Here is a 115343-nt window from a genome sequence, read left to right as displayed (position 1 = left end):
TCAATGTAGCAATATGCTCTTTCCATGCCGCAACAGGATCTGCTTTGTCTACACGTGTCAGCTTGAAAATTTGCTCCCACAGCTGTGTAATCCGCTCGGATTCGCTCAAATTCGGGAATACCTTCGCTGACCATTCGGCCGTTGGATAAGAGACCATCAACCAGTTGACCTTGTTGTTGCGCATATAGGAAAGGAAGCCTGCGCGTGCAGTTGCTGCTGCTTTACCGGACATCGCGACACGTTCAGGAGCGACTTCCTTGAACAAGTCCGAGTTAGGCGCATAAATGGACAGGAATGCAGCGCCCTCCTTCGCCATTTCCTCCATGCCAGTTGCCCGCCACATAGGGTAAGTCTTCAGGGTATCTTCGGAAGCGTTCTTGAGGCGGAGCGCCTTCACTTCATCGTCATCCCAATCCACTACAACGTCCTTAGCGCCTGCTTCATAGGCGTTCTTTGCCAGCTTACGAACGAAATCCGCACAAGCAATCGGTGTCGTGATGACAACGGTTTGATCCTTTTGTACATTTAATCCGACGCGTATCGCAAGCTCTGCATATTGATCTAAGTAATGCTCGAATGATTCCATCTCTTTGTCTCCTTTATATTTGAGTACCATTAATGTATGATAGAAAATAAAACTTTAACCCGTGGGAGAAAGGCTGGGCACATATGGAAACGAAAAACGCTGAAGCTAACGTAAGCGCAATATCAAATTTCATTAAGAACATTGTAAACGAAGATTTGAAATCAGGCAAAGTCAGTCAGGTCGTGACCCGATTTCCCCCGGAGCCGAACGGTTACCTTCATATAGGACATGCAAAGGCGATATGTACGAACTTTGAAATTGCGGATGATTTCAATGGACTAACGAACCTTCGATTTGATGATACGAATCCGGTCAAGGAAGATGTCGAATATGTGGAGTCCATTAAAGAAGACGTAGCATGGCTAGGCTTTAAATGGGACGGGCTTTTCTTTGCTTCTGACTATTTTGAAGAAATGTATAGCCGAGCATTAGTTTTGATTCGCAAAGGGCTGGCTTATGTAGACGACCAATCTGCGGATGAAATCCGTGAAACGCGTGGAACACTGACGCAAGGAGGAACAAACAGTCCGTATCGTGAACGCACGATAGAGGAGAATTTGTCCCTATTTGAGCGTATGCGTGCTGGTGAGTTCAAAGACGGCGAGCGTGTGCTGCGTGCCAAAATTGATATGTCTGCGCCGAATATTAATCTGAGAGACCCGGTCATCTACCGTATTCTTCACGCACATCACCATAACACAGGAGATGCGTGGTGCATCTATCCGATGTACACGTACGCGCACCCACTGGAAGATGCGATTGAAGGTGTCACGCACTCGCTTTGTTCAAGTGAGTTCGAGGATCAACGTCCGTTCTACGACTGGGTAATTCGTGAGTGTGAGATGCCGAATGTGCCGAGACAATATGAATTCGCCCGTATCTCCTTAATGAATACTGTTACGAGCAAAAGAAAGCTGAAACAACTCGTCGACGAGAAAGCTGTTGACGGTTGGGACGATCCACGAATGCCAACTATATCAGGTCTGCGCCGTAGAGGCCTGACGCCAGAGTCGATTCGCAATTTTGTTCGTGAGCTTGGCGTATCCAAAGGCGGCGGTGGCAGTGTTGTTGACACTCGCATGCTGGATCACTTCATCCGCGAGGATTTGAAGCTGAAGGCGATGCGCACGATGGGCGTGCTGAATCCGCTCAAAGTCGTCATCACCAACTATCCCGAGGATGGCGTGGAAATGCTGGAAGCAGAGAATAACTCCGAGAACCCGGAAATGGGCAATCGCATGATTCCCTTCTCCCGCGAGATCTACATCGAGCAAGATGACTTCATGGAAAATCCACCGGCCAAATATTTCCGGTTATTTCCCGGCAACGAAGTGCGTTTGAAAAACGCCTACTTCATCAAATGCAACGACTTCATCAAGGATGCCGATGGCAACGTGGTTGAGCTGCATTGCACCTATGATGTTGAGACCAAGAGCGGCAGCGGCTTCACCGGCCGTAAAGTCAAAGGCACGATCCACTGGGTGGACGCGAAAAGCGCTGTACCAGCGGAATTCCGCCTGTACGAGCCACTGATCTTGGATGACGAGGAAGACGAAGAAGAGAAATCCTTCATGGATAAAGTGAACCCGAATTCCTTGCAAATCGTGCAAGGTTTCGTCGAAGACAACATGAAGAGCGTGAGCCCACAGGATAAATTCCAGTTCTTCCGCCACGGCTACTTCAACGTGGATCCGAAGTACACAACACCTGATCATCCCGTGTTCAACTTGATCGTTTCGTTGAAAAGCTCGTTCGTGGTGTAACGAACGGATAAATAGTTAGAACAGCCCCCCAAGCGGATGCTTGGGGGTTTTTGGTTTAAGCTCGGCAAAAAGKGGAGCTATGCTATGGGCCCTAGATAACCAGCAAAAGTGCAAAAGTGCAACTTTTATGGGGCTTTTTGTGCGAAAAAGGTAGGAAAAATGCAAATAGGCAGTTATTTGGAGGAGAATCTCCGAAATCGCTGCGATTATGGAGAAAAGGTTGTATTTTCGCAAGTATTTACTACTAGCTAGGAGATTGGCGGGAAAAAGGGTGCCTATTAGCAGTTTTCAGGTTGGCTGAAGAACTAGGACAAGAGATTAAGATATTTGAGGATCTTCGGGAAAGACATTTTTCTGGAGAAGATGATCCAATTCCTGAAGATAAGTTCATGTCTGAGATGAAACGGATGTTTGATGATTTTGATTATGCCTATCCAGGTGGAGAGTCTAACAGAGCCTGCCAGCAAAGAGCGGTGGTCGTATTGAGAAATATCCTAGAAGAAAATAAAGGGAAGAAGATAGCCATTGGCACTCATGGTAACGTTATGACATTGATGATGAATCATTTTGATGCCACATATGGATTCGATTTCTTGAATCAAACCGTGAAACCTGATATTTATAAAATGCAATTTAATGACCTCGTACTAGAGGAAGTGACAAGACTCTGGGAACACCGTGAATAAAATGAACGACATATAACGATAAAACAGAGCAATCGCAGCCGAAGGAAGCTGAAGGATTGTTCTATTTGTATGTGCTAAAAAAGAAATTTTTTCATCACAATTATCCAGTAAAATAAAAGGATAATGGTTTCAATTAGGGAGCGTGACCACACGTGACATTAGTATTAGTCGTAKACGATGATCTGAATATATGTAAAATCACGAAGTTATACCTGGAGAAGAATGGCTTYGAGGTAGCAACGGCGAACGATGGCGAGCAGGCACTCGCACGGTTCAAGGAGCTGCAGCCCGACTTCATCGTACTGGATATTATGCTGCCGAAGCGCGACGGGTGGTCGGTCTGTCAGATGGTCCGTGCACAAAGCGATGTGCCGATTCTGATGCTAACGGCGCGAGGCCACGTGGATGAGCGCGTGGAGGGCTTGCGGATGGGAGCCGACGACTATCTAGTGAAACCTTTTGACCCGAATGAACTGGTCGCACGGGTAACGACAATCCTTCGTCGGACGGGGCTCCGCACCCAAGTTGCGCCTGCGTCAAACGTGTATGAGGTAGGCAGCTTACGTATTGATAGCCTAGGTCATGAGGTAACCGTTGATGGGCAGGTTGTGGCACTGCCGAAGAAAGAGTACGAGCTGCTGCTGTTTTTCGTACGGAATCCGAACCAAGTGTTCACGCGCGAGGATCTGATCGCTAAAATCTGGGGGTGGGATTTCGAAGGTGAGGACCGGGTGGTCGATTTATATATCAAACGATTAAGACAGAAGCTCACAGCAGGGAAAGAGGATTGGAGTATTCGCACGGTGTGGGGTGTGGGTTATAAGTTTGAGGGACCTGGCGTATGTTGAGTTCCTTTTATCGCAAGCTATTATTTATATATATAGCCATTACGGTGGTGTCGATTCTAGCGATTTCGGGCGCAATTGGTTACACAATGAAGCAGAAGACGTATGACCGCAGTGAGAAGCTTTTACTGGAAAAAGTAGAGCAAGTGGAGGAGCTAGCGAAGGATTTGTTCGATAATTCGACGGCTCAGAAGGATTTCCGCAAGCAAATTAATGCCATGGAGAAAACCTCCAATGTCCGCGTTTCGGTCATTCGTCATCCTCGAGCGACCTTGGATAAAATCCAAGCTGTAGGCGAAGTTCCTGCCCGGCTGGGCTGGGTGGAGAAGGTACTCTCCGGTAACCCGGTGACGGTGAAGAGTACATTCGCACAGAATAGCAATGTCAAAATGCTGATCGTCGGACGTCCAGTCCTACAGGACAGCCGAGTGGTTGGGGCGATTTTTCTGTATACGCCTATCGTGAACATTCAAGGTACGATTAATGAAATTAATCGTGCGATTTATGTATCGGCCCTCGTAGTTGCGCTGCTGGCTATTGCACTTCTTTACTTTGTGTCGCGGCACTTTGTGAAGCCGCTGCAGCAAATGAGCAAGACGGCGGAGGCACTGGCGCTTGGGGATTTTAGCGGCAGGGTGCCTGTACGCGGAAAAGATGAAATCGCCTCGTTGTCGGGTTCACTCAACCGAATGGCCGGCAAGCTGCAGAAGGTCGAAGAAGGCCGCAAGCGGTTTCTCTCCGAAATTTCTCACGAGCTCAGAACCCCGCTGACGACAATTCGTGCCTCTCTGCAGGGCATCACCGATGGCGTGGTAGAGCCAGAAGATGCGAAGGAATTCATCGATATCTCCCTCCAGGAGACACTGCGGTTAAGCCATTTGGTAGATGATCTGTTGGAGCTTTCCTCGTTTGAGGAGAAGCAGGAAAAGTTAACGATGCAAGCCGTTGATCTGCCGGAGTTAATTGGACTCGTCGTGACACAGCTGAAGATGAAGGCGAAAGGCAAGGGAATTGAGCTCAGTGCAGAAAGTGAGGCCCCCTATACCGTCAAGGCTGACGCGGATCGACTTAGGCAGGTATTCATCAACTTGCTGGACAATGCGATCAATCACATTCCAGAAGGCTCGCAAGCTGGGATCCGCGTGAAAGCAGTCAGGCAGGAGCGTTGGATCGAGGTATGGGATGATGGGCAGGGCATCTCGCCGGAGAAGCTGCCGTATCTTTTTGATCGGTTTTACAAAGCAGACGAAAGCCGCAATCGCGCTGGAGCAGGGCTGGGTTTAACGATTTGTAAACACATTATCGAAGCACATGGCGGTTCGATTCGTGCCGAGTCGCAGCTGGGGGCTGGGACAGTTTTCAAAATCTTTTTGCCAATCACCTAAGAGGATGTTCAAAAAGTCCACTTTTAATCACGAAGTAGTCCATGAAGCGTATTCGACATCGAATATTGAATTCAGCCGGAACTTCCGGTGCTCACGTAGTTTACACTACGCTCCGCTCCTCATTTCCTAGCTTCTTTCAATCTTCTCGGTGCTGAAAACCGGACTTTTTGAACTCGTACTTTAATATGTCTACGCATGACAAACTTATGACATAACTATGGGATAAGATAGGGTTCGTAAGGTACACAGCTAATAAACGAATCGAGGAGTGATTCCACATGTTGAAGAAGAAGTTAGCAGGAATAGTGTTGGTAGGTGCGATCGTATGTTCCGTACCAGTGGCAGCTTTCGCTGAAAATGTACAAGGAGATGCGACAGCGTCTGCGACAAGCAAGTTTCATCCGATCAAGCAACTTTTACTAGAGAAAGCGCAAGCTTTTGGCATATCAACGGATGGAAAAACGAACAAGGAGATCAAGACAGAGCTGAAGGCGGCTGGTACGGCGAAACATACCGAGCATCTGAATGCGGCGGCAGCTAAATTGGGTATCTCCACAGATGGCAAGACAGCGGAGCAGCTTAAAACGGAGATCCAAGCCGCTGTAACGGTGAAACTTCAGGCGAAAGCAACGAAGCTTGGCGTGAGCACGGACGGGCTGACGAACAAGGAGCTCAAAGCAGCCTTGAAAGCGGCCAAAGAAGCTAAAAAAGCTGCGAAACAAGCGAAGAAGTCAGAGGCTGTGAACAAGAAGGCAGCCAAATTAGGCATCTCCACGGATGGTAAAACAACCGAGCAAGTGTACGCGGAGATTGAAAGTGCCCTGAAAGCGAAATGGGCGAAAAAAGCAGCAAAATAAACGTGGCAAACAAAGCGGCCCTGAGCTCATAACTCAAGGCCGCTTTATATTAAGAAAGGTCAAATGCCATCAAATCTCTCGCCATCGTGATTGGGCCATCATAGATATCCCTCATGCCTTCTGTATAGGCAGATTCCGCCTCCTCAGTGGCAGCAGGTGCAGGAATGTGGTGGGTAAGAACTAGATGCGCTACGCCTGCTTCTCGGGCAATCTCGGCCACTTCCAGCGTCGTAGAATGATACTTTGCCGGATTGGATAGACCAATGGTCTGTTCAGGAAATTTGGCAATAAGCGCATCCAGCCACGCTTTATTATAAGATTCGTGTACAAGTAAATCCGCACCGCGACTATGTTTAATCATATTGTCAACCGGAATGGTATCCCCCGAAATAACAACCGATTTGCCGTTGTATTCGAATTTGTAGGCAATTGCAGGATCAACAGGTTTATGATCAACTTCGAAAGCGGTGATTTTAACGCCACCCTGATCGTAAACAACACCATCGTTGCTTTCAAAATAACGAATGTCGGCCCCTTCACCCGCGGAGAAGTTATAGTTCACTCGAAGATTTACGTCGAAGTCGAAAGACGCTCTCATTTTACCGATAATCTCCTTCGTCGTGGTCGGTCCGTAGACATTCATTGGACCTTTCCGCCCCTCAAAAACCCGATCCGCGATCACATGTGTCCGCCAGCTCGTGATGAAGACATCGAAAAACCCGGAATTATGATCACTATGATGATGCGTAAAAAAGACATCCGAAATCCGTTGCGGCATAACTCCTGCCTTAATTAGCTGGTCAACGGTCGCACCTCCGCAATCGAATAGAAAGGCTTTATCGCCTGCGAGAATCACGACGCCTGCCTTCGCCCTGCCATAAAAGGCCCTCGGTGTACCTGTGCCAAGAATGATGACTTTGATATGCTCATGATACTCTGGCAATAGATTTTCTTGGGGTTGTATATACAAATGAATGGCCTCCTCGGTCATATCAGCTTATTTTTCTTTCCTCGCTTCATTCAAAAGCGATAAATCCAAGAATTTGCTGAAATCCAGCTCATCCGCTTTAACTTTTAAATACCCTGCATCAAAAGAGGCTTTAGCTTGCTCATTGATATCCTCTAACGTGATATTTTCGGTTAATTTCAAATGGTCGAGAGCTGCTTTGATAAGGTCTGGCTCCATCCCTTTACCCGTTAATTGCTTCAATTCATCGCTAATCAGCTCATAGGCTTTGTTCGGATTTTGCTGAATGAAATCGATGGCTTGTTTGTTGGCTTTCACGGCTTTTTTGGCCAAATCACGGTGATCTTTCAGAAACGTATCGCTGGCTACGAGAATTGTTAATGGATAATTGCCGTCTTTGGGCGGGATCTTGTTCCAATCGACTAAAATCGTACCGGAACCCTCTTGGATGATCTGTGTACCCCAAGGTTCTGCAATTAAGGTCGCGTCCACTTCTTTCTGGCGCATCGCAACTAATGTATCTGCCGGGGCACGCGTAACGATTTGTACGCCTGACGTATCAGTCGATACTTTCAATCCTTCCTGTTTGAGCAGCAAGCGAAGGGACAGATCTGGCGTGCCTCCTTTGGCAGCGACGGCTACTGTTTTACCGACAAGATCCTTCACGGAATTGATGCCTGCGTCCTTGCGTGCAACCAATACCGCGCCGCCGTTATTCGTGCCAGCAATAACTCGGATATTTTTGCTTTTCAAATATTGATTGATGACTGGGCCCGGCCCCACATAGCCAATATCAATTTGGTCCGTAGCAATGGCTGTTGCGAAATCTGCTCCATTGTCAAAGGCTGTGACGTCAATCTTGGCATTTTTACCAAAAGCGTCCTGGAAATAGTTGTTTTGCAGGGCAACAAATCCCGGAGCATGGGTGACATTTTTCAAAATACCAATTTTCACAGTCGTACTGACAGCGCTTGAAGCGGTTTCCTTACTCTGGCCGCAGGCCGACAAAACCAAGGATACGACTAAGACCAAACTCATGATCCAACCTATTTTTTTCACACTAATTCCCCCTTATTTGGTTCTAGCAAACGCCATTTATTTCTTAAGCTGAAAACGAAGCACGATCCGATCCTCTAGTTGTTTAAAACAGAAATGATCCGAAATGGTACCGATCACAGCGATGATGATGACGACGCAGAGGATCGTTGCCGTGTCGCCAAGTCCGCGTCCGTCCTGCAGCATTTGCCCAAGTCCCACACCTTTGGCAATCAGTTCGCCAGCTACAAGCGCCMGCCAAGCGAAGGCCCAAGCGACTCGAATCCCAGTTATCCAATGGGGAAATGCCGCCGGCAGCTGCACTTGAAAGAACAAGCGGTATCCGCTGCCTGTTCCCAGCATTTGCGCAGCTCGCAGATGAATCGGCGAAATATTCATGATCCCTGTGCGGCTGGCCATCGACATCGTCCATGTGGCGCCAATGGTCGTAATGAAAATGACCGCCGTGTCATTCAAGCCAAACCAGATAATCGCGAAGGGCAGCCATGCTATACTCGGGACGGTCTGGAGGGCAACAACGACAAAGCCGAAGGTCTCGTCAAAATAGCGATAGCGAGCAAATAAATAACCTAGTAGCGTCCCGATCCCAATGGAAATGGCAAATGAGATGATTAAACGACGGAGACTAGCCCCAATGGCACTTAAGAGGTGCCCGTGAACAAACCCATCATAGAAGGCCTGGAAGGTTTGCAGCGGTGAAGGAAACTTCCATCCCCACTGGAAAATTCTAAATCCCAACTCCCATATGATCAGCAGCAGAACTAGAAATAGTGTTCTTCTTAAGGCTGTATGCATGGCCAAGCTCCTCTCTGACTACCTTCTCGAGCTCATCAGTAAGAGCTTCCATAATTCTACTCTCCAAAGCATGAATGAGCGGATCGCTGCTTTGATGAGGTCTTGCAGCCTGCACGGTGAATTCTTTCTTAACCCGGCCAGGCTGCGTCCCCATCACGACAACACGATCGGATAACATGATGGCTTCACGAATGTTATGCGTAATGAACAAGATGGTTTTACCGGTTTTCAGCCAAATCTCTTCCAAATCCTTCAGTAAAATGAAGCGCGTTTGCTCATCCAATGCCGCAAAGGGTTCATCCATTAAGAGGATCTCAGGATCCATAACGAGCGCTCTGGCAATCGCTACCCTTTGTTTCATCCCGCCAGACAACTCATGTGGATACCGATCGATGRACTTGCTCAAGTGCACGGCTTTAATTTGTTCAGAAGCAAGTGCATAGCGATCTTTCTTGGATAGCCCTTTTTGTTTCAAACCGAAGGCCACATTATCAAGCACGGTAAGCCAAGGGAACAAGCCGTGTTCTTGGAAAACAACAATTCGATCGGCCCCTGGCGCAGTAACCTTTTGCCCATTGACGGTAATCGTGCCACTAGTCACTTGTTCGAATCCGGCGATTAGGTTGAGAAGTGTGGACTTCCCGCAGCCTGAGGGTCCCACCACAGAGACGAATTCTCCCTTCCCAATGGTGAGAGAAACTTGATCTAAAGCCGTATAGGAATGGCCTTTTTGCTGCGAAAAGGATTTATTCACATTCGTTATCGTTATCATGTGGTCAACCTCCAGGCGGATGCTCATCTATATATCTGTGAAGAAACGGTTCGGATGATAAACGACGATCTTCTTTTTGGCATAATCGATAAGTCCTTTATCGCGCCAATTGTTCAATGTTTCCGTGACGGTTTGTCTGCTGCAGCCAATGACATAGGAAATTTCTTCATGACTGAGCGGCACCTGAACTTCAAGCTTCTCCTCTGTCGGCTTGCCCAGCTGCAGGAGGAACCAAGCGAGCCTCCACGCGACGGGGCGGGAGATTAAGGTTTCGACCATTCGCTGTGTTTGCAGGAGTCTGCGAGCACCTAGCACGGCAACGGAGTAGGAAAACTCCGCATTCTCCTTGGCCAACTCGAGAAATTTCCGGCTGTCTAGTGTAACGATGTGGCTGTCCACTAGGCACTTGGCGTAGCGCTTTCGAGCGATGTTCGTCAACACTTCCGCATTGCCGAAAACCTCTCCCTCGTAGCGAAGAAATAAGGTAATCCCTTGCCCCTCCTCGGAAGATTGGGAAATCTTAATTAATCCTGAAGCCACATAATAGGCACCGCTGGGCAAGTCATTTTCCTGAAAAACAAACTCGTTTTTTCGGTAAGTATGACTAATACCATGTTTGCGAAAAGCCTCAATCATGACTTCCTTTGTAGGGTCTTTGTCCTGAAGGTCAGCAAGCTCATGTAATTGGTCCATAATAGGATCATACTCCCATTCGTATTTCTTAAAAGCGTGCACTTCATTTAATGCCGAGTATTCCAATCTGTTATATGTATATTATCACATGATATCACGTTAGAATGTCGGATTCCCGACAAAATGAAAAATATCGTGAGTTCAAAGAGCTAGAAACTTTAGGATTCATTCATCTAGCGTCATTTTTCTTGATATACTAAATGAAAGTCTGGAAATTGTTGAGCGGCTATGGTGACTTCTATCCACATACGGTTGCAGGCAAATGCCTAGGGATCGTCGTCTATATCTTCGGTATTGGGCTTATTTCCATCACGATTAGCAAAGTCGTGGATGCCTTATTTGTGTATCAGCGGATGAAGGAGGAAGGGAAATTGAAATTTGCAGGGGAGAATCATTTTGTCATCATTGATTGGAGTCAGCATGCAGAGAATGCGATTAACGAGACTCTAAACTCAGATCCTCTCATGGAGATTGTCCTTATAGATACACTGGAAAAATCGCCAATTTTGTTGCAAAAGGGTGCAACACTGATCTCAGATGGCGAGCCTCTGAATATCAATAAAAGGCTTCATGAAGAGATTCCGCCGGGAGCTAAGCTGTTCGTGATTTGTGATAAGGAAACGTACGGACGGTTGACGCGGAAATAGAAGAAGAGCCAGGAGGGAGTTGGTCCTCTTGGCTCTTTGTCGATAGGTCAGGTGTGAAATAACAGGAAAATATACAGGTAATTATATGAAAATCATTGATTTTGTAGGATTAACTGTAAAATATACATTTAATTTCAAGTATTTGCTGCAAAAACGACAGGAACTTAAAAATTAGCTTCATGTTTTCCAGTTAATCTTCAGAATCCAGCTAGAATCGGATAAATAACTGGAGTTTTTCCAGTTAATGAGAATGTGTGGCCGGATAGCCATCTGTAAACTATGTAAAACAGGCCTAATAGGCTCGGGAGGCAGTCCTCAGGTTTCCTCATCGTGGTTGTGAAGGGCATACCCCCATATCGCAGTATAAGCCCTCTCACTTCACCTTCAAGACCGCAACCAACCGGCTCAACGTCGTCCCTTGAACGAGCAATGAGAAGACCACATTGCTGAACGTCATCGCGAGCAGCAGGTCGCGACCCTCGAACGCAGGCGACACGCCTAGCAGGAGTGCAATGGACAGCGAGCCCTTCAGCCCGCCCCAAGCGATGATGGGCTTCCAAGCCGAAGGCATATCGCGATCCATGGCAAGACTTACATACACGGCGATGAATCTGGCGAGGAGGACGATGACGATACTGCCGCCGATCTCTTGCCATTTGTCCGTGAAGTTGATGTTCGATATTTCCAAGCCCACCATAAGGAAAATAAGGGCATTGCCAATGAAGGCGATGACTTCCCAGAAGGAGTCCATTTTCTCCAGCGTGGTATCGGACATGCCGATGTTCTTCCCATAAGTCMCGAGCAATAGTCCAGCGAAGACGACCGAAATTACGCCAGATAGATGAAACATCTCAGCGATCTCGAATACGCCATAGAACAAGACGATGGAAAGACCAATTTCGACGAGATAGTTATCGATCCGCGAGGTGATTCGGGAAGCTAGGAAGCCGCCAATGATTCCGATTGCCATGCCGCCGATGACCACTTTAGCAAACTCTAATGTGCCGTCAAGGAGACTGGACATGCTGAGCATCGTGGTGACTAGCGCAATTTTGAACAGGACGACAGCGACACCGTCGTTGGCCAAGCTTTCACCCTCGACGATGGTAGATAACTTCGAGTTCAGTCCTAGCGACTTGAAGATACTTAGCACGGAAACGGGATCGGTAGCCGCCATCAAGGCGCCGAATACGAGTGCTTTTTGCAGGGAGAGACCTAAGAAAACAGAACAGAGCACCGCTACAAGAACAAAGGTGATCAACGTGCCGAGTAAGGAGAGCAGCAGGATAGGCCGCTTGTTTTCCTTCACCTCATGGAAGTGCAGCTTGATTGCGGCATCCCCAATGAGGGCGGATAAGAAGATCAGGATAACCGTAGTTTGAAACACATGGTCGGAAGCAATGTAATCTTTCAACTCATCCATAGCGGGAATGGGGAGAAGTCCAAGGAGTAAACCAGCTATGACGAGCAGTGTAGGGTAGGGCTGCTTCGTTTTATCAGCCAAATAGGCAATGGCTACCGCAATGGCAAGCAGGACTAGCCAGTAGTGAATCATCTCAGTTCCTCTCCTTTTCACCCAAGTGTTCCAATTGTGTAAACAATGTTACCAACTTCGCTACAGCCAAGTGACACTAGTCAAAATGCGATGCTTCATAAGAGATAGAATAAAGGCCTCATAGTAATCCTTGCGGACAATGAATTGATACTTATGATCGTGGAAAGCGTAGAACAAGACATCGGTCATAACGTGATTATGGTCAAAATCGTGCTGAACGTCTTTCACCCGCTGATCCATAGTGGCATCCCCGAGAACATGAATACGAAATTCAATATCTTGGTTGTTGGCTGTTTCACTGAGTTCGATAGCTTTTTCGTCAAACGTGTACGTTAACATGGCACTTACCTCCTCTTTCTCACATCAAATACCTGAAATAAATATAGAAGCTGGACAGAACGATCGAGATGATCATCAGCGGGAAGCCATATTTCAAATATTTCATAAAGGTGATCGGATAGCCTTCTTTTCCGGCTAGGCCAGCTACGATCAAGTTTGCGCTCGCCCCGATTAACGTACCATTGCCGCCCAAACAAGCGCCCAAAGCCAGACTCCACCACAGAGGCTCTAGATTGCTCACGCCCATATTACCCATTTCCTGAATCAATGGAATCATGGTGGCAACGAACGGGATGTTGTCGAGAAAAGCCGATGCAATCGCGCTCAGCCACAGAATCAGCATTGAGGTTGCGAATTCATTACCGCCCGTTAATTCAATCGCGTGCGCAGCTAACTGCGTAATCACGCCTGTTTCTACGAGTCCGGACACGAGCACGAAAAGACCAACAAAGAAGAAGATCGTAGGCCACTCGATACTGGCAAAAGCAGGCTCCAGCATGTGCTCGCCAGTCAGGAGAAGCAGCAGAAACGCGCCGCTCAGTGCTACCGTAGCCGATTCTAGATGTAGGCTTTGATGCAGGAAGAAGCCTAGAATGGTAAGGGCCAGAACGATGAGGCATTTCCATAGGAGCTTCCGATCCGTCAGCATGGCCTTCTCATCCATCGCCATAATGCTTTGTTGCAGCTCGGGCGTAGACTTGATTTGTTTGCCGAACAGTAGAAGGAACAAAGGAATATATGCCAGCAGGATAATGATGACGATCGGTGTTAAATTGGAGATAAACGCCATGAACGTGAGCTCACTCACCGCGCTTCCGATCATAATATTAGGCGGATCACCGATCAACGTTGCAGTTCCTCCGACGTTGGAAGCAATGATTTGTGTAAAAAGAAACGGGAACGGATTTACCCGAAGCTGCCTCGTGATACTCAGGGTGACAGGGACCATCAGAAGGACCGTAGTCACATTGTCTAGAAAGGCCGAGCATACCGCTGTGATGATCACAAGCGCGATCAATATCCTTCGCGGCTGTCCCTTGGCGAGCTTCGCTGCCTTCACCGCGACATATTTGAAAAGCCCCGTCTCCGCCGTAATGCCAACGATTATCATCATCCCGATGAGTAGGCCCAGCGTGTTGAAGTCGATGTGATGCAGAGCTGTCTCTTGGCTGACGATGCCAAAAACAACCATCAGCACGGCGCCGATCATCGCGATAATGGTGCGGTGGATTTTCTCGGAAATGATAATCGCATAAATAAGTAAGAAGATGCCGATCGCCCAGTAAGCTTGTAATTCCACTAAATCTGCCTCCATTTAACTTTATTTCAGGATTTCCAGTATTGTCCTGAATTATGTACGAGGGAGGACCACAGTTCCCTGAAAAAGATAAAAAGAGCCCGCTTTTGGCAGGCTCCTCCGGGTCAATCCTATATAGCGTAACTATACCTGCTCCGTTGGGAGTTGTAAAGATAAAGTGATGTCATCATGGGGTTGTTGCAGCAGATAACGTTATGCCATCATTCTATTTCCCTTGAAAATGTGCTAATAACCCCAATAACGTTATGGCATAATGCTATTTGCTGAATTGCCTCGTGTTAAAGGCTCGATCACGTATGTCGAACTCGCTTCAGGCGTAGCTGCCTGCTCGCCGCGCACGGTCCACCCATAGGAGAGGACGGCAGTCAGGCGTTGATGCTGCTCCGCGGTAAGAGTTGCCACGACCGCTTCGTGACCGGGTTCGAGCTGCAACTCAGGCTCCTGACCGAAAACGACGAGAATCCAGCTGGCGATGCCGCGCAGCGTATTATATTTGATCTGGTAGCCTTGACGAACGGCTTGCTCGAACGCGGCGAGATCGTCACTCGCGAGCTCGGTTAAGCGCGTATAGTCGAATTGGAACTTGCTTTCATCTACCGGAAGCTGGCCAGCTTGGACCCGCCTAAGAAGCTCATCTGCGGAAGATTCTTGGGACTTGAGTGATTCTAGGATGAGTGCATCCCATTGCGACAGTTTAACTGGGTTGGCTTCGGGAGTTGGCATTTGGATTCGCTCCTGTCTGTACGATGTGGTTTGTATGAAAGAGACTGCCCAACCGTCGTATCGACGATGAGGCAGTCTTCTTAGCATGTTTAGCAGTTGAATTACTTACCGGATTTGCTTGCGTTATACTTGCTCAAGAAATCCTTCACTTTAGCAGAATCTGCTTTGATTTCTAATCCCGTTTTGACAAGCGGGCTTAATGTCGAGATTGCTTTGAACTTATTGTTCTTGTAGTAAGCAAGGAATTCGTCTTGATTGATAGAGTAAAGTACAGCTTTTCTCAAGTCAGCGCTCTTAGCAACTTCACGGTTCTTGGTGTTGAACAGCAAGTAGGAGACAGCGTTGCTTGGGATCGTTTGGAGTGAAAGCTTAGTATCCGCTTTGACAACGTCGAACTTCACTTCGGACACGCCGTAGTACAAGTGAATTTCACCGCTTCTAAGCGCTGACAGGGTGGCTTCAGCATCTTTGATGAAACGAATTTTGATGGAGTCAACTTTCGGCTCGTACTTTGTCCCCTTCATATAACCAGGGTTTTTGTAGAAAACGGCTTCGTAATCATTTTTGTAAGACAAAATGTAAGGACCGCTTGTAGCCAACGTGTTGTTGTATTTAGCACCCTCAGTAATCGTCGCTTGGTCGCCGTACGCGATGTCTTTATTTACGTCATATTTGGCTACATCGTACGTGTTGATGCTTTCAACTTGCTTCTTGGAGACGATACCCGCCGATTGATGTGCTAGATAGTTCAAAACTTGCGGGAACGGTTCCGTCGTTGTCAGCTTAACAACTTGATATTTGCCTTCTTTATTGCTTGCTTTTGTTTTATCCGCGACTAGGGATGAAATTTTGGTGCCAAGGCCTTTTTCGAGACTCGACTTGATTGTGTCGGAGCCACCGGATACTTTAACGGTTTCAAGTACGGCAGGGTCGGTCACGAGTTCTACATTTTTAATGTGCTCATGCAAAGTGAAAGTACGGTGATTCGGTACAGAGTTTTTGTCTTTGGCACGATTTAGCGAGAAAATAACATCTTCAGCACCAACGCGTTCGCCAGAGTCAGCGGCTAGCTTGTTCTTAATTTGTGCAAAGTCGATATCGTCACGAAGTAAGAAGTAGTAGTCTGAATTCCCGTTGGCGATGGCAAAGTTGTGCGAAAGTGAGCCTTCAGCCGTTAGCTTGTCGTCATCTGTCAAGTTGAGTAGACGTACGTACATGTTCGTGTTGATAATATTGATCGAACCGTCATTGCCTTTGATCGGATCGAGGGATGTCAAAGATGGAAGCGTGGATTGCAGAATGATCGGGTCTTTCGCACGTTTGGCCGTATCCTTGAAGTCTAGCTCTTCCCATGGAAGGGAGCGTGATTTCGAGAGACGTACAGACTCTTTCTTCAGCACATCTTGATTGAACGCTTGTGCTTTAAGTGAGTTGTAAAGCGGTGCGATGTAAGCCTTGTCTAGCACTAATTGTTGTTCGAATTTCTTGTAAGTTTCTGTGTACTGCTCTGGTGTCTGTGCTGCTGCTTGATCAATCAGCTTGTCGATCTCAGGATCGGACATAATGCTGTAGTCGCCACCTGTTTTGAAAAGGGAACGTACCGCATAATCCGGGTTACCTGTAACCGTAGTCCAGCTGGACAAGGCAGCATCGAAATTGCCTGCATCTTGTTGCGCTTTGAACGTACCGTAATCCGGCTGGATGTTCAACTTCACGTTAAAACCGTTCTTCGTAAGTTGGTCACGAACGATGTTAAGGTCTGTTTCGTTGGAGCTCATACCCAATAGTTCGATGTCTACAGGGGTAGTGTTGGCAGCAGCTGATGCTCCTGGTGATGGTGACGCAGCATCCTTCGTTGTGAAATTGCATCCGCTCAGCATCAAAGAGGCACCGAGGATGACGGGGATGACGACCTTGCTTTTCTTAATCATAGATTGACCCTCCTAGTAAAAGTAAGTGTATGAACGCACATTCATTCCATATTCCTTCAAGTGTATGTGTAACGATGAGGTCCATGGAGTAAGAATGAATATTCCAAGATGACTTGCTTGTTTTAGTCAAGCTTTGGATCTAGCGCGTCGCGTAGTCCGTCTCCAAGGAAGTTGAAGGACAGCACGAGTGCGATGATAGCCAAGCCAGGATAAATTGCCGTGTAGGCATGAGTTTCGAGATAGGAACTTCCGACCTTTAGAATATTACCCCACTCGGGGATATGCGGTTCGACGCCGAGTCCGAGGTAGCTCAAGCTGCTTGTTGAGATGATGGCTCCACCGACAGTCAACGTAGATTTAACGATCATTGGCGCAATGGAGTTCGGGATAATATGTCTGAGCAAAATGATAAAATCGCCAGCGCCGAAAGCGCGCGCCGCTTGCACATATTCAAGCGTAGAGACGAGCAGCACGTTGGCTCTCATGGTCCGAGCATACGTAGGAATGGCCCCTACGCTCAGTGCGATGATGAGATTGACCGTGCTGGCGCCGAATGCCGCGATGATCGCGATGGCAAGCAGGATGCCTGGAATGGCGTACAAGATATCAAGCGCTCGCATGATGAGATTGTCCGTACTGCGTCCGTAGTAGCCGGATATCGCTCCCAGTGAGCCTCCAATAATGACAGGGATTAATGTAGAGAGGATACCAACAAAGAGCGAGATGCGTGCACCGAATACGATCCGAGAGAACAGACATCGACCGAAGTTGTCCGTACCAAGCGGATAGGCAAGGCTTGGCGATTGCAGAATAGCTCCGTAATTATTATCGATCGCCATCCCGTAGTCGAACGTCAAGTAGCTGCACAACGAGATTGAAATAAGAAAACCGATGAACCACAGACCCAGCATGGAAGTAGAACTGCGGGACAGCCGATCAACAACCTCATTTAATTTCGTGCCGGACGAACCATCTCTGTTCTTAAGTTTGGACATCAACAGGATGCCAAGCGCCAAGGCGAACACATTGCCCGTTAGAGCAGTTACAAGCAGCAGTACCGCGACTACCCACATCCACTTGGGCATAAGCTGGTCATCTGCATATCGGGAGATCAGAAGAAGAGCAAGTAATTGAATGGCTCCCGCGATTAAAATGAGGCCCATACCCGGTACGAATAAGTTGGATACATACGGCTTGAAGACGTTTAGAGCTGAGACAGCGAAAACGAACAAGGTCGTCAATAATGCGTAGAACGAGAGAATATATGCTGCATTCTTCTTGCGTTTGATGAGCTGAAAGGCAGCTGTAACGATGAAAATATTCGCAGTCAGCAAGCTGAGCAAAAGCAAGTAGCCTAACCATCGAGTGGCGCGGCGGATCTTACCATGCTGAAGCAGATCTCTGCGGATCAAAGCCATTGTTCCTAGTTGAAGAAGTGCAAAGACCAAATACGAGACAAAGGCAGCGAACACGGCTGAATGCACAGCGAGGTGAGCTCCTTCGAAGCTGTTGATCAACAATACCAGCGCCAAGCTTAAGGAGGCGATCCCCGCAAAGCTGGCTTGTCCGTATTCGGAGCAGGTACGTAATCTGAAATGAGTGTCCTGTTTAGTAAGTATCGGTTTGGTCACGTTGTCACCTGCTAGTATTGTTTCATTTTGGAACGGATTCTTGGATCAAAAAAGGCATATAAAATGTCAATGACGACATTGACGATAGAGATTGTGATGGCTGTATAGACGACGCCACCCATAATTGCGGGAATATCGGGAATGAACTGTTTGTCCACGATATAGCTTCCAATCCCGTTGATATTGAAAACCTTCTCTGTCACAGCCGCTCCGCCGAGCATGGCACCGAACTGAAGTCCGATGACCGTAATGATCGGGATTAGCGCATTACCCACGGCGTGCTTCCAAAGCACCTGGCCGCGAGATAACCCTTTGGCCCGGGCAGTCGTAATATAATCCTCGTGGATGACCTCTAGTGTAGAAGAACGCGTCATCCGGGCGACGGCCGCTGTAAGTCCTGTTCCTAATACGACAATCGGCATGATCATCGTCAAGGCATTATTCGGATTATACGTAGCCGGGAGCCAGTGCAGCTTGATTGAGAAATTCAAGATAAGGACGAGCCCTTGCCAGAAGTTAGGGATCGACAATCCAATCAGTGCAATCAACATGAACGTATAGTCGAAGAAAGAATTCGGCCGAGTGGCAGATACCAACCCGATCGGCAGCGCGATCAGTACAGCTACAATCGTGGAGATGACGGTTAGTGTCAGCGTCACGGGAAACTTCGCGGCGATGGAGGTAGTGACGTCTTCACTTCCCGCAAACGACTTGCCTAGATCGAATGTCAGAATACCTCGGAACGTATGCCACAGCTGAACCAGATAAGGCTGATCAAGCCCGTAAAGCTGATTAAACTTGGCAATCTGCTCGGCTGTAGCCGTTTCCCCGATAATGTTGGCCGCAGGATTCATTGGCGACAGATAGAGAATGGTAAAGACCAGAAAGGCGACGCCAAAAATGACGAAAACGGTCATCACGAGCCGTTCAGCGATATATTTGAAATAGGCATTGTTATAAATCAACATAAGCATGTACATGAGAACACCGGGAATAATGGATATAGCGAGAAAAGCTGGGTGCCGGATCAACTGGGTGAATGTATCGGCATAGGTAGTCTGCGACTTGCCATTCCCATCTTGCTCAGCATCAAGGTGACGCAATAACGCCTCCCTGAACTTGATCGCCGTGATCTGATTAGCTTCACGATCCAGCTTATCTGGTGCCACGGTCTGACCGAAAAATCGGTGTTTGCGTTCAAGTTGTTCTTTCGCTTCCTTGAACAGCTGATCGCGATATCCGGAGGAAGTCCATTGTTGTTCTAACTTGTCCAACTTAGCCTTATGCATACTCGTCTTCTTGTTGGACAGGTAAACCACATAGACGATTAGATGCAAGGGAGTCCCCGCCAGCAGTAGTAGAAAACGATAAGTAGGATGCAATAGCATTTTGGAAAAAATGTTCCCGAGTCGGTCGACTAGAGGTGAATCCATATCTGAAGTGTGCCCGGTCAAGTTCGTATGCTCCTTTGTCGGTCGTTTATATTGCATTATTCCGATCGATATAGTAGATTTTAAGAGTGGCAGCTGAAAATGTCAATAATGGTCGGAAAATAGTTTATTTTATTCGAATTATATAATTTTTTTATCGTTGCGATATAATTAACTTATATTTTAACATGTATTTACGAATGATAGAAACTTTCTTTTCAAGTTTATCCCAACTCAAAGGTGATTATATGACATCCATTTTAGAAGTGAAGCAATTGTCTGTCTCTTTCTACACACGAGATAAGGAAGTTGAAGCGGTTCGTAACGTGAGCTTCTCTGTTCGCGAGGGAGAGACGCTGGGGATCGTGGGCGAATCCGGCAGCGGGAAGAGCGTTACAGCACGTACGATCATGAGGTTACTGCCATCACCTCCTTCGATGGTGAAGGGGGGAGAGGTTCTCTTCCAAGGACAGAACCTCGCTGATAAGTCAGATCTTGAGATGGAGCATATTCGCGGTCGCGATATCGGCATGATCTTCCAAGATCCGATGTCCTCCCTGAACCCAACGATGCGTATCGGTCGACAAATTGAGGAGAGTTTGATCAAGCATCGAAAGCTTGGCAAGGAAGAAGCACAGCGGGAAGCGATTGAGATGCTGAAGCTTGTTGGTATCCCCTTCGCAGAAGCACGCTACTTACAGTATCCCCATGAATTTTCCGGTGGTATGCGTCAACGCGTAATGATTGCGATCGCGCTTGCTTGTCGACCATCGCTGCTTATTGCGGACGAGCCGACGACTTCGCTTGATGTCACCATTCAGGCGCAGATTTTGCACCAGATGAAGGAGATTCAGCGCAAGCTGGGCACCTCTATTATCTTGATTACGCATGATCTAGGTGTCGTAGCCGGCATGTGTGATCGGGTCGTAGTCATGAAGGATGGCGAAGTCGTGGAGACGGGCACGACGGAGGAGATTTTCTCTGCTCCGAAGCATCCCTACACAGTGCGTCTGCTGAACGCACTGCCAAGGCTTGACGAGAAGAAGAAACCTAAACTCGTTTCCTCTGTCATTCATTCAGCAGATGATCGCCCCTTGCTGGAGGTTCGGTCGCTTAGACAGCATTTCAATCTAGGCAAAGGCCAGATCATCAAAGCGGTCAACGATGTCAGTTTTGATATCCGTGCCGGGGAGACGCTAGGCGTAGTAGGAGAATCTGGCTGCGGTAAATCCACCACGGGTCGGACCATCTTGCGGTTAAACGAAGCGACAGGCGGAGAGGTACTGTACAAGGGGATCTCGCTCAACCGCTTAAACCGCAGGGAAATGAAGACGATGCGACGCTACATGCAGATGATCTTCCAAGATCCGTATGCTTCTCTGAACCCGCGCATGCGTGTTGCCGACATTATCGGCGAGGCGTTGGACCTCCACCGCATGACGAAAAGCAGGGGGGAACGGCAGCATCGGATCGAAGAACTGCTTGAGATGGTCGGTCTTAGCCCATCTCACGCGATGCGCTATCCGCATGAGTTCTCTGGCGGGCAGCGGCAGCGGATTGGCATCGCCCGAACACTGGCGGTTGAGCCAGAGTTTATCGTTTGCGACGAGCCGTTGTCGGCTCTGGATGTTTCCATCCAGGCGCAAATCGTCAAGCTGCTGGAGGAACTGCAACAGAGGCTGGGGCTGACGTACCTGTTTATCGCTCACGACCTTTCGATGGTCAAGCATATCAGTGACCGCGTAGCCGTGATGTACAAGGGCAAGATCGTTGAACTCGCAGAGAGCGAAGAGTTGTATGCGAACCCGATGCACGCGTATACCAAGTCGCTGCTCGCGGCGATTCCGGTTCCTGATCCGGCGGTGGAGTCGCGTAAGGCGTTCGTGCCACTCATGGATTCGTCGATACAGGATCCGTATGGGCTGGAGCGGTCGCGGTTTGTTGAAGTGACGCCAGGCCATTGGCTGGCTGTGAATGAATGATAACGCGCGTCCCTTCATGGAGGGACGCGCTTTTGTGACATACAAGAATTTTGGGTAAGCGAATCTTTCCCCCTTATTTCATGTATAATCAAACTTCACTTTAACTGATTTCGGCTTTCCCACCCGGCTAAATGGAAAACATACAGTTAATTATTGCAAATTCCTCCAAATTCTACGATTAGATGGATTTTATGTGGTTAAATCATCAAATTCCATCCGTATTCTCTTGAAATATTGGAATTAAATGGATAATTTCCAGTTAAATCACTGAAACACGAATTAGACGTGAAATTAGCTGTACAAAATACAGTTAAGCTAGTGTTTGGCCCTCGGCTGCCCGCATTCCTTGCACGAGAGAGGAGCGCCAACGTGGCTGCCGTATACAAAAAGAGACGTACTTCTCAAGTACAGTCCCTTTTCTTGTATTTCTCCATAAACGCTCCGTCCTTGAAGGACGGAGCGTTTATTTTGGGAATGGTGCACGAGGATGTTATGATGGATGAAAGAATACGTTTAACAAAGTGATTGTGCACGGGGTGATAATAGTGATCAACATCGGTTTAGCGGGTTGGGGGGACCATGACTTGGGCGGGAGCAAAGGGAAGCTCGTGACGTACGGCGCTCATTTCCCGATCGTGGAGGTAGATACCTCCTTCTACGCGGTTCAGCCTGAACGTAATTATGCGAAATGGGTCCAGGAGACTCCTGAGAATTTTGGGTTTATAATCAAAGCCTATCAAGGGATGACTGGCCATCTACGGGGAGAGAATCCGTTTGCCGGTGGGGCAGACCAGATGTACGAGGCATTCTTACAGTCCATTCGACCGGTTCAGGAAGCGGGGAAGCTGAAGGCGGTGCTGTTTCAGTATCCACCTTGGTTTGCGTGCAACAAGGCGAGTGTGGATGTGATTCGCGAGGCGAAGGCGAGAATGGGCGATGTGCCGCTAGCGCTGGAGTTCCGCCATCAGAGCTGGTTCACGGAGGACATGCGCGACAAGACGCTGGCCTTCATGAAGCGCGAGGGCTGGATGCACAGCATCTGCGACGAGCCGCAGGCGGGAATTGGATCGGTTCCGATCGTCCTGGAGGCGACGCATCCAGACATGACGATGGTCCGCTTCCACGGACGGAATGTCGGGGGATGGGTTCAGACGAGCGAGGCCAATTGGCGCGATGTGCGGTATCTGTACGACTACAATCCGCAGGAATTGTTGGAGTGGAAGGTGAGGTTGCTCCGCTTGCAGGAGCAGACGCGCGAAGTTTGCATCATTTTCAACAACAACTCAGGTGGACATGCTGCTGGGAATGCGAAAACGTTGATGAGCATGCTGGGCTTAGACTACGAGGGGCTCGCGCCGAGGCAGTTGGATTTGTTCTAATAGATTGCGAGGTTGGGTTTCTGTTGCGGAATTGTCGAAGTGGGTGCTGTTTGGACGGGGCGACTTTTGTTACAATGGGATGTAAGAGTAGATATAAGGAGCGGTGCTAGGTGGTTGGTGCAATTATAGGAAGTATCATAGCCATTATTATTGTGATTGGGCTAACGATTTGGATTACGAAGAAGGCTTATTCGCGTAAATGGGAAGATGATGAATAGAACTGCTGAAGTTCTAGACGTTCAATTGAAGTTCAAATGCCCCTGTGGAAAGCACATGACTGTAGCGTGCTAACCAGCAGGGGTATTTGTAGGTTTTCTCGACGATACGGAACGAGGTTCCGCTATGGCGGTTATAATGGCGAATTGGTGGTAGATGCGGAACGTGGATCCGTATGAAGTTGTCATTGGACAGAAGACTCGCTCACCGACTAAATCTCGCTACACCTACCTCGATTACACCTCGCCGCGCTTCGCAGCCAAGTCTGTAGCCAACGTCAGTGTACGCTGTTTATTTAACGGATAGACGAATACGAGCATGATGAAAATCACGAAGAATACAATGCCCGGCACCAACGTGCCTAAGCGGTAAATTCCTTCCAACGCAGCCTGTGTTTGCTTAGGAAGTACGGAATCGTAGCCCACTGCAGCAATCGCGAATCCGCCAATGCCACCAGCGATGGCTTGGCCTAATTTACGAGCGAAAGAGTACACGGAGTAGACGGTTCCATCTTCGCGCATGCCTGTCAGGAATTCGTGGTAGTCAATGACATCGGTTACAAATGCCCATACAACGAGGTTGAAGAAGGCGAATCCGAATGTTCCTAATGTGGATATGCCAATGAACTGCATCGCTGTTAGGCCTGGAAGGAAGGCAAGGACAAGATTCACGATAGCGGCAAGGAGCATGCCGGCAGCGGCGATTTCTTTTTTACCAAATTTAGCGACTAAAGGTTTAGCCAACGGAATGGCAATTAGAATGACAACTACCTGAACAAGTCCGACGATACTCAGGGAGGATGCGCTTCCAAAATAGTCTTTAAATAGATATACGTTAACCGCGCCAGTTAGCATGTTCAACATCATGAACATCAGCGAGATGACTAGAATCGAGAGTAATGGTTTGTTTTTGCCTATTGCTTTCAAAGTTACCTTGATATTCGTATTCATCTCTTGTGCTGCTGATGTCGTAATGCGTTCCGTAGACATCGTGTAACAAGCTAAGTAACAAGAAATGGATAGGATGCCAAAGAGGATTGCACCCATCATGAAGTGGTTCGCATCAGCTTTGTTATTCACGAATAGAACCAGCGGTCCAACCACATTAATAATCAAGCTGGCGAACAGTCCGCCCATTGTTCTGAACGTAGACAAGCTAGTACGCTCAACAGGATCACTCGTGATGAATGAAGCCATGGAGCCATAAGGAATATTGACGGTGCTGTAGAGGGTTCCCCAGAGAATATAGGTGATGAAGGCATAAGTCAGATAGAAGCCGTTCGACATGCCAGGAATATGAACGAACATAAGCACACCAGATACGACAAGCGGGAAAGACATTCGCAGAATCCAAGGTTTAAATTTACCATGCTTACTCGCCTTGCGCGTATCTATAAATCGGCCCCAAGTCACATCAGCAACCGCGTCCCAAATACGAGCTACGAGGAAGAGGATACCAACAGTCGCCGCGCTGATATGGAAGATATCGGTGTAGTAGACCATGAGAAAAGAGCTTACAAGTATGAAAAAGAAATCGTTTCCAAATCCCCGAACAAGTACCCGATTTTATCACGCATACCAAACTTCCTAGTTTCTCTCGCGGCTACTTCGATGTGTTGTTTGTGTAAATTCGTCATGGTGTTCATAGTTTTTCCTCCAGGTGGACAAGGTTTATACAAGACAAGAAAAGGGGCGAAGCCGCCCCATCTGAACGGGAGTAATTAGGAACTAATGCGTATTGATTTCCGTCTGTTTCCGGATTTGAGTCAACTCTTTATTCAGTGCATATAGCAGTGTTTCGTTGAAAATATCGCTTGCCAGCGAAGCCAGCATATCGATTTTCATCGCTTGTGCCATGCCGAACATCGGATGCTCCGAGAAGTTGCCCAAATATTTCTCAAGTACCGCGCGCGCTGCGTCGTTCTTCATCATTTCGCCCATGGAACAGCGAGTGGAATAGACGTCATCGGTGATAACAAGCTCTTCGACTTGCACATCACCAAGATCAGGAACTTGGAACCAGTTCTTGACGATACCGCCTTTTTCTTCCGGCGCTTCATAGCTTGGGTTGGCAACGGCTACCTTGTTGAAGAAGGCCGTATCTTCGAATGTCTGACCATCTTGGTGGGCGATAACGGTGATCTCATTTTGGCCAGCAAGAAGTGCTACTTGGTCGAAAAGGAAGATCCGATTCTCACTGGATTGTGAAGCTAACTCAGTACCGTTCACATAAAGCGTAACGGTGTCACAGTTGCTGTAGACTTTCACGTTAATCGCGTCATCTGCGCGGTCAATATAGCGTTTGCTTGCGATATGGACGAATTTCTCATCAGACCAGTTCGCTTTGTACATATAGAAGGCATCTTTCTTGATCTTGCGATCGTAAGTGACTAAGCCTTTGTTGTTACGGCCTTTCACGCCGCCTTCGTCCCGAATGTTAGCGCCGAAATCGAACATATTCCATACATACGTTGCCCACAGGAAAGGACGTTTGGCGAAAATATCCCACACGATTTCATGGTACAGCGCATGGTATTCTTCGGTATAATCTTTCACCTTCGGATCGTTGCTGTGGTATTGTATAATCCCTTCAGCCCCGTATTCGGAGATCCCAAGCTTCGCTGTTGGGTTCGTTTGGCGGAAGCCATCAATCCACGCGGCAAAATCCTCCGCTTTCCCGTTGTACCAGCCATAGTATTTGTTATAGCCAATAATGTCAGTTGTCCGGTTATAGTCGTCAGTATCCTCAACGAACATCACGTTCGCCATCGTCGTCAAACGCGTAGGGTCTTCTTTCTTCGTTAACTCATTCAATTCATTGACGAGCTTGCGAAGCGCAGGTGTATCGCCGCCGATTTGAATCTCATTCTGGATGCCCCAGAACATGATGGACGGATGGTTGAAGTTTTGGCGGATCAATTCGATCATCTGTTGCTTCGCATTGATGCCTTCTAGCTCCGTTTTGGACATGATCGAAATGAACGGGATCTCGGCCCACACGACCATCCCCTCTTGATCGCATAGATTGTAGAAATGTTGATCATGCTGGTAATGTGCGAGACGAATGGACGTTGCACCCACTTCTTTGATTAGCGCCATATCTTCTTCATGTTGTTGTGGCGTAATCGCCCAGCCCATATCTTTGCGATCCTGGTGACGAGAAACCCCATTCAAAGCCAGATGCTCACCGTTCAGGAAGAAGCCTTTGTCCGCATCGACTTCAAAATAACGCACACCAAACGGAATGCTTAGCGCATCTATCGTATCGTTATAAGAGATCAAGGACACTTGGGCGTTATATAGATACGCATTCTTGCGACCGTTCCAGAGCGTTGGATTCTTGATCACGACTGGCACTTCAACGACTTGTGTTTCACCAGCGGCTAGCATGACTTCTTTAGCTGCATAAGCGACATGACGCCCCGCCGCATCGAGGATATCTACCCATAGTCTTACTTTTTTATCTACAGCTTCATCATTCGTTAGGTTAGATTTGATCGTAAGAACGGCTTTCTCATGGCTAACGTCCTCTTGAATGACATAGACACCCGTGGAACCGTAATCCAGCAGGTCAAAATGGACCGGGCTAGCAATGATCATGTTCACATTCCGGTAAATACCACCGAAGAACGTGAAATCAGCCATTTGCGGGTAGACATCGTCCACAACCGTGTTGTCGACTCTCACGCTAAGGGTATTTTCAGCACCGGCGCTGATCACGTCCGTCATATCAAAACGGAAGGTTGAATAGCCGCCGCGGTGTTGCCCCAAATGGTGCCCATTAACATAAACGTCGGTGATACTGTTGGAGCCTTCGAACTCAATGAATACGCGATTGCCATGTGCCGTCGTACTAACGAAGAAGCTTTTGCGATACCAACAAGTTCCTTTGTAAAAATCAAATCCGTTCGCGCCGTCAATCGCATTCCATGTGTGGGGGAGGTCGATCGGTTCCCAATTGCTCGCATCCCAAAAAATATCATTCGCAACGGCGATATCTTGTTTGCTGAAAGACCACGATTGGTTCATATTTATAAGTTGTCTCATGGATAGATCCCATCCTTTTGTGAGTTTATGGATTACACAAGGTTGAAAACGATTACAAATCTATTTTAAATGATTTATCCTGTTTGAGATCGCACGATTTTGATTGGATTAGCACGAAAATTGCTTCTTGTCTTGAGGTGGATTTATACTAGGGGTATTCATAAGAAGGGGATGAGCTAGTTGGGAGATGGTCATTTTGATCTACATGCCTTTAATAAAACCTTGCAGTTGCTGCACCATTTTATTAAGTTGGATGTCCGATTTATTGACTCAGAGGATCAGGTTGCTATTCAACTGGTGGACCATCAGCTTCCCGCTGTGATTCAGTCAGTAGGCCGTGCGTACCCGGAATTAAAGGGGATCTTACAAGGGCTAAGTCCTACGAGCTGCTTTTATTACATCAATGAGGTTGGACTTGAATATCTTGCGGTGGGTGTATGGCGGGAACAGTCCTATTGCGGATTCGTGCTAGCGGGACCTTTTCTATCAAGCTTTCCGAATGCGGATTTTATAAGTGATGTCATTGTGAAAAGTAATCTGCCGATCAGTGAGCGCAAGCAGCTTCAATCCTTCTACCAATCCTTATCGTTTATGAGCAGTAATGACTCCAACATGATGGGGGATTTCATTGTCAATCTATGTGCACATCCGCATGCAGACAGCCAATTGGTCAGTCCAGCTATCATTCAGCCCGTTCTTCGTAAAGAGGAGCAAGAGAGTCAAATCGCGGAGAGTATCTCTGTGATTGAGCTTCGCTATCGCTATGAGAAAGAGATGATGGATGCAGTCACAAGGGGAAATACGGAGGAAATTCGTCGGATAACCGCAGGAATAGGAAGCCATTTTAATCTCCCCGATCGCATTCCAGAGAGCCCAATTAGGTCAACGAAAAATTTATTGATTACACTCAATACCTTATGCCGGATTGCCGCCGAGAAGGGTGGCTTGCATCCGGTTTATGTACATAATATATCGGAGAAATTCTCGATCACGATTGAGAGGTCGACGAATCTGCCGCAGTTGAAGAAATTGACGGCGGTTATCATCGAAGAGTACTGCGAGGCTGTACATGTCTATTCCACGAAGAGCTATAGCAGTATTGTAAAAAATGCGGTCAATCATATCGATTTAAATCTGCAAAAGCCTCTGACCTTGCAGCAGATTGCCGCAAATATTCATGTCAATGCTTCGCATCTTTCAAGGAAGTTTAAGCAGGATGTCGGCATAAATCTGATCGATTATATCAATCTGAAGCGGGTGGAGGCATCTAAGATTTATTTGCTAAGAGGCAACATTCCAATTACGGAAATTGCTTTCATGGTGGGCTTTAACGATCTCAATTATTTTGCAAGAGTGTTCAAAAAATGCACGGCCATGACACCCTCCCAATACATACTCGCTAATATATAAGCGGCAGATTGTAGGCCCGGGGAATATCGTGAGCGCGTCGCTGCTGCCAAAGCCGAAGGCAATTGAAGGGTTGTCTTTTGCCGGGGATTTGCACAGCGAGGATGTCATTCTCAAATCAGAGTAAGACGATAGGGCTGTCAGCGAATGCTGGCGGCCTTTTGTGCACATGAGCCGCACACCCGCACTAGCCAACGTGTTGCGAAAATTACTGTTTTCGTAACACATGCGTGCTCAGCTAAAAAGAATCCTAAGTATAATAGGTATAAAGATCTAGAAGATTTAGTTATTTATACCTAGGTCAATAAACGTATGCTTGCGAGCTGCTCAGGAGGCGAAGAACACATGCAGAAAGTTGGCAGTACTCCCTTGAAATGGGGCTTTACAATTCGAAAGAAGCTTTTGGCCTTTTGCCTATTGTTGTTGTTGATCCCTACGCTGTTTTTATCTATTAACAGTTACTTTAACGCCAAAGACGAGACAGATAAGCTCATTGAGAAAAACTTGGAGAACAGCGTCAAACTAATGGTCCAAAATATTAATCAACTGAATGAGCTGGTAAAGAATGGTCAATTGACCATGCAGCAAGCGGAAGAAGACGCGAAGCTCATCATGCTGGGCAGCAAGCAAGCAGATGGGACAAGACCGATTAATCGTAATATTAACATGGGCGCCAACGGCTATTATTTTGTCCTAAACGATAAAGGGGATTTGCAAGCGCATCCGAGTCTGGAAGGCCAAAACATCTGGGATAAAAAGTCGTCGGACGGGGTTTATTACATCCAGGATATGATTGGCCAGGCTCAAAATGGCGGCGGGTTTACCTTTTATAACTGGCCGCTGCCAAACAGTGACCAAGAGGCGCTGAAGATAGCCTACGCCCTCAAAGTGCCGGATTGGAATTGGATTGTCGCAGCCGGTTCCTATTACCAGGACTACAATGATGGCCAGAAGCGCATGCTGCATGCCACGATCACGATGCTGCTCATTTGTTTGGTCTTGGGGACGCTGGGCGTTATCCTTTTCTCCAATCATATCTCCATACCGATTAAAAAAATTGCCGCTGAAGCCCGAAAGGTTGCGACTGGCGACCTGACTTCGGATGCGCTGTACATTAAGAACAGGGATGAAATCGGCAAGCTGGCCAGTGATTTTACGACGATGAGCACGAATTTAAAAACGCTGGTGAAGCAAGTGATGCACAGCTCGGATCAAGTTTCTGCAGCTTCGGAGACGCTACAATCCTCCATTGATGAAACGACACAAGCTTCAAGGAATATTGCAGAGTCTACGCAGCTTATTGCGGCAGGCATCGAAACACAAGCGATGAGCACGGAGCAAAGCTCCAGAGCGATGGAAGAAATGACGCAGGGAATTCTGCGAATTGCCGATACGTCTTCGCAGGCCTATGAAACATCAATTCAATCAAAGACGGAAGCGGAATACGGCTTCGGGCTTATTGAGCAGTCAATTTCCAAAATGCAGTCCGTGGAGGAAGCGGTCAACAATATCTCCAAGGTGATGKAGACGCTGAATGTGCGCTCCCAGGAAATTAGCGGCATTGTCACCATGATGTCGGATATCGCCTCACAAACGAGCTTGTTGTCACTAAATGCATCTATTGAGGCGGCACGGGCCGGGGAGCAAGGCCGAGGTTTTGCGGTTGTTGCGTCCGAGGTGAAAAAGCTGGCGGAAATGTCGAAGAACTCTTCCGAGCAGATCAACGAGCTTGTCAGTCAAGTGCAGGTGGACATTGCGTCCGCTTCCAGTTCGACCGTCCAAGGCATCGACGAATTCCAGCAAGGCATGTTGGCGATTGAGCAAACGGGAACAGCTTTTGCTAAAATTGTGGAAACAGCTCAAGGGGTCGTGAGCCAAATTCAAGAGGCTTCGGCGGCGGCGGAGCAAATGTCGGCAAGTTCCGAAGAAATTACTGCCTCTTTGCAGGAACTGGACCGCATTGCCGGGCAGTCGGCCAAAAATTCGGAGACGATTACCGCTGCAACGGAAGAACAAATGGCCACGATTGACGAGATTGCGCAATCCTCCAGTTCTCTTAACCACATGGCGACAGCACTTAAGGAGATGGCACATCAGTTTCAGATTAAGGAATGAGATGTTAGCGGTTCACGGGGGTGAACGGCTGAACAGAGCGGTGGAGCGACAAGACGAATGTCTTGATCGCTCTTTTTTGACACGCCAGAAATTATATGGCCTGGGAGTGGTAAACGGTAAGCCACACGGATAGGCCTTTATGATGTTGTCAGGTAAGGGCTTTCTTGCTATGATGAAGCTAGTAAACATAAAGGTGGCTGACCAATGAATCGCATGGAGGCCGAATTCAGTAACTTGGTAAAAGCGTATCGTAAGAGGCATATGGGCAAAGGGCCGGAACGCGTGACGACGACCTTCTGCAAAAGTTGGGCAATCTGCGAAATGGCAGGAAACCTTTCTCCCGTAGAAAAGTTTATGGCGAAGACGGGCGATGGCAGGCAAATGCTCCGCACGGCACGCACAGAAATGGTCAAAGAAATATACAAGGATCATCCCCCTGTAGAGATGGAAGCGCTGCTGGGCGCGAAGTTCGTTCAGCTGTTCGTTGATATTGATATTGCGCAGGATATAGGGATGTCGATATTCGTCTTTGATGAGGATTTGGAAAAGAAGTTCAGTACAAGACACGGATAACTATCCGCTCGTACATCTACATATACATAAGTAAGGTGCTTGGCACTTGGTAGCGAACCTGCCGGAGACTAACCACTGTGAGACAACCCGAGACTCTTCTCGTAAAGAGGGGCTTGGGGTTGTTTTGCGGTGGTTTTTTGCTTCTAGAGAGCCGAGGAGCGGTTGTTAACAAGCTGTTCAAACTTTAAGTGCTCAGCCGGCCTTTCTAGGCGTTCAAAGATGCAAATAGGCAACCTTTTCACGCTAGACTCCTCGCTGAGTAGGAATTGTTGTGAATAGGCAACCTTTTTGTGATAAATACGCTACAAACGTCAGAAACGCCAGAAATAGTTGCAGATTTGCACTTATTTCTCTAAAACAGGCGAATTTGTTGGAGAAAGGTTGCACTTTTGCAGTTATTTKGGGCAACGGTTGGTTGTGGAGGCAGTGGGGAATGGTCTGGGTAAGAGGGCATGCAAACTAGATGCCATACATAGTGATGGCATAATACGCAATAGGCTGGGGAAGAGGACATGCAAACTACATGGGAATACATAGTGATGCCATACATACACGCAATGGGAGGCGCTTCAATTGGGGAAAACGAAGCACACAGGGCCGATCAAGTTGCCCGCGAAACCAGACCCGAAGCTTTGGGTCAGTAAGATACCGTTCGGTCTCGGTAAAGTGAAGCCGAAACATATTCGAGAAACAGCCAAAATCGCATGGCAAAATCGGGATAATCTGCCCTATGCGGTGAGGATTTTGACACAAGGGGTGTGCGACGGCTGTGCGCTTGGTGTGTCGGGGCTATACGATCAAACGCTGGCGGGGCCGCATATCTGCACGACAAGGCTGAACGTCCTGCGGCTGAATACGATGCCAGCCATTCGCGAGGAGCTGCTTCATGCGGACATCGACGAGCTCAGCCGCATGAGCTCCACCGAGCTTCGCCAGCTCGGACGCATACCTTATCCGCTCATTCGGAAGAAAGGTGAGCGACGTTTCCGCCGCGCCACCTGGGACGAAGCGCTGGAAACGGTTGCGTCGAAGATGCGCGGGTTGAACCCGAAGCAGATGGCGTTCTATTTAACGGCGAGAGGGATTACGAACGAGTCGTACTATGTGGCAGCGAAGGTAGCGAGATTGCTCGAGACGAACAATATCGACAATGCCTCACGCATCTGCCACTCGCCGTCGAAGACGGCACTGAAGCGCTCCGTAGGCGTGGGCGCATCGACTTGCAATTACAAGGACTGGATCGGCACGGACGTCCTTGTGTTCTGGGGCAGCGTGGCCGCGAACAATCAGCCGGTCTCGACGAAGTATATGTATGCGGCCAAACGCAAAGGGACGAAAATCATCGTCATTAACCCGTACTACGAGCCGTCGATGGAGCAGTACTGGATCCCTTCGATTGCCGAATCAGCGTTATTCGGCACCAAGCTGGCTGACGATGTATACCAAGTCAACATCGGGGGAGATATTGCCTTCATGAATGGCATCATGAAGGTGTGGTTCGAGATGGAGGCGCGCGAGCCCGGCTCCGCGATTGACCATGCGTTCGTGGCTGCGCACACGAACGGCATTGAAGAGCTGCGCGCCCACGTGGCGCAGCAGGACTGGACGACGCTCACGCAGTCGTCCGGTCTCACCCGCGAGCGCATCAGCGAGCTCGCTGCAATCCTAGCCCGTGCCGCTAGCGCGGTATTCGTGTGGAGCATGGGGCTCACACAGCATCGCTTCGGCACGGACAACATCTCGCAGGTGGCGAATCTCGCCCTCCTGCGAGGCTTTCTCGGCCGCGAGCACTGCGGGCTGATGCCCATCCGCGGCCATAGCGGCGTGCAGGGATCCGGCGAAATGGGCGCCGATCCCTTCTCCTTGCCGGGCGGCGAGATCAGCAGCGCCGCCGATCGCGAGCGCATCGAGCAGCTCTGGGGCTTCGAGCTGCCGAGCTGGCAGGGTGACATCGTCGGCGTCACCCTCGAGAATGCGCTCCTGCCGGAGGAGCAGGAGCGGAAGCTCCGGTTGTTTTACACATCCGGAGGCAACTTCCTCGAGACGATGCCGGACCCAGTGTTCGTCCGGCAAGCCCTAGAATCAATCGATGTCCGTGTCCACCAGGACATTATTCTCAACACCTCCACGCTGCTCGACGCGCGGGAGGCCGTAGTGGTGCTGCCCGCGATGACGCGCTACGAGCAGCCTGGGGGAGGCACATCCACCTCGACGGAGCGGATGGTGTATTTCTCGCCCGAGATCGCTGGCCCCCGCATCGGAGAAGCCCGTGCGGAGTGGGACATCTACGGCGATCTCGCCCGCCGGGTGAAGCCCGAAGCCGTAGCGCTGCTAGGCTGCAGCACAGCGGAAGCGATCCGCGCGGAGATCGCGCAGGCCGCGCCGAGCTACGACGGCATCCAGCACCTGCGGGAGCGCGGGGATGTGTTTCAGTCCGGCGGCGCGTGGCTGTGCGAAGACGGCGTCTGTCCGACGCCGGATGGCAGCGGTCGGCTGCTGCCGATCGAGCTTCCGGAGCTGCGGAAGCCGGAGGGGCATTTCGCGGTGACGACGCGCCGCGGCAAGCAATTCAATTCGATGATCTACAGTGACGTCGATCCGTTCAATGAAGCGGATCGCTACGACGTGCTGATTCATAAAGATGACGCGAAGGGACTCGCCTTAAAAGAAGGGGAAGCGATCGTGGTCTACAATGGGTTTGGCAGCATGCACGGCAGAGTGAAGCAAGCGGATGTCAAGCAGGGCAACATTGAGGTGCATTGGCCTGAGGGTAACAGTTTAATACCCAAGGGGGTATATGAGCCATTCGCTGGCATTCCGGAGTATAACACGGCTGTTATCGTTGAAAAGGCAGAAACGTATCACGCACACAAAGACACACGTTATGTAGAGAAGCGCATTTTAGAGTTGGAAACGGAGATGGAGGGATGAGCTTGGATGATGAAAAGCTTCCATCGCCTGCGACCACAACATGGTCGATTCACCGTTATAACGGCTCTGAGGTGCTTCCAGCGGAGGATACGATTGCCGTCGAAGCACCTCTGACGATTCTGCTCGATGGTGAAGAGTTTGCTACACTCGTCTACACACCAAGCGACACGATAGATTTGGTTACGGGTTTTCTTGCTTCCGAAGGGATGATCCGTTTTGTCAATCAGATCGAATCCCTATCCCTCGAGGAGGATCGCGGCTTCGCTCATGTGAAGCTGCGGCATCTTCATCAGCTGAGCCGTCAGATGGTGTCCAAGCGATTCATCGGATCTTGTTGCGGGAAAAGCCGCCAGTTTTATTTTCACAATGATATGCGCACGGCCAAAACGGTGACCACGAAGCTCAGTCTGACGATTTCCCAATGCTTTCATTTAATGAGCGAACTTCAGGAGCAATCCGCGGAATTTCGGGCGACAGGAGGGTTACATAACGCAGCGCTGTGCACGGTCAGTGAGCTTCGAGTTACCCGAGCAGATATCGGCAGGCATAACGCGCTTGATAAAATATACGGACACATCCTTAGGGAGCGGATTCCGGTTCGGGATAAGGTTCTCGCTTTCAGCGGAAGAGTCTCTTCCGAGGTTGTGTTGAAGACGTCGAAAATCGGCGTCGGCCTCCTTTTGTCCAAATCAGCACCGACCGATCTAGCTCTTCGACTCGCTCACGATCTTGGGATTACAGTGGTTGGCTTTATTCGGAAGGACCATTTAACCGTGTACACGCATCCCGAGCGCATTGCAGAATGTCGATAAAGTTACCTTTTTGTGGAAATATTTATATTGTCTCTCTACCAGAATTGTGCTAGATTCTAGCTATTGCCAACTTTTGTTAAGAGAGGAACGACATAATGGGGAATTGGAAAGTTTGGATGAAAAAAGGGAGCATTTCGCTGGTCGCAGCTTTCATACTTGTGACGTGTGCACAGCCGATGTCTTCGCATGTTTACGCTGCTGAAATTAACGCAGAGATTCCGCAGGTTATCGAGAAAGCCTCACCTTCCGTGGTCGCCATTATAGGAAAACCATCCTCKGAGATGGATAAGTCATTAGAGAAGAATCGCTTTAACCTTGCACACGGGACGGGTGTCATTGTGGCCTCCAACGGTGTGATTGTTACGAATGCTCATGTGGTGAAAAATATGAAAAATATCGTCGTCGTGACCTCCGAAGGGACAACCTATCGCGGGCATGCCTCGAATATTGATGAGGAGAGCGATCTGGCGCTTGTCAAAATCGACGCCTCTGGCCTCCAACCGGCCACCTTTGCCTCCTCCTCGGACATCAAAGTTGGTGAAACGGTAGCTGCGATTGGTACCCCGATTTCGTTCGCTTTACGTAACTCTGTAACCGTGGGTATTGTCAGCGGTCTCGATCGTTCGGTGAGCTCGCAGTATCAGCTGATTCAAACAGACGCAGCCATTAACCCGGGCAATAGCGGGGGCGCTTTGATCAATATGAAGGGCGAAGTCATTGGGATTAATACGATGAAATACGCCGATATTGGTGTAGAAAATCTAGGATTCGCTATACCTGTAGATACAGTGAAATATGTTTTGAAGCATTTTGAATTGTATGGCAAAGTGAAGCGCGCTTATACAGGGCTGGAATTAGAAGAGAGCTGGGAAGCCGTTGTTGGCTTGCCGAGTTCGACCGGGCTCCGAGTAACTTACGTGGGCGCAGATTCACCTGCGGCTGAAGCGGGAATTGAACAAGATGAAATTTTAGTTTCTGTAGGCCCTAACTCGGTCAAAACACTCGTCGATTACAACGAGGCGATTAAAAAGTATTTGCCAGGCCAATCCGTGGATATTAAGCTTCAGGCTGGAAGCTCGACGTTGACCAAAACTGTGAAGCTTGGTGAATTGCACAGTGCAGAAGCGACTTTAACAGAAGATACCGAGGGAAGTTCTTTGGATGCGGACAGCGGTAAAACGAAGATTGGCGACAGCCATTTCGGCTGGTCCATGAAGTACCCGGCGGGTCTTGTCAAAAGACAACAATCCGACGACGGTGATACCGTAAGCTTCGTTGATGCGAAGGGCGAATTCGCGCTTTCTATTCACGTAGACAGTGACCAAAGTGATGAGCTGTCGGCAGCGGCTCTTTTGAACAAACTCGCAGGTGATAATAGTAGTGAATATTCGGGCTATGGGGATAGTGCGACGATTCTGGAACGTCAATATGTGAAGCGGGCAGAAAGTCCTTATGCCAAAATCGTGAGCCGATCCGGTGAAGATGGCTATATCCAGACGCGAGGCTACCTGCATGGTGGTCGTTTGTATATGGTTAAGCTTTTCGTAACCAAAGAACAATACACGAATCGTTCCAAGCAAAACAGCTTTAATGATTTGTTAGATAGCTTTAAGCTTGCTTTTAATACGGCAGATAACTCTCTGAAGGACATTTCAGTCTTTAATTCTGATGATGTAACCTATACGAGTGAGTATGGGTTATCGATCGATTTGCCTGCGGATTGGGAGCAGGATCATCGTGGAAGCAACTCCTTTTACAATGAGGATTATTCGCAAACGATTCATGTGTATGTAACTTCAGCGTCTTCAGGTGATACCCTGTCGGATTGGGTTGGCCGAGGGATTAAAGAGTTTGAGGCCAAATATAAGGCGGATTATCGCCGTGTAGACAAGCCAGTAGAGTTAACCGTAGACGGTGTGCCAGCGTGGAAAGTAGATTTTGCGAGTTCCTTGGGAGACGAGTGGGATGCGGGAAGTTCGCTCTTTTTCATCAAAGACAAGTATAAATATAAAGTGCAATTGGCCTATCCGCAAGATGATCAAGGTGATGAGCTGAAGAAGATCTGGGAAAACGTGGTGGCGTCGATCTCCGTGGATAAAGAAACGATGGATGGGGAGCTTGGCTTCATTCAGGATTTAGATGAGCTTGCCGATCCGGATCGTTCAACGCTATATAAGAACGAGAAGTTCAACTATACCGTGCGTATTCCTGAAAATTGGACAACGAACCGCTCTTACGATGGTAACGATCAGGCGACGAAGTCCTTTACCTTCACAGGTGGTTACTTACGTGTAGAGGCAGACAGCAAGAAGGCTTACGCCGAAGTCTTGAAGGATGCCGAAGAGGAGCACAAAGTCAGTCACACCAATGATAGTGACTACACGTACTCGTCAGAGGATGTTACGCTTTTCGGTGATGTGAAAGCGAAGAAGTACACGGTGAGCTATTCAAAAGCGCACATTCCGTACGCCGAGACGGTCTATGTGTTTAATCGCAAGCAAGTCACGTATACGGTGACGCTTCGTATGGATGCTGCAGTGAGCACGGATGCGAATGTGGCGCGGCTGAACAAGGCGTTCGATTCATTCACCTTAGTGAACGGTACGGGCGGGAAGTAGAGCCTCGCTCGAGCGAGTGGAGTAGGGAAAAGCAGCGGGAATCCCGCTGCTTTTTCTGTTTGGGGGATGTGCGGCAGTTGTGATGCGGGTGTACTGAGGCGTACTTCTAAGTATGAATGCTTATAAGAATAAGCGCAGCCACGGGATTCTAGGCTCGCCGCTTCGTGGAGTTTGCTCCCCCAGCCAGTAATGATCCCCGCCATTTACGGAACGTCAGTGCGCTATTTGTTGAAGAAATGGCCTCTTTTCGGGGTTAAGGGAACGTAGATCCGCTATTTTCCTCTTTTGCTGGGTTTAGCACCGCTTTTTGAACAAATAAGTTACTGACGTAACGTTTCGAGGCGAGATTCGTTGTTTTCACCCAAATAGGGGATCTACGTTCCGTTTCGTKGGAATAACAGCTTATGTTTAAGAAACTTGTACGTATCTCAGGGACGACACTCTCCTTGCGCCTGCCACCTACCAGCACAGAGTCAGTACTCGCACTTGACCCAACCAACCGCAACGCCAACGCCCTTCCAACTAGCTAAACAGACCAAAGCCCCCGAGGAAAATTCCTCAGGGGCTTGCATATTCCAATCTTCTTTATCCAGCTGTAGCCGCGCTCGCCTGCTTGCTTTTGATCTCAATGAACATTTCCTCGCGAAGCGATTCCTTGAGGATCGGGCAACTGAAGCACTTTGTTCCTTCTTCGCGGCGGTAGTACATACAACAGGAGGAGCGCATCAGAATTTTTTTACCTTMTTGATAGGGGCTATCTATGTACTTCGGCTCATGGACGAACGGATTTACTTTGCGACCAAAAACATCGGCCGTCAACTGTTTCGTCAACACCTCATAATCGGCAGAGAACTGTTCGCGGACGTGGGGACGTGGGTCATTTTCCAACACATAGTCACGTACGAATGTCATGCGCGCAGCGAATTGATTCCAGATCATAGCTTGATTCACTTTCGCTTGCTCCGCGATGATCGTAATCATTGGCGTGATGAGGGTTGCGAACAGCTTGCGCATCTCCAACTCAATGAACAGGTCACGATCTTCTGTCGGAACTTCCTTCCATTGTACATTTACAATTTGATATCCGACATGTGCATGGTCGCCATGATTCTCGATTTCAAGTGCGAGATGATCTAACTCCAAATCCAACCATTGATTGTACTGAGCGAGAAACAGGTGGATCGTTGCCACCAGATTGAAAAGCGTAAGTCCCAAGTACGATGCAGAAATGTCCAATCCTTTGCCGCGGAGCAGCGCTTGCCCTTGCTGCAGGACGTCCAGCATCACGGGTCCATCTAGGAGCTGCCGCGCAGGAATGTGCAGGAGGGGTTCTTCCATTCCTTTTGGTGAAATATGAAAGTACATCTCAACTAGCGAAAAATCGACGTTTGTTTCGATGGGCATCGTCAGCACACTCCAAATATAAGAATGATTATCATTATCATAATAATTCCTTTGATCATACAAGAGACGTGACGAAAGTGTCAATTTGGTTTTTTCCAAAAAAGGAAGGCGAATCCTACAAATACATGGAAAAAGTCCATGTAATTTAGCCCGATTTCTCTGATTCGCCAGGTTAGATGGAAAAAGTACAGCTAATTTCGCTGATTTGGGCCTTTCGGACGGATAGGCGTGAGATTAGCTGCATGTTTTCCATCTATTGCTGAAAAAGAGGCGGAAAGGCTCAAAATAGCTGGAGGAAATCCAGTTATTCTGAGAAGAGTGCTGGCTAATGGCGGTATGAGATAGTTGTTGGTGCTTGTGATGGAAGTTGGAGGTATGAGGCAATTGTTGGAGCTCGTGTTGGAGTTGGTGAAATGAAGTAGTTGTTAGTTGTTGTGATGGAGTTGGAGGTACGAAGTAGTTGCTAGCTACCTGATGGAGTTACAGGAATGAAGTAAATAGGAGGAGGAGTTAAAACACAACACCTCCCCATCCTTACGGATGAGGAGGTGCGCAGAGAACTACTTACTTCCGATACAAGGCGTAGCCTGGATCTTCTGGTACGTCAATGGCAATGATCCGCAGGGCTTGCTCGCTGCCCGCCACCAGGTGAAGAGCTTCGCCCTCACCTGCCGCTTGCGCTACCACAAAATCCTTGTGGGACAGGGTTTTCTGCTCCTGCTCCTGCTCTAGCCCAACAACCCTCCCCACACCATCCCCGCGAATCACGAGGAAAGCTAGCCTGCGTCCCAGCTCCAACTCATAGCTGAACGACGCACCAGGCTCAATCTCCCAATCATACATCAGCGCATCTGTATCCAACTGGATGGGAGCCTCTCCGCCGATCACTTTTTTCACGGTTGCACCAGCAGCTTGGCTAACGGGGAATAACTCATGCTGGTATTGATGGTAGGCAGCCGGCTTTTTCCCAGTCTCACTCAAATGCGGTTCAAACCAAATCTGCATCGCCTCGCTGCCCGCTCTGCGGAAGGCCTCGGCGTGATAAATACCTGAACCCGCTTGAATCACTTGCGCACCGCCGTTCGTCACGGTTTCCAAAGAGCCGAGGGAATCGCGGTGCTCGACAAGTCCGTCGATCACGTACGTGACGATTTCGAACGCTTTGTGCGGGTGCATGCCGATTTCCGATACATCGGTTGCTTTGCCCCATGCCCAGTAGAATAGAGGGCCGACACGATCTACCGCTGTCTTTTCGCCGGGAAAGCTGATAGCCCGTTGTTCGACGAATTTACCTCCATCGAATGCGCCTACGCCTTGCTCACTTACCGAATATATGTGAATGCTCATCAGAACCACTCCTTAACTAACTTATTTTTAATAACTAACTTTATGTAAGTATTATATCGCGAAATTAAGGAGATGTCAAAGTAATTTCAAAGCATGTCGCTCACACATCGTGGTGCTTCTTGACTTCCGTACTATGATCACACTACAATTTATAGTGTAAGGAGTGTGGCTAACGTGAAAATGCAAAACTTTAAATTAAAGGAAAGCGGACTTAACCGCTTTTTCRGTCCACTAGAGTCTAAAATTATGGAAATTCTCTGGACCAGCCCCTCGGAAATGACGATCAAAGACGTMCAACAAAAGCTGGACGAAGACAAAGCGATTAATTTCAATACCGTGATGACGGTGATGAACCGCCTCGTGGACAAAAAGATTTTACAAAAGCGTTCCGTTGCCAGGTCGTTTCACTATAAGCCTGTTATAACGATTGAAGAATTCATGGACACGCAATCCAAAGAGCTGACGTATGACCTCATTGAACAATTTGGCTCGTTGGCAGTAACCCATATGGTTGATGCGCTCGATAAAGTGGACCCTGAGCTACTCGACCAGTTGGAGCAGCATATTCTACTTCTGAAAAGGGATCGATAACGATGAAGGAATCGCGATTCAAATGGCTGTACGCGGCTGCACTAGTGGTTGGAGGCACGATCTTGTGGCAAATGGTGGCCTTCCTCCTAGGGCACATGTTCCACTGGAGGCCCTCTCGGAATCTATTTGATTTGTGTATGATTCTCCTTCACTACCTGCATGTACCTGGGCACGTACCTATGACTTTAGTCAATCTATTGATTCTCTACACGATGGGGACAATGGTCTGGTTTACGGTCAAGCACAGCTATGATGTGGTCAAGGCGAATAAGCTCGTGAAGAAATACCATGATGTCGCTCTTTCCGAAGCGTATGCTGCGAACTTCGCTCTCGCGCAGCAGCAACTCCAAATCGTCCGCTACCCAGCACCACTTGCCATGACCATCGGGTTATGGAAGCCGCGTATACTGGTCTCAACGGGACTGATGGACATGCTGGAGCCGGGTGAGCTTCGTGCGGTGATTGAGCATGAGAAATGCCATGTACAGCACCGGGATCCTGCGGCGATATTCCTGCTGGCGCTAATCTCGAAGTCGATGCGGTATATCCCTATTTTTGCTTGGATTGCCCACAAATATCCGATGATGATCGAGATCCGCGCGGACAAGTACGCCATCGAACGGATGGAGCAAGCGACAGACCTAGGCAGTGCGCTATTGAAGCTGCTCAAACAAACCGGGAAACCGCGGTTTCCACTCTCACATGCTTCCTTTGCGGAGACGTCGATGAATGTGCGTATTCAGCATATTTTGGACCCCGAGAGGGAAGTTTCCTTGCGCTGGCCACTTATTCGGTTGGCGATTTCTGCACTTATCTTCATAGTCGTTATGGGGCTTATCTAACCAGTAAGTCCTTTTTTTACTTGATAATGGGCTTGTCAGAAAAAGAATTGACAATTTCAACCTTTTACACTACGCTTTGTAGTGTAAACTATTTTCGGATACATAAAGGAGAGAATAGCATGGACTACATAATGAAAAATCTACATTTTATTTTCACTCACGTTCCCATTGCGCTATTAATTTTCAGCTTTGTTTTTGATGTTGTGGCCCTTATTTTTAAAAAGAAGGAATGGCACTCAGCGGGTATGCTGTGCCTTGTCGTTGGTGCGATTGGTGCGATTGCCAGCGTTCTTACAGGGCCAGAATCACGGAATACGCTCGTTGGCTCACATGAATTCTATGCTAGGCTAACGATGATCCTTGCTATTGTATTAGCCGTAGTACGTGTAGGCTTGCTTGTTTGGAAAAAGCTCGAGCTCGGCCGCAACCCGATCTTTCTCGTTGCTTCCCTTGTCGCGGTGCTGCTCGTTAGCTACACAGGTCATCTTGGTGGCAAAATGGTACATCGCGACATGCAAGGCTTCCCAGGTGGCGGGCCTGGTATGCAGGGTGGACCTGGAGGCGCTCCTGGCATACAAGGAGGCCCCGGCCAGAATGGCCAAGGGGGCCAAGGCCAAACGCAGGGTGGCCAGCGTCAAGGTGGCCAAGGCCAAGGACAGCAGCAACCTGGTGCTCAAACGTCACCTGTACCAGCTAAATAATAAAAGGGAGATTAACTGCGATGAAGCTACGAATAAAATTACCTCTTATACCTCATCCTAGCAGAGGTATTGCATAACGTCTTCAGGAGGTAACGATCACCATATGACAAAGGTTGATTCAAGCTTACAATCGCAAAATCCGATCTCATCCGCACAAAATTCCGTCGACAACGTTCACCAAGCCGTAAATCATGCACTATCTCACCCAACTGAGCAAACGACGGATGAGGCTCAAAATGCCATTTCCAAGGCGGAAAATGCTGTAGCACAGGCAAGTCTCCAATCGGACAGCCCCGCGGTGCAGCAAGCTATGGAGTCCTTGGACGAAGATAAGGCACGACTTGCGAGTTTGGAATAAACACATTTTCAATGAAGATATCGAAATAAATGAAGAAGGCCGTATCCCGTAGTTTACAACTACAGTGGATGCGGTTTTTTGGCGTTTCCGTTCGCTTTCTGCTTGTACAACAGACCTCATGATGAAATGGTACTTCCGTGCTACACTAAAGAGACGAATAGCTTGTTAGCCCTGTCTTCATAATTTCTTAAGAATTATGGTAACTATTTTGTAAATAGTGTCTATTATCATTAGGCTAGTACGGTGGCTTGAAGTGAGATGATGAAAAGGTGCGTGGACGTGACGAAATACCAAGTGCTGGTCGTCGATGACGATATCGACATTCAGGAAGCGATTGAGATTTATTTGAGGGGCGAAGGGATGGAAGTCAGCAAAGTGAACAACGGTCTGGAAGCGCTGCTTTTGCTGGAGGAAAAGGAGTTCCATTTGATCATCCTTGATATCATGATGCCGAAGATGGATGGGATTCAAGCGACATTCAAGATTAGAGAGAGCTGTAATGTCCCCATCCTGATGCTTTCCGCCAAAACAGAGGATATGGACAAAATTATGGGCCTGAATGTTGGCGCTGACGATTATTTAACGAAGCCTTTCAATCCACTGGAGCTGATCGCCAGAGTGAAGTCGCAGTTAAGACGCTACACAACGCTAGGGCCATTTGGAACGGAAAAGACGGCAAACGAGGAGTTAAGCGTCCGCGGCCTCGTGCTCAATCCAGTCACCAAGGAAGTCACAGTCGATGGCGATAAAGTACGTATGACGCCAACAGAATTCAAAATTTTGGAGCTGCTGATGGTGAATAAGGGACGTGTTTTTTCTATCGACGATATTTATGAAAAGGTGTGGAAAGATCCCGCCTTTAACGCGGAGAATACCGTGGCTGTGCATGTTCGCAGAATTCGCGAGAAAATCGAAATTAATCCGAAGGATCCTAAATATTTGAAGGTGGTGTGGGGTGTTGGCTATAAAATGGAGAAGTAGATCACTCTCCCTGGTGCTGCTGGTCGGTGTTTTCATCATGTGGACATTGACGTTATTCGCAGCAACGAATGTCTATAAGAACAGTGTGTACTTCGGTGAGGACGCTTATTTCAAAAGCGGGGCATTCGCGAGGGAAATGAATTCCATCTACGAGAATATTCAGTTGTACCATCTGGAGGCTCCGCATTTTAATGAGAAAACACCAGAAGAGCAGCTAGGCAATAATGACTATTATAACGTGAAAAGTGATGCGGAGCGAACCGTAGAGGAGCGTGTCAGAAATCTGGAGCAGAAGTACAGCCAGCRTATCGACACGGCTCGCAATCATGAAACAAATGCAGACGTTGATCGGCTGGAAGCTGAAAGAGACGCGAAAATGGCGGAGTTGAATAAGGAGAAGGAAGCTACTTTTCAACAAAATCTGAAGGCTGCGATTACGGCTAAGCAAAAGCAATTCTTGTCCGCCAAGACAAATTTGGATAACCGTCTTAAATCACTCTACTATGTCGTGAAAAACTTGAAAACCGGTGAAACCTATAGCAATATCTCATCTGAGGCGCTGCAAAAAAAGGTAGATCAACAGGCGTTCATGTATACACTAACAGTACCCAAGTTAGATGAACCGAACAGAATGTTGTACGCCATGAACTATGACCAGGTCAGTGCTACATACTTTATCTTAAACCCATCGCAAGGCACGGGCATTATTCAGACAGATTATCTCTCTTACCAATCAGTAAAAAAGCAAGCGACAGCAACGGTTTTCTGGCTAGCAGCACTCTTGGTTCTCACAATCGGGCTAACCTACTTGGCAAGAAAATATCGGGGAGATACCATATCGCTAATCGATATCGAAAGGGTGGTAAGGGAACGCCTGCCGATCGATGTTCGGGCTTGGACAACTTTTATTGCGGCTGCTGCCCTGTTCGGTATCCTCTTCGATGCTGAAATTTACTACTGGTCTCCGACATATATCAGTATTTATCAAATAAGTATCGTACTCATCGCAACAACTTTACTTGTCATTGTGTACAGTGGTTTTCGCGGTGCAGTCGCATTGCTGAAACATCCGGACAATCTCGCTATGGAATGGAGAAGTAGTTTAACCGCGTCATTCTGCCAAACCCTGAAGATACGCTGGAGCAAAGAGGCTTGCTGTTCAAGCTAGTCGTCTTTATGGCGATCATTGCGATCATGGGCTTCTTGCCCGTGTGTGTAGTAGCTTCTAGCGGAGAAGAGGCTGTTATCGTCTTTACGTTCGTCTGGTACATCCTGTTCCTACTCGTGGTACTGCCATATATGATGCGGAAGATTAAGCAGCTTCGTGCCATTATCAAAGGCGTGGAACAAATGTCGCAAGGCAACTTCGATGTGACCCTTCCTGCCAAAGGCAAAGGACAGCTCTCCCACATGGCGATGAACATTAACAATTTGAAGTACGGCCTGCAGCTTTCGCTGGAGAAACAACGCGTCAGTGATCGTCTCAAAACAGAGCTGATTACGAATGTTTCCCATGATTTGAAAACACCGTTAACCTCCATTATCAATTATGTGGATTTACTTAAAAAGGAAGGGTTGACCGCTGACCAATCCACCCACTACCTCGAGGTGCTTGATCGAAAAACGCAGCGGCTTAAAGTGCTGATCGAAGATCTTTTCGAGGCATCGAAGATGGCAAGCGGAGCTACAGAGCTTCATTGGGAAAAAGTCGACGTTTCCGCCCTACTGACACAAGCCTTGGCGGAGTTCAGCGACAAAATCGAGGCGTCCACGCTGACTTTTCGCGTAAACGTGCAAAGCCCGCATATGTATGCGCTGCTGGATGGCAAAAAAACGTGGCGCGTCTTCGAGAATCTCATCGGTAACGCCTTGAAATATGCCTTGCCGGGAACTCGGGTTTACGTCACGTTGACGGAAAACATAGAGCGCGTGATCCTCATCATTCAGAATATCTCGCTCCACGAGCTCAATTACGGCGTAGAGGAGCTGTTCGAACGCTTCAAACGCGGCGACCAGTCTCGCGGAACAGAAGGCTCTGGCCTCGGCTTGGCCATTGCCAAGAGCATCGTTGAGCTGCAGGGCGGCACGCTCACGATTGACATTGACGGCGACCAATTCAAGGTTATTGCCGAATTTGAGAAGCGGGAGTTGCTGACTGCACCGGGAGCGTAGTTGAATAATAAGGCTACGACGCAGGTCCCAAGCTCCCGTGTAAGCGTAAATGGCCAAAGATGCGAAAATACACTTATTTTTGGGGTAAAGGTCTAATTCAAGGTGAATAAGTGCAAATAGGCATCCTTTAGGATCAAAAGGCATCCAAATGAGCAGGGCGGGCGGAAATAGTTGCACTTTTGCAAGCATTTTAGATGGAAAAATGAATTCAATAAAAAAGGTTGCACTTATGCACTTTTGAAGGCTTCACAACCCTACGAACTAAACAGAGAGGGCCCCCGCCACATGCATGGCTTAAGGGATACCCTCTCTCTTTTTATTTCAACTCCAGCTCCAACTCCTCCAACGTATACCGGTTGTCCCACAAAAAAATCATGTCATACGCTATTGAGTCCTTCGAGACAAACCTTGCTGTAGCTGTAATAACGCCGCCTGTAATCGTTCCGAATCCCACAATCCATCCCATCAATGCAAACACTTGATCGACCATGTGCATTCACTCCTTTGAGGCGCGATGAACTCCTAATCTATCCATATGCCCGATGAATTTGAAACATGTGTGACATTTGAAAGCCTTCTCATCACGAGTATAGACATCGGAAATGTCGGGCTGGGAGAGTTGCATTTTAATCTTTTTATCCGATTGACACGTTCAGAAGAGGGATGGTAAGATCACCCTGTAAGGTTCGAATAGACAGCTTTTGGAAAATTAACAGGCACTTAATGTGCCGGGCTCATCAAACGAAATAGGGGGTTTCACTATGGATATTATGGTTATTGTCCTTAACACACATCATAAACGGACACGCGTCCAACCTAATTTCATAGATGGTAACCCGCTGGTTGGCCCGAGCGACTGCATACGCATGTTCGGCTGTTAGCACCCCTTCCCATACGTTAAGTTGTGAAGCGCGGGTTACGAAGTTCGTAACGAGCGCTTTTCTGTTTCTATAGATGGCATATCGCTGCGCGCGGTGTGTCTTTTTGCGTCTTTGGGTGTCTATGCGCCATTTGAGAGGAGTGACAAGATCGTATGTTTACTGTATTAAAGAAATTAGCTTGGTTTTTCAAAATGAACTGGAAACGCTACAGCCTCGCGATTGGGCTGCTGATCATCGTTGGCATCATTGATGTTTTACCGCCAAAGCTGATTGGTTACGCGATTGATGGCATACACATGGGTACCTTAACGGGAGCCAAATTGGGGCAATTACTCGCCTTTTGGGGCGCACTCATCGTCGTGAGTTATGGGCTGTCTTACATTTGGTTGTACCAGCTGTTCGGCGGAGCCTTCGTCCTTGAACGTGTGCTGCGCTCCCGATTCATGCGGCAGCTGCTGCGGATGACGCCTACCTTCTATGAGCGCAATCGCACGGGTGATCTGATGGCTAGAGCGACGAACGATTTGCAATCGGTATCGACTACCGCCGGGTTCGGGATTTTGACCTTCGTCGATTCGACGCTGTTTATGCTAACGATTCTGAGCATGATGGGTTTCTTCATTAGCTGGAAGCTGACGCTTGCCTCGATTTTACCACTGCCGATTATGGCTGTTGCGATTACGATTTTTGGCGGCCGCATCCATGAAAGGTTCATCCTCGCACAGGATGCTTTCGGTCAAATGAATGACCGCGTCCTGGAAACCATCGCAGGCGTTCGGGTCATCCGAGCATTCGTGCAGGAGAAGGCGAGCGAGCACAATTTTGCGACGATGACGGACGACGTTTATCGTAAAAATATCGCCGTAGCGGTAATTGATGCTCTTTTTGAACCAACGGTCAAAATTCTGGTCGGTATTTCCTACCTGATCGGACTTTGTTACGGAGGCTATCTCGTGTTCCACAGTGAGCTGACGCTCGGAGAGCTAGTGTCCTTCAATACCTTCCTGGGTATGTTGATCTGGCCGATGTTTGCGATCGGTGAGCTGATGAATATTATGCAGCGCGGGAATGCATCGCTAGATCGGGTCAATGAGACCCTTGGCTACAAGCCGGATGTCATAGAAGCTCAGAAAGCTGCGACGCAGCTACAACCAGATTCAATCACCTTTGACAATGTAACGTTCCGCTATCCGTCCTCATCCATTGATAATTTAGTTGGCATGACGTTTCGCTTAAAACGCGGACAGACGCTCGGTATTGTCGGCCGAACAGGCAGTGGCAAAACAACCCTGCTGAAACAGCTGCTTCGCGAGTATCCTGTCGGTCAAGGCGCGATCACGATCACGGATACGCCAATTGAACAGATCGCGATCGATACGCTGCATGGTTGGATCGGATATGTGCCGCAGGAGCCGATTCTATTCTCCAAAAGCGTGCGCGAAAACATTATGTTCGGCAAGGGGCAAGGCACCGAAGAAGAATTACATCGCGCGCTTGATCTAGCTGCGTTCCGCAAGGACGTCGAGTTCCTGCCGGAAGGTCTGCAGACACTCGTCGGGGAAAAAGGCGTCGCCTTATCCGGCGGTCAGAAGCAGCGCGTCTCCATCGCGCGGGCGTTGTACGTCGATCCGGAGATTCTCCTGCTCGACGACGCGCTCTCTGCGGTCGATGCGAAGACGGAGGCCGAGATCATCAGCGGTATCCGCACGGAACGCGCAGGCAAAACCACCCTAATCACCACGCACCGACTCTCTGCCGTGCAGCATGCCGATTGGATTGTCGTGCTCGATGAGGGTTATATCATTGAAGAAGGCACGCACGAGCAGCTTCTGGCCCTCGGCGGCTGGTATAAAGAGCAATATGACCGTCAACAGCTCGAGGAGCAGACGGTTGGGATGGAATAGATGATGGGGCACATCGAGCCCCCAACGATATGAGACAAAAGAAAAGTAGGTGAGACTCCTGATGACACAAACGCAACAAACGAAACAAACAAAACAAACAACATCAACGAAACAAACCGGAAAACGGTTGTTCCAATATGCGGCCAAATTCAAGCAAACCTTGCTCATCGCGCTGCTATTCTTATCTTTGGCTGTCGCTACTGAGCTGGCGGGACCTTTCATTGCCAAGCATATGATCGACACCCACATTCTCGGCATCGAGAAGCCGTGGTACGAAACACAGTCGGCAAAGAAGGGTGAGAAGGCTGTTGCTTTTGAGCAGACCTTCTATAAGCGGGGTGACAACTACGCAGAGGGTGAGCCGAAGGGCAAAGAGGTCCGTATCCTGCAAGTAGGCAGCAAGTTCGTGTGGCTGGATCAAGCGCTCCCCTGGGATGGCGTCCGCAAGCTGACGGATGATGGCAAGCTGCTGGTTACGCAAGGCACGGAGCAGGCGGAGTATGCCGTTCGGAAGCTGAGTGTGCAGGAGCTGTATAGCTTTTATCAACCACAATTTGCAGAGTTAATGAAGCTGGCGGGGTTCTATGTGATCTTGATTTTCGTGGGAGCCGTCTTTACCTACGGGCAGAGATATTTGCTGCAAGCGGCAGCGAATCGCATCATTCAGCGCATGCGCAGAGATGTGTTCGCGCAAATTCAGCGATTGCCGATTAATTATTTTGACAATCAACCTGCAGGCAAAGTCGTTTCACGCATCACCAACGACACGGAGTCGGTCCGAGATCTGTATGTGCAGGTGTTGGCGAACTTTTTTACAGGCACCATCTACATTCTAGGAATTATCGCGGCCATCTTCATTCTCGACGTTCGGCTGGCTCTCTTCACGCTGCCGATCATTCCGCTGCTCATTGCGTGGATTATCGTGTACCGCAAGTATGCGTCGACGATTAATCATGAAATTCGCGAACGGATTAGTAGCATCAACGGGATGATCAATGAAGCGATTCAAGGGATGACAATCATTCGAGCTTTTCGTCGGCAAAAGGAAACGACTGAGGAATTTGAGGTTTTGAATGAAGAGTACACGCACTATCAAAATAAACTGCTCAGCTTGAATTCCTTAACCTCTCATAACTTGATGAACGTGGTGCGGAACCTGTTCTTCTTCGGGTTGATCTGGTATGTGGGCGGCAGTTCGCTCAATGCGGTGATTACAGTTGGTGTGCTTTATGCCTTCGTCGATTACCTCAACCGGATGTTCCATCCGATGGTAGGTATCGTGAATCAGCTGCCGAATTTGGAGCGAGCGCTTGTGTCGGCTGACCGCGTGTTCGAGCTGCTAGATGAACAGGGAATCGACGTTGTTGCTGAAAAAGCAGACCGCTACAAAGGCCACGTGAGCTTTGAGCATGTTGGCTTCGCCTACAAAGAAGGGGAGGATGTGTTGAAAGACATCTCCTTCGAGGCCAAACAAGGGCAGACGGTTGCACTGGTGGGGCATACCGGATCGGGTAAAAGCTCGATCTTGAATCTGTTATTTCGCTTCTATGAGGTCAGCGAAGGCCGTATCACGGTCGATGGCCGTGATATTCGCGAGCTGTCGAAGCAGCAGCTTCGCCAGCACATGGGCATCGTGCTGCAGGATCCGTTCCTGTTCACGGGGACGATTGCGTCCAATGTCTCCTTGGACGATCCGTCCATCACCCGGGAACGGGTGGAGGCGGCGCTGCGCGAAGTTGGCGCAGCGGAGATGCTTGGGGCGCTGCCGCGCGGCCTCGATGAGCCTGTCATCGAGAAGGGCAGCACGCTGTCTGCTGGGCAGCGGCAGCTGATTTCATTCGCCCGGGCGCTGGCGTTCGACCCGGCGATCTTGATCCTCGATGAGGCGACGGCCTCCATCGACACGGAGACCGAGGCCATCATTCAGGCCGCGCTCGAAGTGCTTGCGAAGGGGCGGACCACCTTCATCATTGCTCATAGGCTGTCGACGATTCGCAGCGCCGACTTGATTCTTGTGCTCGACCACGGCGAGATCGTCGAGCGTGGCACGCATGAGGAGCTCATGGGGCTCCTCGGGCGGTACTACCAGATGTACCAGCTGCAAGCTGGACATCCGGAAATTGCCGCTGCTGCGGAGAGCGGCGAGTCGATTGGGCATAAGATCTAGGTCGCGAGTCGTAGACGAATCTCGACAAAAGGCTAACGACGCTGACTTTCCAATATGCTACAATAAAACAAATTGATGCTTATGGGAAGTGGAGGAGAATTTATGCGTTCAGATACGGTTCGTCTGCTTAATCTGCTGCAGCTATTATCAGAAGTAGCAATTGCAGTAGGGTATTTACTTGGGTTAATCCCATTCGTGTATGCATGGTCATGTGCTTGGGTCATTCCATTGGTGTTCGTGAATTTGGTGTTTGCCATCCTCACGGGCAATGGGACTACGCTGAAAACGATCATCAACATCGCATTGGCCTTTTTAAGTCTCATTCCTTTGCTCGGTTATGTATTCCGCTTTGGCGGCATCGTCGTGTCGGGCTTGAATATGAGAGACTTGTCCAAGAGAAGAAACAACTATTAGACGTAGTGAAAAAACGGATGGCGCCGAACTGGCGCGCATCCGTTTTTTTTCTTTAACAGGAAATATAGCTAATTTGTATGGTTGAGAAGGCGACTTTGGCAGTCTCCGCTTTAGCTCGCTCCCACGGCCTGTGTAATTCTAACGGACACCAGCGCCGCTATTTCGAAAAAAGCAAGCAGTTTTCTAGTGTAACGGACATCAGTGCCGTTATTTACTATTTGAGAGGCAATATAACGCCCGAAACACGAGGATAACGGCCGTGTTGTCCGATAGAATAGGCGAATCCAGTTAAATGACTGAATAACGTCATCTGTGTCCGTTAGACGAGGTGGCGTACAGGTGTGGTTCGGCGTTATTCGCTCCCCCGCTAATACGCCAACCCGACGCGGCAGCCGACATACGCGTCCTCCACCGCGACACGGTAGGTGAACGCCGCGGTGTCGCCCACGGAAATGGACGTGCCGCCGTCCGGCAAGAAATCGCGCTCCGCGCGGAACTGACCTTGCGCTTCGCCGTCGGGCAAATAGGTTGGACACACGACTGTCCAACCTAGGCCCGACGCAGCGAGCAGCGCCCACGCCTGGCGGTGCTCCTCGGCCGCGCGTGTCGACGAGCGCCGCGTGTCCGGCGCTTCAAAACGCAGCAGACCCGGATGCTCCCGGCTCTGCAAGATGCCGGCCGTGCCGACGGTAACCACGCGGCTCACGCCGGCAGCCTTCATCGCCGCGATGAGCAGCGGCGTCGCCTCGGTCAGCACGGTGCCGCCATCGGTGCCAAGGCAGCTCACGACGACGTCTACGCCTGTCATGGCGCCTGCGAGATCCTCTGCGGAACAAGCATTACCTTGCAGCAAAGTGAGCCGATCGGAATGCAGTGATATTTTATCCATACTCCGCACGATTGCCGTTACCTCATGACCATCCTGCAGGGCTTGAGCTAGAACGCGCTGACCCACACGGCCAGTTGCTCCTAATAGTAGAAAGTGCATCATCGTACTCCTTCGTATGTCATCTGTTCTCCTAGTATAACAAACTTGAACCGTCGCTTCGAATCCATCATAATAGAAGGTATTGAATCCAAGTGAATACGGAATTAGAAGGGAATTTCAGGGGCATGAGAATTAATAAGTTTATAAGTGAAACCGGCGTGTGCTCCAGACGTGAGGCGGACAAATGGGTCGAAGCTAGGCGTGTGACGATCAATGGTGAGATTGCGGGGCTCGGCAGCGTTGTAGGTCCTGGTGATGAAGTGAAGGTCGATGGGCGGGCAATTGGAGAGAAAAAAGAGCACGTCTACATCGCGCTTAACAAGCCTGTGGGTATTACCTCGACAACGGAGGCGCATATTCGTGGGAATATCGTGGATTTCGTGGGGCACTCGGAGCGGATTTTCCCAATTGGCAGATTGGACAAAGACTCAGAAGGTCTTATCCTACTGACGAATAACGGGGATATTGTTAACCAGATTCTTCGTGCAGAGAACAATCACGATAAAGAATACATCGTAACGGTGAATCGGCCGATTACGCAGATGTTTTTGCGGGGAATGGCTAGTGGGGTGCGGATTCTGGGCACGATGACGAAGCCTTGTGAAATCATTCAAGTCAACGAACGTGTATTTCGTATCATTCTCACACAGGGGCTGAACCGGCAAATTCGTAGGATGTGCGAAGCGTTCGGATATCGTGTAGTGCGTTTGCAGCGTGTGCGCATCATGCATATTCATTTGGGCTCTTTGAAAGTTGGGAAGTGGCGGGATTTGACGCAAGGAGAATTAAAGGATTTGATGCAAATGCTTAGCCAGGAGAAGTCGCAGACGAATCCATAACTGAACATGAATCGCATGAATAGACTTGAGCATTCCGTGTAGGATGCTCAGGTCTTTTTCTATGAAGTGCGAGAATGAATCAGAGAAAAATATTGGTATTTTTTTCTTGCGTAGTTGCAACCTTTTTCCAGAGCACACCGTCAAGTACTATATGGCAGTTGGACGCGTCCAAGCATGTGGGTCCACATGTCGTATGGAGATCTACTTGAGGAGGAAGATGACTTTGAAATTATTGAAACAAGCAGGCACAATGGTACTCGCTTCGACATTGTTGCTGACAGTTGCCCCGATGGGGGCATGGGCGGCGGAAAGTGTATCTGGTTCAGCTACGTCCGCGATGTCATCCCCTGCCTACCCAGGGCAAGCCGACGTCTCGGCGCAAGATGCCAAAATTACAAAAGAACAAGCGCTTGAGTATGCCAAAGCTTACATAACACTACCTACGGATTATATTCTCCAATCGATAAGTTTAAACGCTTTCTATGGCCAGAATGGACAGAATATCCCAACGTGGAACATTAGCTATTCGAAGAAAGTGAAAGATCGTTACTATGGCTCAGCTAATATCGCCATCAATGGTTTGGATGGAACACTCACGTCTTACAATATGAATGACAATGATCCTGAACATAAACCGTCGTATCCGCCTAAGGTGGATTTCCAGGCTGCGAAGGAGCTGGCTGCAGCATTTGTAGCCAAAGTAAATCCATCGAAGCAAAAGGAACTGCTGTACGATGACTCGGTAGAAAAATCTTTCCGTACCCCGCTTGACGGCAATTATCAATATAACATTCGCTATGATCGATCCGTTGGKGGAGTTCCTTTCTCCGGGAATGGACTTAATGTCAACGTCAATGGTGAGGGTCAGGTTACGAGCTATTGGTACAATTGGGACGATAAGGTGATTTTTGATAAGGTGAGCACACCGATTTCGAAAGAGAAGGCAGATCAGCTTTTCCGTGAGAAGATGGAGCTTGCCTTACAATATCAAATCCCGTATAACACGCAAGGGAAAAGAGTACCGATTATTTCCTACTTCATGAACAGTGTTGCTTTGGATGCGGCAACAGGCGAGGTTTGGCAACCATTTCCTAGCTTGAATGGTAACAATAAGCCATTAACAGATAAGCCACTGGGAACGAAACCGCCAGCTACCTTGAATTTGACGAAGGAAGAAGCCGTTAAGAAAGTGGCAACGACGTTTAACCTATCCGCTGAGTACAAGCTGCAAGAAGCTTCCTACAATGAATCGAAGAATGCTGAGACGGGTGAGACCTTATCGAGCTGGAACATGAGCTGGGCCAAGGCAACGTCGGATACAGCGGCTACTGGAAAAATTGGTGCAGGAAATAACGTTTGGGCTTCCGTGAACAGTAAAACTGGCGTTATTACTAATTTTAACTATTATGTTCCATATAGCAGTGAGAATGATAAGCCTATCGAAGGCAAAGTTTCATTAGATGATGCGATTGCGAAAAGCACGGAGTTTGTCAAAGCGCAGCTTCCTGCTTCTACGGATCAACTCGTGCTGAATGTTCAGAAAGAGTACTCTCAGGATATGCTGAAGCAAATGCGCACATGGGAAATTAGCTACAAACGCGTCATTGACGGCGTTGCTGTGGGGAATGAAGAGGTGCGGGTAAGCATTGACCGTGTAACTGGAGCCATCTCGAACTATTATGTATCTCTAAGTGATAATATCGCGTATCCTGCTCAAAAGCCTGAGGTTATTTCCATCGATAAGGCCAAGGCTCTGTGGCTGGCACAGTTCGACGTGAAGCTTGGCTACGTATTGGAGAGTAACGGATACACAGGCGCTATGCCAATCGAGAAATACCGTGTAATGGTAGCGGCAGGGGAGATACCTCCATCTGCGGTGACGGATGCCAAAGCGCAGCCAAAGGCGAAGCTTGTGTATTCCCTTGTTCCTAAAAATGTGAATCGCGATAACTTTATTCTGGATGCCGAATCGGGTCAATGGCGCAGTGCGCAAACTGGCGAGGTTATCTCGTTGGATAAAGTGATTGTAAGTGATATTGATAAGCACTGGGCACAAAATGAACTTCAACTGATGCTTGATTATCAAGCTTTGGATGTGAAGGACGGCAAAGTGAACCCTGACCAAACAATTAAGCGCGGTGAGTTGGTCAAAATGCTGGTCATCGCCATGAATGGCGGCAACGGCGGCATCTATTACGGAGCTGAGCGTGCTGCTTCTTTCGCGGATGTGGGCAATGGCTCTAAATATTTTGCCTATGTGGAAAATGCCGTTGATCGCGGGCTGCTTGATGTAGGGAAAGAGTTCAATCCGGAAGCTGCGATGAATCGTGAAGAAATGGCGCAATTGATCGTGAAAGCGCTGGGTTATCACAGCCTAACGAAATTTGACGGCGTATTTAACAAGGATTTCTTGGATGCTGGGAAAGTGTCTAACGTTGGCGATGCTGCAATTGTGTTAGGGCTGAAAATTATGACGCTCAGCGATGGCTACTTTGCCCCACAGAATGAAGTGACGAAAGCACAGGCTGCAAGCGCGTTCTATCGCTTCTTGCAAACGAGAGCCAAATTGCAAGATAAGCCGCGATACTACTATTAATCTTTCTAACGTGAATCGCATAAGTGAAACGACAAAAGACCTCTCAATGCAGTATTGAGAGGTCTTTATTCAGCCGTCTAGGCATTTGTATCAAGAGAGCTAATCTCTTTTGAAAAGAAAGTAGAACAACTGACGGTAATGTGCCTTCATATGCTCTTTCGTATAGGCTTTCTCGTTTTTAATGTGAAAATAGCCAATCGGTGACATCGAGCAAATGATCGTGTGGGCTGCAAAATCGGGCTCTGCTTGTGGCTCTTGCCCAGGGCCAAGGGATTCGAGAATAAGCTCCGACAATTTATCGCGTATGAAATGGTAAATAGGGGAGAGGAAGAAGTTGCTGCGGCCATCCTCGCAGTTGATATTAATCTTAGTTGACATGGCAACGATTAGCTCGGCTTTTTCCTCAATTTCATCAATCCATAACTCCAAAATGCCAGTCAGTCGATCAATGGGTGCGGCTTGGTTATGTTTATCGAGATACATCATAATGTCATTAATAAATTGCTTCCCATAATGTTGAAGAACATCGAAACAAAGGTCTCCTTTATCCGCATATCTGCGATAGAGGGTTGCTTGTCCAATGCCCGCTGTTTTGGCAATTTGATGCATGCTGACCGATTGAACGCCATAATCATGAAAGAGTTGTTTGGCGGTTTGGAGTATTAATTGGCGATTTTCCATGGCGTCCTTGCGTTCATGACGAATGGACATCTGTAACCACCTCTTTAGATGTGAATTTATTATGTTCGTATTGACAAAGAAACGAAATTTCTGTTAGCATCAGGAATGTAAGCGGACATTTGTCCGTTTACAACGAAAGTTATTGATGTTCGTGTATGTCTGCCACTATGTATTGTACAGGGTATACTATATACGGTCAACGATAGACAAAAAGAGAGAAATTAATCGGATGGAGGGATTACATGTCTTCACAAGCAACATCGAAAGAAACAGAAGCCCCGTTCTCAATGCGCAGCATTCTGGGGCCGCTGATCGCGATTGTCGTAGGTATTTTCATGGTTATTTTGGACGGAACAGCGGTTAACGTTGCACTTCCTAAGCTGCAAGAAGAATTCAATCTGTTGAACTTATCGCTCGTTCAGTGGACGGTCATTGGTTATGCCTTAGCACAAGCCGCGGTTATTCCATTGGCAGGTTGGTTATCGGATCGTTTCGGTGCCAAGAAAATTTTCCTGATTTCCGTAGGTCTCTTCACAATAGGCTCTGGTCTATGTGCGCTAGCGAACTCGGTTGAAATGTTGATTGCTTACCGTATCATTCAAGGACTAGGCGGCGGTGTTGTGGTGCCGATTGCAATGGCATTCATTTATCGTCTATCTCCTCCAGGTAAAGTAGGGGCTGTTATGGGGATGATGGGGATTCCGATTCTACTGGGTCCTGCTCTTGGTCCTGTTATTGCAGGTTGGTTAGTTGAGTATCACAGCTGGCAGTGGATTTTCCTTATCAATTTGCCTATTGGTGTCATTGGTATTATTTTAGGTATTCGTACATTGCCAAATATGCAGCGTCAAAGCGTTGCTTCTCTAGATTTGTTGGGTATGTTGTTAGGGCCTTTAGCTTTCGCGGCACTTGTTTATGGTGTTTCCAACGGTGGTATTGATCCAATTACGGGGAAATCCACATGGACAGATGCAGATACGCTGATCGGTTCTGGCGTTGGTGTCATTTCACTTATCCTATTCATAATTGTTGAATTGAAACAGAAGAATCCACTTTTGGAGCTTCGCGTATTCCGTTCAGGGAACTTCACGAAAGGGATTATCGTTCAATGGATTTCACAAATTGCCATGTTCGGTACGATGTTCCTTGTCCCTCTATTCTTACAACAAGCACATGGTTACAGCCCATTGAAAACAGGATTGATCATGCTTCCTCAAGCTTTGGCTTCCGGATTGTTCATGCCAATCGGGGGTAAGCTGTCCGACCGTTTCGGTTCTCGTCCGCTCGTTGTAGCGGGAATGGTACTAACAACGATTTCGGCATTCTTGCTTTCCAATATTTCCGGTGATTCCGGAGTGGGTACGGTTATGCTGCCGCTTACGCTTCTGGGAGCGGGTATGGGACTATTCATGATGCCGCTGAACAATCACTTGATTCAATCGGCACCACAGAATTTGGTTGGTCGTGTAACGTCTTTGACGAACGCGGCGCAGCAAGTTATGATGTCTTTCGCGATTGCGATCTTGATGACGATTTTCAGTACGAAATTTAAGGATTTGATGGTTGAGTCAGGCGCACAAAAGCCAGATGTAGGCTTATATGCTTCTGCATTCGGACATACGTTCCTCATTTTGCTGGGTATCGCTGTTGTTGGTGGGCTGCTTGGTTTGATGCTGCAGAAACCTAAGAAAATTGAAGGCGATTCAGAGAATACGGCTGAAATTCCGATGATGATTGGTCATTAATCCGTAAGTTTGGACGTATATAGGAGCCGCTCCTCAAGGTCAATTGACTAGGGGGGCGGCTTTTGTCTGTTACAACGAGGCGGCTGTACGGTGAATCAAATATAAGCGCTTTAGTGATGAAAAACATCACTAAAGCTGAGGAACCGCGTTGATTTAGAGTGAATCTCCCGAGATAGTGATGAAAAACATCACTAAAGCTGAGGAACTGCGTTGAATCTGGGTGAATCTCCCAAGTTAGTGATGAAATACATCACTAAAGCCACAGAAACGCGAAAACGTGTCTTCCATAGTGATGAAAAACATGCTTACAGATAGAGAAAAATACTCTCCTCTATATTTGCGTACAGAACGCACCACATATGTTACAATTGATGTTAAAACTTAAAAGAAGCTTCAACAAAGAAAGGGTGTTCGAGAAGATGGTTGTATCTGGTAAAGTGGGTTTGGAAGATATTATTAGAGCCAATCATGTGCTCAGCAAGGTGATTGAACCATCGCCGCTGCAACGCAATGAGCTGCTCTCTAGCCAGTATGAATGTAACGTTTATCTTAAACGTGAAGATATGCAAATCGTGCGTTCGTTCAAAATTCGTGGAGCTTACAATGTGATTCAGAGCTTAACGGAAGAGGAACGCGCAGCGGGGGTTGTGTGTGCAAGTGCAGGCAACCATGCACAAGGTGTAGCTTATTCCTGTAAGCAGCTAGGCATCGAGGGCAAGATCTTCATGCCGACTACGACACCGCGTCAGAAGATTTCGCAAGTGAAGCTGTTCGGAGGCTCATTCGTGGAAGTCATCCTCGTTGGCGATTCCTTTGACGATTCTTCGACCCAAGCCAAGGCGTACTGCCTGAAGGAGAATAAAGTCTTCATTCACCCGTTCGATGATGTGCGCACGATTGCGGGGCAAGGGACGGTAGGTCTGGAGATCATGAATCAGATGCCGGAAACACCGGATTTCATCTTTGCAACGATTGGTGGAGGTGGACTAGCTGCCGGAGTTGCGACCTATGTGGCAAGTGTTTCACCACGGACGCGCATTATTGGCGCAGAACCCGAAGGCGCGGCAAGCATGACGGAAGCACTGAAACAAGGCGCGGTCGTCAAACTGCCTTCCATTGAGAAGTTTGTTGACGGTGCAGCCGTAGCGCAAGTGGGTGAGATGACGTTTGACATTTGCAAAGAGAAGCTAGAGGATATCGTCATCATTCCTTCCGGCAAAGAGTGTACAACCATTCTGGAGCTCTACAATAGCAACGCAATTGTTATTGAGCCTGCAGGGGCGCTTCCAGTGGCAGCGCTGGATGCATACCGCGAACAAATTCGCGGAAAGAACGTTGTCTGTATCATTAGCGGTGGAAACAATGACATCGACCGGATGCAGCAAATCAAGGAGAGATCCCTTGTCTATGAAGGCTTGAAGCACTACTTCGTCTTGAATTTCCCCCAACGAGCAGGAGCTTTGCGTGAATTTTTGGAGGAAGTGCTAGGGCCTTCCGATGACATCACGCGTTTTGAGTATACGAAGAAGAATAATCGTGACGATGCACCCGCGCTGGTAGGGATCGAGCTTAAGAATAAAGACGATTACGCAGGGCTTATCGAGCGCCTTTCTCGTAAGGATTACGGCTATATTGAGATCAATAAAGATCCAAAACTATTTAATTTGCTAATCTAGGATTTGATAACACGTGAGTGTCATAAAATTAACATGGAGCAATCTAGATTTTATTAACCGCTGGTTGTATAATCAATAATCGGGGCTTAGAACCTATATTGTCGGCAAAAACAAAATGGACATGTTAACTTGTGTGACATGACGAATTACGTGAATCGTTGATAGATTTGCTTCTCTGTTTGGAATCAAAATGATACACTTAATTTGAAGTCAACTTACATAATTTAACTGAATTTGGTCAACCTACAGTGTGGGCTTCATAGTTTCAATTAAATGATGATACGATGGGGGTAAAATCGATGAAGAAGATTTTTTCTACAGTTCTGATGACTGTAACGGTTTCTGCATTAGTGATTTCCGGTTGTGCCAAAAAAGAAGAGACAGGTTCATCCGCATCACCAGCAGCAAGTGCAGTAGCTAGCGACAACACAGGCAAGGACTTCAAAATCGGCATGGTTACAGATATCGGTGGGGTTAACGACAAATCCTTTAACCAAAGCGCTTGGGAAGGCTTGACACTACTGAAGAAACAAACAAGCGCTAACGTGAAAAACCTTGAAAGTAAAAGCGATGCAGACTACACGCCTAACTTGAATCAATTCGTTAAAGATGGCTACAACCTGACTTGGGGTATTGGTTTCTTGATGGGTGACGCAGTTAAAACGGTAGCAACTCAAAACCCGAACGCAAAACTTGCGATCATTGATAACGTAGTAGAAGCTCCAAACGTAGAGTCCGTTACTTTCTCCGAGCAAGAAGGTTCCTACCTTGTTGGTGTGGTAGCAGGTCTTACAACAAAAACGAATAAAATCGGTTTCGTTGGTGGGATCGACATTCCGGTTATCAAACGTTTCGAAGCTGGTTTCGTAGCTGGCGTTAAAGCGGTAAAACCAGATGCTAAGATTCAAATCAACTACACAGGTGCTTTCGACAAGCCTGATCTTGGTAAAGCAGCAGCAGCAACGATCTATAACGATGGCGCTGATATCATTTTCCACGCAGCTGGATCCACGGGTAACGGTGTATTCAACGAAGCGAAAGATCGCGCGAAAAACGGTAAAAAAGTATGGGTTATCGGTGTAGATAAAGACCAATCCCTTGAGTTTGGCGACGAAGTTACACTAACGTCCATGTTGAAACGTGTTGACTCTGCGGTGCTTCGTGTATCCAAAGATGTGATTTCAGGTAAATTCCAAGGTGGCAAAGTTGTTACGTTGGGTCTGAAGGACGATGGTGTAGGCCTTCCTGAAACATCCAAGAAAAACGTTTCTGCTGACATCTTGAAAAAAGTTGACGAGTACAAAGCCAAAATTATTAGCGGCGAAATCAAAGTTCCTGAAAAACCATAAGCGTCGATCCGACGTTACTGGTAAGAACGATAGGTTTGCTTCTGTACAAACAAGGCTAGTTATACTAACTAGCCTTGTTCTTTAGTTTTAATGGAAAATGGGAAACAAATAATAAAAAATTGATCATTAGGGTGATCTTATGAGTGAAGCAGTCCCAGTTGTTGAACTTCGGAACATTACGAAACGATTTCCAGGCATAGTTGCTAATGATGCCATTAGCCTGAAGCTGCAAAAAGGCGAAATTCATGCCTTGCTTGGCGAGAATGGTGCAGGAAAATCAACACTGATGAACATTGTGTTCGGTTTATATCAGCCGGACGAAGGTAGTATTCATGTACAAGGCAATGAGGTTTTTATCGACAGTCCGAATCGAGCGATTGAGCTCGGCATCGGGATGGTGCATCAACATTTCAAGTTGGTACAACCATTTACAGTAACTGAAAATATCATTTTGGGGATGGAACCCAAACGTGGTATGAATGTGGATATTCGAACAGCACAAGATAAAGTGCGCAAGCTATCTGAGCAATATGGTTTACGTGTGGATCCAAAAGCCAAAATCGAAGATATTTCAGTCGGTATGCAGCAACGTGTCGAAATATTGAAAACGCTGTATCGCGGCGCCGATATTTTAATTTTTGATGAGCCTACAGCTGTACTAACGCCGCAAGAAATTAGTGAATTGATGGTCATTATGCGTAACCTTGTGAAAGAGGGCAAGTCCATTATTCTCATTACACATAAGCTGAAAGAAATTATGGAGATTGCCGATACAGTGACGATTATTCGTCGTGGTAAAGTGATTGATTCCTTGGCATGCGCCCAAGCGAATCCGCAAATTCTGGCCGAGAAGATGGTCGGACGTGATGTCTCCTTTAAAGTTACTAAAGAAGCAGTAAAGCTTGGTGAACCTGTTCTCCAAGTGCAAGATTTAATGGTGCGTAATCAACAAGGATTAGCTTCGCTTAAAGGGCTTAATTTTGAAGTGAAAGCTGGCGAAATTCTAGGTATCGCGGGTGTAGATGGCAACGGTCAAAGTGAACTGATCGAAGCATTGACGGGCTTGCGTACAGTGGATGAGGGTAAAGTGCTGCTCATGGGCAGTGACATAACGAATCAGACACCGCGTGAGATTTCGGAGGCAGGGCTGTCGCATATCCCTGAGGATCGGCATAAACACGGGCTTGTGCTTGATTTTACAATGAGTGAAAATATGGTGCTCGAAACGTATTTCCACCCTGCGTATAACAAAGGCGGCTTCTTGAACTATGACGCGATTGATAAGCATGCGGAGGCGTTGATTAAGCAGTTCGACGTGCGTACACCAAGTATTTACAACAAGGCACGCTCCTTGTCTGGCGGTAATCAGCAAAAGGCGATTATTGCAAGGGAAATATATAAGAATCCCAATCTGTTGATTGCGGCACAGCCGACGCGTGGTTTGGATGTTGGTGCGATTGAATTCGTTCATCGGATGCTGATTGAGCAGCGGAACAAAGGGAAAGCCGTTCTGTTGATTTCTTTTGAATTGGATGAAATTATGAATGTTTCCGATCGGATTGCTGTTATCTACGAAGGACAGATTGTGGGCGAAGTGATGCCGCAGGATACGAACGATCAGGAGATTGGTCTGCTGATGGCTGGCAGTAAGCGCACGGAGAAAGGAGCCCTTCATGAATAAAATTGTTCGCGTTTTTACAAGTGAATCAGCGGTCAATCCCCTTGTGGCGATTGTGCTGGGGCTGCTATTCGGAGCGCTTGTCATGCTGGCTGGCGGTTACAATCCTATTGCTGCGTATGGATCATTGTTCTCTCGGATTTTGGGCAGTCCGTACGATATCGGGGAGTCGATTCGGGCGATTACGCCACTTATTTTAACCGGATTATCTGTTGCCTTCGCTTTCCGTACTGGGTTGTTCAACATTGGTGCGGAAGGGCAGTTCGTGATGGGGATGACGGGGGCTACTTTTATTGGTGTCAAAATCCATGGTCTGCCATGGATCATTCATGCTCCCCTTGCGGTTATTGTCGGTGCGTTGGTTGGTGGTCTTTGGGGGGCTATTGCCGGTTATTTGAAGGCGAAGCGTGGAGTTAACGAAGTGATTACCACGATCATGTTGAACTGGATCTCCTTATTCCTGTCCAACTATATCGTGAACACGTTCTTACTTGAGCCGAAGCAGCAACGTTCGTATATGATTCAAGACTCGGCCTCACTCAGTATCGGCTGGTTGTCAGAAGCGATGAACCATGCGAGGCTCCACTGGGGGACCTTGATTGCCATTCTGGCAGCAGTCGTCTTCTACTTGATTCTTTGGAAAACGAAGCAAGGCTACGAACTGCGTGCCGTAGGGCATAATATCGATGCCGCTAAATATGCGGGCATGAACGTGAATAAGAACATCATCAAGGCAATGTTCATCTCCGGTGTGTTTGCTGGACTTGCTGGTGTATTCGAGGTTCTTGGTGTCTTCCATTATCAGGTCGTTGCTGCAGGCACACCAGGGTATGGGTTTGATGGTATCGCGGTATCCTTGCTCGGGGCCAACAATCCGATAGGCGTTGTGCTGGGCGCTGTCCTTTTCGGCGGCTTATCTTATGGTTCTGCGGGGATGAGCTTTGGTGCAGATGTACCACCAGAAATTATCCGTATTGTCATCGGATCGGTGATTTTCTTCGTCGCTACCCAAGGTATTGTCAAATGGGTATTGATCCCGTTCTACGGCAAACGCAAGAAAGAGAGGGCTTCGTAATATGGACCTGCTCAGTATGCTTAATGCGTTCTTCACGAAATTCAGTGAACTTATTAATACAACGCTGGTGTATTCCACAGCGCTAATCTTCGGGGCTTTAGGTGGGATTTACTCGGAGCGCTCCGGTATCGTCAATATCGGGATCGAGGGTCTGATGGTTTCCGGCGCATTCGCTTCCGCGGTTGGCGCTTACTACGCGGAAGAAGCAAACATGGGGATCTGGTCCCCGTGGATTGGACTCTTGTGCGCGCTGCTATTCGCTCTGATCTTCGCCTTGATTCACGCGGTTGCGACGATTTCGTTCAAAGCGAATCAAGTTATCAGTGGTGTGGTTATCAACTTCTTGGCAGCTGGCGTAACGTTGTATTTGGTGAAAGTATTGTTCAATGGTGCGGGTCAAACCGAAACGCTGAACGATGTATTCTCCAAATGGGAAATTCCGCTTCTCTCCAAGATTCCGTATATCGGCTATGCACTCTTTACTGCCTATCCGACGACGTATATTGCGTTAATCCTAGTCTTCGTGACATGGTATGTGTTGTTCAAAACACCATTCGGCCTGCGTCTGCGTGCCGTTGGTGAGCATCCGAGTGCCGCGGATACGGTTGGGATCAAAGTGAAGCGCGTACGTTATCTCGCTGTACTGATCAGCGGTCTGCTCGGCGGTCTCGGCGGGGCGACGATCACGCTAACGACAACGAGTGCGTTCTCGCATAACACGATCTCGGGTCAAGGCTTTATTGCAATGGCCGCGATGATTTTCGGCAAATGGCATCCATTTGGCGCACTGGGCGCCGCGGTATTCTTCGGGATGGCGCAAGCGCTAAACAATTTCATGCGGTTGTTCGATTTCTCCAAAGACATCCCGCAGGAATTCCTCTACATGCTGCCTTACGTACTGACAATCCTCGTATTGGCTGGGGCCGTGGGACGTGCGAAAGCACCGTCCGCACTGGGTGAGCCGTACGATCCGGGTAAGAGATAGCGTAAATGAAACATGCAAAGCCAGAGAGCAATCTCAAGGCAATGCATGTTTTTTTTGACATAAAAGAAATTTATATGTTTTGGGTTTGGGTAAGCGAAGCTTTCCCCTTCATCTATAATCAGACTTCACTTTATCTGATTTCGGCTTTCCCACCCGGCTAAATGGAAAACATACAGTTAATTATCGCAAATTCCTCCGAATTTCACGATTTGATGGAATTTATTATGTGGTTAAATCATTCGATTTCATCCGTATTCTCTTGAAATCTTGAAATTACATGGATAATTTCTAGTTAAATCACGGAAACACGAAATAGACGTGAACTTAGCTGTACAAAATACAGTTACTCTAGTGTTTGGTCCACGGCTGCCCGCATCCCTGCACGAGAGAGGAGCGCCAACGTGGTTGCCGTACAACCCTTTTCTTGTATTTCTCCATAAACAACGCTCCGTCCTTGAAGTACGGCGGATGCGTTTTTTTTGTGTAAAGATGTCGAAATTTGAAGGATAATTGTCGAAAAAAGGCGAATGACCTCATACCTAATTCTTTAATTTAAAATTTTATTTAGTAAGGAAGGACTCCATTATGCCTGTTATGAGAAATCTATTTCGTATGAAGTCGCTGAAAATGAAAATGACGTTACTGCTATTAGTGGTATCCATTATTCCACTTCTTATTTCTACGCTCATTTTAAGTTCCGAGTCCACTTCCACCATTGAATCAGAAACGATGCAGCATCAGAAACAAATGGCAGCATTTAATACGACCGAAATCAATTCCTGGTTAAATAGTAAAATTGCTTCTATACAATCCGTTGTTAAGACGCACCCTGAATTTATGGGTGGCGATGTGGGGCTGGTTATGCCTGTACTGAAGGTGATGGCGGAGAGCGATCCAGAAGTATATCGTTATGCTTATGTAGATGCGAAGGGTATGTCTATGGATACAGCAGGTGGCAAGGTCGACACCACCAAGTTTGAGAATTATAAAAAAGCCGCAGCAGAGAAGAAAGTGGCTGTTTCCGATATCATTAAGGAGGAAAGCACGGGCAAGAGCATCCTCATCATTGATGTCCCTCTGGTTGATAACGGCGGCGTCTTCCGTGGAATTGTACAGGCCTTCGTGAGTCCGGAGCAAATGCAGTCTATTATGAAAATGATTGTTTTTGGAGAGACGGGTTATGGGTATCTGCTTTCGCCAAGTGGGACGTACTTGGTACACCCCAAGAAAACAGGTCAGAAATTGGAGGAATCCTCCACGCCTGAGAAGCTAGATCTTTATAAAAAAACGGTGTTCGCCGAAAAGGAAGGCTATATAAAGTACAAGGAGCCAGACGGGACTGCGAAATCCGCTGCTTACAATACGATTGAAGTGACAGGCTGGAAGCTGCTCCTAACTGCTGAAGAATCAGAAGTATTCCAGAAAGTAGATCATATTAGGAATGTAAGTTACTTGATCGTCGTTATTTCTGCCTTACTTGTTGCTGCGTTAGCTATCGTTATATCTCGCATGGTCATTCGCCCCATCCTAACGATTTCCTCACTTATGCAGCAAGTTGGACAAGGTGATTTATCCAGTCGATTGAGCGAACGGGGGACTGACGAAATCGCCGTCATGCGCAGCAACATTAATGCTATGCTGAATGCTTTCTCCGCGATGATTACTAAAATATCGGATGCAGTTTCACATACGGCTGCTTCTTCGGAGCAGTTGACTGCGATCGCAAGCGAGTCAACGAGAGCATCCGACCACATTAAACAAGCTGTTCAAGGAGTTGTGCAAGGTTCTGAAGCGAACTACGAAGCCTCAGAGCAAGTAGCAACTGCGATGGGTGAGATGGCAGCAGGTGTTCAGAAAATTGCCGAGTCCTCTGCCAATGTTTCGGAAACAGCACAAAATGTTGTTCAGGAAGTTATTCGTGGGAATGCTGAGATCCAGCAGGCCATTACTCAAATGAACAGTGTTAGCCGATCTGTTATGCAGACAGCTGGAGTTATGCGGGATTTGGAGGAGAAGTCGGAACAAATACGGCAAATTGTCGGTGTTATTTCTGAGATTGCATCACAAACGAACCTGTTATCCTTAAATGCATCGATTGAAGCAGCAAGAGCAGGGGAACATGGTAGAGGCTTCGCAGTTGTGGCCAGCGAGGTGAAGAAGCTTGCTGAACAAACCAGTAAGGCGACGGTGGACATTACCACAATGATCGGGGAAACGATTCATGCAACGAAAGAGGCCTCTACTGCCATGCAAGGTGGTTTAGCCGAAGTCGAGAAGGGGTCCGCACTAGTGGAGACAGCAGGAGATGTCTTTCATTCCATTCATGGCTCCATACAGATGGTTAATGACCAGATCCAGGAAGTCTCGGCGGCAACTCAGCAGATTTCCGCTGGAACAGAGGAAGTTGCAGCATCTTCACAAGAAACAGTCCGTATCGTTAAGCAGGGATTAAATGAGTTACAATCCATTTCATCGTTAGCATCTGGGCAACTGCAGTCTATGGAGGAAATTACTTCATCGTCAGAGTCACTTAGCGAGCTAGCAGTGGAACTACAAGAGCAAATCAGCCAATTTCGGTTGAAATAACGGTAGAACATCTCTTCCTTTTGTCGGAAGAGGTGTTTTTTACGTAAAGAAGGTGCGTGCCATTAGTCCTTTTATACTATAGCCATAGGTGTTATGTTATAATCGGCAAAGAGGGGTGATTACAAATGAAAGCGATTACTTTGATGAAGTCGATGTGGACTTTTATCATCATCATTGCTTTATTAATAGCAGTTATTGGAACGAACTTCTATCAGATGTTTGCCCTGAAGGGGACTCTTGACCATGTCAAGACGAATTGGATGCCGAGTATTGCTAGAATTGTAGAGATGCAAGAGCTCATTACACAAGAAAGAGTTCTTTTGCATAAAATGTTGCTCGAAACGGATAAGAATGCCCTTCTTACCTTGATTACCTCTTATCAGGATGTCCGTCGACAGTTTGATGAGAAGTATCGAGGCTACGAGTCTTTCATCAACTCCGAGAGTGAAAAACAGATTTATATGGAAGTGTCGGATAAAACGATAGATTACTTGCAGAAGGGTCAGCTTATCATTGATGCCGTCCAATCTGGTGATTATATCATGGGGAAGACCTTGTTGGACAAGCTTGCACCGAAACGAGAGCAAGCCGATGCGAGCTTACATAAGTGGATTGATTACAATTTGATGGGAACCCAAAGGGATGTAGATCGGACCTCCAATCAGCGTGAGTTAGTACTTTGGATGGGGAGCATTTTCACGATTGTGGCGATTGCCATTGGGGCTGCTCTTGCCTTGCAGACGCGTTCTGTGAGAAGAAAAGGCGAACAGAAGTTGATGAAAGAGAAAGAGAAAGCCCGAAGCTATCTCGATCTCATTGATGTCATGATTGTCGTTTTGGACCGAGATGGCAGAATAGAGTTGCTGAACCGCAAGGGATACTCGGTGCTAGGTTATGAGGAAACTGATACTTTATGTAAGAATTGGTTTGAAGTTTGTGGGCCAGAGAATCTAGTAGAAATGCGGAAAGAGCGCTACCAAGAATTCATGGAAGGCGATGCTTTGTCGGACTATTTTGAATCGCTCATCGAAGATAAATTAGGTGAAGAGCGCCTATACGGGTGGAGCAATAACTTGATTTGGACAGAAACCGGAGAAGTGGGCGGCGTTATCTTTGCGGGTGTCGATATTACCGAACGTAAGCAGGCCGAAGAGACGCTGAATCAGTACAAAGATCACCTTGAAGTGTTGGTGGAGGAACGTACATCAGAGCTGGAAACCAAGAATTTGCTTCTTGCTGATGCCAAGGAATCCGCCGAATCTGCTAATCGGGCGAAAAGTGAATTTCTGGCGAATATGAGCCATGAAATCCGCACACCGATGAACGCCATCATTGGATTGAATTATTTGCTCCAGCAAACGGAACTCACGGAGCGGCAGAAGGATTACGTCGGGAAGACGGTGCTCTCGGCCAAAAGCTTGCTGACGATCATCAGTGATATTCTCGATTTCTCGAAAATTGAGGCGAAGAAGATTGTGCTGGAGCGTATCGATTTTGATTTGTATGAAATTATGAGCAATATATCAAATATCATCGGATTTTCGCTGTATGAGAAGGGGTTAAAGCTGCATTTCTCCATCCATCATGAGGTCCMTCAAGTCTTGAATGGTGATCCGTTCCGATTGAATCAAGTTTTACTTAATTTGGTGAATAACGCTTTAAAATTTACGGATGAAGGTGAAATCGCGATTGCGGTAAGTGTTTCTTCACAAGATGACAGTGGGGTTTCACTTCGATTTGAAGTAAGAGATACAGGCATTGGGATGACACCTGCGCAGCAAGCATTATTGTTCCACGGATTCACACAAGCCGATATGTCAACGACCCGCAAATACGGGGGAACAGGCCTTGGCCTAGTGATCAGTAAGAGTATCGTAGAGTTGATGCAAGGGGAGATTCACGTCGAGAGCGAGCTGGGGAGGGGGAGTTCTTTCATCTTCACAGTGAGGTTCGAAGTAGGCTCTGAGCACTTATTCAGTGCACCAGTAGCTTCCTATTTAAAATTTCTGCGAGTGCTCCTCATTTGCGATGACGAGGAAATGCGGCTTGTTCTGAAGAGTCAGCTGGAACAGTTCCAATTCATTGTTAATGCCGTAGATACCGCTCAAAGCGCCTTGGAACAAATTAGCACTAACGGTCGTTATGATCTGGTTATGATCGATTGGAGGCTTCAGGATGAGAAAGCACACACCTTGGCTGAGAAAATAAAACTGGAGTATGCGACACCCGTGCAAGTGATCGTACTGATCAGTTCGTATCATGAGTCGGAGCTTCAGCTGAAATTTCAGTCAGCATCTGTGAAAAAGCTGCTCTATTATCCAATGAGCCAGTCGCAGTTATATAACCAGATAACGAACTTGTTCCAAGAGCAGCTGCAGATGAAGATCGCATCGCCACAGGGTGAGAGTGAAACCAAGAAACTGCACATGCTCCGTAACACGGAGGTCTTGCTAGTGGAAGACAATGAAATTAATCAACAAGTTGCGCAGGCCATTCTTCAGGAGATGGACATTCATGTAGACGTGGCAGAGAATGGCATCGAAGCGTTGAAACGAGTTGCTACTAAGCGGTATGATGCCATTTTGATGGATTTGCAGATGCCGCTCATGGACGGCTTTGAGGCGACGAGAAATATAAGGGATTTCGATCAAGAGACACCGATTATCGCGATGACTGCTGATGCTATGCAGGGAGTCAAGGAGCAGGTCATGGAAGCTGGCATGGATGCGTATATCTCCAAGCCGTTTGAACCTATTCAGCTATTCAGCGTCTTACAGCGAACGATTCAGAGCTCGCGTGGGAGAGGGTATGCTGAAGTCGCAGCATCGAAGCAAATAGAGGCGCTGCCTGTCTTGAACGCGGCGGAGGCACTAGGGCGCCGTGGACAAAATGCGAACCTCTACGAGCGGATTTTGCACAAGTTTGCAGCGAATCACGCGAACGCCATAGATGAGATACGAGAGGCGATTAAGAACATAGACTATCCCGAAGCGCTGATGCTAGCTCATACGCTGAAAGGTGTGGCTTCCAACATCGGAGCAACGCCGCTCAGTCATACAGCTGATGAGCTTCAAACGGCGATCCATCAGGGTTCAGTCGGATTGCTGGAGGAGCTTTTGGAAACTGCCGAGGTAAGGCTGGAGCAGGTTAATCAGGCCATTATCGCGTATTTGGCAGCAAATGCTCAAGAGAAATAAATGACAAATGACCCGCAGGAGTGACATTTTTTTGGAAATGCCACTCTTGTCGGGTCATCATTGCGAGTTGAGGCTATTGGGATTAGTTATTTCTTCAAGGGTGTTTCCGTTTTGTGTTCAATTACTTGTGATACTTTTGGTTCAATAGCTTTTGACATTTGCTCAATGGAAGAATTGCTTTTAGGAGTATTACCATTGTTTTCACCTTGCATTTGTAAACCGGCTTGCGTTTGTGCAATGACATCAATCACTTGTTGCTTAGAGATTTGTTTAGCTGCTGCAATTTCTACAACAGATTTACCTTTAGCTAATTCTTCTTTTAATTCTGTTGCGCTAATTTGTAGTAAAGAAAGCAGGTTTGCATCATTTAAATAAGCATCAGCAAAATAATCAGGTTTACCATCTTTAGAGAATAAGCCTTCTACTTTCATAGTTGAAGCTGTTGTCTCGCCTCCTATCAGAGAAAGACTGATGGTATTACCTTGAACAAATACTTGATAGAACGGTGTTTTTGATCCCTTTTTAGAGTAATTCAACATCAACGTTTTTTGTTCTGGGTTCTCCATTTGCTCCATAGCAAACTCGTACTCTTCGATGTGGCCATACAGGCTAGTAATGAGATAATCTACCTTAGCCTTGATTTCCTGATCGTTTAAAGCAATGAGTGGCTTGTCCTTAGGCTCCCAATTCTCTTGATTCACATGTTCAATCTTACCTGTACTGCTGTTGGTATGTAGGATGAACTTTTTTCCAGTTCCACCTTTTTCCTGGAGTATGATGCTGGTTTGAACACCTTGAACTTGGCTAGCATCGATGATCTCGAACGATTTTGTTTCGGGAAAGGCGCTATACAGCTTCTCGAGTGTTGCATGGCCAACCTTATCTACTTTAACTTGTTCAGCAGTCATTGGTGTTCTAGTAAGCATTTCAATTAGGGTAGGGGCAGCGAATGCTGCGGTCGGAATCAAAAGTGCAGCAGCAACGATGCCACCAATTAGTCGTTTTTTCATGTTTATTTTGCTCCTTTTTGGTTGGAAATAGTCCGAATAGGATTGTTCTATTCGTTTAGAAATGGCCGGGGGACACGTTATTTTCTCTGCCTCATTGTGCAGATGTTCACGGATTTTGCCTTCAATAGTCATTGATCTGTTCCATCCTTTCCAGGGGGAGATTCCATATAGTTTTTCGAAGTGCCTGGAGAGCAGCATGATATCTGGACTTGACTGTACCTAGCGGTATATCAAGCAGAGTTGCAATTTCCTCAAGCGTATAGTCGTGAAAAAATCGAAAGATAATCACTGTCCGCTGTTTATCGGTCAGTATTCGCATGGATTGCGATATCATGTGATTCGTCTCATCCATCAAAGCAGTATGTTGATCCCAATGAGGCTCTTCCCGCGAGAAAGCACGGATGCGTTCGAAAATTCGGAATCTCCGCCACCTCTTGACCCGAAACCTCTGCACCTGACGAATGACCAAGCCGTGTAGCCAGAAGTGGAAAGGACGGTTCGTATCGTAGTTAGCAAGTGAGGTCCACATTTGCATATAGATCTCATTCATGACATCTTCTCGGTCCTGCTGATGATCCACCAGGAAGGAAACTGTCCGATAGATGTCTTGATAGGTGGCATCGTACATCGCATGAAACGCCTGTTGATCTCCATCTTTCATTTTTATAAGTAATTGGTACATGAATTCATTTTGCATTCGGAGGGCCCTCCTGAGTTAGCTTACACCCTATATTGTCTCTCAATCGGAAAAAGGTTCGGTTTTATTTTAATTTTTTTACCACAATAGAATGTATAAGTTTTCGGTTCCCGAAAACGTCTTTCTATTTGGCGTTAAAACCTTCATCGAAACGCGGTCGCTCATCTTTGAATGGCCTCGATAGAGGTTTTCTCATTTTCGGTCATTGTTTATAGATTTATTTCATCTCCCGATACAAGAAACAGCGGCAGCCATGGACGAGAAGCTGGAGTCCTAGGCTACCGCTGTTTTATTTTCATTTAGAAAAAAAGAATTCGGATCAGAGCAACTTGATCTGATTCCGATATTCGCTTGGCGAGACGCCATACCAGCGCCGAAACTGCTTGGAGAAGTACAGCGGGTCATAGAAGCCTACTGACGCAGCGATCTGCTCGATCGTGAGCTCTAGCCGTTCCCGCAGCAGTAGGCGTGCTTTGTCCACGCGCAGCTTGAGCAGGAACGTCACCGGCGTCACCTTGGTGTGCCTCTTGAACATGCGCGATAGATAAGCGCGATTATAGCCTAGGCTCTCCGCCATCATTTCAATCGTAATGGGCTCTGCATATTGCGTGGACAAGTAATGGATCGCCTGCTGCACGATGCGGTCGCTCTCGTCTTCCGTGACCAGTCCTGCTACCACAGGGGCAGACATGGCTTCGCAGTACTCGCCGAGCAACAAGCTGAGGTAGCCTGTCGCTTTGAGCTGTGCATTGGATTTCTTGGATTTGAGCGCGAGCTGGATCTGACGAAAAAGCACAGGCATATGCCGGTTGCGCGCGATATGGATGATGGGGTTCGCGGGCGTGAGGCCCGCCACACCAACGAGCTTTGCCGCTTGTACACCTGTAAAGGCGATCCAACAATAATGCCAAGGATCTAGCTCATCAGAAACGTAGCTGATCAGTTGTTCCGGCTCAATGACGAAGCTGTCGCCAGCGCCAATGGCATACTCTTCTCCATGTGAAGAGAATACGCCTCGGCCTGATAACACATAATGGATTAAGTAATAGTCATAGACCTTCGGTCCAAGACGATGTTCTGGCTTGGTCTGACTTTCCCCTGCGAATAATACCGTGAAATCACTCTCCCCAGCAGGAAGAGGGTTCGATACTACATAATAACTCTCAGGCTTTTGCATGACGTTTCCTCATCTCCGTTCAAAGACCATTCGTTCCCTTCACTGTATCATATATCTCACATAAAGAGGAAACTGCAAATCACATTTTTCCATGTGAAAATAACATGCCTCCATAGCCAATCCTTGGCGCATCTCTTATACTTAAGTTATAAACTTACACAAACAACATATCTAACAACAACCAAGCAAACATACCAATCATACAAAAGGCGGTGCCACACATGGCAGATTTGCAAGCTCTAAAAGTCACGTTTATTGAAATTTACGGAGAAACTGCTGCGAAAATATCAGCATTTCACGCTCCAGGTCGAGTGAATTTGATCGGCGAGCATACGGATTACAACGGCGGTTATGTATTCCCGGCAGCTTTGACGTTCGGAACGACCTTGATCATTCGTCCAAGACAAGATCGCGTGATCGGCTTCGCATCTACGAATTTGGCGCTTCGCAAACAAATTTCCATAGACGACTTGTCCTATCAAGAAGAGGATGATTGGATCAACTATCCGAAAGGCATCTTCGTTCACTTAGCGAAAGCAGGATTCCCAGTGACGCAAGGTTATGACCTTTTGTTCCACGGTGAAATTCCAAATGGTGCAGGACTCTCTTCCTCAGCTTCCATCGAGGTTGTTACAGCTTTTAGCTTACTAACATTAGAAAAGTACCCGATCGATACAGTCAAAATCGCGCTGCTCGCACAAGAAACAGAAAACCAATTCGTTGGCGTAAATTGCGGCATCATGGACCAATTCGCTGTAGCGAATGGCAAGAAAGACAACGCAATCCTCTTGATGTGCGATACGCTCGAGTATCGTCATGTTCCTTTTCAAAGCGGCAGCTATAAGCTTGTGATCGGCAACACAAACAAACGCAGAGGTCTCGTCGACTCCGCCTACAATGAGAGAAGAAGTCAATGCGAGCAGGCGGTTACTTACTTGCAAAAGCAATTCCCAGACATCACGTTGCTTGGTCAACTGAATCTAGAGCAGTTCAACGAATATAAACACTTGATCCCAGACGAAACGGTTCGCCGCAGAGCGGAGCATGTTGTGGAAGAGATTGATCGTGTTTTGAAATCCATCGAAGTACTTGAGAAGAATGACCTGGAGTCCTTCGGTAAGCTGATGATTGGTTCCCACGATTCCCTCCGTGACCTGTATGAAGTAACGGGCTTGGAGCTTGATACGATGGTTGCAGCGGCATTGAAGGTGCCGGGTGTGCTTGGGGCACGAATGACGGGCGCAGGCTTCGGTGGCTGTACGGTTTCCTTGGTGCATGAAGACAGTGTTCAGACGTTCATCGACCAAGTAGGCGCAGAGTATACGGGCATTACAGGGCTAACACCAAGCTTCTATGTTTGCGATATTGGCAACGGTGTAGAGCAACTTGAGGAGGCGTTGTAAAATGGCAATTCTAGTTACAGGTGGAGCAGGCTATATTGGATCGCATGCGGTAGCAGAGCTTCTGGCCAAAGGTGAAGAAGTCGTTATCGTCGATAACTTGCAGCAAGGTCATAAGGACGCAGTACTTGGCGGTAAACTATACGTTGGCGATCTACGTGACGGGGAATTTATGGATACGGTTTTTGCTGAAAATAATATCGATGCCATCATTCATTTTGCAGCGAATTCGCTCGTTGGTGAGAGTATGACCAATCCAGCGAAATATTACCACAATAACGTGTACGGAACGCTTTGTTTACTTGAAAAAATGACGCAATACGGCGTGAAACGCATCGTATTCTCATCGACGGCTGCGACATATGGCGAGCCTGAGAACATCCCGATCCTTGAAAGCGATCGTACCTTGCCAACGAATACGTACGGCGAAACGAAGCTGGCGATGGAAAAAATGATGAAATGGTTCGATATTGCGCATGGTATCAAATATGTTTCATTAAGGTATTTCAATGCAGCTGGCGCCCATGCAGGCGGCAAAATCGGTGAAGATCACAGCCCGGAAACGCATCTGATTCCGATTATTTTGCAGGTAGCGCTGGGTCAAAGAGCGCATATCTCGATTTTCGGCGAAGATTATGCAACAGAAGACGGTACTTGTGTACGTGACTACATCCACGTTAGCGATCTAGCGAGCGCACACGTGCTTGCGGTAGAGAAGCTGCGCGGCGGTGCGGACAGCAACATTTATAACCTTGGCAATGGCACAGGCTTCTCCGTGAAGCAAGTGATCGATATCGCGCGCAAGGTCACAGGTCATGCGATCCCTGCGGTAGTTGAGCCTCGTAGAGCCGGAGATCCGGCAACGCTAATCGCCTCCTCGGAGCGTGCAAGAGCCGAGCTTGGCTGGAAGCCAGCTTTGGATTCCTTGGAAGCGATCATTGAGAGCGCGTGGAACTGGCACCAGAAGCACCCGAAGGGGTACGCAGCTGAAGTGAACGTTTAACGTGAGGTTGAGGTTTTCACAAGAAAGGGAAGTGGCAATATGGAACGCACATTACAAACGCCGCAATCTGCAGCGTTAACCATAGAAAGACTCCTGCAGTTCGCTACCCAAAACKGGTTGATCGAACAGTTGGATGTGTATACATCGCGTAATGCTTTATTGGATTTATTCGGTCTTGCTGAGCCTTTCCAAGGCGAAGTGCCTGCAGAGAAATTGAGCAGTCCGGTTGGCTTGCTGGAAGAGCTGCTAGATGCAGCTTGGGAAGCAGGGCTACTGGAAGAGAACACGATGACGTACCGCGATTTGCTGGACGCACGCATTATGGGACTCATGATGCCCCGTCCTTCCGAGGTGGTAAGTGAATTCTGGAAGATCGCGAAAACTCAGAATGTGGAAGCGGCGACGGCTTATTTCTACAAGCAATCCATTGATTCCAACTATATTCGTATGGATCGTATTGCGAAGAATGCTTACTGGCTAGCTGAAACATCGTATGGGGATTTGGAAATTACGATTAACCTGTCTAAGCCGGAGAAGGATCCGAAGGAAATTGCGCTGCTCAAAATGCTGCCACAAAGCAGCTACCCTCTATGTCTACTCTGCGTAGACAATCTGGGTTATGCAGGTCGTGTGAATCACCCGGCTAGACAGAATCTGCGCGTCATCCCACTCGAGTTGGATAACGAGAAGTGGTACTTGCAGTATTCACCTTACGTGTACTACAACGAGCACAGCATTATCTTCCATGAGAAACATATTCCGATGAAAACAACGGCAAATACGTTCTACCGTTTGCTGGACTTCATCGAACAGTTCCCGCATTACTTCATCGGGTCAAATGCGGACCTGCCGATCGTTGGGGGGTCCATCTTGAATCACGATCATTTCCAAGGGGGACGTCACAAGTTTCCGATGGAAAAAGCTCCAAGTGAGAAAGCATTCTCACATGCAGACTTTGCAGGCGTGAAGGCCGCGATTGTGAAGTGGCCGATGTCGGTGCTGCGCCTAAGCGGGCACAACAAGCAACAGCTGTACAAGCTGGCGAGCAAGCTGCTCGACGACTGGCGTGCCTACAGTGATGCGGAAGCGGAAGTCCTCGCGTTCAGCGAGAAGGACGGACAGCGCGTGCCGCATAACACGATCACGCCGATCGCCCGCAACAACGCGCGCGGCGAGTACGAGCTTGATCTGGTGCTGCGGAACAATCGCACCAGCGCAGAGCATCCGGATGGGATTTTCCATCCGCATCAGCACTTACACCACATCAAGAAGGAGAACATCGGCTTGATTGAGGTTATGGGGCTGGCGGTGCTGCCAGGCCGCCTGCAAGAGGAGCTGGCGGCGATCGCCAAGCTGCTCACCGGCGAAGCCGAGCTCAGCCGCGAGACGCTCGCAGATGCTGGACATCCGCTGCATAAGCATGCGGATTGGATCGCGGAGCTGCTCGCGAAGCACGGCGCGTCGCTGACGGCCGACGCGGCGAATGCGGTGCTGCAGACCGAGGTCGGCAGCAAGTTCATGGACGTCCTGCTCGACGCAGGCGTCTTCAAGAGAGACGAAGCCGGGCAAGCGGCGTTCGGAAGGTTTTTGGCTGCGGTGGGCTTCGCGCAGCAGTAGGTTAAGGCGGAATCCCTGGTCAGTGGACCAGGGATTTTTTTGTGCGCGCGCCGCGAAGTGGTCGCGCGGGTCCGCTACATCTTTCCAGTTGTGCAGAAATAACTGGATAAACTACAGCTAATTTCGTGGGAAACACACGCAATTGGAGATTAGATGGAAAATGTACAGCTAATTTCCCTGAATTCTCACTTATGGCGCTATATGGGCGAAATTACATGTAGGAAATCCATCTAATCTGAAATTTCATGAGAAAAGAGAGAAATTAGATGGAGATTTTCCATCTAATTGGTTGCTGGCTACTCAATTACTCCCAACCTACCCCCACCAACAGACGCACCATACCCACCCCGCCACCATCGCACCAGAAACAAGCCAACTACTCCCTAAATTGCCAGCACCAACAGATGCACTATGCCCAACTCGCCACCCGCACCAGAAACAAGCCAACTACTCTCCAACCGCCCGCACCAACAGACGCGCTATACCCAACCTGGCACCTCGCACCATGAACAAGCCAATTACTCCCCAACCCACCCGCACCAACAACATCATCTCCAATCTTCCTCCATACCAGCCTCCTAATCATCCCAACTTCCTATCACCATACTCGCACACGTGTAAATGGAAAAAATCGTATTGACAGGACAAGCAACGCTACCTAAAATATTAATTAGCCGACTAACTAAAAAGGAGGGCGTTTGAATGTCTCGCCATCACCATAATCCAGAATCTCTAACCCATTTGATGTCACATTTGCTGAAAATGCACCGGCATACCATTGATCAAATTATTCATCTCTACGATGTGTATCCAGGGCAGCCGCCTCTATTACTGGCATTGTCCGTAGAGGACGGACTTAGCCATAGCGAGCTAGCCTCGCGCATTCATAATAAACGGGCGACATTAAGCGTCATGGTTGACCGCATGGAGAAAACCGGCCTCGTCGAACGCCGTCCTGATGAGAACGATCAACGGGTTACGCGTGTCTATCTGACCGAGAAGGGCAAGGAAGTTACCGTGCATGTTAAAGAAGCAATTCAGACGGCGGATGAGATGACTTTTGCGCATTTTTTACCTGAGGAAAAGCTGCTGTTTCGCCGCCTTCTGCTTCAAATGAAAGATAATCTCCGTCCCAAAGAGGAATAAATTAGTTAGCCGACAAACAAAAAGAGGGGACATCCTGTTATGTGGAAACTACGATCGTTCGTTAAACCGTATTGGTTCATAACGCTGCTCGCTCCCTTGCTGATGGTGATGGAGGTATGTATGGATTTATCGCAGCCTCGCCTCATGGCGACCATTGTGAATCACGGTGTTGCTGAGGGGAATCTGGCATTGATCTGGTCGACAGGCTTGCATATGTTAGGCGTCGCCCTCATTGGTCTAATAGGCGGAGTGGGCTGTACATTTTTCACAGTGAAAGTGGCCCAAAGCTTCGGTGCTGACCTGCGATTAAGCGTATTCGAGAAAGTCCAATCCTTGTCGTTTCGACAGTTGGATACATTCTCGACCGGTTCACTGATCACTCGTTTGACCAGCGATGTGATGCAGATGCTGAACATCCTGCAAATTTTACTACGTCAATTTACACGTGAAGCGTCACTGCTTATTGGCAGTTTGATCATGGCTGTGGTCATTTCACCACGACTTTCCTTGATCCTCCTAGCGGTTGTACCGATTCAATTTGTCATTTTATATCTATTAATGAAACGCTCTACACCGCTTTTTCGCCAGATGCAGACGAAGATCGATCGCGTAAACACGGTTATGCAAGAGAGCACGACGGGCATTCGTGTGATCAAAGCTTTTGTTCGCGCCGCCTTCGAGCGTACCCGCTTTGGCAATGCGAACACGGACCTGTTGAACGCTAGTCTTAGCTCCGCGCGAGCCTTGGCAACAAGCGGGCCGCTGATGACGTTGATTTTGAACATAAGTATCGTTGCCGTTCTTTGGTTTGGCGGTGCTCAAACGTGGAGCGGTTCGATGGCCATCGGTGACTTGGCCGCATTCATCATTTATATCAGCCAAGTGTTGTTTTCGCTTGTTTCCATTACGAATACGCTGATGAATATTTCCCGCGCGCAAGTTTCCGCTGAACGGATTCGAGAGGTGCTGGATACGAAGGTGGATCCGAATGAGCCTGCACAGGATCAAGAAAAATCAGAGCTACTTGAACCATACCTGCACCAATCGGCTACATCATCCACTGTGGTGGGCTGCGAGTTAGAATTTGAACGGGTTTCATTCGTGTATGAGACAGCTCCCGATCAGCCAGTTCTCAAGGATATTTCTTTCAAGGCACTGCCTGGTCAAACGATCGGCATTCTCGGGGCAACTGGCGCAGGTAAATCTACCCTGGTTAGCTTGATCCCGCGACTCTATGATACCTCCAGCGGACATATTCGCCTGAATGGCGTTGATGTGAAAGAGCTGCCTGTAGAGCAACTGCGTAGCCAGATCGGTATCGTGCTGCAGCAGTCTATTTTGTTTAGCGGGACGATTCGCGACAACATTCTTTTCGGCAAGCCAGGGGCATCGGAAGATGAGATGGTGGCAGTGGCTCAAGCAGCAGAGGCGGATAGCTTCATCTCCAAACTGCCTGAGGGCTATGAAGCCAAGTTGGGCCAACGAGGCGTGAACCTATCTGGTGGTCAAAAGCAGCGAATAGCGATAGCTCGGGCCTTGCTTTTGCGATCCCCATTACTTGTGCTGGATGATAGTACGAGTGCAATTGATTTGGGCACGGAGAAACGCATCCAGCGTTCTCTGCAAGCGTTGATGGCAGGCAGCACACGCATCATTATCGCACAGCGTGTCTCCTCCGTTTTGCAGGCCGATCAAATTCTTGTCCTAGATGAGGGGCGTATCGCTGCGAGAGGAACACACGAGGAACTGTTGGCGACAAGCCAGCTGTACCAAGATATTTACAACTCCCAGCAAGGGAAGGAGGCGGCACTGCATGGCTAACAAGCAAACGCGCAAACCACGCGCGAAAAACATCGGCGCAACCCTCCTTCGCATGTGGGGCTATCTGAGGCTTCAACGTACCGGGCTGCTCACCGTTGCGATTTTGACAGTTCTCGGCAGCGGTCTTGCCTTGCTCGGGCCATTTTTAATCGGCAGAGCGATTGACGACTACATCATACCGCGAGACCGGGATGGACTGCTGGGGCTCTGTCTCCTGCTGCTGGGCTGTTACGTAGTCAGCGGGGCCGCATCTTGGATCCAATCCTATCTGATTGCTGGGGTATCCCAGCGGACCGTGTGGCAAATGAGACAGGATCTTTTTCGCCACCTGCACAAGCTGCCCATTAGCTATTTTGACAAGACTTCACATGGGGAACTCATGAGCCGCACAACCAATGATGTCGATAACGTTGCGACTACGCTCAGTCAAAATTTAACGCAAATTATGACCAGCATCATTATGATTGTCGGGTCTTTGATCATGATGATTACTCTGAATATCTGGCTTACGTTCATCGCATTAATCACGGTTCCGATCGTGCTTTTCACAACCAAGCAAATCACGAAACATACCCAACGTTTGTTCAAAGAGCAGCAGCAGCGGCTCGGTGAGTTGAATGGCTTAATTGAGGAGACGATTTCTGGGCAAAAGGTTGTGAAAACCTTCCAACGCGAAGCCGCTGCCGTCGATCAACTCGCTGCAATCAATAAACAGCTTCGAGTCGCTGGTACTGGTGCGCAGCAGCTCTCGGGAATGATGGGGCCGAGCATGAATATGATCAATCATTTTAGCTTCATTTTACTGGCTGCTATCGGCGGTTGGATGGTGCTGAGGGGATGGACGATGGTTGGCGTGATTATCAGCTTTTTGAACTATTCGAAGCAATTCAGCCGTCCGATTAACGATCTAGCTAACCAGTATAATATGATTCAGTCGGGAATTGCGGGTGCGGAGCGAGTTTTTGAAGTGATGGATAATGAGACGGAGTACGAATCGAGTAAAGAGGGTGTCCAGCTAACAGATGTCAAGGGGGAAGTTGTGTTTCAAAACGTTTCCTTCAGCTACACGGACGAAGTGCCCACGTTGCATGAGGTTTCGTTTACTGCGGAGCCAGGCGATTTGATTGCTCTAGTTGGCCCTACGGGTGCAGGCAAGACCACAATTATCAATTTGCTAACTCGCTTCTACGATATAAATGAGGGCAGTATTACAATCGATGGGCTAGACATTCGTGAGATGGAAAAAGACAGCCTACGCAGCCAGCTAGGCCTCGTGCTGCAGGATGTCTACCTGTTCTCGGGGACGATCCGAGAAAATATCCGCTTCGGCCGCTTAGACGCGACGGACGAAGAAGTGGAAGCCGCCGCGCAGCTTGCGAACGCGGACGGGTTTATTCGCAAGCTGCCGAGCGGCTATGACGCCAAGTTGACCGCCGGAGGCGGCAACTTGAGTCAGGGCCAGCGGCAGCTGCTCACGATCGCGCGGGCGATTCTCGCCGACCCCGCGATTCTTGTGCTCGACGAGGCGACGAGCTCCGTCGACACGCGCACCGAGCAGCACATCCAGCAAGCGATGGGTGTGCTCATGAAGGGGCGAACGAGCTTCGTGATCGCCCACCGGCTCAGCACGATCCGCGAAGCGAGTGTCATTCTGGTCATCCACGGCGGCGAGATCGTGGAGCGCGGTACGCACGAAGAGCTGCTGGCGCTTCGTGGGCATTACTATGATTTGTATGCGAGCCAATTCAGCGAAACCAGTTCACTTTGACGGACGTGGAGTCCGGCAAGAAATAGAAAGGGGGTTCCCGTGGAGGGGAACTTCCTTTTTGCTTATCGTGAATCAGCCAGTTGCCACTCATTTGCAGGTGCTAGCACTATTCCTCGCCAGTCCCATCCAATCCCGCACCATTCCCCGTAGTCCCCCACCAATCCCCTTCGCACCCGTCCTCTCCACTCTCCACCCGCCAACTAACTGGATTTTCTCCATCTAATTCGGCTACATTTCCCTCGTTGCGTAGATTAACTGGATTTCCTACAGCTAATTCCAGCCATTTCCGTCGTCATGCCCTCATCAGTCAGAATTAGCTGTAGTTTTTCCATCTAAACTCAGAAATCGCCGAGATAAGCCATTTTTAGCTGTAGTTTTTACAGTTAATGCTCACCGTGAGGTGCTGAACGTCGCTTCCATCGGCCAGTCAATCAGTCTGTCACTGGTCCCCTTGAAGGTGCTAGCACCCGCCCTCGCTACTTTCCACCGCCATTCTCCACCCGCCAACTAACTGGATTTTCTCCATCTAATTCGGCTACATTTCCCTCGTTGCGTAGATTAACTGGATTTCCTACAGCTAATTCTAGCCATTTCAGCGGAAAAGCCCTTATCTGTCAGAATTAGCTGTAGTTTTTCCATCTAAACTTAGAAATCACCGAGATAAGCCATTTTTAGCTGTAGTTTTTACAGTTAATGCTCACCGAGAGTTGCCGAACGTTGCTTCCACCGGTCCGTCAAATACCCTCACCTGATTCCGGCCTGCCCGTTTGGCCTGATACAGGGCCATATCCGCATGCTTCAGAAGCATCTCCAAGCTGTCTCCGCGATGGCTTGCCTGCGTTAATCCGAAGCTCGCAGTTACGGCAATCGATCCGAAGCTGCCGCTCATCGGCTCCACTGCGAGCTGTGCACGAACCCGTTCAGCCAGAAAGACTGCCTCATCCAGCGAGCAAGCAGGAAATGCCATGACGAACTCCTCGCCGCCGTACCTAGCGATCAGCACGCTAGGCACGTCGGCCTCAAGTCGCTTCGCCACCTTCACCACGTGCTGAATCGCGAGATCGCCCACATCGTGACCGTAAGTATCATTGATGCTCTTGAAATGATCAATATCGAAGAGCAGGATGCACGTCGATTTCTCGCCATTCTGATCTCCTTCCAAAATCATCCTGCTCCGACGGAGAAACTCCGTCCGATTCAGCAGCTTCGTCAAGCCATCATAATAGGCTAACTGTTCCAATTGATCTTGGAGCAGTTTCTGCTCGGTGACGTCGATCAGCATCAGTAGGCTCCCGATCGGCTCCCCATTGCGTCCCCGTACAACAGAGGAACGGATCTGGTAAAAGAATTCCTTGCCATCGGCTGCACGCCAACTAAATTCTTCCTGCGCACCGTCTTGTGAACGCGCCACGGGAAACGGCGTACCCGACAACTGAATCCAAGCTTCATCGAGCGTTAGTCCAAGCATATCGGTTGTTAATCCTGGAAACATTGAGCTAAGGACACCGTTGAAGTCTACCAGCCGATCGGCGAAGTCCAAGACAATAGCGCCTTCCCGCATACTTTCAAAAATACGATCTTTCGCAATCGGAATAACCGTCAACATCCTTGTAGACACAATCGCCCAGATGTACATGGCAGAAGTTATACAAAGAATCATAGGTACGGGGTCAATGCCATACGGTGTTAGGCCCATCAGATAGACGAAAGCACCTGTCATTGGCATGAATTGTCCCATGATTAAGGTTACGAGCTGTAAACGGTAGACTTTTTTCGTTTGACGCCATCTGCGCAGAAGCAAGACGACCGCCGCAAGCATACATCCAAATATATAAGCCCCATGAACGATGTAATATTGTCCGATAACGATATCCGTAGTGGGGAATGGTATATTTTCGCGAAAATACATGTCTTTATAAAATAAATGATGATAATCATTCGTGATCACCATAACGAAGGTTATGGCAGGTATGACGAAGAGCGCCGCGATCTTACTACGAGTCAAGTTCAAGCCAACATACTGCATGACAATCAGTAAACCAATCGCAGGAGCGGCCCCGATGCCAATATATTCGAGAATCGTCCATCGTTTTACTTCGACTAACGTATCGCTGGCCATTTCAAAAGCATGAGCAAAAATATAAATAGCCTGTGTTGCTGTATAGATGACGAATGTATAGGCACCGGGGATTTCTTTGCGTTTGATATAGGCATACATGCACAGAAAGACTRTGAAAACTCCCGAGGTCGCGATAAGTGAAATGAACATGGTTAGTGTAGGATCCATGAGTTACACTCCAGTATTTGTAGGATTAGTAGATAAATTGTCGATTTAATGGTATCACATCCTTGCGTGGGGTCATAGGAAACTTATGGAAAATATGATTGGAAGGGAAGGGATACAAGAATGGAAAGGAGATACAAAATTTAGTAAACTAATAGCATCAAGTGTAGTGGTGAGAAATAGCTTGGAGGCGCTGAATATGGATAGCTTTAACGCACTAGTTGTGGAGCGAGCACAGGATCAGTTTTCTTGCAAAATAAAAGAACTACGCATGGCGGATTTACCCGCTGGGGAAGTGACCATCCGCGTCGCTTACTCCGGCATTAATTATAAAGATGCGATGGCTTGCAGCCCATCGGGGCGAGTCGTGCGCCAGTACCCTATGGTACCTGGCATCGATTTGGCGGGTACGGTCGTGGCCTCGTCAGATCCCCGCTATCGCGAGGGCGATGAGGTGCTCGTGACCAGCTACGAGCTGGGCACAGGGCATTTCGGCGGGTTCAGCGCGTATGCGCGCGTCCCCGCCGATTGGGTCGTGCCACTCCCGCTAGGACTGACTCATCGCGAAGCGATGATTCTCGGCACGGCGGGATTTACTGCAGCCCTGTCCATTCACCGAATGGAGCAGAATGGGCTGCGCAAGGAGCAGGGACCCGTGCTCGTGCGCGGGGCTACGGGTGGTGTGGGCAGCAGCAGCGTCTCGATGCTCGCCGCCCTCGGTTATGAAGTAGAGGCCAGCACAGGGAAGTCCGCTGACCATGCGTATTTGCTTGAGCTTGGTGCGACGCGGGTGCTGTCGCGGGAGGAGCTTTCACCTGCCGAGAGTAAGCCGATCAGCAAGGAGTATTGGGCTGGGGCGGTTGATCCTGTGGGAGGCTCGGCGCTAGCGCACGTGCTCAGCCGCATGAAATACGGCGCCTCCGTGGCGCTGAGCGGATTGACGGGCGGCGGGGATTTTGCGGCGACGGTGTATCCTTTTATCCTGCGAGGTGTGAATGTACTCGGAATTGATTCGGTCTATTGTCCGTCAGAAGTGAGAAAGACGCTCTGGGAGAGGATGGCAACGGAGCTGAAGCCACGGCTGCTCGAGCAGACGGTCTATAAGGAAGCCCGGTTGGATGAGGTTGCTGAGGCTGCGCAGCTGGTGTTAGAAGGAAAGGTCAGAGGCAGGGTGCTGGTTCGGCTGTAACGGTTTCGTTTTGAATTATGAGGTGGAGGAGTGTTGGAATCATGAAAATGCGGGTATCCGCTGTTCAATATCATTTGCATACGATAAGCAGCTTTGAAGAATTTGCCGCACAGGTGGAGCATTATGTGAAGGTGGCCCAGGAGTTTGAGGCGGATTTCGTGCTGTTCCCTGAGTTGTTCACCACACAGCTGATGTCCATTGGCGATGAGAACGGCAAGGCATTGCCGATAGAAGCACTCCCATCTTTTACAGAGGCCTATCGCGACTTATTTCAAGGACTTGCTCAGCAAACGGGCATGCATTTGATTGGCGGCACGCACATTACGGCAGAGGGAGACAAGCTGTTTAATACGGCTTTCTTGTTCTATCCAGATGGTCGTATTGGTGAGCAAAAGAAGCTGCATATTACTCCTACCGAAGTAAAGGAATGGGGAATGGGTGCGGGGGATTCGCTGCAGGTTTTTGATACGGACAAAGGACGAATTGCCATTCTCGTCTGTTACGATGTGGAATTTCCCGAAATCGTGCGGATGGCTAGAGCCCGTGGAGCAGATGTGCTGTTCGCTCCTTCGTGTACGGATGATCGACATGGCTTCCACCGAGTTCGATATACGTGTCATGCCCGGACGATTGAGAACCAAATCTATGTGGTGACGACGGGGACTGTGGGCGCTTTACCAACGGTTGATTTCATGAGAGCGAACTTCGGACAAGCCGCTGTCATTACGCCCAATGATGTGCCGTTCCCGCCTAAAGGTATTCTCGTTGAAGGGGAGATTAATGGCGATATGGTTGTGACCGCCGATCTTGACCTCTCACTGTTGGCAGTCGTTCGGGAGCGGGGTTCCGTCACTACCTGGCGTGACCGCCGAACCGACCTGTACACCGATTGGTCATAATGCCATGAGAAAACATCTCTATGTGTTCGATGGTGATATCCCCGTGGAAGCAGTCATTCGCACGTATGGCGTGGCAGATTTCGAGGCGTTGATTGCTGTTCAGCAGGCGAGTTTTCCACCTCCGTTTCCTTCTGAGCTCTGGTGGACGAAGGAGCAACTGTCAGAGCATGTGACTCGGTTTCCAGAGGGAGCGTTGTGCGTGGAAGTGGCGGGTCAGGTTGTGGGCTCGATTACGGGACTGCGTGTGGAAAGTGAGGATATGGCGGCTAGCACGGATCATAGCTGGTCAACAGTGACGGATAGCGGGTCTATCCGCACGCATCGTCCAGACGGGGACACACTCTACATTGTGGATGTATGCATTATGCCAGCGTATCGTAAGCTTGGTTTAGGCAAGTGGCTTATGCAGTCCATGTATGAGGTCGTCGTTCAGTTGGGGTTGGTACGGTTGCTGGGAGGCGGACGGATGCCGGGCTACCACAAAGTTGCGGAAGCGATGAGTGCAGACAGCTACGTGGCGGCCGTAATGGCGGGGACGATGAAGGACCCGGTGATCACTTTTTTGCTAAGATGCGGACGGACGCCAGTCGGCGTGGTTGCGGGGTATTTGGAAGATGAGGAATCGCTGAATAATGCGCTGTTGATGGAGTGGCGGAATCCTTTTACATATTACAAATAGGAGTGAGTTGACCTTATGGAATTCATACGCATAACGAGTATTGAGGATCCGTTGTTTCGATCGATGCACGATCTGATGAAAGAGGTATTCCCGCCGGAGGAAGTGCTGGATTATCCATTGTGGAAAGAGCCGTTAGAAGACCCGGGCATTCGCGTTTTTGTTGCGGTGCATGAAGGCAAAGTGGTCGGTACGACGGAATACCGCTATTACGAGGATTGGCAAGTGGCGATGACGGATTTCACCATTATTGGTGGGGCAGGGCTTGGGATCGGTCGGTTTCTAGCGAGAAAACGCTGGCAGGACCTTGAGCGACTTGCGGAAGAATCGGGAAAGCCTATGCTCGGGATGTTCGCTGAGATTTACGATCCATATCGGATCGAGGGGCATGCTTTTGGTGGCGTGAAGCCGATGGACCCTTACGTTCGACGTGAGGTGCTGTCTCATCTTGGCTACAAGCGAATTGATTTCTCCTACGTACACCCATCCTGGGAGAACAATGGGGAAGCTGTTGAGGAACTGGATCTATGTTTCCTGCCAACGGATGAAGATCAGGCGGAGATTAGTGCGGCGTTGGTGGCACAATTCTTGCGGCGGTATTATGCTGTGCTTACGAATAAGCCACATGCTTGGGAAGCGATGGTTGATGGTTTGGAAGGAAAAGAGAAGTTGGCGCTTCTGCCACTGTAAGGTGTGAGCTATATAAAAAGGAGTCCGAATGGACTCCTCTACTTCTTTCTAGGTTTAAAAGTCTACCAACCGAAGTCTAGCGTTTTCCCCGTCTCGGCTAGCGTCTTGATGTTGCTAAGAATCATCCACCAGCTGGCTTTAGTAGACTCAAAGCTCGGGTGGTCTGGCGTCCATTGATCGTTCACAAGCGTCAATTTCGTACAGTTTCCAACGGTTTCTAGGGTCATTGTCATGCGTGATTCAAACTCTGCATGGTTCTCCCGATAGGAAGGACCTGCATGCTCGGTACAGCTGAGTAATTTTTCGGGCTCATAAGCCAATATTTTGCCATATACATGCACCGTTTCATCGCCATCTTGACCAGGACCAATATAGGAATAATCCGAGCCAATTTCAAAAGTTGAATGCAGCACGCTGCCAAATAAAATTTGCCGAGTACCTTCTGGCGTGATGAGAATATCCCAAACTTGCTTCGTGCTTGCACCAATATAAAATTCATACTTTAGCTCCATAATCGCTCGCACTCCTTCGCTTCTGTGATCCTACCTATCATAATGCAGCAAGTATTCCCATGTATTGTAAAAACGCGACAAGGAGTGTTCGATATGACTACGAATCTGAATCCAAGTACGAATCTAGGGATGAAAGAGACTCCAACTACAAGCCCCTCTTTGCCTAGTCTGGGTATMATCAATTTTCAGCAAGGTGGGCACAAATTTCAGCTTTGTCGGTATGCACCGGCTGAGGATGTAGCCTTTTTCGTTCGGCATTACTGGGTTGTCAGATGGGACCTCGTGGGCAAAGCCCCCTACACACAGCATGTTATCCCAAATCCTTGCGTGAACCTTGTCGTGGAGCCAGAGCGCACGGCAATTTTCGGACCTGGCAAAGAGAAATATGGACATCACCTGGAAGGTCAGGGGAGTGTGTTCGGCGTGAAATTTAAGCCTGGTGGCTTTTACCCTTTTGTCCAAGAAAACGTATCTAGTATGTTAGACAATCCGCTGAGTATTAGGGATGTTTTTGACACCGACCCGCGTTCTTTGGAAGCTCAGGTGTTTAGCCATCGTGACGATGGGCGGAACATTAGTCTGGTTGAAAACATGATTCGTTCCAAGCTTCCTGCGCAGGATGAGCAGGTCCTACTAGTTAATCAGATCGTGGATCATGTGTACGGGCAACCCGACATTACCAAGGTTGATGCGATATGCGAACATTTTCAGATGAACATCCGTACGCTGCAGCGCCTCTTCGATCAATACGTCGGTGTCAGTCCGAAGTGGGTTATCAAAATCGCCCGCATCCAAAACGCAGCAGAAACCACTGACGGAAACGACACGCACAACTGGGCTAAGCTTTCGATGGATCTCGGTTATCACGATCAGTCTCATTTTATTAAGGATTTCAAGTCGATCCTGGGACAGACGCCGGAGGAGTATGTGTTAGGGAAGCGGGCAAAGTGATGGAAGGCGTGGTGGTGGGAGAGTGCTAGGAGGGGCCATCCAGGCATTCGCTGCACTCCCCACACCGCCACTTCGCGATTTCGCTGCTGCGAGTTTAGATCCTTGGCGCACCGAATCCACTAACTGGAAAACCCCCATCTAATTGGCGGGATTTTTGCCAGCATTCCCTAAGTGGGGCGAATTAGCGGGAGGAAATCCAGTTATTTCAATAAACGAGCCCTTTTCGGGGAAAATAACTGTATGAAATCCATCTAAAGCTACAGAACTGGTAAACGTGGAAGAGTCAAGTAACAGCAATCCATGCAATACGCCACCCAAGCTACTCTACTTAAAACAACCGTTACTCGCCCGACCTCCAAGTAGCTACCCTGCCACTCTAAGCTCCTCACCATACCCCTGCTACTTAGCACAACCGCTACACTCCCCCAATACATCTAGCTCTAACAACTGACATGCACTAGGCACCTACCTTAGTCGCACCTAGCCAACCTAGTCGCTCCATCGCTTCCTACATAGTCTGTTGCTTTGTGCTTTGTTGCTTTTTCCGAAGAAGCGGGCCAAGCAACACGACTCCCACGAACAGCAAACAGCCGCTCAAAGCATACACCGTCAACAAGGATGTTGAATCCTTCAAATAACCGGATAAAGCCATTCCTATCAGCATCATCCCCATGAAAATCGGCGTAATCGCTCCGCCAACTCGCCCCATGAACGGTCCCTCAGTGTTCCGCATAATCAGGGTTTGAATACCGACCTGGATGCATGGATAGAACAATCCACTTATGATCTGCAGGATCAGCGTCAACGATATGAGTGTGGAGGCTCCAACGCCAATCGTGCAGATGGCACTTACTAGTAAACCAATCGCGAGCAAAATCTGAGGTTTGACCTTCTTCGCAACACCCATAATGGCAGCTCCCCCGATAAGCATGGCGGCCCCATTGGCCATCATAAACCATTGGAGGGACTGTTTACTTAGTCCTAATTTCTCAATAGCAATGAATATCGCGAGTGGTTGAATTAAACCGGCGGCTAATCCAGTGACACCGAAAGTGAGGCTCAGCGTTCGTAGCGCACGGTTGGTTTGCACATACCGCAGACCGGCCGTTAGCTCTTTTAAGAAGCTACTGCTCCCCGCGGAGACTTCTTCTCTGTCGTCTTTCGGGAGGGAAGTAAGGACAAGCGATGAACCCAAGAACATCACACCTGTGAGGATGAGCGAAGCCTCAATGCCATATTTCAGATAGATGAATGTACCGACGGCAGGTCCCAAGACCATGAAGATAGCTACGAGGGATTGAGACATAGCCATGACACTTTGGAGCCCTTCCGCGGGTACATTCTTTTTGTAGAGCTTCATGGCAGAGGGTTGAGAGAACTGCGATAAACTCGCGGAAATAAACGTCCCCACCAGCAACGCGTACCAAGAACCAGAGAGTACAGCAAGCAGCACGATGAATACGGTAATGGCGGATATGAAATCACACCAAACCATGGTCAGCTTCGGACGCCAACGATCCGCGAACGTGCCGCCAATGAAGGCGAAGATGAAAATAGGCGCTGTCTCTACAACGGAAATCAAGGATACATACTGCGGATTATTATGGGTAATGTCCGAGATATAGAGGAGGATAGCGAAATTACGGATCCAAATACCGAGCTGCAAGAGCACGCGGGACAGGATAATGGTACGAACATAACGATTGGTTAACAAAGGTTTCAGTCCTTTCGATTAATAATTACTAAATTACTAATTTACTAAGTTAGTAAAATAACAACCAAATCATAGCTCACTCGACCGAAGGAAGTCAATATGGATTTTTGAATGGGAAATAAAAACGGCTGCCCTTGAGGGCAACCGTAAAGGTAGTACATCATTCATTTTCGATGAATTTTACGCACCGCGAACAGATAAACAATCGTGGGAACCGGGGCCTGAATAATGCCCCAAATGCCCCAGAACCAAGGGTGGCGAGCGCCACGCCTGAGGGAATCAATGTACAGCCATGTGCTTTGTACGAGTAAAATCAATGCGATACCGATCCATGCCCAAAGGGGCAGTTGATCGAATTTGGATTCAGTTGGTGTCATGAGAATCCACCTGCTTTCTTAGGATTAGCCAAGCTAACGGAACCAATATGGCCGCTGCTTGGATGGAGAGGAAGGCAACCGGCTTAGCCGTTACCGTGAGATAATACACATAAAACAAAAGCATCGCGCTGATCCATAGGATCACTAGATCGCGCAGCAGTCTGGATTTCCGCTTACTTTGCGCCGCGGCAATTTGCTGATCGAACCAAACGGCGCTCGGCGTTGGCACGTGGACTGCAGCCTCGAGCAGATCCAGCCCCTCGCGCAGCTGGCGAGAGGTCATTTCATCGGCAAGCTCCTCGCTTGTCTGTCCCTCGCCGCGCCCTCTTCGCTCCGGCTCTCCACCCTCTAGCGGTTCTTGCCGCTGCCGCTTGTGCAACTCATCATCCATCTACATCAGCTCCTTCCGTAGTTGTTTTAATGCATGGTGCACCCGAGATTTCACGGTGCCCTCCGCGATGCCGAGCATGCCGCCAATTTCTTCGTAGGTGTATCCGTAGTAATGCTTGAGAATGAGCGGAATGCGGCTCTCACGCGGCATATCAGCTAAGGCATCTAACACCTCCGGCCAAGCGTCATCCGTGTGATGTGCGGTCTGCCATTGCAATTGGCGTAAGGATTGCAGCTGCCCTTTCTCCTGCCACTTGCGCTCCCAAAGGCGGCGTCTGCTCTGATCGATCATCAACCGAGTGGCGATGGTGATTAACCAGGACGAGAACTTCGAAGTCCCGTTGTAGAGCTTTATTTTTTCGATACATCGGGCCATCGTTTCTTGCGTAAGGTCCTCAGCTAGAGAGGGATTCAGCGTGATTTTGACCAAATATTTATACACAAATGCATAATGCTGCTGCAGAAGCTGAGACAGAGCGGCGGTGTCGCCTAGCATGGCTTGACGAATGAATTCATTCTCTTCCAAGTGATTGAACACCCTCTCTGCCTGGTATCATAGATAGTACGAACAGCTACTACAAACCGTTCACAGCCTCACGAAAAAATATGTAGAATGATTTATTAGCTTACCACGGTAGCGCTCAGACATGTATAATGACAGCAGGTAAGTCCATGTGAATGAGATGACTAATGGAGGACAACATATGAAACAAGGCATATATGCAAGAGCGGGACTATCTCCTGATGAGTTGGAGGAAGTTCGAGCGCTATGGGAGCTATGTAATAAGCATGAAGGTATTGACATTAAATTAAACTGGGGCACTTTATCCAGCCGTCCTGCTGGTGTGACGAATGATTTTGTATATTATGTAAATGACCGGATTGTCGGTTTCCTTGCCATTTACAGCTTCTTATCTACCGAGGTGGAAATCAGCGGCATGGTGCATCCAGAGGCGCGGCGCCGAGGGATTTTCAACCAACTTGTTCAAAGGGCCATGGAAGTGTGCAGCCAAAGAGAGGTTCCTAAGCTTATTTTCATCAATGAGCGTGGCTCGGAAAGCGGAAAAGCTTTTTTGAGCAAGCTGGGCGCGGCGTACTCTTTTTCAGAGTATGTGATGGAGCTGAGAGAGCAGGTAATCCCACCCGCCTCCACGCAAACAGAGTTGAGCATTCGCTTGGCAGATCGTTCCGATACGGAATTGTTAGTTAAGCTGAATATGTCAGGCTTCGACATGACGGAAGCTGACACACGTGAGTATGTGATGCAAACCATTACGGGTGACAAGGAACGGACGTGGATTGCGGAGCTAGGTAAGAACAAAGAGCCGATTGGAAAGCTGGGTGCGATGGTGGAGCCGGGCGTTAGTGGATTTATTTATGGTTTTTGCGTGCTGCCTGGGATCAGGGGCAAGGGGTATGGTCGTCAGATTTTGAGTCAAACGATTACAGCGCTGAAAGAGCAAGATCAAGCGGAGCATATCAAGCTGGAAGTGTCCGTAGAGAATGAGAAAGCGCTCGGGCTCTATGAATCCTGTGGATTTGCAACGAAAAACGCGAATGACTATTACGTGCTCCTCCGCGCTTAAAAAAAGGATAGTACAGCAGATTCTGCTGTCTATCCTTTTTTTGCGATTTCAAGGGGGTTAAGTTCATTCCCGCCATGAGAACAGAGAGTGCTATGGCCCCACATCGCCAACCACCAGCTTGCCCTCTTTCGCCACCCAGCCGAGCCTAACTGGAAAACCTCCATCTATTTTCGCCAATTTAGCTCGATTTGGACGATTAGCTGGAAAATGTACAGTTAAAATCCCCAATATCAGCCATTTCAGCGAAATAGGCTCAAGTTAACTGGAGGAAATCCAGTTATTTTATCCTACGCGAGAAAAGTAGCAAAATTAGCTGTAGTTTATACACCTATCTATTAATGATAAATGAGTTCAGATGACGCACTAATAATAGTACCCGTATTCAGCCCCGCACAGATGTCCTTCATCGAGCCAGGCTTGTCGAAATTGAACACATGAATCGGTACATGGTAGTCCCGCGCTAGAATAAAGGCAGATTGATCCATCACCTTCAAATTGTGCTGAATCACATCGTTGTAATGGAGGGATTTGTACTGGAGCGCCTCCTGATGTTGCTTCGGATCTTTGTCGAAGACACCGTCCACGCCTTGTTTGGCCACGAGAATGGCATCGCAATTGACTTCGATCGCCCGCTGTACAGACGGATAATCCGTCGTAACGAAAGGCTGCCCATTTCCGCCGGCGAAAATGACGATGTACCCTTTTTCCAAGTGATGAATGGCTCGTAAACGAATGAAAGGCTCCGCCACAGATGCGATCGGTATGGCTGTCATAACACGTACCTCGGCCTCCGTCTTCGCTTTCAACACGCCGCGCAGCATCAAACTGTTGATGACTGTTGCGAGTGTGCCGATATTATCAGCCTCCGCTTTCTCGATGCCCCAGCTTTCGCCCATATTGCCGCGGAAAATATTACCTCCACCAATTACAAGACACACTTCAACGCCTAAATTCACGACGGTCATAATTTCATTGGCAATATGATCCAGCTGTGTAGGGTCAAATCCGAAGGAGTTGTCACCTGCGACAGCACCGCCACTAAGTTTAATGAGGACTCGCTTGTACCGTAAAGCCATTACCATATCCCCTCTTTCTGATGAKAACGCCTGTACGATAGTTTGTGTCTGACTAGGAAGTATAGTKCGGCAATCAACGGATGCTTACAAAAAAACACTAAAGCCTCAAATGCTCTAGTGTTTGCTGTGTCTGCTTCCTCATGTTAGATGTAATTGTATATGAATTAAGCGGGATTTTGCAATTTTTGCGGAACGCGCATGTGGACGATAAGTCCAATGATGACTAGGACCAGTAAGGAGCCAAGTGCGACTCGACTCGCTAAGTTGCCAGTAGAGGCCATAGCCCATGTGATGGAGCCATAGAGTAGAGGTCCGACAATGGAGGACACCTTCCCTGAGAAGGCGAATAGGCCGAAAAATTGACCGCGTTTTTCTTCCGGTGTTAGCTGCACGATCAATGTACGAGAGGTCACCCACATCGCACCCATTGAAACACCATACAAGCTGCCTGCTACCCAGAAGATGCTTTGGCTTGTTGCTAAGGAAGCGAGGGAGATGGCCACAATGAGGATGATAGCGACAATGGTTACGGCTTTCTTAGGTCCAATACTGCGTGTCACATAACCGAATAGGAAGGACCCGATCACGCTAGACACCGTGGATACAAGATAAAGTAGAATGAACTGCCCTGTCGAGAAGCCCATGACGGTATTCGCATAAATGGCCATAACGGCAATCGCTGTAGCAATGGCATCGTTGAAGAAGAAGTAGGCGATCATGAACGTGAAAGCTGCTTGGTACTTTCGAGCTTCCTTGAACGTCGTCCAAATCTCGCGATAACCGCTAAGCAGCGACTTATTGCTAGCCACTGGCTTTTGCCGCTTCTCTTTATACAAGAACATGATCGGCAGTGAAAAGATGAGGAACATGACCGCACTTGGGATGAATGTACTCTCGAAGTGATTATCGTGAACGAACAAGAAAGCAATAAGCCCCACGAGTGTACCTACATAACCGACGGCTACACCAAATCCGGAGATCAAAGGAATCTCGCGTTCATTGCCCAGATCAGAGATCATGGAGTCGTAGAACACTAAGCTGGAGTTATAGAAAAATTTGGCGACCATGAAAAATAAAATAACACCAAGGATGGATGTATTGAGGCCGAGCCATTCTTTATTTGTATCCCATACGGCCGATGCCCCCATCAAAAATGTTGCGATGATCGCGATCAGTGTGAAGGGGACGAGATAGGCTTTCTTTTTGCCCGTGCGATCGATCCAAACACCGAATAAGGGAGATAGGAGCACTAAGAAGAAGCTAGATAACGCATTGGAGTACGTGATGAACGTACTTGCAATCTGGTTCATTTCCTCGCTGCTGCCTAAGGTTTCTTTTAAATAAAAAGGGTAGAACACAGTTACGATATTGGAAGAAAAAATGGTATTTGCAAAATCGTACATCGCCCATGCGAAAATAGGCAGGGAGAAAAATAACGCCCAAACACTGCGGCCTTGCAATGGTTTGGAAGCGGGTTCAAGCTTTGCCATTCGGGCACACCCTTTCTCTTCACTTACCTCTATTTTTCTATTATATTGGCGATTCTGTAGGGAAATCCCTTTTCTTCACAATAATAATAAAATCTCCCCCACCTAAGTAGGTAGGAGAGTTCTGTAGGAGAGATCAATAAAAGGTTACTTGTCCGATGGAGGTCTAATGAGATCAACCTCGATCATGTCCTGATTCTCTTGCATTTTGAGCACGTTAATGCCGTTGCGTTCTAAGGTGGTGGAGAGGGTTTCTTTGTTTTGAGCTGGGAAAACGTAGGCTAGGCTGCTTTTATTGTCGAGCAGGCGTTTCGCCACCTGTACAAGTCGTTCCATTGTGAACGGCTTTTTGAGATATTTCTCAATCTCTTTCTCATGATAATCATGAGGCGGATCGAGCGCTGTTGAAACAATGACCGGCGTTTGTGCATGCACAGGATGCTTGTACAAGTCTGCGATGAAGTCCCAGCCCGTTTTCTCGCCTTCTAGATGGATGTCTACGATGAACAGAACAGGACCTTCACCCTCACAGCGACGCAATGCGATCATGCCTTCCTCAGCGGAACGCAGTTGGATGGAAGGTAGACTTAGCTTATTTAAAGCGACTTGAATTAATTTGGCCAAGTTATCATCATCTTCGAAAATAACGATTTTCCCGTCTAAGCCGGAAATTTCATATTGATCGAGTTCAATCCGGAACGTGGTGCCGTGTCCCATCTCGGACGTATAGGAGATGTGCCCGCCATGGCCCTCGACAATTTCTTTTACAATGGCGAGTCCGAGGCCAGTGCCGCCTATTTGACGGCGGTCGGAGTTGTCGACTCGGAAAAACTTCGAAAACATATGCTCATTCGCTTCCGATGGTATACCGAGACCGTAATCTTGAATAGCAATGGTAACTTTACCCTCATGTGTCAACAAGTGAATGTCGATATGATCCGCTGCCGGTGAGTATTTAATAGCATTGCTAATTAGGTTATCAAAGACTTGGCGAATACGGTCCACATCTGCCCGTACCCACAACTCAGGTTCTTGCTGATGAATGACGATCTGATGCAGCTGCTTATCCTGCCATTGCTCTGCGATTTCGGTGACGAGAGACTGCAAATGAATCGGTGCGAAGTTGTACGACTGACGACCGGACTCCATCCGTTGTAGATCTAAGAAGTCATTGATTAAATTCGACAGGCGCTGAGCTTCGTTATGAATGGTTTCCATGTAACGTTTCTGCTTCTCTTGCGGAAGGTCGCGATGCAGTAAAATTTCTATAAATCCAAGCACACTGGCCAGCGGAGTCCGCAGCTCATGTGAAACAATGGAGATGAATTCATTCTTCATTTCATCCACGCGCTCTTCTTCTGTACGGTCACGGAAAACGAAGAGGTAGCCCTGCTGCTCGGTGCCTTCGCTCACAACGGTAGCGTAGAGCTCCGCGTGTTGGAGCTGTTCGTCCTGCTGGAAACTGAAGCGCTGCGTCAAATGAGAAAGCGAACGATCTATCAAGGCCTCGATGGAAGCTGCTACCCCATGAAAACTAGGCGATTTGGCCCCAATCTCATAGCTGCAGCTAACAAGGTTCTGGCCGATCCGTTCATTTATCCCGAAATATTGATTCATCCGATGATTGGCAAAGAGAATCGTACCCTCTGAATCACACATCATCATACCCTCGTGGGCGGATTCTAGAATATTTTGAATAAGGTCATGCTGACCTTCTAATAGCAATTTCTCTGCCGTGAGTTGATCGTTCAGTAAGGCTAAGCTTTCTGCTTGCTGCAGTTTCTCATCATTGACTACCTGTGCATAGAACGCTAGTCCGAATTGACGAACTAAACCTTTGGTTAGTCGTTGATTATCTTCTTGATATTGCGAGCATTGGTAACTCGTCAGTAAGAGAAAACCAATGACTTCTTGTTTGTCATCCGTGAGCGGAATGTAATGATCGATAGCTCGTGTCATACCGTTATGGACACCTTGCTCATTGCCTGTCACATCACGGGTATGTGTGATCGAAACGCCCTCTTCGAATACACGTCTGGCTGGGCCGAAGAGCTCGCTGCGTGAAGCTTGAACGTGTCCCTTGGGATACCCGATAGAATGAATAACCTCGTAGGAACTCGCCCCGTTCTCTAATCGATTCTCGAGGACAACTAAGGCCGCATCCTGCGCAAGCGAATTTAATAAGGCAGGCAGCGTATGTTTCAAGAAATCAGTTAACTTCACATAACCAGTGAGCTTCTCTTGGTACGAGGAGATGAGTTCCAAATCTCGTTCGCGCTCAGACAACTTAGCCAACGTAATCTGCTGCTCCTCTTGCTGGGCAATAATTTCCTCGTTCTGGGATTCCAGACTCTCCGCCATATAGCGGTAAGTTTCCTCGCTCTTGCGCAGTTCCTTCTCCGCTTGGTAGGAGCGTAAGGAGATGATGATGGACATAGCTCCTGCAAGAAGAGCGATCAGGAAGCCGACAATGGTGATCAAACGGGAGGTTTGACCTGCTTGCTGAGAAGCCTCATAAGCTGAAGACGTAATCTGCCCAATATTTTTTTCGATACTCGTATGAATGACACGATAGCGATCCATTAGCGTTTTGCCGCCAGTAACACGGGCTTTCGCTTCTTCAATTTTACCTGCACGGAATAATTCTAAAGTCGTATCATAGTACTTTTGCAAATTGGTAATGGCTGGTATCGCCTGTGTATCAATAATGAGTTGTAKGGTTGGATATTGCTTCTCGTAGGTCGAAAGCGTGCTTAAATCCATGGCGACCTGTTCTCTTCCCGTGGTATAAGACTCAAGAAACTGTTCATTTCCACCACCTAGTTGGTAACCGCGGAGACCCGTCTCCTGATTGATTAAGCTGGCCAATAAACTATTGGCCGTCGTCAGAATCGGAAGTGCCTGATTCACGATCGCATTGTTTTCCCTCTCCATATTTCGAGAAGCCATATAGTTGGATACACTGACGAAAGCTAGTAAAACGACTATTAAAATAACATATAGCATGGAGATCCGCGATCTCGTGAAAGTCTTCATTCCAATCGGTCACCTAACTTCTAATAGAGTAAAAGATCACCTAGAAATTCGACAAACGTCAACAAATTCCTCTAAAAATCGTTTATGTCATGTTTTCTTCCATCATAGATTGCAGAAAAGGGAGATGTCGTTTAAAATATGAGTCAATAACGATGTGGATGTTAAGTCATATGACATAAAAATTTCCAAGAGGGAGGCGCACTGTGCAGGTGAAAAACATCAAGATTCCGCCGCGTCATGAAGTACGTCCTTATTTTCAACCGATTATCTCTTTGCAGAGTCAACGAATAATAGGGTATGAAACACTAGGTAGATGGGTTCGCGAGAGTGGTGTGGAGAGCTTAGGTCCCTTTTTTAAAGACCCTGATATTTCCGAGGACATGCAGCTTATGATTGATCGTCATTTAAGAGAGCAGGCCATTGAACGAATAGTTGCTGCATCGGACGAGAGTGAACTGTTTATTAACCTAAAGCCCTCTTGGATTTATAGAACTTACAAGCGAACAGGCATCTTACCAACGATTGAATTGTTAAAAAAATACAGGATTAATCCTTCACGGATCGTCATTGAAATCACCGAGGAGGAATTTACGGGCAAGCTCCAGGAGCTGACGTGGATTGTTGAATTATATCGTGAATTCGGATGTACGATCGCCATTGATGATGTCGGAAGCGGCTTTAGTAACTTCGACCGAATTGCGAGCTTGCAGCCGAAAATCTTGAAGATTGACTTGAATATTTTGAAAAAGAGTATCGTCCACGATGGGTATAAGGCAGTTATGCAGTCATTCTCCATTGTATCTGCTCAAATTGGAGCTTCCCTACTCGTTGAAGGCGTCGAAACGAAGCAGGAGCTGCGCAGTGCCTTGCAGGTTGGGGCTAGATATGTGCAAGGCTTTTTGTTCTCAAAAGCAGAGCCAGACCTGCAGCGTCCAGATGCCTACAAAGCTATGCTGGAAGAGGAAATTAAATCGTTCGGACAGGATGAATTTGGGCGATATCATCACCTGCTGAGTGTACATCAAAGGCTGGATGCGTTAATCAACGCCTCCGTTCACTTCTCGACTGCGGAGGAGGCTGATGCGGTAATTGAGCAAACCATCGGTAACGTTACGGACAATTGCATCCGTATGTATATTTGCCAGGGCGATGGCTATCAGATTTCCTCTAACTACACGCGTTCCGAAGACGGGTGGGGCAAAGACGAGAGCTACCGTCAAGCGAATTGGACGTGGCGGCCTTATTTCATCTCTAACATTCTGATGATGAATTTGCAAAAGCAAGGCATTCTCTCCCAAGCCTATACCGACTTGGACACCTCACGACAGATTCAGACTTACTCGTGTGCGATGGGAGAGGGTTATTATTTGTTTTTGGACTTATTGATTTGATGGAGGGGGAAATAACCAATAATCAAATACCGCTCCACATTTCGCGAATAGATGGAAAAGGTACAGCTAATTATATCGTTTAAGCTGTAATAAAACGTTTATATGGAAAATCTCCAGTTAATTTGGGGTAAGTGGTTCATCGGAATCGGGCAGATTAGATGTAGGTTTTACAGTTAAATGAGTTAATTAAGAGAATTGAATGAAAATAGCTGGAGTTTATACAGTTAACTCCTTGGATTAGCTTGTTGGTGGATGGGGTAGTGTGGAGGATGGAAGGGAAATAGTGAAGGGTGGGCGTAGTGGGAGGACGTGTAAGGAGAGTAGCTGAGATCGTGTAGTAGGTTGCTAGAGAGATAGAGTAGGATGGAACGACGGATACGCATGGAGCACAAAAGAGGTTATCCCAGGTGAAGCTTGGGATAACCTCTTTTGTGCTTAAGTATGAGGGCCAAGGTGTGTCCCCAAAAGCTACTCGCATAAATAGCGTTATGCCATAACGTTATTCGGCTATATTTCAAATTTTTCCAAGGTATAGGATGATAGCATAACGTTATCTATAACTCGAAATGAGCATGGTTCTAAACTCAAAAAAGAGGTAGCCAAGATGAACTACATCTCAGGCTACCTCTTTTAGCTACTACGCCTCAACCCACTCGCGGCGGAGCGAGAACAAATCGCGCAGCTCGTCGGTCGACAGCTCGGTGATCCAGTTCTCGCCGGAGCCCACGATCTGCTGGCTAAGGCCGAGCTTGCGCTCGATCATCTCGTCGATGCGCTCCTCCAGCGTGCCAAGCGTCACGAACTTGTGCACCTGCACGTGACGCGTCTGGCCGATCCGGAAGGCGCGATCCGTCGCCTGATTCTCGACGGCGGGGTTCCACCAGCGATCGTAGTGGAACACATGATTCGCCGCCGTCAGGTTGAGCCCGATGCCGCCGGCCTTCAGCGAAAGAATAAACACATTTCGCTGCTCGTCGACCGGCAGGTCATCGTTGTCTTGAAAGTGCGCGATCATTTCATCGCGCCCATTCTTGGATGTTCCGCCGTGCAGGAACAGCACTTTTTCGCCGAGCTCCTGCTGAAGCACATGCTGCAGCAGGTTGCCGGTCTCGACAAATTGCGTGAAGATCAAGCATTTGTCGCCCTCTTGACGCAGCTCCTGCACCATCTCGAGCAAGCGCTCCAGCTTGTTCGAGCGTCCGCTCCACGGGGCGCCGAGCCCTTCCTTGAGCAGCAAAGCAGGGTGGTTACACACCTGCTTGAGCTTCGTCAACGCAGCGAGGATGAGGCCACGCCGCTCCATCGCAGAAAGCTTATCCAGGCGATCGAACATATCCTGGATGTAATTCTCGTACAACGAGCCTTGCTCTGCTGTGAGCGAGATGAACGTTTTGGACTCGTTCTTCTCTGGCAGATCCAGCTGGATCGCCGGATCCTTCTTCTCACGCCGTAGTAAGAACGGGCGGATCAGCTTCTGGACTTTGCCGATTGTCGCCTCATCGCGCGTCTTCTCGATGGCATTCACATAGCGAGTCGTGAACTCGCGCACGGTGCCGAGGTAGCCAGGATTCGCGAAGTCGAAGATCGACCATAGCTCGGTCAGACGATTCTCGATCGGCGTTCCCGTCAAGGCAATGCGATGGAACCCATTCAAGCGGCGAATCGCCGTAGCTTGCTTGGTATAAGCGTTCTTGATATTTTGAGCTTCGTCCAAACAGATCGAGTTCCAAGCAATAGCGCCCAGCTCACTCTCATCCAAATGGGAAAGCGTGTAAGACGTTAAGACAAGATCGTATTTGCCAACGATTTTCTCTGCAAAAGCCGGACCTTTTAACCGTTGTGGTCCATAGTGTAGATGGACACGCAACGAGGGCGCAAATCGTTTCAGCTCCATCTGCCAGTTGCCTAGCACGGAGGTCGGACAAACGAGTAACGATGGTGTATCTGGCTGCTCGGTCTCTTTGACTGTGAGCAAGTACGTGATCCACTGGATCGTTTTCCCGAGACCCATGTCATCGGCTAAGCAGCCGCCAAGGCCGAATCTACGTAAGAACAACAGCCAGGAGATACCGTCCACTTGGTAGTGGCGAAGGGAGCCATGGAAGCTAGGCGGCGGCTCAATCGTCGGAATCGCCGAGGTCTGCGTCAGCTGTTCGATCATGTGGCGCAGCTGTTCGTTCAGCTCGACCTCCATGTCGAGGTAGCGCATCGCATCTGGATCATCCTCGGCAGGCAGCAAGCCGCCTGCGTCACCGGCAAAATGCAGCTCCAGCACATCGCGGAACGACAGCCCCTGCTTCTTGTGCACTTGCTTCATAATCTGCTCGACCTGCGCCATGAATTTAGGGTCGAGCTGAATCCAGTTGCCGCGAATCTGGATCAGCTTGCGCTTCTCCTCGAGCAATTGACGGAATTCCTCTTCCGTCAGCTCCAAATCCCCAACAGCCAGCTTCCAGTCGAACTGCATCAGCTGGGTCAGTCCGAACATCGTCTCCCGTCCAGAACCGACGGACGACTTGATCTTCGCGCGCAGCTTCGGCCGCATCTTGCGGATGCGATCCCACCACGCCGGCAGGAACACGCTCGTTCCTGCCTCAACAAGCCTCACGCTTCCCTCTGCGAGGAAGCGCCAAGCCTCTTCCTCCGTCACCGTCTGACGGAGGACGCCCTCACCTGCATCCAGCCACGGCAGGATGCGCACCCACTTCGCCGTGTCGCGCTCGACACGGGCAATCTCAGGCAGCCACGCCTCCGGCAGTGGCTGTTCCCCTGCGACCGGCTCGCCGACGGTCGTCACGGTGCGCAGCACCTCCGGCGCCAGCCGGTCCTGCAGCAGCACGCGCAGCTGCCAGCCTGCGCCGTGCGCGAGGTCCGGCTCGACGAGCTGCAGGCACGTGCGCATCGGCGTCCGGTCCTGACGCCAGCCAATGCTGACGAGCCAGTCCTCCTCGTCCAGCCACACCTCTGCGTTGACGTCGCCGCGCCGCATTAATGGATACGCTGCTTCGAGCTTGCGTAAATTGTCTTTCATGATCCCGTCGGCATCAACCCATTCCGGGATCAGGGCATGAATCCAGCGTGATATCGCTGGCGTCTCTAGCAATTGCAGCTCTTCCGGCAGCTGCAGCTTCCAGCCGATTTCGCCGGACTTCCATTTCTCGTAGTCCGGCATGAAGCGGCCAGTCGCAAGCGACTCGCGAATAGCAGGAGCCAGTGCAATGACATCAGCGGAAGAAGCATGCCACTTCAATTGTAAGTGCTGAACAGGCTGCGGTTCGCTGAAATAATCGAGCGCTTCAAGCGGCAGCAGTTCAATGCCTTCCCGATTCTGCCATTCACTCGGTTCCATGAAGGTGCCGAAGAAGGAGGCGCGATGCCAGGCGAATAGCATATGTTTTAAATCAAGTGCATCCCAAATACCGCCGTTTTCACGGGAACCCCATAGAAATAATGACCCGTTAGGTAAGGAACTAACGTGAACGGTCAGCGCGCTGGTTTCGATCATCGAATCCATTTTCCTTTCTTGAGCTCTTCTTGGAAAGCACGCAAACGCGAGAACTTATCCGCTAAGCGGTAAATATAGTGCTCCCAGCGGTCATCCTGGCCGATGTGTTTATAGATGCTATGCAGCTTCTTGAGCAGGCGGACTGCCGTCTTGTAAGAAGCCCTATTTTTCTCCAGAACAGCCCGTTCGGCTGCTTGATGATAGAGCGGAAGGAGCAGCGCGGAGTCGTGCTCTTCGATCGCTTTAAGCTCCATCCCGTATAAGTTCAAGGGGGAAATCCGATTCGCCAGTTGCAAATCGACCCATTGACGGTACCGTTTCGTTTGCAGCAAATACGCGGTGTAATAGTAGTAGGAACGTGGGAGTAAGGACTCCATCACCTGTACCCATTCGCTATCGTTTGCCAGATGCTTCGTCGTATCTAGCCAATATTGGCAGAACGTGCGGAAATCATCATGATTCGCATTCGTTATCGAAGGGAACAGCCAGCGCAACCAGACCAGCATGTGATCCCACTGTCCATCGCTCGCGAATTTATTTAAATAAAGGAAGAAATCCTTCGCATGCGGGTGAGCCAATTGCCCAAGACGTTCGAAGGCTTGCTCGGTATGCCCCTGCATAATATCAAAGTGAGCCCTAGCCGCAAGCAACGAATCCTTTTTCTTCGGAAGCAGTTCCTTCTTGGCCAAAAGACCGTCGAGACGTGTTACTTCCTCTTTCTGCGCGCTAGGTTGATCGGTCAGCTTCCACCAGATGAAACGATATACGAACAGCCAATCAACGGGACTGTCCTTGCCTTGCAGGGCGGATTCTCCGACCATTTTCATCGTGGATAACCATATCTTAGGCTCCGCCAGGAAAGAGCGGTTCACATCTATGCGGTCGACGAATTCGACAAGCTTATCTTCACAGTTTTTGGCGGAAATTTTGCACCCATTTTCATGGTAGTAGCTTAGGTAAGAGCTTTTCGTTTCTTGATAAAACTGTTCGATCTTCCGCATCATGAACAGTACAATGTGGAACATATAGAGTGCACGCGTCGTATCGCGCCAATTGGCTGCATAAGGCGGCAACGACTCCAAGGCGGACTCATAGAAGGTTTCTATGGAATGTTGATGCGAAATGGAGAAGCCGTGAAACTTGCCTTCAAAAAAACGATGCCAATCACTCGGCATACTCTCTTCCAAGGGCACGTTCGCCTGTGCGGCCGCTTTGCGTTCTTGTATAACGGAAGCTGCAGCACTTCGGGCTGGTTTCTTCCGTGTATGGATTTGCTGTTTTAGCTGCTGTAGGACAAGCTCTGCACGACCATAAGCGGCGTATAGGTTGAAAAACGTAGCACCGATATGCTGACAGAAGCCATCGAAAGAACAAGTGCAGGTACTTGCAGCGAAATTTTCTAAATGAACTTCTACCTTATGGACTTGTTTGCTTGTGACGGTGGCTAGAACACTAAGCCCTTTGAGATCAACCTCGGTCACGCGGCCTTTATGATAATACTCCCAGCCTTGCTCCAGACGGATGGCGTCAAAGTGCAGCGGGATTTGCTTGATGAGGTAGTTCATTCGATTTTTGGGAATTTGAAGTTTCAACATGTGATCGTTCCTACCCTCCGAGCGGCGCATTCCTTCTTCCATAGTAACAGATTTTTTCCGAAATTGCCCATTTCCACAGTTTATGCCAAAGGTGATATTTTTAATCCGTGCCGAAAGGGGTTAACCCTGCATTCTTACCTAGAATATGATAAAGTGAAGCTAGATGAAATGCTTCTTGAAGGGAGACTGCGCGAGTGGGTATTAAATTTGGTCGTGAATATAAGGACATTGTTACTGATTTTGTACGTGGGATCGAAATGGTGAATGGTTTCTATGAGCTGCTGGAGATGAATGCAGAAGACTGGCAGGAGCTGGACGAAAGTGAACAGGAAGAATGCCTGCGTACGCTGGCTGATGATATATTCTACGGACTAGGCAGTTCACCGGTGATGCAGGTTGGCGCAGGATCAGTTAAGCATGATGCGGGGAATCACGTGCTCAAGGTGCATGATGGCGAGAAGCTGGTTTCGGTCATTTATTTGGTTTAAAACAGGCAGAACTGTACGATAGAAAGGTGTAAAGAAGCTATGTTGGATGGCGCAAGAAAGGTTCTACAACAGGTTTACGGGTATCCGGAGTTCCGGGAAGGCCAGAAAAATATTATTACGAACCTTCTCGAAGGGAAAGATACGCTAGGAATTATGCCGACAGGCGGCGGGAAATCGATCTGCTATCAAGTGCCAGCCCTGCTGATGGAGGGAGTGACGTTAGTCATTTCCCCTCTTATCTCTTTGATGAAGGATCAGGTGGATGCGCTTGGCGCTCTTGGTGTTCCTGCCACGTTCATTAATAGTACGTTGGAAGCTAGAGAAGTGGAACAGCGCATGCAGGGGGCTATGCAGGGCAAATATAAGTTGCTTTATATTGCACCTGAGCGTCTAGAATCAGAGCGATTTCGTGCCAGGATGGCGGCGTTGAATCTGCCTTTGGTTGCGATTGATGAGGCACACTGTGTCTCGCAGTGGGGACATGATTTCCGTCCGAGTTACGTCTCGATTGCTCCGTTCATTCGTCAGCTGCCGAATCGGCCGATTGTGGCTGCTTTCACCGCAACGGCTACTGCTGAGGTCACAGCCGACATAGCGCGTTTGTTGGATCTGGATGCCGCAGGGATTTTCATCAATGGCTTTTCGCGTGACAATTTGGAGCTAACCATTCTTCGCGGAGAGAAGAAGCGGGATTACATACAGAACTATGTGAAGGAACATACGCATCAGCCCGGCATTATCTACGCTGCGACGCGTAAGGATGTTGAGGATTTGTACGAGACGTTGCGCAAAAAAGGCTTCGCCGCAGGCAAGTATCATGCTGGCATGTCTGATGATGAGCGCTCCTACATGCAGGAGGCGTTTCTCTACGATGATATTCGCGTGATGATCGCGACGAACGCTTTCGGGATGGGGATTGATAAATCCAACGTCCGGTACGTAATTCACTACAATATGCCGAAAAATATGGAAGCTTATTACCAGGAAGCCGGCCGTGCGGGGCGTGATGGTGAGCCAAGCGAGTGTATTCTGCTGTTCAGTGCGCAGGATATTATGACGCAGAAGTTCTTGATCGAGCAGAACCAGCTCTCGCCTKAGCGCAAAGCGAACGAGTATAAGAAGCTCCAAACGATGATCGACTACTGCTATTCGCCGCGCTGTTTGCGGAACGCTATTTTACATTATTTTGATGAGCAAAATATTAAAGACACCTGCGGGAACTGCAGTTCCTGCAAGGACGATCGCGATACCGTCGACATTACGGTCGAGGCGCAGAAGATTTTCTCCTGCATCCGCCGTATGAACGAGCGCTTCGGGATTTCGATGGTCGCTTCGGTTTTGAAGGGTTCCAAGGCGAAAAAGATCATGGACTATCGATTTGATCGCTTGCCGACTCATGGGATTATGAGCAATTTGCCCGAAAAAGAGATCGCTGAATTGATCAATGTGCTGATTTCGGAAGGTTTCTTGCAACTGTCCGATGGTCAATACCCGGTTGTTCGTTTGATGCAGCCTGCTGCCGAAGTGCTTCAGGGCAAGCTGACCGTGAATCAAAAGGTGCGCAAGCAACCCGTACGCGCTGTCGCCGCGATGGACAATACGTTGTTCGAGCAGCTGCGATTGCTGCGTCGTGAAATGGCTGCGCGCGAGAAGGTGCCGCCTTATATTATTTTCGCCGACAGTACGCTGCGTGAGATGAGTGAGAGCTGTCCGACTACGGAAGCCGCGATGCTGCGCATCAAAGGGGTCGGTGAGGTGAAATACCGCAACTACGGGAAGCCGTTCTTGGAGTTGCTTCGGACGTATGCGGGAGAAAGTGATATGGGTGTAGTTGCCTATGATTACGAGTGAGGGAGTGGGACACGATCATCCTCACGAGAAGGTGCATCGACCCGATTGCTAACCCAGAATGGGCTTCAGCAATAGGCGTCGATTTCAGAGCCGGCTGTCTCCCCTTACAAAGGTGCGGTCACATACAATTCCAAATAAGGGTCTGCCATAACGCTATTTGTTCCACATACAGATTCTATGAGAAAATAGCATGATGAAATAGCGCAATTTCGATCAAAACGAGCGGCATACACTGTTAATATCAAAATAAGGCTATGGGATAACGTTATTATCCTGAATTCTCATCTATACTAGCGAATAAGGTGTTTTCATAAGGCTATTTTTGGGTTGCCATATTTAATAATAGATAAGCTGGCGGTAGAAGTATCGAGGAGTTKGTGAAGGTGAAGCTAGAGAKAGTAACTCTGGATGAGCGGTTGTCCATGTTGGGAACGTGGAGCCTTGAGGCTGAGGAGAGCAAGTGGATCGTGCGCAAGTATCGGTTCAAGGCTTTCTTACAGGGAATCGACTTCGTTAACGAGGTAGCTCGCATCTCGGAAGCAGTTAACCACCATCCCATGATCGCTATTGATTATAAAATGGTGACGCTGCGCCTGACCTCGTGGAGTGCTGGCGGTTTGACTGAGCTGGATTTCTCTACCGCTGCGAAGTTTGATCAGGCGTTTGTGGAGTTAACGCGCTAAGAGGATAGTCGGACCTGTGTAGACCATACAGTGGAAGTCAGCCGTACCGATTGGCGTCCACTTCTCATATGTATCCGTGATCGTGAAGCCAGCACGCTGGTAGGTGCGAATAGCTCGCTCGTTCCAGACGAGTACCTCGAGGTCGATTTCTTGTTCGGGGGCTCTTTGTTGGGCTTCGGCCACAAGGAGTTGAACGAATTGCGTGCCAAGTCCCCCACCGATTGTGCCACGGATTCCGCCGACATTAGCACCACCGCTGCCGCATAGATCAGGCCGAAGCCCTAGGCCTAGCCGGGTAACGCCAACGATCGGGAAATACTGTACGAATCCGGTTAGCGTACCGTTTATATCCACCACACCGCGATATTGTTCATCCCTTATTGGGGGATCAGCGAATTCGGATTGGTTGTCGAGCATTGTGGCCCAGGTTGGCCAGTTGTAAATGTCGTAGGGAGCCGGATAGCTCCACGTGCACAGTTCCTGACAATCCGATGCCGTTAGCGGGACCACGCGCCAAGGTAAAGTTAAGGTAATAGGTTCAGGCATATTGTGGCAACCTTTCTATAAGCAGTATTTGGCCATTGTTCTATTTTAGACTAACAAATCCCCTTATTCTAGCCGACGTCTGAAAGATACGGAACGACGTTCCGCAATTTTTTAACATTCAATGCTGAAGCGCCCATTTTCATTATATCAATAACAATAAGGAGGGCACCCGTGATGACACAAGTGACCATTCGTGAAGCTGTCATGTCCGATATCCCCCAGCTCAAAACTTTAATGCTCGCTTATATTGTGGATTTCTATCAGTACCGACAACCGGAGGATGAGAAGCTGAACGCTTTGATTCATGAATTGCTCGAACAGAAAATTGGCATTCAATTTGTTGCTGAAACGGAGGAGGGGGCGTTAGTCGGCTTTGCGACGTTATACTTCACATTCAGCACGCTGCGCGCCTCCAAAATTGCGGTGATGAACGATTTGTACGTTGTTGAAGCTGAGCGTGGACAGGGTGCGGCGGCAAAGCTTTTCGCTGCCTGCAAAGGGTACTCGGCCAGACACGGTTATGCAAATTTAACCTGGACAACGGCACCAGATAACTTACGCGCGCAAGCTTTTTACGATAAAATGGGTGGAGATCGAAGCAATTGGCAATCGTACTCCGCTAATCCCACAAGTGGGATGGGAGATTAACTGTAGGTAGGGGAAGGTGGCAGAAACCGTGGAAAATATCGTAAGTCAGTCGTGGTTGCTTGGGCAATTGGGGGATGCGAATATCGTCATCGCGGATTGTCGTTTTGCACTTGGTAAGCCTGAATCAGGCCGTGAACAGTATGAGCAGGATCATATTGAGGGTGCGGTGTATGTCGATTTGGAGAAGGACCTTTCCGGTGCCATTATGGCGCACGGCGGACGACATCCGCTTCCGGATCTTGGTGCATTCTCGATCCTCGTCGGCAGTCTCGGCATTGACGGCACGAAGACCGTCGTTGCTTACGACGATCAAGGCGGAGCTATGGCATCGCGCTTGTGGTGGATGCTGAAATTCCTCGGCCACTCCGAGGTATACGTATTGGATCAAGGGTACACCACGTGGAAATCCGCGGGGTACCCGGTCACGGCTGAAGTGCCAGCGGTATTCCCGCGGACCTTCTCACCGAAGGTGCACCGCTCCATGCTGGCGAGCATGGATGAAGTGAAAGACAAGCTCGGTCGCCCAGGCACCGTGCTGGTGGATTCGCGCGAGGAGCGCCGCTACCTCGGGTTGGAAGAGCCGATCGATGCGGTGGCTGGCCACATCCCGGGCGCGCGCAGCTTCTTCTGGAAAGGCGTTCTCGGCGAGAACGGTGCTTGGTTGTCAGCTGCGGAGCAAGAGCAGCACTTCGCCGCGCTGCGTGACGCTGATGAAATCATCGTCTACTGCGGTTCGGGCGTGACGGCGTGCCCGAACGTTCTGGGGCTTAGCGAAGCGGGCTTTGACAATGTGAAGCTCTACAGCGGAAGCTGGAGCGACTGGATTTCGTGGGCAGATAACCCGATTGCGACAGGTAAAGAGGAATAACGAAAAGACCGCGCGGGACGGAAGATTGGCGTACAGTGTGATATCACTGTACGCCTTTTTGCGATGCTTCGGGGGTCATGCGCGTAGATAATCATTCACAGGCGTATATTCCTATGAGACAATACGATGGAAACAAACTGCTTGCATATTCTTTGTGATGGGGGACATACTGTGAAGCTGGAAAGGCTCTTATCCATAACTATTCTGCTTCTGAACCGCCGTGTGGTGCAAGCCAAGGAACTCGCGGAGCGGTTCGAGGTGTCCATACGAACGATATATCGAGATATTGAAGTAATTAATGGGGCTGGCATCCCCATCGTCACCTATCAGGGAAACAATGGTGGCATTGGACTGATGGAAGGTTACCGCTTGGATCATAATGTACTTACCAACAATGAGCTTGCAGACATCGTTACAGCCCTCCGCAGCATCTCAACCTCATACGGCAACGAGCAACAACTGCGGTTATTAGAGAAAATCCATAGCGTTGTCCCGCCCGCATACTCCGAAGATTTCCAACATAAGACGAACAGCGTGTTGATTGACTACTCGCCTTGGGACGGCAATGAAAGGCTGCGACCGAAACTTCAGCTATTAAAGGAAGCCGTGGATAAGTGTCTGATTACTAGATTTACCTATTCCAATGCCGAAGGTGAAATATCATACCGTACGGTAGAGCCGTATATGCTCATCCTAAAAGGGAGACAATGGTACCTGCAAGCCTACTGCCTGGAGAAAGAGCAGTTTCGGCTGTTCAAGCTAATGAGAATGAAGGAGCTAGAGATAGTTCCAGGAAGCATTTTCATTCGCCGAGAGCTTCCGATGCAGGAACGTGACACAGGCCAAAACCCATGCGAGCCGTCCCAGGTGACAGAGATCGTCTTGCGTTTCCATGCTGACTCTCGTCATTTGGCGGAGGAGTGGTTTGGCATCGAAGGGCCTGTGCCAGATGAAGATGGCAGTTGGCTAGTAAGGAAGGCATACCCGGAAGATGATTGGTTGTATAGATTCATTCTCGGCTTGGGTCACCACGCGGAGGTACTTGAGCCACCCCATCTGCGGGATATTATTGCTAGTCGTGCAGAGCAAGTTGCGAAAATATATAGCAGAGATAAATCAACCTGACAGAAAGATGTCAGGTTTGTTGTTTTATACTAAACTCATTCCAATTAAAGGAGAATGATTAGTAATGAAACAAGACCAATCTGAATTGAAACACTCGCTGTCGGTAGATTCGGCTACCCGCAAACCAATTGAGCCTGCACGTATAGAGGAACTTCCCTCTTTCACGCTAGCCGGAATTAGCGCTATCACAACAAATGAAGCCGAATTCAGCGATAAAGGCAAAATCGGCAAGCTATTTGAACAATACTACTTACACGATATTGGCGGACAATTGGCCGCGTATGTTAAGCAACATGGTCATTATAGCTGTTATTTCAACTACGAACAGGGCGATGCCGGAAGGTATGAAGTAATGGTTGGCGTAAACGTTCGGGAAGAATTGCAGGATCAATATCCAGAATCTGTTTCGACGTTCACAGTTCCTGCTGCGAAATACGCCGTATTCGTTACAGAGCGGGGACCGATTATAGAGATGGTGCAGCGAGCTTGGGGCGATATTTGGCAATGGTCGCGACAATTCGGCAATGATCGAGCGTTCACAGGCGATTTTGAGTATTATGGACAGAATATCAATCCGAATGACGGGCAAGCTGAAATTTATATCGCTTTACGTCAATAGCCTGTTACCGTCATCAGAAAAAATATGATGCGAACAGATATTCCAGCTTGCAACGACAAAGCCTCCAAACCAACATAAGCTTGGATTTGGAGGCTTTATAATTATAAGGAAAGGGAGGATCAATATGAGTTCGATTGAAAACATTTCTCTCACTTACCATACCAGAAAGCAACTTCCAATGCAGGGCATATGATAATGGCACGTATTTTGCGGTTATTTAATGTCCAGGCATACCCTTATGCGACGCGGATTCGTAGCTGTAGTAGATTGCCGTTTGGCAGACTGCTACAGCTCTTTCTTTTACCACGAAGCTTCTGCCAGAGCTCTCTCAACGCACGACAATTTTTGTAAGATTTTGATCTATTTTGTCGCCCCAATATGCTAGAATAAGAGAATTAGATGGAATAATTAGGCAGAGGGGCTTATAGATGAGGAACAAGAGTGGGATTCTCGTGGTGGGTTGTCTTGGTTTCATTGGCATAATGGTGTTAATTGCGATCATTACAGCAGCAGTTGTATGGGGACAACGGGGGACGGCGATTGCACTAGATGAGAAGATCAAGTCGCAGCACGTCGCGAATAAGTCGAACTACGATAACATGTGGAAACGATTCAAAGAGATGGCGCAAGTCACCGACATGCAAGCTGATGATATCAAAAAGGTATATACCGACCTCATCGCGGGTCGTTACACGAATACACAAGCTCTTTTCCAAACGATCCAAGAGCAGAACCCGCAGATGAGCAGTACGTTGTATACGAAGCTGCAAAATGAAGTATCTTCGGCGCGAACCGAATTCGACCGGAATCAGAAGAAAATTGCCGATCAAGTCCGTGAGTATAATACGCATATTCGGAAGCATGTGCTGATGAATGCGATTTTCCATTTCGAAACGATGGACGCGGAGAAATTCATTATTACCTCAGACCGCACGAGTGATGCGTATCAGACAGGCAAAGATAACGAAGTGAAGCTGAGGTAGCAGATGGCGTATTGGACAGCGTTATTTCTCGTAATGATTGTTGGTTTTGCCATCGAACTTGTGACGGCCCGTAAATGGTGGCGGTACGTACTAATATCGCTACTCGCCGTAATCCTATTCGCAAGTGTGGTAGCCGGTGATTTCTATCTACGGACAGTGGATACGGAGGTCTGGTCTGGGCGTGTAACGGACTTAGAGCACATCGAAGAGTGGGACGAGTGGATCCCGGGTAAGGAAGAATGCTCGACTGATGACAATGGGCGCAAGAGGTGTACCCAAAGGCCTGGGCATTTCGAGCACCATAAGGAAATAAACAAGATTAAAACCTCGGACAACGGATGGTTTGAGGTCAATGAATCCATGGACGGAAGAACTACTTTCACCAATCGCTCCCCCAACTCGACATCAGAGTTGGCCAAATACTATCCACTTGGGACACCTTCGGCCTCCGTACACAGGTATGTGAATAAGGTGAGAAGCTCTTACAGCCTTTTTAAGCATAACGATATTGATCTAAAGGATTACCCCGGACTGCCTGGATACCCGAGCCACGTCTCGKAGGTGCTTCATGTCGATCGGATTGTGGGTGATGTGCCGAACAAGCCCAGAGCGTTGGCGGCGTTGCAAGCTTGGAATTCCGAGCTCAACAAAGCAGTGCCAGACCCCGATCAACCTGGAGAGACGAATTCGTGGAAGCAGGTGAATTTGATTTTTGTGAATATGGGGATGGATCTGCCGCAAGAATACGGCTATGCCCTCCAGGATAAATGGAAGAACGGCAACAAGAATGATTTCATTGTGAGTTTTAGCCCGGCTTCGGATGGCTCTATGAATTGGGTGCATGCTTTCTCATGGAGTGAAGTGGATATGCTCAAGCTTGAGGTGCAGGATTATATGACGGAGCAGGGGTATGGCAAGGATTTTGCGCCGATCGTGGATCATGTAGCTCAGATGGTGGCGGATCAATTCGTCAGAAAACAGTTTGCGGACTTTGACTATTTACAAATTGAAGTAAGTGATACGTCGATCTATATCATTTGGGGACTTGAGATGTCTCTGCTGGCATTTTACATGTACAGATGCATCAAATCCTTCCTTCATCGTCGACGGAAGATGACATTGTATTCATAAGTAAAAGCGTTCTTCCGCCGGAGGGTGAGAGAGAGCTTTTTTTTTTTTTTTTTTCTACGACTGACCAATTAACGCACAAGCCCTCGATTCAATATCTTTGAGGTATTGGATAGGGTTTCTTCTAAAGCGTTGACGCTTAATTCCTTCATGAAGACGCTCGTTCCACCTGTCACGTTCTTGAGCAAAAGT

92 protein-coding genes (1 of these 92 running past the window's edge) are annotated in these 115343 nt (G+C 48.4%); 56 read left to right on the top strand and 36 right to left on the bottom strand.

What is annotated here, in order from left to right; all coding sequences use genetic code 11:
- On the bottom strand, window positions 1-586 hold the 5' portion of the coding sequence (locus tag AC1DLM_RS12880) for an aminopeptidase (protein WP_477570157.1). It extends 644 nt beyond the left edge of the window; the window shows 586 of its 1230 coding nt (coding positions 1-586); the start codon lies at window positions 584-586; its stop codon lies off the left edge, out of view.
- Window positions 587-669: 83 nt separating this feature from the next.
- Between AC1DLM_RS12880 and AC1DLM_RS12875 the strand changes: the two genes are divergently transcribed.
- The 5 genes from AC1DLM_RS12875 (at window position 670) to AC1DLM_RS12855 (ending at window position 6122) form a co-directional block, all read left to right on the top strand.
- A complete protein-coding gene (locus AC1DLM_RS12875; protein ID WP_477570156.1) occupies window positions 670-2349 on the top strand; it encodes a glutamine--tRNA ligase/YqeY domain fusion protein in 1680 nt (559 codons plus the stop codon).
- Window positions 2350-2642: 293 nt separating this feature from the next.
- Complete coding sequence (locus tag AC1DLM_RS12870) at window positions 2643-3035, top strand: histidine phosphatase family protein (protein ID WP_441989729.1); 393 nt, start codon at window positions 2643-2645, stop codon at window positions 3033-3035.
- A gap of 152 nt (window positions 3036-3187) precedes the next feature.
- Window positions 3188-3883, top strand: a complete 696-nt coding sequence (locus tag AC1DLM_RS12865; RefSeq protein WP_477570155.1) for a response regulator transcription factor — start codon at window positions 3188-3190, stop codon at window positions 3881-3883.
- Window positions 3877-5265, top strand: coding sequence for a sensor histidine kinase (locus AC1DLM_RS12860; RefSeq protein ID WP_477570154.1), 1389 nt, complete (start codon window positions 3877-3879; stop codon window positions 5263-5265). The genes AC1DLM_RS12865 and AC1DLM_RS12860 overlap by 7 nt, the downstream gene beginning before the upstream one ends.
- A gap of 278 nt (window positions 5266-5543) precedes the next feature.
- On the top strand, window positions 5544-6122 hold the full coding sequence (locus tag AC1DLM_RS12855; RefSeq protein ID WP_477570153.1) for a hypothetical protein: 579 nt from the start codon (window positions 5544-5546) through the stop codon (window positions 6120-6122).
- Between the two features lie 49 nt (window positions 6123-6171).
- Here the strand turns inward: AC1DLM_RS12855 and AC1DLM_RS12850 are convergent, their stop codons facing one another.
- The 5 genes from AC1DLM_RS12850 to AC1DLM_RS12830 are packed head-to-tail and all read right to left on the bottom strand — an operon-like array spanning window position 6172 to window position 10405.
- Window positions 6172-7092: an MBL fold metallo-hydrolase gene (locus AC1DLM_RS12850; RefSeq protein ID WP_477570152.1), complete on the bottom strand. Its 921-nt coding sequence runs from the start codon at window positions 7090-7092 to the stop codon at window positions 6172-6174.
- A gap of 27 nt (window positions 7093-7119) precedes the next feature.
- Window positions 7120-8148 carry an ABC transporter substrate-binding protein gene (locus AC1DLM_RS12845; protein ID WP_477570151.1) on the bottom strand — a complete coding sequence of 343 codons (1029 nt, stop codon included), beginning with the start codon at window positions 8146-8148 and terminating at the stop codon, window positions 7120-7122.
- A 36-nt stretch (window positions 8149-8184) separates the two neighbouring features.
- The gene (locus AC1DLM_RS12840) at window positions 8185-8940 is read right to left on the bottom strand and encodes an ABC transporter permease (RefSeq protein WP_477570150.1); all 756 of its coding nucleotides are present in this window, start codon (window positions 8938-8940) and stop codon (window positions 8185-8187) included.
- Window positions 8873-9712, bottom strand: a complete 840-nt coding sequence (locus AC1DLM_RS12835; protein ID WP_477570149.1) for an ABC transporter ATP-binding protein — start codon at window positions 9710-9712, stop codon at window positions 8873-8875. The genes AC1DLM_RS12840 and AC1DLM_RS12835 overlap by 68 nt, the downstream gene beginning before the upstream one ends.
- A gap of 27 nt (window positions 9713-9739) precedes the next feature.
- Complete coding sequence (locus tag AC1DLM_RS12830) at window positions 9740-10405, bottom strand: Crp/Fnr family transcriptional regulator (protein WP_477570148.1); 666 nt, start codon at window positions 10403-10405, stop codon at window positions 9740-9742.
- 200 nt (window positions 10406-10605) lie between these two features.
- Here AC1DLM_RS12830 and AC1DLM_RS12825 point away from each other — a divergent pair, with 200 nt between their 5' ends.
- Entirely contained in the window at window positions 10606-11052 is a 447-nt protein-coding gene (locus AC1DLM_RS12825) for a potassium channel family protein (protein ID WP_477570147.1), read from the top strand.
- Between the two features lie 373 nt (window positions 11053-11425).
- On the opposite strand, the gene AC1DLM_RS12820 is transcribed toward AC1DLM_RS12825, so the two are convergent.
- The 7 genes from AC1DLM_RS12820 to AC1DLM_RS12790 all read right to left on the bottom strand — a co-directional run bounded on the left by AC1DLM_RS12820 (window position 11426) and on the right by AC1DLM_RS12790 (window position 20003).
- The gene (locus AC1DLM_RS12820; RefSeq protein ID WP_477570146.1) at window positions 11426-12607 is read right to left on the bottom strand and encodes a cation:proton antiporter; all 1182 of its coding nucleotides are present in this window, start codon (window positions 12605-12607) and stop codon (window positions 11426-11428) included.
- Window positions 12608-12667: 60 nt separating this feature from the next.
- Window positions 12668-12946: a hypothetical protein gene (locus tag AC1DLM_RS12815; RefSeq protein WP_441989718.1), complete on the bottom strand. Its 279-nt coding sequence runs from the start codon at window positions 12944-12946 to the stop codon at window positions 12668-12670.
- A gap of 19 nt (window positions 12947-12965) precedes the next feature.
- Window positions 12966-14246, bottom strand: a complete 1281-nt coding sequence (locus AC1DLM_RS12810; protein ID WP_477570145.1) for an ArsB/NhaD family transporter — start codon at window positions 14244-14246, stop codon at window positions 12966-12968.
- 261 nt (window positions 14247-14507) lie between these two features.
- The gene (locus AC1DLM_RS12805) at window positions 14508-14987 is read right to left on the bottom strand and encodes a hypothetical protein (protein WP_477570144.1); all 480 of its coding nucleotides are present in this window, start codon (window positions 14985-14987) and stop codon (window positions 14508-14510) included.
- Between the two features lie 101 nt (window positions 14988-15088).
- A complete protein-coding gene (locus AC1DLM_RS12800; RefSeq protein WP_477570143.1) occupies window positions 15089-16918 on the bottom strand; it encodes an ABC transporter substrate-binding protein in 1830 nt (609 codons plus the stop codon).
- A gap of 122 nt (window positions 16919-17040) precedes the next feature.
- Entirely contained in the window at window positions 17041-18549 is a 1509-nt protein-coding gene (locus tag AC1DLM_RS12795) for an ABC transporter permease (protein ID WP_477570142.1), read from the bottom strand.
- Between the two features lie 11 nt (window positions 18550-18560).
- Window positions 18561-20003: an ABC transporter permease gene (locus AC1DLM_RS12790; protein ID WP_477570141.1), complete on the bottom strand. Its 1443-nt coding sequence runs from the start codon at window positions 20001-20003 to the stop codon at window positions 18561-18563.
- Window positions 20004-20227: 224 nt separating this feature from the next.
- Between AC1DLM_RS12790 and AC1DLM_RS12785 the strand changes: the two genes are divergently transcribed.
- Both AC1DLM_RS12785 and AC1DLM_RS12780 read left to right on the top strand, forming a co-directional pair.
- Window positions 20228-21961, top strand: a complete 1734-nt coding sequence (locus AC1DLM_RS12785; RefSeq protein WP_477570140.1) for an ABC transporter ATP-binding protein — start codon at window positions 20228-20230, stop codon at window positions 21959-21961.
- A 545-nt stretch (window positions 21962-22506) separates the two neighbouring features.
- Complete coding sequence (locus AC1DLM_RS12780; protein WP_477570183.1) at window positions 22507-23340, top strand: DUF72 domain-containing protein; 834 nt, start codon at window positions 22507-22509, stop codon at window positions 23338-23340.
- A gap of 452 nt (window positions 23341-23792) precedes the next feature.
- Here the strand turns inward: AC1DLM_RS12780 and AC1DLM_RS12775 are convergent, their stop codons facing one another.
- From AC1DLM_RS12775 to AC1DLM_RS12765, 3 genes are all read right to left on the bottom strand, one after another.
- On the bottom strand, window positions 23793-25058 hold the full coding sequence (locus AC1DLM_RS12775) for an MFS transporter (RefSeq protein WP_477570139.1): 1266 nt from the start codon (window positions 25056-25058) through the stop codon (window positions 23793-23795).
- A gap of 11 nt (window positions 25059-25069) precedes the next feature.
- Complete coding sequence (locus AC1DLM_RS12770; protein WP_477570138.1) at window positions 25070-25201, bottom strand: hypothetical protein; 132 nt, start codon at window positions 25199-25201, stop codon at window positions 25070-25072.
- 82 nt (window positions 25202-25283) lie between these two features.
- Window positions 25284-27602, bottom strand: coding sequence for a glycoside hydrolase family 2 protein (locus AC1DLM_RS12765; RefSeq protein WP_477570137.1), 2319 nt, complete (start codon window positions 27600-27602; stop codon window positions 25284-25286).
- A 180-nt stretch (window positions 27603-27782) separates the two neighbouring features.
- Between AC1DLM_RS12765 and AC1DLM_RS12760 the strand changes: the two genes are divergently transcribed.
- The 6 genes from AC1DLM_RS12760 to AC1DLM_RS12735 all read left to right on the top strand — a co-directional run bounded on the left by AC1DLM_RS12760 (window position 27783) and on the right by AC1DLM_RS12735 (window position 38058).
- A complete protein-coding gene (locus tag AC1DLM_RS12760) occupies window positions 27783-29012 on the top strand; it encodes a helix-turn-helix transcriptional regulator (protein ID WP_477570136.1) in 1230 nt (409 codons plus the stop codon).
- 342 nt (window positions 29013-29354) lie between these two features.
- Window positions 29355-31124 carry a methyl-accepting chemotaxis protein gene (locus tag AC1DLM_RS12755; protein ID WP_477570135.1) on the top strand — a complete coding sequence of 590 codons (1770 nt, stop codon included), beginning with the start codon at window positions 29355-29357 and terminating at the stop codon, window positions 31122-31124.
- 204 nt (window positions 31125-31328) lie between these two features.
- Window positions 31329-31697 carry a Na-translocating system protein MpsC family protein gene (locus tag AC1DLM_RS12750; protein ID WP_441989706.1) on the top strand — a complete coding sequence of 123 codons (369 nt, stop codon included), beginning with the start codon at window positions 31329-31331 and terminating at the stop codon, window positions 31695-31697.
- Between the two features lie 573 nt (window positions 31698-32270).
- Window positions 32271-34628: an FdhF/YdeP family oxidoreductase gene (locus AC1DLM_RS12745; protein WP_477570134.1), complete on the top strand. Its 2358-nt coding sequence runs from the start codon at window positions 32271-32273 to the stop codon at window positions 34626-34628.
- Between the two features lie 2 nt (window positions 34629-34630).
- The gene (fdhD, locus tag AC1DLM_RS12740) at window positions 34631-35440 is read left to right on the top strand and encodes a formate dehydrogenase accessory sulfurtransferase FdhD (protein WP_477570133.1); all 810 of its coding nucleotides are present in this window, start codon (window positions 34631-34633) and stop codon (window positions 35438-35440) included.
- 95 nt (window positions 35441-35535) lie between these two features.
- Window positions 35536-38058, top strand: a complete 2523-nt coding sequence (locus AC1DLM_RS12735; RefSeq protein ID WP_477570132.1) for a trypsin-like peptidase domain-containing protein — start codon at window positions 35536-35538, stop codon at window positions 38056-38058.
- 585 nt (window positions 38059-38643) lie between these two features.
- On the opposite strand, the gene AC1DLM_RS12730 is transcribed toward AC1DLM_RS12735, so the two are convergent.
- The gene (locus AC1DLM_RS12730; RefSeq protein ID WP_477570131.1) at window positions 38644-39462 is read right to left on the bottom strand and encodes a (2Fe-2S)-binding protein; all 819 of its coding nucleotides are present in this window, start codon (window positions 39460-39462) and stop codon (window positions 38644-38646) included.
- A 564-nt stretch (window positions 39463-40026) separates the two neighbouring features.
- Window positions 40027-40809 carry a pirin family protein gene (locus AC1DLM_RS12725; protein WP_477570130.1) on the bottom strand — a complete coding sequence of 261 codons (783 nt, stop codon included), beginning with the start codon at window positions 40807-40809 and terminating at the stop codon, window positions 40027-40029.
- Window positions 40810-40983: 174 nt separating this feature from the next.
- Here AC1DLM_RS12725 and AC1DLM_RS12720 point away from each other — a divergent pair, with 174 nt between their 5' ends.
- The 7 genes from AC1DLM_RS12720 (at window position 40984) to AC1DLM_RS12690 (ending at window position 46454) form a co-directional block, all read left to right on the top strand.
- Window positions 40984-41400 (top strand): BlaI/MecI/CopY family transcriptional regulator, encoded by a 417-nt coding sequence (locus AC1DLM_RS12720; protein ID WP_477570129.1) that lies wholly within the window; start codon window positions 40984-40986, stop codon window positions 41398-41400.
- 2 nt (window positions 41401-41402) lie between these two features.
- On the top strand, window positions 41403-42242 hold the full coding sequence (locus tag AC1DLM_RS12715; RefSeq protein ID WP_477570128.1) for a M56 family metallopeptidase: 840 nt from the start codon (window positions 41403-41405) through the stop codon (window positions 42240-42242).
- Window positions 42243-42361: 119 nt separating this feature from the next.
- Complete coding sequence (locus AC1DLM_RS12710; protein ID WP_477570127.1) at window positions 42362-42943, top strand: DUF2231 domain-containing protein; 582 nt, start codon at window positions 42362-42364, stop codon at window positions 42941-42943.
- Window positions 42944-43046: 103 nt separating this feature from the next.
- Entirely contained in the window at window positions 43047-43301 is a 255-nt protein-coding gene (locus AC1DLM_RS12705; protein ID WP_477570126.1) for a hypothetical protein, read from the top strand.
- Window positions 43302-43580: 279 nt separating this feature from the next.
- Window positions 43581-44282 (top strand): response regulator transcription factor, encoded by a 702-nt coding sequence (locus AC1DLM_RS12700; RefSeq protein WP_477570125.1) that lies wholly within the window; start codon window positions 43581-43583, stop codon window positions 44280-44282.
- Window positions 44260-45450 (top strand): hypothetical protein, encoded by a 1191-nt coding sequence (locus AC1DLM_RS12695; RefSeq protein ID WP_477570124.1) that lies wholly within the window; start codon window positions 44260-44262, stop codon window positions 45448-45450. The genes AC1DLM_RS12700 and AC1DLM_RS12695 overlap by 23 nt, the downstream gene beginning before the upstream one ends.
- Complete coding sequence (locus tag AC1DLM_RS12690; protein ID WP_477570123.1) at window positions 45435-46454, top strand: HAMP domain-containing sensor histidine kinase; 1020 nt, start codon at window positions 45435-45437, stop codon at window positions 46452-46454. The genes AC1DLM_RS12695 and AC1DLM_RS12690 overlap by 16 nt, the downstream gene beginning before the upstream one ends.
- A 316-nt stretch (window positions 46455-46770) precedes the next feature.
- Here the strand turns inward: AC1DLM_RS12690 and AC1DLM_RS12685 are convergent, their stop codons facing one another.
- Entirely contained in the window at window positions 46771-46944 is a 174-nt protein-coding gene (locus tag AC1DLM_RS12685) for a hypothetical protein (RefSeq protein ID WP_477570122.1), read from the bottom strand.
- A 543-nt stretch (window positions 46945-47487) separates the two neighbouring features.
- Here AC1DLM_RS12685 and AC1DLM_RS12680 point away from each other — a divergent pair.
- The 3 genes from AC1DLM_RS12680 to AC1DLM_RS12670 all read left to right on the top strand — a co-directional run bounded on the left by AC1DLM_RS12680 (window position 47488) and on the right by AC1DLM_RS12670 (window position 51820).
- A complete protein-coding gene (locus AC1DLM_RS12680) occupies window positions 47488-49239 on the top strand; it encodes an ABC transporter ATP-binding protein (protein ID WP_441989693.1) in 1752 nt (583 codons plus the stop codon).
- Between the two features lie 61 nt (window positions 49240-49300).
- Window positions 49301-51406 carry an ABC transporter ATP-binding protein gene (locus AC1DLM_RS12675; protein ID WP_441989692.1) on the top strand — a complete coding sequence of 702 codons (2106 nt, stop codon included), beginning with the start codon at window positions 49301-49303 and terminating at the stop codon, window positions 51404-51406.
- Between the two features lie 102 nt (window positions 51407-51508).
- Entirely contained in the window at window positions 51509-51820 is a 312-nt protein-coding gene (locus AC1DLM_RS12670; protein WP_171638272.1) for a hypothetical protein, read from the top strand.
- A gap of 367 nt (window positions 51821-52187) precedes the next feature.
- Here the strand turns inward: AC1DLM_RS12670 and AC1DLM_RS12665 are convergent, their stop codons facing one another.
- Window positions 52188-52808 carry an NAD(P)-dependent oxidoreductase gene (locus AC1DLM_RS12665; protein WP_477570182.1) on the bottom strand — a complete coding sequence of 207 codons (621 nt, stop codon included), beginning with the start codon at window positions 52806-52808 and terminating at the stop codon, window positions 52188-52190.
- Between the two features lie 125 nt (window positions 52809-52933).
- Between AC1DLM_RS12665 and rluF the strand changes: the two genes are divergently transcribed.
- Both rluF and AC1DLM_RS12655 read left to right on the top strand, forming a co-directional pair.
- Window positions 52934-53647: a 23S rRNA pseudouridine(2604) synthase RluF gene (rluF, locus tag AC1DLM_RS12660; RefSeq protein ID WP_441989691.1), complete on the top strand. Its 714-nt coding sequence runs from the start codon at window positions 52934-52936 to the stop codon at window positions 53645-53647.
- A 223-nt stretch (window positions 53648-53870) separates the two neighbouring features.
- Window positions 53871-56243, top strand: coding sequence for a YcdB/YcdC domain-containing protein (locus AC1DLM_RS12655; protein WP_477570121.1), 2373 nt, complete (start codon window positions 53871-53873; stop codon window positions 56241-56243).
- A 99-nt stretch (window positions 56244-56342) separates the two neighbouring features.
- Here AC1DLM_RS12655 and AC1DLM_RS12650 read toward each other — a convergent pair whose 3' ends face one another.
- Window positions 56343-56954, bottom strand: coding sequence for a TetR/AcrR family transcriptional regulator (locus AC1DLM_RS12650; protein WP_441989689.1), 612 nt, complete (start codon window positions 56952-56954; stop codon window positions 56343-56345).
- 212 nt (window positions 56955-57166) lie between these two features.
- On the opposite strand from AC1DLM_RS12650, the gene AC1DLM_RS12645 reads away from it, so the two are divergent.
- The 8 genes from AC1DLM_RS12645 to AC1DLM_RS12610 all read left to right on the top strand — a co-directional run bounded on the left by AC1DLM_RS12645 (window position 57167) and on the right by AC1DLM_RS12610 (window position 71215).
- The gene (locus tag AC1DLM_RS12645) at window positions 57167-58669 is read left to right on the top strand and encodes an MDR family MFS transporter (RefSeq protein ID WP_441989688.1); all 1503 of its coding nucleotides are present in this window, start codon (window positions 57167-57169) and stop codon (window positions 58667-58669) included.
- A 419-nt stretch (window positions 58670-59088) separates the two neighbouring features.
- Complete coding sequence (ilvA, locus tag AC1DLM_RS12640; RefSeq protein WP_477570120.1) at window positions 59089-60345, top strand: threonine ammonia-lyase IlvA; 1257 nt, start codon at window positions 59089-59091, stop codon at window positions 60343-60345.
- Window positions 60346-60644: 299 nt separating this feature from the next.
- Window positions 60645-61694, top strand: coding sequence for a BMP family lipoprotein (locus AC1DLM_RS12635; RefSeq protein WP_441989686.1), 1050 nt, complete (start codon window positions 60645-60647; stop codon window positions 61692-61694).
- Window positions 61695-61833: 139 nt separating this feature from the next.
- Complete coding sequence (locus AC1DLM_RS12630) at window positions 61834-63375, top strand: ABC transporter ATP-binding protein (RefSeq protein WP_441989685.1); 1542 nt, start codon at window positions 61834-61836, stop codon at window positions 63373-63375.
- Window positions 63368-64447: an ABC transporter permease gene (locus tag AC1DLM_RS12625; protein WP_171638258.1), complete on the top strand. Its 1080-nt coding sequence runs from the start codon at window positions 63368-63370 to the stop codon at window positions 64445-64447. The genes AC1DLM_RS12630 and AC1DLM_RS12625 overlap by 8 nt, the downstream gene beginning before the upstream one ends.
- Window position 64448: 1 nt before the next feature.
- Window positions 64449-65432 (top strand): ABC transporter permease, encoded by a 984-nt coding sequence (locus AC1DLM_RS12620; RefSeq protein ID WP_441989684.1) that lies wholly within the window; start codon window positions 64449-64451, stop codon window positions 65430-65432.
- 585 nt (window positions 65433-66017) lie between these two features.
- Complete coding sequence (locus AC1DLM_RS12615; protein WP_477570119.1) at window positions 66018-68018, top strand: methyl-accepting chemotaxis protein; 2001 nt, start codon at window positions 66018-66020, stop codon at window positions 68016-68018.
- Window positions 68019-68143: 125 nt separating this feature from the next.
- The gene (locus AC1DLM_RS12610) at window positions 68144-71215 is read left to right on the top strand and encodes a response regulator (protein ID WP_477570118.1); all 3072 of its coding nucleotides are present in this window, start codon (window positions 68144-68146) and stop codon (window positions 71213-71215) included.
- Between the two features lie 86 nt (window positions 71216-71301).
- On the opposite strand, the gene AC1DLM_RS12605 is transcribed toward AC1DLM_RS12610, so the two are convergent.
- The 3 genes from AC1DLM_RS12605 to AC1DLM_RS12595 all read right to left on the bottom strand — a co-directional run bounded on the left by AC1DLM_RS12605 (window position 71302) and on the right by AC1DLM_RS12595 (window position 74099).
- A complete protein-coding gene (locus AC1DLM_RS12605; RefSeq protein ID WP_477570117.1) occupies window positions 71302-72357 on the bottom strand; it encodes a hypothetical protein in 1056 nt (351 codons plus the stop codon).
- On the bottom strand, window positions 72347-72922 hold the full coding sequence (locus AC1DLM_RS12600; RefSeq protein ID WP_477570116.1) for a sigma-70 family RNA polymerase sigma factor: 576 nt from the start codon (window positions 72920-72922) through the stop codon (window positions 72347-72349). The genes AC1DLM_RS12605 and AC1DLM_RS12600 overlap by 11 nt, the downstream gene beginning before the upstream one ends.
- A 319-nt stretch (window positions 72923-73241) precedes the next feature.
- Entirely contained in the window at window positions 73242-74099 is an 858-nt protein-coding gene (locus AC1DLM_RS12595; RefSeq protein WP_441989679.1) for an AraC family transcriptional regulator, read from the bottom strand.
- Window positions 74100-74320: 221 nt separating this feature from the next.
- On the opposite strand from AC1DLM_RS12595, the gene AC1DLM_RS12590 reads away from it, so the two are divergent.
- The 6 genes from AC1DLM_RS12590 (at window position 74321) to AC1DLM_RS12565 (ending at window position 82854) form a co-directional block, all read left to right on the top strand.
- A complete protein-coding gene (locus AC1DLM_RS12590; protein WP_477570115.1) occupies window positions 74321-75502 on the top strand; it encodes a galactokinase in 1182 nt (393 codons plus the stop codon).
- 1 nt (window position 75503) lies between these two features.
- Window positions 75504-76502 carry a UDP-glucose 4-epimerase GalE gene (gene galE / locus AC1DLM_RS12585; RefSeq protein WP_477570114.1) on the top strand — a complete coding sequence of 333 codons (999 nt, stop codon included), beginning with the start codon at window positions 75504-75506 and terminating at the stop codon, window positions 76500-76502.
- 39 nt (window positions 76503-76541) lie between these two features.
- Window positions 76542-78119, top strand: coding sequence for a UDP-glucose--hexose-1-phosphate uridylyltransferase (locus tag AC1DLM_RS12580; RefSeq protein ID WP_477570113.1), 1578 nt, complete (start codon window positions 76542-76544; stop codon window positions 78117-78119).
- 702 nt (window positions 78120-78821) lie between these two features.
- Window positions 78822-79265 (top strand): MarR family winged helix-turn-helix transcriptional regulator, encoded by a 444-nt coding sequence (locus AC1DLM_RS12575; RefSeq protein ID WP_441989676.1) that lies wholly within the window; start codon window positions 78822-78824, stop codon window positions 79263-79265.
- 39 nt (window positions 79266-79304) lie between these two features.
- The gene (locus AC1DLM_RS12570; RefSeq protein WP_477570112.1) at window positions 79305-81086 is read left to right on the top strand and encodes an ABC transporter ATP-binding protein; all 1782 of its coding nucleotides are present in this window, start codon (window positions 79305-79307) and stop codon (window positions 81084-81086) included.
- Window positions 81079-82854 carry an ABC transporter ATP-binding protein gene (locus tag AC1DLM_RS12565; RefSeq protein WP_477570111.1) on the top strand — a complete coding sequence of 592 codons (1776 nt, stop codon included), beginning with the start codon at window positions 81079-81081 and terminating at the stop codon, window positions 82852-82854. The genes AC1DLM_RS12570 and AC1DLM_RS12565 overlap by 8 nt, the downstream gene beginning before the upstream one ends.
- 697 nt (window positions 82855-83551) lie before the next feature.
- On the opposite strand, the gene AC1DLM_RS12560 is transcribed toward AC1DLM_RS12565, so the two are convergent.
- The gene (locus AC1DLM_RS12560) at window positions 83552-85141 is read right to left on the bottom strand and encodes a histidine kinase N-terminal 7TM domain-containing diguanylate cyclase (RefSeq protein ID WP_477570110.1); all 1590 of its coding nucleotides are present in this window, start codon (window positions 85139-85141) and stop codon (window positions 83552-83554) included.
- Window positions 85142-85337: 196 nt separating this feature from the next.
- Between AC1DLM_RS12560 and AC1DLM_RS12555 the strand changes: the two genes are divergently transcribed.
- From AC1DLM_RS12555 to AC1DLM_RS12540, 4 genes are read left to right on the top strand one after another with little or no spacing between them, the layout of a single operon-like run.
- A complete protein-coding gene (locus AC1DLM_RS12555; protein WP_477570181.1) occupies window positions 85338-86327 on the top strand; it encodes an acrylyl-CoA reductase family protein in 990 nt (329 codons plus the stop codon).
- A gap of 41 nt (window positions 86328-86368) precedes the next feature.
- Window positions 86369-87226, top strand: a complete 858-nt coding sequence (locus AC1DLM_RS12550; protein ID WP_441989672.1) for a carbon-nitrogen hydrolase family protein — start codon at window positions 86369-86371, stop codon at window positions 87224-87226.
- A gap of 4 nt (window positions 87227-87230) precedes the next feature.
- Entirely contained in the window at window positions 87231-87905 is a 675-nt protein-coding gene (locus AC1DLM_RS12545) for a GNAT family N-acetyltransferase (RefSeq protein ID WP_477570109.1), read from the top strand.
- A gap of 15 nt (window positions 87906-87920) precedes the next feature.
- Window positions 87921-88592 (top strand): GNAT family N-acetyltransferase, encoded by a 672-nt coding sequence (locus tag AC1DLM_RS12540; RefSeq protein WP_477570108.1) that lies wholly within the window; start codon window positions 87921-87923, stop codon window positions 88590-88592.
- A 62-nt stretch (window positions 88593-88654) separates the two neighbouring features.
- On the opposite strand, the gene AC1DLM_RS12535 is transcribed toward AC1DLM_RS12540, so the two are convergent.
- Window positions 88655-89104, bottom strand: a complete 450-nt coding sequence (locus AC1DLM_RS12535) for an SRPBCC domain-containing protein (RefSeq protein WP_171638211.1) — start codon at window positions 89102-89104, stop codon at window positions 88655-88657.
- Between the two features lie 93 nt (window positions 89105-89197).
- Between AC1DLM_RS12535 and AC1DLM_RS12530 the strand changes: the two genes are divergently transcribed.
- Window positions 89198-90055 carry a DUF6597 domain-containing transcriptional factor gene (locus AC1DLM_RS12530; RefSeq protein ID WP_477570107.1) on the top strand — a complete coding sequence of 286 codons (858 nt, stop codon included), beginning with the start codon at window positions 89198-89200 and terminating at the stop codon, window positions 90053-90055.
- A 508-nt stretch (window positions 90056-90563) separates the two neighbouring features.
- Here AC1DLM_RS12530 and AC1DLM_RS12525 read toward each other — a convergent pair.
- The 4 genes from AC1DLM_RS12525 to sigY form a co-directional block, all read right to left on the bottom strand.
- On the bottom strand, window positions 90564-91769 hold the full coding sequence (locus AC1DLM_RS12525) for an MFS transporter (protein WP_477570106.1): 1206 nt from the start codon (window positions 91767-91769) through the stop codon (window positions 90564-90566).
- A 164-nt stretch (window positions 91770-91933) separates the two neighbouring features.
- Entirely contained in the window at window positions 91934-92146 is a 213-nt protein-coding gene (locus AC1DLM_RS12520; protein WP_477570105.1) for a sigmaY antisigma factor component, read from the bottom strand.
- Entirely contained in the window at window positions 92133-92537 is a 405-nt protein-coding gene (locus AC1DLM_RS12515) for a YxlC family protein (RefSeq protein ID WP_477570104.1), read from the bottom strand. The genes AC1DLM_RS12520 and AC1DLM_RS12515 overlap by 14 nt, the downstream gene beginning before the upstream one ends.
- Window positions 92538-93074: an RNA polymerase sigma factor SigY gene (gene sigY, locus AC1DLM_RS12510; protein ID WP_477570103.1), complete on the bottom strand. Its 537-nt coding sequence runs from the start codon at window positions 93072-93074 to the stop codon at window positions 92538-92540.
- A 166-nt stretch (window positions 93075-93240) separates the two neighbouring features.
- Here sigY and AC1DLM_RS12505 point away from each other — a divergent pair, with 166 nt between their 5' ends.
- On the top strand, window positions 93241-94122 hold the full coding sequence (locus tag AC1DLM_RS12505; protein WP_477570102.1) for a GNAT family N-acetyltransferase: 882 nt from the start codon (window positions 93241-93243) through the stop codon (window positions 94120-94122).
- Between the two features lie 335 nt (window positions 94123-94457).
- Here the strand turns inward: AC1DLM_RS12505 and pyrH are convergent, their stop codons facing one another.
- The 3 genes from pyrH to AC1DLM_RS12490 form a co-directional block, all read right to left on the bottom strand.
- Entirely contained in the window at window positions 94458-95198 is a 741-nt protein-coding gene (gene pyrH / locus AC1DLM_RS12500) for a UMP kinase (RefSeq protein WP_441989663.1), read from the bottom strand.
- Window positions 95199-95362: 164 nt separating this feature from the next.
- Window positions 95363-96688, bottom strand: a complete 1326-nt coding sequence (locus AC1DLM_RS12495; protein WP_477570101.1) for an MFS transporter — start codon at window positions 96686-96688, stop codon at window positions 95363-95365.
- Window positions 96689-96832: 144 nt separating this feature from the next.
- Window positions 96833-99721: an ATP-binding protein gene (locus AC1DLM_RS12490; RefSeq protein ID WP_477570100.1), complete on the bottom strand. Its 2889-nt coding sequence runs from the start codon at window positions 99719-99721 to the stop codon at window positions 96833-96835.
- 209 nt (window positions 99722-99930) lie between these two features.
- Between AC1DLM_RS12490 and AC1DLM_RS12485 the strand changes: the two genes are divergently transcribed.
- A complete protein-coding gene (locus AC1DLM_RS12485; protein WP_477570099.1) occupies window positions 99931-101112 on the top strand; it encodes an EAL domain-containing protein in 1182 nt (393 codons plus the stop codon).
- 637 nt (window positions 101113-101749) lie between these two features.
- Here the strand turns inward: AC1DLM_RS12485 and AC1DLM_RS12480 are convergent.
- Complete coding sequence (locus tag AC1DLM_RS12480) at window positions 101750-104626, bottom strand: DEAD/DEAH box helicase (protein ID WP_477570098.1); 2877 nt, start codon at window positions 104624-104626, stop codon at window positions 101750-101752.
- Complete coding sequence (locus AC1DLM_RS12475) at window positions 104614-106212, bottom strand: SWIM zinc finger family protein (RefSeq protein WP_477570097.1); 1599 nt, start codon at window positions 106210-106212, stop codon at window positions 104614-104616. The genes AC1DLM_RS12480 and AC1DLM_RS12475 overlap by 13 nt, the downstream gene beginning before the upstream one ends.
- Before the next feature lie 194 nt (window positions 106213-106406).
- On the opposite strand from AC1DLM_RS12475, the gene AC1DLM_RS12470 reads away from it, so the two are divergent.
- The 3 genes from AC1DLM_RS12470 (at window position 106407) to AC1DLM_RS12460 (ending at window position 109234) form a co-directional block, all read left to right on the top strand.
- Window positions 106407-106700 carry a hypothetical protein gene (locus AC1DLM_RS12470; protein ID WP_171638187.1) on the top strand — a complete coding sequence of 98 codons (294 nt, stop codon included), beginning with the start codon at window positions 106407-106409 and terminating at the stop codon, window positions 106698-106700.
- 39 nt (window positions 106701-106739) lie between these two features.
- Window positions 106740-108551: a DNA helicase RecQ gene (gene recQ / locus AC1DLM_RS12465; RefSeq protein WP_477570096.1), complete on the top strand. Its 1812-nt coding sequence runs from the start codon at window positions 106740-106742 to the stop codon at window positions 108549-108551.
- A 377-nt stretch (window positions 108552-108928) separates the two neighbouring features.
- Window positions 108929-109234 carry a 4a-hydroxytetrahydrobiopterin dehydratase gene (locus AC1DLM_RS12460; protein WP_477570095.1) on the top strand — a complete coding sequence of 102 codons (306 nt, stop codon included), beginning with the start codon at window positions 108929-108931 and terminating at the stop codon, window positions 109232-109234.
- Here the strand turns inward: AC1DLM_RS12460 and AC1DLM_RS12455 are convergent.
- Window positions 109223-109780 (bottom strand): GNAT family N-acetyltransferase, encoded by a 558-nt coding sequence (locus AC1DLM_RS12455; protein ID WP_477570094.1) that lies wholly within the window; start codon window positions 109778-109780, stop codon window positions 109223-109225. The genes AC1DLM_RS12460 and AC1DLM_RS12455 overlap by 12 nt on opposite strands.
- A gap of 174 nt (window positions 109781-109954) precedes the next feature.
- On the opposite strand from AC1DLM_RS12455, the gene AC1DLM_RS12450 reads away from it, so the two are divergent.
- The 6 genes from AC1DLM_RS12450 to AC1DLM_RS12425 all read left to right on the top strand — a co-directional run bounded on the left by AC1DLM_RS12450 (window position 109955) and on the right by AC1DLM_RS12425 (window position 115154).
- Entirely contained in the window at window positions 109955-110428 is a 474-nt protein-coding gene (locus tag AC1DLM_RS12450) for a GNAT family N-acetyltransferase (protein WP_056622098.1), read from the top strand.
- 28 nt (window positions 110429-110456) lie between these two features.
- On the top strand, window positions 110457-111296 hold the full coding sequence (locus AC1DLM_RS12445; RefSeq protein ID WP_477570093.1) for a sulfurtransferase: 840 nt from the start codon (window positions 110457-110459) through the stop codon (window positions 111294-111296).
- A 171-nt stretch (window positions 111297-111467) separates the two neighbouring features.
- Window positions 111468-112421, top strand: coding sequence for a helix-turn-helix transcriptional regulator (locus tag AC1DLM_RS12440; protein ID WP_477570092.1), 954 nt, complete (start codon window positions 111468-111470; stop codon window positions 112419-112421).
- A 64-nt stretch (window positions 112422-112485) separates the two neighbouring features.
- Window positions 112486-113040, top strand: a complete 555-nt coding sequence (locus AC1DLM_RS12435) for a GyrI-like domain-containing protein (protein WP_477570091.1) — start codon at window positions 112486-112488, stop codon at window positions 113038-113040.
- 428 nt (window positions 113041-113468) lie between these two features.
- Window positions 113469-114023 carry a hypothetical protein gene (locus tag AC1DLM_RS12430; protein WP_477570090.1) on the top strand — a complete coding sequence of 185 codons (555 nt, stop codon included), beginning with the start codon at window positions 113469-113471 and terminating at the stop codon, window positions 114021-114023.
- Between the two features lie 3 nt (window positions 114024-114026).
- The gene (locus AC1DLM_RS12425) at window positions 114027-115154 is read left to right on the top strand and encodes a hypothetical protein (RefSeq protein WP_477570089.1); all 1128 of its coding nucleotides are present in this window, start codon (window positions 114027-114029) and stop codon (window positions 115152-115154) included.
- Window positions 115155-115343: the final 189 nt, after the last annotated feature.

Source organism: Paenibacillus sp. 01T442, from assembly GCF_056398345.1.
The sequence above is the reverse complement of the archived record's forward strand: the minus strand, read 5'-3'. Positions and strand labels throughout refer to the sequence as shown.

Coding starts and splice junctions, on each gene's coding strand:
- AC1DLM_RS12875 (WP_477570156.1), top strand. CDS start 670: ATGGAAACGAAAAACGCTGAAGCTAACGTAAGCGCAATATCAAATTTC.
- AC1DLM_RS12860 (WP_477570154.1), top strand. CDS start 3,877: ATGTTGAGTTCCTTTTATCGCAAGCTATTATTTATATATATAGCCATT.
- AC1DLM_RS12855 (WP_477570153.1), top strand. CDS start 5,544: ATGTTGAAGAAGAAGTTAGCAGGAATAGTGTTGGTAGGTGCGATCGTA.
- AC1DLM_RS12830 (WP_477570148.1), bottom strand. CDS start 10,405: ATGGACCAATTACATGAGCTTGCTGACCTTCAGGACAAAGACCCTACA.
- AC1DLM_RS12825 (WP_477570147.1), top strand. CDS start 10,606: ATGAAAGTCTGGAAATTGTTGAGCGGCTATGGTGACTTCTATCCACAT.
- AC1DLM_RS12815 (WP_441989718.1), bottom strand. CDS start 12,946: ATGTTAACGTACACGTTTGACGAAAAAGCTATCGAACTCAGTGAAACA.
- AC1DLM_RS12805 (WP_477570144.1), bottom strand. CDS start 14,987: ATGCCAACTCCCGAAGCCAACCCAGTTAAACTGTCGCAATGGGATGCA.
- AC1DLM_RS12800 (WP_477570143.1), bottom strand. CDS start 16,918: ATGATTAAGAAAAGCAAGGTCGTCATCCCCGTCATCCTCGGTGCCTCT.
- AC1DLM_RS12785 (WP_477570140.1), top strand. CDS start 20,228: ATGACATCCATTTTAGAAGTGAAGCAATTGTCTGTCTCTTTCTACACA.
- AC1DLM_RS12775 (WP_477570139.1), bottom strand. CDS start 25,058: ATGGTCTACTACACCGATATCTTCCATATCAGCGCGGCGACTGTTGGT.
- AC1DLM_RS12770 (WP_477570138.1), bottom strand. CDS start 25,201: ATGAACACCATGACGAATTTACACAAACAACACATCGAAGTAGCCGCG.
- AC1DLM_RS12765 (WP_477570137.1), bottom strand. CDS start 27,602: ATGAGACAACTTATAAATATGAACCAATCGTGGTCTTTCAGCAAACAA.
- AC1DLM_RS12750 (WP_441989706.1), top strand. CDS start 31,329: ATGAATCGCATGGAGGCCGAATTCAGTAACTTGGTAAAAGCGTATCGT.
- AC1DLM_RS12725 (WP_477570130.1), bottom strand. CDS start 40,809: ATGAGCATTCACATATATTCGGTAAGTGAGCAAGGCGTAGGCGCATTC.
- AC1DLM_RS12715 (WP_477570128.1), top strand. CDS start 41,403: ATGAAGGAATCGCGATTCAAATGGCTGTACGCGGCTGCACTAGTGGTT.
- AC1DLM_RS12710 (WP_477570127.1), top strand. CDS start 42,362: ATGGACTACATAATGAAAAATCTACATTTTATTTTCACTCACGTTCCC.
- AC1DLM_RS12705 (WP_477570126.1), top strand. CDS start 43,047: ATGACAAAGGTTGATTCAAGCTTACAATCGCAAAATCCGATCTCATCC.
- AC1DLM_RS12685 (WP_477570122.1), bottom strand. CDS start 46,944: ATGGTCGATCAAGTGTTTGCATTGATGGGATGGATTGTGGGATTCGGA.
- AC1DLM_RS12680 (WP_441989693.1), top strand. CDS start 47,488: ATGTTTACTGTATTAAAGAAATTAGCTTGGTTTTTCAAAATGAACTGG.
- AC1DLM_RS12675 (WP_441989692.1), top strand. CDS start 49,301: ATGACACAAACGCAACAAACGAAACAAACAAAACAAACAACATCAACG.
- AC1DLM_RS12670 (WP_171638272.1), top strand. CDS start 51,509: ATGCGTTCAGATACGGTTCGTCTGCTTAATCTGCTGCAGCTATTATCA.
- AC1DLM_RS12665 (WP_477570182.1), bottom strand. CDS start 52,808: ATGCACTTTCTACTATTAGGAGCAACTGGCCGTGTGGGTCAGCGCGTT.
- rluF (WP_441989691.1), top strand. CDS start 52,934: ATGAGAATTAATAAGTTTATAAGTGAAACCGGCGTGTGCTCCAGACGT.
- AC1DLM_RS12650 (WP_441989689.1), bottom strand. CDS start 56,954: ATGTCCATTCGTCATGAACGCAAGGACGCCATGGAAAATCGCCAATTA.
- AC1DLM_RS12645 (WP_441989688.1), top strand. CDS start 57,167: ATGTCTTCACAAGCAACATCGAAAGAAACAGAAGCCCCGTTCTCAATG.
- ilvA (WP_477570120.1), top strand. CDS start 59,089: ATGGTTGTATCTGGTAAAGTGGGTTTGGAAGATATTATTAGAGCCAAT.
- AC1DLM_RS12635 (WP_441989686.1), top strand. CDS start 60,645: ATGAAGAAGATTTTTTCTACAGTTCTGATGACTGTAACGGTTTCTGCA.
- AC1DLM_RS12630 (WP_441989685.1), top strand. CDS start 61,834: ATGAGTGAAGCAGTCCCAGTTGTTGAACTTCGGAACATTACGAAACGA.
- AC1DLM_RS12625 (WP_171638258.1), top strand. CDS start 63,368: ATGAATAAAATTGTTCGCGTTTTTACAAGTGAATCAGCGGTCAATCCC.
- AC1DLM_RS12620 (WP_441989684.1), top strand. CDS start 64,449: ATGGACCTGCTCAGTATGCTTAATGCGTTCTTCACGAAATTCAGTGAA.
- AC1DLM_RS12615 (WP_477570119.1), top strand. CDS start 66,018: ATGCCTGTTATGAGAAATCTATTTCGTATGAAGTCGCTGAAAATGAAA.
- AC1DLM_RS12605 (WP_477570117.1), bottom strand. CDS start 72,357: ATGACTATTGAAGGCAAAATCCGTGAACATCTGCACAATGAGGCAGAG.
- AC1DLM_RS12600 (WP_477570116.1), bottom strand. CDS start 72,922: ATGCAAAATGAATTCATGTACCAATTACTTATAAAAATGAAAGATGGA.
- AC1DLM_RS12595 (WP_441989679.1), bottom strand. CDS start 74,099: ATGCAAAAGCCTGAGAGTTATTATGTAGTATCGAACCCTCTTCCTGCT.
- AC1DLM_RS12590 (WP_477570115.1), top strand. CDS start 74,321: ATGGCAGATTTGCAAGCTCTAAAAGTCACGTTTATTGAAATTTACGGA.
- galE (WP_477570114.1), top strand. CDS start 75,504: ATGGCAATTCTAGTTACAGGTGGAGCAGGCTATATTGGATCGCATGCG.
- AC1DLM_RS12575 (WP_441989676.1), top strand. CDS start 78,822: ATGTCTCGCCATCACCATAATCCAGAATCTCTAACCCATTTGATGTCA.
- AC1DLM_RS12570 (WP_477570112.1), top strand. CDS start 79,305: ATGTGGAAACTACGATCGTTCGTTAAACCGTATTGGTTCATAACGCTG.
- AC1DLM_RS12565 (WP_477570111.1), top strand. CDS start 81,079: ATGGCTAACAAGCAAACGCGCAAACCACGCGCGAAAAACATCGGCGCA.
- AC1DLM_RS12555 (WP_477570181.1), top strand. CDS start 85,338: ATGGATAGCTTTAACGCACTAGTTGTGGAGCGAGCACAGGATCAGTTT.
- AC1DLM_RS12550 (WP_441989672.1), top strand. CDS start 86,369: ATGAAAATGCGGGTATCCGCTGTTCAATATCATTTGCATACGATAAGC.
- AC1DLM_RS12545 (WP_477570109.1), top strand. CDS start 87,231: ATGAGAAAACATCTCTATGTGTTCGATGGTGATATCCCCGTGGAAGCA.
- AC1DLM_RS12540 (WP_477570108.1), top strand. CDS start 87,921: ATGGAATTCATACGCATAACGAGTATTGAGGATCCGTTGTTTCGATCG.
- AC1DLM_RS12535 (WP_171638211.1), bottom strand. CDS start 89,104: ATGGAGCTAAAGTATGAATTTTATATTGGTGCAAGCACGAAGCAAGTT.
- AC1DLM_RS12520 (WP_477570105.1), bottom strand. CDS start 92,146: ATGACACCAACTGAATCCAAATTCGATCAACTGCCCCTTTGGGCATGG.
- AC1DLM_RS12515 (WP_477570104.1), bottom strand. CDS start 92,537: ATGGATGATGAGTTGCACAAGCGGCAGCGGCAAGAACCGCTAGAGGGT.
- AC1DLM_RS12505 (WP_477570102.1), top strand. CDS start 93,241: ATGAAACAAGGCATATATGCAAGAGCGGGACTATCTCCTGATGAGTTG.
- pyrH (WP_441989663.1), bottom strand. CDS start 95,198: ATGGCTTTACGGTACAAGCGAGTCCTCATTAAACTTAGTGGCGGTGCT.
- AC1DLM_RS12495 (WP_477570101.1), bottom strand. CDS start 96,688: ATGGCAAAGCTTGAACCCGCTTCCAAACCATTGCAAGGCCGCAGTGTT.
- AC1DLM_RS12480 (WP_477570098.1), bottom strand. CDS start 104,626: ATGGATTCGATGATCGAAACCAGCGCGCTGACCGTTCACGTTAGTTCC.
- AC1DLM_RS12475 (WP_477570097.1), bottom strand. CDS start 106,212: ATGTTGAAACTTCAAATTCCCAAAAATCGAATGAACTACCTCATCAAG.
- AC1DLM_RS12455 (WP_477570094.1), bottom strand. CDS start 109,780: ATGCCTGAACCTATTACCTTAACTTTACCTTGGCGCGTGGTCCCGCTA.
- AC1DLM_RS12450 (WP_056622098.1), top strand. CDS start 109,955: ATGACACAAGTGACCATTCGTGAAGCTGTCATGTCCGATATCCCCCAG.
- AC1DLM_RS12435 (WP_477570091.1), top strand. CDS start 112,486: ATGAAACAAGACCAATCTGAATTGAAACACTCGCTGTCGGTAGATTCG.
- AC1DLM_RS12430 (WP_477570090.1), top strand. CDS start 113,469: ATGAGGAACAAGAGTGGGATTCTCGTGGTGGGTTGTCTTGGTTTCATT.